This is a genomic window from Acinetobacter sp. NIPH 2100 (genome assembly GCF_000369805.1).
In the GTDB taxonomy this organism is placed as follows: domain Bacteria; phylum Pseudomonadota; class Gammaproteobacteria; order Pseudomonadales; family Moraxellaceae; genus Acinetobacter.
Genome location: NZ_KB850224.1, coordinates 1668262 through 1783604, shown reverse-complemented (window position 1 = coordinate 1783604; position 115343 = coordinate 1668262). Strand labels below are relative to the sequence as shown.

The 115343-nt window shown below is 39.5% G+C and carries 114 protein-coding genes, 1 pseudogene and 1 riboswitch (1 of these 116 running past the window's edge); of the genes and pseudogenes, 45 read left to right on the top strand and 70 right to left on the bottom strand.

Annotated elements, in window-relative coordinates:
- From F887_RS09735 to F887_RS09750, 5 genes and pseudogenes are all read left to right on the top strand, one after another.
- A protein-coding gene (locus tag F887_RS09735; protein WP_005293782.1) for a DUF1330 domain-containing protein crosses the window boundary here: on the top strand, positions 1 to 23 show its end. 268 nt of this gene lie to the left of the window's left edge; the window shows 23 of its 291 coding nt (coding positions 269-291); its start codon lies beyond the left edge, outside the window; its stop codon occupies positions 21 to 23.
- A 477-nt stretch (positions 24 to 500) separates the two neighbouring features.
- Positions 501 to 1847, top strand: a complete 1347-nt coding sequence (locus F887_RS09740; protein WP_228129838.1) for a spinster family MFS transporter — start codon at positions 501 to 503, stop codon at positions 1845 to 1847.
- Between the two features lie 106 nt (positions 1848 to 1953).
- Positions 1954 to 2105 (top strand): annotated as a pseudogene (locus tag F887_RS18790) (outer membrane porin, OprD family); the annotation flags it as partial.
- Positions 2106 to 2381: 276 nt separating this feature from the next.
- Positions 2382 to 3668 (top strand): acyl-CoA dehydrogenase family protein, encoded by a 1287-nt coding sequence (locus F887_RS09745; protein ID WP_171067462.1) that lies wholly within the window; start codon positions 2382 to 2384, stop codon positions 3666 to 3668.
- A gap of 28 nt (positions 3669 to 3696) precedes the next feature.
- Positions 3697 to 4896 carry an acyl-CoA dehydrogenase family protein gene (locus F887_RS09750; RefSeq protein WP_005293778.1) on the top strand — a complete coding sequence of 400 codons (1200 nt, stop codon included), beginning with the start codon at positions 3697 to 3699 and terminating at the stop codon, positions 4894 to 4896.
- A gap of 81 nt (positions 4897 to 4977) precedes the next feature.
- On the opposite strand, the gene dsbG is transcribed toward F887_RS09750, so the two are convergent.
- Genes dsbG through dsbD form a run of 3 tightly spaced genes read right to left on the bottom strand, consistent with a single transcriptional unit; the run spans position 4978 to position 8515 of the window.
- Positions 4978 to 5724, bottom strand: coding sequence for a thiol:disulfide interchange protein DsbG (dsbG, locus tag F887_RS09755; protein WP_005293775.1), 747 nt, complete (start codon positions 5722 to 5724; stop codon positions 4978 to 4980).
- Positions 5721 to 6569: a TlpA disulfide reductase family protein gene (locus F887_RS09760; RefSeq protein ID WP_005293773.1), complete on the bottom strand. Its 849-nt coding sequence runs from the start codon at positions 6567 to 6569 to the stop codon at positions 5721 to 5723. The genes dsbG and F887_RS09760 overlap by 4 nt, the downstream gene beginning before the upstream one ends.
- Positions 6566 to 8515, bottom strand: a complete 1950-nt coding sequence (gene dsbD / locus F887_RS09765; protein WP_005293771.1) for a protein-disulfide reductase DsbD — start codon at positions 8513 to 8515, stop codon at positions 6566 to 6568. Before dsbD ends, F887_RS09760 begins: the two co-directional genes overlap by 4 nt.
- Positions 8516 to 8624: 109 nt before the next feature.
- On the opposite strand from dsbD, the gene F887_RS09770 reads away from it, so the two are divergent.
- A complete protein-coding gene (locus tag F887_RS09770; RefSeq protein WP_005293769.1) occupies positions 8625 to 9296 on the top strand; it encodes a response regulator in 672 nt (223 codons plus the stop codon).
- Positions 9293 to 10639 (top strand): ATP-binding protein, encoded by a 1347-nt coding sequence (locus F887_RS09775; RefSeq protein ID WP_005293766.1) that lies wholly within the window; start codon positions 9293 to 9295, stop codon positions 10637 to 10639. Before F887_RS09770 ends, F887_RS09775 begins: the two co-directional genes overlap by 4 nt.
- Positions 10640 to 10679: 40 nt before the next feature.
- On the opposite strand, the gene gorA is transcribed toward F887_RS09775, so the two are convergent.
- Both gorA and F887_RS09785 read right to left on the bottom strand, forming a co-directional pair.
- Complete coding sequence (gorA, locus tag F887_RS09780; RefSeq protein WP_005293764.1) at positions 10680 to 12032, bottom strand: glutathione-disulfide reductase; 1353 nt, start codon at positions 12030 to 12032, stop codon at positions 10680 to 10682.
- A gap of 158 nt (positions 12033 to 12190) precedes the next feature.
- On the bottom strand, positions 12191 to 13435 hold the full coding sequence (locus F887_RS09785) for an alkane 1-monooxygenase (RefSeq protein WP_005293762.1): 1245 nt from the start codon (positions 13433 to 13435) through the stop codon (positions 12191 to 12193).
- 189 nt (positions 13436 to 13624) lie between these two features.
- On the opposite strand from F887_RS09785, the gene F887_RS09790 reads away from it, so the two are divergent.
- Positions 13625 to 14557 (top strand): AraC family transcriptional regulator, encoded by a 933-nt coding sequence (locus F887_RS09790; protein ID WP_005293760.1) that lies wholly within the window; start codon positions 13625 to 13627, stop codon positions 14555 to 14557.
- A 45-nt stretch (positions 14558 to 14602) separates the two neighbouring features.
- On the opposite strand, the gene lpxA is transcribed toward F887_RS09790, so the two are convergent.
- The 12 genes from lpxA to rimO all read right to left on the bottom strand — a co-directional run bounded on the left by lpxA (position 14603) and on the right by rimO (position 27199).
- On the bottom strand, positions 14603 to 15391 hold the full coding sequence (gene lpxA, locus F887_RS09795) for an acyl-ACP--UDP-N-acetylglucosamine O-acyltransferase (RefSeq protein ID WP_005188920.1): 789 nt from the start codon (positions 15389 to 15391) through the stop codon (positions 14603 to 14605).
- Positions 15388 to 15873: a 3-hydroxyacyl-ACP dehydratase FabZ gene (fabZ, locus tag F887_RS09800; RefSeq protein WP_005152665.1), complete on the bottom strand. Its 486-nt coding sequence runs from the start codon at positions 15871 to 15873 to the stop codon at positions 15388 to 15390. The genes lpxA and fabZ overlap by 4 nt, the downstream gene beginning before the upstream one ends.
- Positions 15874 to 15879: 6 nt before the next feature.
- A complete protein-coding gene (gene lpxD, locus F887_RS09805; RefSeq protein ID WP_005293755.1) occupies positions 15880 to 16950 on the bottom strand; it encodes a UDP-3-O-(3-hydroxymyristoyl)glucosamine N-acyltransferase in 1071 nt (356 codons plus the stop codon).
- Positions 16951 to 16953: 3 nt separating this feature from the next.
- Positions 16954 to 17454: an OmpH/Skp family outer membrane protein gene (locus F887_RS09810; protein WP_005152661.1), complete on the bottom strand. Its 501-nt coding sequence runs from the start codon at positions 17452 to 17454 to the stop codon at positions 16954 to 16956.
- Between the two features lie 44 nt (positions 17455 to 17498).
- The gene (gene bamA / locus F887_RS09815) at positions 17499 to 20003 is read right to left on the bottom strand and encodes an outer membrane protein assembly factor BamA (protein ID WP_005293751.1); all 2505 of its coding nucleotides are present in this window, start codon (positions 20001 to 20003) and stop codon (positions 17499 to 17501) included.
- A gap of 34 nt (positions 20004 to 20037) precedes the next feature.
- A complete protein-coding gene (rseP, locus tag F887_RS09820) occupies positions 20038 to 21393 on the bottom strand; it encodes an RIP metalloprotease RseP (RefSeq protein WP_005293747.1) in 1356 nt (451 codons plus the stop codon).
- Between the two features lie 5 nt (positions 21394 to 21398).
- Positions 21399 to 22595, bottom strand: coding sequence for a 1-deoxy-D-xylulose-5-phosphate reductoisomerase (ispC, locus tag F887_RS09825; RefSeq protein WP_005293745.1), 1197 nt, complete (start codon positions 22593 to 22595; stop codon positions 21399 to 21401).
- Positions 22596 to 23420, bottom strand: coding sequence for a phosphatidate cytidylyltransferase (locus F887_RS09830; RefSeq protein ID WP_005293743.1), 825 nt, complete (start codon positions 23418 to 23420; stop codon positions 22596 to 22598).
- Between the two features lie 2 nt (positions 23421 to 23422).
- On the bottom strand, positions 23423 to 24172 hold the full coding sequence (gene uppS, locus F887_RS09835; RefSeq protein WP_005293740.1) for a polyprenyl diphosphate synthase: 750 nt from the start codon (positions 24170 to 24172) through the stop codon (positions 23423 to 23425).
- Positions 24173 to 24178: 6 nt separating this feature from the next.
- Positions 24179 to 24733 carry a ribosome recycling factor gene (gene frr / locus F887_RS09840; protein ID WP_004653307.1) on the bottom strand — a complete coding sequence of 185 codons (555 nt, stop codon included), beginning with the start codon at positions 24731 to 24733 and terminating at the stop codon, positions 24179 to 24181.
- Positions 24734 to 25075: 342 nt separating this feature from the next.
- A complete protein-coding gene (gene pyrH, locus F887_RS09845) occupies positions 25076 to 25804 on the bottom strand; it encodes a UMP kinase (protein WP_005152641.1) in 729 nt (242 codons plus the stop codon).
- A gap of 51 nt (positions 25805 to 25855) precedes the next feature.
- Positions 25856 to 27199: a 30S ribosomal protein S12 methylthiotransferase RimO gene (gene rimO / locus F887_RS09850; RefSeq protein WP_005293736.1), complete on the bottom strand. Its 1344-nt coding sequence runs from the start codon at positions 27197 to 27199 to the stop codon at positions 25856 to 25858.
- A gap of 328 nt (positions 27200 to 27527) precedes the next feature.
- Between rimO and glnL the strand changes: the two genes are divergently transcribed.
- From glnL to F887_RS09875, 5 genes are all read left to right on the top strand, one after another.
- Complete coding sequence (gene glnL, locus F887_RS09855) at positions 27528 to 28637, top strand: nitrogen regulation protein NR(II) (protein ID WP_005293732.1); 1110 nt, start codon at positions 27528 to 27530, stop codon at positions 28635 to 28637.
- Positions 28624 to 30117: a nitrogen regulation protein NR(I) gene (gene glnG / locus F887_RS09860; RefSeq protein WP_005293729.1), complete on the top strand. Its 1494-nt coding sequence runs from the start codon at positions 28624 to 28626 to the stop codon at positions 30115 to 30117. Before glnL ends, glnG begins: the two co-directional genes overlap by 14 nt.
- Before the next feature lie 142 nt (positions 30118 to 30259).
- Complete coding sequence (locus tag F887_RS09865) at positions 30260 to 30901, top strand: TetR/AcrR family transcriptional regulator (RefSeq protein WP_005293726.1); 642 nt, start codon at positions 30260 to 30262, stop codon at positions 30899 to 30901.
- Between the two features lie 111 nt (positions 30902 to 31012).
- Positions 31013 to 31933 (top strand): ornithine carbamoyltransferase, encoded by a 921-nt coding sequence (argF, locus tag F887_RS09870; RefSeq protein WP_005293724.1) that lies wholly within the window; start codon positions 31013 to 31015, stop codon positions 31931 to 31933.
- 145 nt (positions 31934 to 32078) lie between these two features.
- Entirely contained in the window at positions 32079 to 32603 is a 525-nt protein-coding gene (locus F887_RS09875) for a protein tyrosine phosphatase family protein (RefSeq protein ID WP_005293719.1), read from the top strand.
- Here the strand turns inward: F887_RS09875 and ispF are convergent.
- Complete coding sequence (gene ispF, locus F887_RS09880) at positions 32591 to 33082, bottom strand: 2-C-methyl-D-erythritol 2,4-cyclodiphosphate synthase (RefSeq protein WP_005293716.1); 492 nt, start codon at positions 33080 to 33082, stop codon at positions 32591 to 32593. The two genes, F887_RS09875 and ispF, sit on opposite strands and share 13 nt — an antisense overlap.
- Positions 33083 to 33180: 98 nt before the next feature.
- On the opposite strand from ispF, the gene F887_RS09885 reads away from it, so the two are divergent.
- A complete protein-coding gene (locus F887_RS09885; protein WP_005293713.1) occupies positions 33181 to 33828 on the top strand; it encodes an A1S_1983 family putative colistin resistance protein in 648 nt (215 codons plus the stop codon).
- Positions 33829 to 33875: 47 nt separating this feature from the next.
- On the opposite strand, the gene F887_RS09890 is transcribed toward F887_RS09885, so the two are convergent.
- From F887_RS09890 to F887_RS09905, 4 genes are all read right to left on the bottom strand, one after another.
- The gene (locus F887_RS09890) at positions 33876 to 35120 is read right to left on the bottom strand and encodes a D-amino acid dehydrogenase (RefSeq protein ID WP_005293711.1); all 1245 of its coding nucleotides are present in this window, start codon (positions 35118 to 35120) and stop codon (positions 33876 to 33878) included.
- A 180-nt stretch (positions 35121 to 35300) separates the two neighbouring features.
- Positions 35301 to 35390, bottom strand: a riboswitch (glycine riboswitch).
- Between the two features lie 136 nt (positions 35391 to 35526).
- Positions 35527 to 36018 carry a hypothetical protein gene (locus F887_RS09895; RefSeq protein WP_171067460.1) on the bottom strand — a complete coding sequence of 164 codons (492 nt, stop codon included), beginning with the start codon at positions 36016 to 36018 and terminating at the stop codon, positions 35527 to 35529.
- A 115-nt stretch (positions 36019 to 36133) separates the two neighbouring features.
- A complete protein-coding gene (fumC, locus tag F887_RS09900; RefSeq protein ID WP_005293705.1) occupies positions 36134 to 37528 on the bottom strand; it encodes a class II fumarate hydratase in 1395 nt (464 codons plus the stop codon).
- A 115-nt stretch (positions 37529 to 37643) separates the two neighbouring features.
- On the bottom strand, positions 37644 to 38651 hold the full coding sequence (locus F887_RS09905; protein ID WP_005293703.1) for an SDR family NAD(P)-dependent oxidoreductase: 1008 nt from the start codon (positions 38649 to 38651) through the stop codon (positions 37644 to 37646).
- Between the two features lie 69 nt (positions 38652 to 38720).
- Here F887_RS09905 and tusD point away from each other — a divergent pair, with 69 nt between their 5' ends.
- From tusD to F887_RS09925, 4 genes are read left to right on the top strand one after another with little or no spacing between them, the layout of a single operon-like run.
- Positions 38721 to 39089 (top strand): sulfurtransferase complex subunit TusD, encoded by a 369-nt coding sequence (gene tusD / locus F887_RS09910; RefSeq protein ID WP_005293700.1) that lies wholly within the window; start codon positions 38721 to 38723, stop codon positions 39087 to 39089.
- 43 nt (positions 39090 to 39132) lie between these two features.
- Positions 39133 to 39483: a hypothetical protein gene (locus F887_RS09915; RefSeq protein ID WP_005293697.1), complete on the top strand. Its 351-nt coding sequence runs from the start codon at positions 39133 to 39135 to the stop codon at positions 39481 to 39483.
- Between the two features lie 11 nt (positions 39484 to 39494).
- Complete coding sequence (locus F887_RS09920) at positions 39495 to 39770, top strand: hypothetical protein (RefSeq protein ID WP_005293694.1); 276 nt, start codon at positions 39495 to 39497, stop codon at positions 39768 to 39770.
- 38 nt (positions 39771 to 39808) lie between these two features.
- On the top strand, positions 39809 to 40120 hold the full coding sequence (locus F887_RS09925) for a TusE/DsrC/DsvC family sulfur relay protein (protein WP_005293692.1): 312 nt from the start codon (positions 39809 to 39811) through the stop codon (positions 40118 to 40120).
- An 8-nt stretch (positions 40121 to 40128) separates the two neighbouring features.
- Here F887_RS09925 and F887_RS09930 read toward each other — a convergent pair whose 3' ends face one another.
- A complete protein-coding gene (locus F887_RS09930; protein WP_005293689.1) occupies positions 40129 to 40992 on the bottom strand; it encodes a DMT family transporter in 864 nt (287 codons plus the stop codon).
- 124 nt (positions 40993 to 41116) lie between these two features.
- Between F887_RS09930 and F887_RS09935 the strand changes: the two genes are divergently transcribed.
- Entirely contained in the window at positions 41117 to 42514 is a 1398-nt protein-coding gene (locus F887_RS09935; protein ID WP_005293687.1) for an aminotransferase-like domain-containing protein, read from the top strand.
- Between the two features lies 1 nt (position 42515).
- On the opposite strand, the gene F887_RS09940 is transcribed toward F887_RS09935, so the two are convergent.
- The 8 genes from F887_RS09940 to F887_RS09975 all read right to left on the bottom strand — a co-directional run bounded on the left by F887_RS09940 (position 42516) and on the right by F887_RS09975 (position 50644).
- Positions 42516 to 42998 carry a winged helix-turn-helix transcriptional regulator gene (locus F887_RS09940; protein WP_005293683.1) on the bottom strand — a complete coding sequence of 161 codons (483 nt, stop codon included), beginning with the start codon at positions 42996 to 42998 and terminating at the stop codon, positions 42516 to 42518.
- 172 nt (positions 42999 to 43170) lie between these two features.
- On the bottom strand, positions 43171 to 44409 hold the full coding sequence (locus F887_RS09945) for a molybdopterin molybdotransferase MoeA (RefSeq protein ID WP_005293680.1): 1239 nt from the start codon (positions 44407 to 44409) through the stop codon (positions 43171 to 43173).
- Positions 44409 to 45332 (bottom strand): bifunctional molybdenum cofactor biosynthesis protein MoaC/MoaB, encoded by a 924-nt coding sequence (gene moaCB / locus F887_RS09950; protein WP_005152599.1) that lies wholly within the window; start codon positions 45330 to 45332, stop codon positions 44409 to 44411. The genes F887_RS09945 and moaCB overlap by 1 nt, the downstream gene beginning before the upstream one ends.
- 17 nt (positions 45333 to 45349) lie before the next feature.
- Positions 45350 to 45865 carry a molybdenum cofactor biosynthesis protein MoaE gene (locus F887_RS09955; protein WP_005293677.1) on the bottom strand — a complete coding sequence of 172 codons (516 nt, stop codon included), beginning with the start codon at positions 45863 to 45865 and terminating at the stop codon, positions 45350 to 45352.
- Between the two features lie 2 nt (positions 45866 to 45867).
- Positions 45868 to 46119, bottom strand: a complete 252-nt coding sequence (locus F887_RS09960) for a MoaD/ThiS family protein (RefSeq protein WP_005293674.1) — start codon at positions 46117 to 46119, stop codon at positions 45868 to 45870.
- Positions 46120 to 46143: 24 nt separating this feature from the next.
- A complete protein-coding gene (moaA, locus tag F887_RS09965) occupies positions 46144 to 47175 on the bottom strand; it encodes a GTP 3',8-cyclase MoaA (RefSeq protein WP_005293671.1) in 1032 nt (343 codons plus the stop codon).
- A gap of 292 nt (positions 47176 to 47467) precedes the next feature.
- On the bottom strand, positions 47468 to 49747 hold the full coding sequence (locus tag F887_RS09970; RefSeq protein ID WP_005293668.1) for a molybdopterin-dependent oxidoreductase: 2280 nt from the start codon (positions 49745 to 49747) through the stop codon (positions 47468 to 47470).
- Between the two features lie 18 nt (positions 49748 to 49765).
- On the bottom strand, positions 49766 to 50644 hold the full coding sequence (locus F887_RS09975; RefSeq protein ID WP_005293666.1) for a MaoC/PaaZ C-terminal domain-containing protein: 879 nt from the start codon (positions 50642 to 50644) through the stop codon (positions 49766 to 49768).
- Positions 50645 to 51017: 373 nt separating this feature from the next.
- Here F887_RS09975 and F887_RS09980 point away from each other — a divergent pair, with 373 nt between their 5' ends.
- Positions 51018 to 51896 carry an SDR family oxidoreductase gene (locus F887_RS09980; RefSeq protein ID WP_005293664.1) on the top strand — a complete coding sequence of 293 codons (879 nt, stop codon included), beginning with the start codon at positions 51018 to 51020 and terminating at the stop codon, positions 51894 to 51896.
- Between the two features lie 46 nt (positions 51897 to 51942).
- Here the strand turns inward: F887_RS09980 and F887_RS09985 are convergent, their stop codons facing one another.
- Positions 51943 to 53352 (bottom strand): iron-containing redox enzyme family protein, encoded by a 1410-nt coding sequence (locus F887_RS09985; RefSeq protein ID WP_005293661.1) that lies wholly within the window; start codon positions 53350 to 53352, stop codon positions 51943 to 51945.
- A gap of 441 nt (positions 53353 to 53793) precedes the next feature.
- Between F887_RS09985 and F887_RS18645 the strand changes: the two genes are divergently transcribed.
- From F887_RS18645 to F887_RS10000, 3 genes are all read left to right on the top strand, one after another.
- The gene (locus F887_RS18645; protein WP_005293659.1) at positions 53794 to 53970 is read left to right on the top strand and encodes a hypothetical protein; all 177 of its coding nucleotides are present in this window, start codon (positions 53794 to 53796) and stop codon (positions 53968 to 53970) included.
- A 95-nt stretch (positions 53971 to 54065) separates the two neighbouring features.
- Positions 54066 to 54386 carry a hypothetical protein gene (locus F887_RS09995; protein ID WP_005293655.1) on the top strand — a complete coding sequence of 107 codons (321 nt, stop codon included), beginning with the start codon at positions 54066 to 54068 and terminating at the stop codon, positions 54384 to 54386.
- A 101-nt stretch (positions 54387 to 54487) separates the two neighbouring features.
- The gene (locus tag F887_RS10000) at positions 54488 to 55165 is read left to right on the top strand and encodes a DUF421 domain-containing protein (protein WP_005293652.1); all 678 of its coding nucleotides are present in this window, start codon (positions 54488 to 54490) and stop codon (positions 55163 to 55165) included.
- A 32-nt stretch (positions 55166 to 55197) separates the two neighbouring features.
- Here the strand turns inward: F887_RS10000 and F887_RS10005 are convergent, their stop codons facing one another.
- The 7 genes from F887_RS10005 to F887_RS10030 form a co-directional block, all read right to left on the bottom strand.
- Positions 55198 to 55425 (bottom strand): hypothetical protein, encoded by a 228-nt coding sequence (locus tag F887_RS10005; RefSeq protein ID WP_005152576.1) that lies wholly within the window; start codon positions 55423 to 55425, stop codon positions 55198 to 55200.
- Positions 55426 to 55476: 51 nt separating this feature from the next.
- Positions 55477 to 55905 carry a hypothetical protein gene (locus F887_RS10010; RefSeq protein ID WP_005293649.1) on the bottom strand — a complete coding sequence of 143 codons (429 nt, stop codon included), beginning with the start codon at positions 55903 to 55905 and terminating at the stop codon, positions 55477 to 55479.
- A gap of 279 nt (positions 55906 to 56184) precedes the next feature.
- A complete protein-coding gene (locus F887_RS10015; RefSeq protein ID WP_005293647.1) occupies positions 56185 to 56439 on the bottom strand; it encodes a hypothetical protein in 255 nt (84 codons plus the stop codon).
- Between the two features lie 184 nt (positions 56440 to 56623).
- Entirely contained in the window at positions 56624 to 56785 is a 162-nt protein-coding gene (locus F887_RS18640; protein ID WP_005293645.1) for a hypothetical protein, read from the bottom strand.
- Between the two features lie 544 nt (positions 56786 to 57329).
- Complete coding sequence (locus F887_RS10020; RefSeq protein ID WP_005293641.1) at positions 57330 to 57872, bottom strand: glycine zipper domain-containing protein; 543 nt, start codon at positions 57870 to 57872, stop codon at positions 57330 to 57332.
- Between the two features lie 250 nt (positions 57873 to 58122).
- Entirely contained in the window at positions 58123 to 58602 is a 480-nt protein-coding gene (locus tag F887_RS10025; RefSeq protein ID WP_005293635.1) for a hemerythrin domain-containing protein, read from the bottom strand.
- 83 nt (positions 58603 to 58685) lie between these two features.
- Positions 58686 to 59138: a hypothetical protein gene (locus F887_RS10030; RefSeq protein ID WP_005293633.1), complete on the bottom strand. Its 453-nt coding sequence runs from the start codon at positions 59136 to 59138 to the stop codon at positions 58686 to 58688.
- A gap of 350 nt (positions 59139 to 59488) precedes the next feature.
- Here F887_RS10030 and F887_RS10035 point away from each other — a divergent pair, with 350 nt between their 5' ends.
- Together F887_RS10035 and F887_RS10040 are read left to right on the top strand one after the other, a co-directional pair.
- On the top strand, positions 59489 to 59941 hold the full coding sequence (locus F887_RS10035; RefSeq protein WP_005293630.1) for a hypothetical protein: 453 nt from the start codon (positions 59489 to 59491) through the stop codon (positions 59939 to 59941).
- 82 nt (positions 59942 to 60023) lie between these two features.
- Positions 60024 to 61349: a D-serine ammonia-lyase gene (locus F887_RS10040; RefSeq protein WP_005293628.1), complete on the top strand. Its 1326-nt coding sequence runs from the start codon at positions 60024 to 60026 to the stop codon at positions 61347 to 61349.
- A 59-nt stretch (positions 61350 to 61408) separates the two neighbouring features.
- Here the strand turns inward: F887_RS10040 and F887_RS10045 are convergent, their stop codons facing one another.
- Complete coding sequence (locus F887_RS10045; protein WP_005293626.1) at positions 61409 to 62308, bottom strand: LysR family transcriptional regulator; 900 nt, start codon at positions 62306 to 62308, stop codon at positions 61409 to 61411.
- A 249-nt stretch (positions 62309 to 62557) separates the two neighbouring features.
- Between F887_RS10045 and F887_RS10050 the strand changes: the two genes are divergently transcribed.
- Positions 62558 to 63706 carry a YbfB/YjiJ family MFS transporter gene (locus F887_RS10050; protein WP_005293623.1) on the top strand — a complete coding sequence of 383 codons (1149 nt, stop codon included), beginning with the start codon at positions 62558 to 62560 and terminating at the stop codon, positions 63704 to 63706.
- A gap of 5 nt (positions 63707 to 63711) precedes the next feature.
- On the opposite strand, the gene F887_RS10055 is transcribed toward F887_RS10050, so the two are convergent.
- From F887_RS10055 to F887_RS10075, 5 genes are all read right to left on the bottom strand, one after another.
- Positions 63712 to 64338 carry an NTP transferase domain-containing protein gene (locus tag F887_RS10055; protein WP_005293621.1) on the bottom strand — a complete coding sequence of 209 codons (627 nt, stop codon included), beginning with the start codon at positions 64336 to 64338 and terminating at the stop codon, positions 63712 to 63714.
- Positions 64335 to 67115: a nitrate reductase gene (locus F887_RS10060; RefSeq protein WP_005293617.1), complete on the bottom strand. Its 2781-nt coding sequence runs from the start codon at positions 67113 to 67115 to the stop codon at positions 64335 to 64337. The genes F887_RS10055 and F887_RS10060 overlap by 4 nt, the downstream gene beginning before the upstream one ends.
- Positions 67116 to 67429: 314 nt before the next feature.
- A complete protein-coding gene (gene nirD / locus F887_RS10065; RefSeq protein ID WP_005293614.1) occupies positions 67430 to 69049 on the bottom strand; it encodes a nitrite reductase small subunit NirD in 1620 nt (539 codons plus the stop codon).
- Between the two features lie 11 nt (positions 69050 to 69060).
- Positions 69061 to 71607 (bottom strand): nitrite reductase large subunit NirB, encoded by a 2547-nt coding sequence (nirB, locus tag F887_RS10070; protein ID WP_005293611.1) that lies wholly within the window; start codon positions 71605 to 71607, stop codon positions 69061 to 69063.
- Between the two features lie 28 nt (positions 71608 to 71635).
- On the bottom strand, positions 71636 to 72988 hold the full coding sequence (locus tag F887_RS10075; RefSeq protein ID WP_005293610.1) for an MFS transporter: 1353 nt from the start codon (positions 72986 to 72988) through the stop codon (positions 71636 to 71638).
- Positions 72989 to 73523: 535 nt separating this feature from the next.
- Here F887_RS10075 and F887_RS10080 point away from each other — a divergent pair.
- From F887_RS10080 to accC, 5 genes are all read left to right on the top strand, one after another.
- On the top strand, positions 73524 to 74114 hold the full coding sequence (locus F887_RS10080; RefSeq protein WP_004807526.1) for an ANTAR domain-containing response regulator: 591 nt from the start codon (positions 73524 to 73526) through the stop codon (positions 74112 to 74114).
- On the top strand, positions 74115 to 75149 hold the full coding sequence (locus F887_RS10085; protein WP_005293607.1) for an ABC transporter substrate-binding protein: 1035 nt from the start codon (positions 74115 to 74117) through the stop codon (positions 75147 to 75149).
- A gap of 727 nt (positions 75150 to 75876) precedes the next feature.
- Positions 75877 to 76326, top strand: a complete 450-nt coding sequence (gene aroQ, locus F887_RS10090) for a type II 3-dehydroquinate dehydratase (protein WP_005293604.1) — start codon at positions 75877 to 75879, stop codon at positions 76324 to 76326.
- A gap of 26 nt (positions 76327 to 76352) precedes the next feature.
- Complete coding sequence (gene accB / locus F887_RS10095) at positions 76353 to 76775, top strand: acetyl-CoA carboxylase biotin carboxyl carrier protein (protein WP_005293600.1); 423 nt, start codon at positions 76353 to 76355, stop codon at positions 76773 to 76775.
- 17 nt (positions 76776 to 76792) lie between these two features.
- Positions 76793 to 78157 (top strand): acetyl-CoA carboxylase biotin carboxylase subunit, encoded by a 1365-nt coding sequence (gene accC, locus F887_RS10100; protein WP_005293597.1) that lies wholly within the window; start codon positions 76793 to 76795, stop codon positions 78155 to 78157.
- Positions 78158 to 78207: 50 nt separating this feature from the next.
- On the opposite strand, the gene F887_RS10105 is transcribed toward accC, so the two are convergent.
- Positions 78208 to 78687, bottom strand: a complete 480-nt coding sequence (locus F887_RS10105; RefSeq protein ID WP_004807536.1) for a hypothetical protein — start codon at positions 78685 to 78687, stop codon at positions 78208 to 78210.
- 203 nt (positions 78688 to 78890) lie between these two features.
- Here F887_RS10105 and F887_RS10110 point away from each other — a divergent pair, with 203 nt between their 5' ends.
- A complete protein-coding gene (locus F887_RS10110) occupies positions 78891 to 80381 on the top strand; it encodes an amidase (protein ID WP_005293594.1) in 1491 nt (496 codons plus the stop codon).
- A gap of 1 nt (position 80382) precedes the next feature.
- Here F887_RS10110 and F887_RS10115 read toward each other — a convergent pair whose 3' ends face one another.
- The 3 genes from F887_RS10115 to F887_RS10125 all read right to left on the bottom strand — a co-directional run bounded on the left by F887_RS10115 (position 80383) and on the right by F887_RS10125 (position 83964).
- Positions 80383 to 81552: an MFS transporter gene (locus tag F887_RS10115; RefSeq protein WP_171067395.1), complete on the bottom strand. Its 1170-nt coding sequence runs from the start codon at positions 81550 to 81552 to the stop codon at positions 80383 to 80385.
- 328 nt (positions 81553 to 81880) lie between these two features.
- Positions 81881 to 82348, bottom strand: coding sequence for a nucleotide triphosphate diphosphatase NUDT15 (locus tag F887_RS10120; protein WP_005293588.1), 468 nt, complete (start codon positions 82346 to 82348; stop codon positions 81881 to 81883).
- Positions 82349 to 82575: 227 nt separating this feature from the next.
- Positions 82576 to 83964 (bottom strand): amino acid permease, encoded by a 1389-nt coding sequence (locus tag F887_RS10125; protein WP_005293585.1) that lies wholly within the window; start codon positions 83962 to 83964, stop codon positions 82576 to 82578.
- Positions 83965 to 84319: 355 nt separating this feature from the next.
- Here F887_RS10125 and fahA point away from each other — a divergent pair, with 355 nt between their 5' ends.
- The 4 genes from fahA to F887_RS10145 all read left to right on the top strand — a co-directional run bounded on the left by fahA (position 84320) and on the right by F887_RS10145 (position 87873).
- Complete coding sequence (gene fahA, locus F887_RS10130; protein WP_005293583.1) at positions 84320 to 85624, top strand: fumarylacetoacetase; 1305 nt, start codon at positions 84320 to 84322, stop codon at positions 85622 to 85624.
- Positions 85611 to 86243 (top strand): maleylacetoacetate isomerase, encoded by a 633-nt coding sequence (gene maiA, locus F887_RS10135; RefSeq protein WP_005293580.1) that lies wholly within the window; start codon positions 85611 to 85613, stop codon positions 86241 to 86243. Before fahA ends, maiA begins: the two co-directional genes overlap by 14 nt.
- Positions 86244 to 86261: 18 nt before the next feature.
- On the top strand, positions 86262 to 86810 hold the full coding sequence (locus tag F887_RS10140) for a VOC family protein (RefSeq protein WP_005293578.1): 549 nt from the start codon (positions 86262 to 86264) through the stop codon (positions 86808 to 86810).
- A gap of 283 nt (positions 86811 to 87093) precedes the next feature.
- Positions 87094 to 87873 carry an IclR family transcriptional regulator gene (locus tag F887_RS10145; RefSeq protein WP_005293575.1) on the top strand — a complete coding sequence of 260 codons (780 nt, stop codon included), beginning with the start codon at positions 87094 to 87096 and terminating at the stop codon, positions 87871 to 87873.
- A gap of 67 nt (positions 87874 to 87940) precedes the next feature.
- Here F887_RS10145 and hppD read toward each other — a convergent pair whose 3' ends face one another.
- Positions 87941 to 88996, bottom strand: a complete 1056-nt coding sequence (hppD, locus tag F887_RS10150; RefSeq protein ID WP_005293573.1) for a 4-hydroxyphenylpyruvate dioxygenase — start codon at positions 88994 to 88996, stop codon at positions 87941 to 87943.
- Between the two features lie 472 nt (positions 88997 to 89468).
- Here hppD and F887_RS10155 point away from each other — a divergent pair, with 472 nt between their 5' ends.
- From F887_RS10155 to F887_RS10170, 4 genes are all read left to right on the top strand, one after another.
- Positions 89469 to 89702, top strand: coding sequence for a hypothetical protein (locus F887_RS10155; RefSeq protein WP_005293569.1), 234 nt, complete (start codon positions 89469 to 89471; stop codon positions 89700 to 89702).
- A 426-nt stretch (positions 89703 to 90128) separates the two neighbouring features.
- Entirely contained in the window at positions 90129 to 91520 is a 1392-nt protein-coding gene (locus F887_RS10160; RefSeq protein ID WP_005293567.1) for a GntP family permease, read from the top strand.
- Positions 91521 to 91561: 41 nt separating this feature from the next.
- Positions 91562 to 92725 (top strand): iron-containing alcohol dehydrogenase, encoded by a 1164-nt coding sequence (locus F887_RS10165; RefSeq protein ID WP_005293564.1) that lies wholly within the window; start codon positions 91562 to 91564, stop codon positions 92723 to 92725.
- Positions 92726 to 92761: 36 nt separating this feature from the next.
- Positions 92762 to 94258, top strand: a complete 1497-nt coding sequence (locus F887_RS10170; RefSeq protein ID WP_005293562.1) for a CoA-acylating methylmalonate-semialdehyde dehydrogenase — start codon at positions 92762 to 92764, stop codon at positions 94256 to 94258.
- Between the two features lie 43 nt (positions 94259 to 94301).
- Here the strand turns inward: F887_RS10170 and F887_RS10175 are convergent, their stop codons facing one another.
- On the bottom strand, positions 94302 to 95051 hold the full coding sequence (locus F887_RS10175) for an IclR family transcriptional regulator (RefSeq protein WP_005293560.1): 750 nt from the start codon (positions 95049 to 95051) through the stop codon (positions 94302 to 94304).
- Between the two features lie 270 nt (positions 95052 to 95321).
- Between F887_RS10175 and F887_RS10180 the strand changes: the two genes are divergently transcribed.
- A complete protein-coding gene (locus F887_RS10180; RefSeq protein ID WP_005293556.1) occupies positions 95322 to 96992 on the top strand; it encodes an FMN-binding glutamate synthase family protein in 1671 nt (556 codons plus the stop codon).
- A 53-nt stretch (positions 96993 to 97045) separates the two neighbouring features.
- On the opposite strand, the gene F887_RS10185 is transcribed toward F887_RS10180, so the two are convergent.
- The 8 genes from F887_RS10185 to F887_RS10220 form a co-directional block, all read right to left on the bottom strand.
- Positions 97046 to 97660 carry a hypothetical protein gene (locus tag F887_RS10185; RefSeq protein WP_416201964.1) on the bottom strand — a complete coding sequence of 205 codons (615 nt, stop codon included), beginning with the start codon at positions 97658 to 97660 and terminating at the stop codon, positions 97046 to 97048.
- Positions 97661 to 97699: 39 nt separating this feature from the next.
- Entirely contained in the window at positions 97700 to 98428 is a 729-nt protein-coding gene (locus F887_RS10190) for a hypothetical protein (RefSeq protein ID WP_005293550.1), read from the bottom strand.
- A 51-nt stretch (positions 98429 to 98479) separates the two neighbouring features.
- Positions 98480 to 99007 (bottom strand): DUF4124 domain-containing protein, encoded by a 528-nt coding sequence (locus F887_RS18635; RefSeq protein WP_005293545.1) that lies wholly within the window; start codon positions 99005 to 99007, stop codon positions 98480 to 98482.
- A gap of 82 nt (positions 99008 to 99089) precedes the next feature.
- Positions 99090 to 100118 (bottom strand): alpha/beta hydrolase, encoded by a 1029-nt coding sequence (locus tag F887_RS10200; RefSeq protein WP_005293543.1) that lies wholly within the window; start codon positions 100116 to 100118, stop codon positions 99090 to 99092.
- A complete protein-coding gene (locus tag F887_RS10205; protein WP_005293541.1) occupies positions 100118 to 101254 on the bottom strand; it encodes a YdcF family protein in 1137 nt (378 codons plus the stop codon). The genes F887_RS10200 and F887_RS10205 overlap by 1 nt, the downstream gene beginning before the upstream one ends.
- Before the next feature lie 8 nt (positions 101255 to 101262).
- Positions 101263 to 102297 carry a UDP-N-acetylmuramate dehydrogenase gene (murB, locus tag F887_RS10210; protein ID WP_005293537.1) on the bottom strand — a complete coding sequence of 345 codons (1035 nt, stop codon included), beginning with the start codon at positions 102295 to 102297 and terminating at the stop codon, positions 101263 to 101265.
- 13 nt (positions 102298 to 102310) lie between these two features.
- Positions 102311 to 102820, bottom strand: a complete 510-nt coding sequence (locus F887_RS10215) for a low molecular weight protein-tyrosine-phosphatase (protein ID WP_005293534.1) — start codon at positions 102818 to 102820, stop codon at positions 102311 to 102313.
- 342 nt (positions 102821 to 103162) lie between these two features.
- Entirely contained in the window at positions 103163 to 104008 is an 846-nt protein-coding gene (locus tag F887_RS10220; RefSeq protein ID WP_005293531.1) for a DUF4344 domain-containing metallopeptidase, read from the bottom strand.
- Between the two features lie 211 nt (positions 104009 to 104219).
- On the opposite strand from F887_RS10220, the gene F887_RS10225 reads away from it, so the two are divergent.
- Positions 104220 to 105194, top strand: coding sequence for a helix-turn-helix transcriptional regulator (locus F887_RS10225; protein WP_005293527.1), 975 nt, complete (start codon positions 104220 to 104222; stop codon positions 105192 to 105194).
- Positions 105195 to 105463: 269 nt separating this feature from the next.
- On the top strand, positions 105464 to 106096 hold the full coding sequence (locus F887_RS10230) for a glutathione S-transferase family protein (protein ID WP_005293524.1): 633 nt from the start codon (positions 105464 to 105466) through the stop codon (positions 106094 to 106096).
- Positions 106097 to 106298: 202 nt separating this feature from the next.
- Here the strand turns inward: F887_RS10230 and F887_RS10235 are convergent, their stop codons facing one another.
- The 10 genes from F887_RS10235 to F887_RS10265 all read right to left on the bottom strand — a co-directional run bounded on the left by F887_RS10235 (position 106299) and on the right by F887_RS10265 (position 112225).
- A complete protein-coding gene (locus F887_RS10235) occupies positions 106299 to 108485 on the bottom strand; it encodes a TonB-dependent siderophore receptor (protein WP_005293520.1) in 2187 nt (728 codons plus the stop codon).
- A gap of 273 nt (positions 108486 to 108758) precedes the next feature.
- On the bottom strand, positions 108759 to 109616 hold the full coding sequence (gene bla, locus F887_RS10240) for a class A beta-lactamase (protein WP_005293516.1): 858 nt from the start codon (positions 109614 to 109616) through the stop codon (positions 108759 to 108761).
- Positions 109617 to 109704: 88 nt separating this feature from the next.
- Complete coding sequence (locus tag F887_RS18880) at positions 109705 to 109830, bottom strand: hypothetical protein (protein WP_005293514.1); 126 nt, start codon at positions 109828 to 109830, stop codon at positions 109705 to 109707.
- 64 nt (positions 109831 to 109894) lie between these two features.
- Positions 109895 to 110005: a hypothetical protein gene (locus tag F887_RS18935; protein WP_005293513.1), complete on the bottom strand. Its 111-nt coding sequence runs from the start codon at positions 110003 to 110005 to the stop codon at positions 109895 to 109897.
- A 235-nt stretch (positions 110006 to 110240) separates the two neighbouring features.
- A complete protein-coding gene (locus F887_RS10245; RefSeq protein ID WP_005293510.1) occupies positions 110241 to 110441 on the bottom strand; it encodes a hypothetical protein in 201 nt (66 codons plus the stop codon).
- A 19-nt stretch (positions 110442 to 110460) separates the two neighbouring features.
- Complete coding sequence (locus F887_RS10250) at positions 110461 to 110664, bottom strand: hypothetical protein (protein ID WP_005293506.1); 204 nt, start codon at positions 110662 to 110664, stop codon at positions 110461 to 110463.
- 103 nt (positions 110665 to 110767) lie between these two features.
- A complete protein-coding gene (locus tag F887_RS0117960; protein WP_005293504.1) occupies positions 110768 to 110923 on the bottom strand; it encodes a hypothetical protein in 156 nt (51 codons plus the stop codon).
- Between the two features lie 144 nt (positions 110924 to 111067).
- Positions 111068 to 111262, bottom strand: a complete 195-nt coding sequence (locus F887_RS10255) for a hypothetical protein (protein ID WP_005293501.1) — start codon at positions 111260 to 111262, stop codon at positions 111068 to 111070.
- A 69-nt stretch (positions 111263 to 111331) separates the two neighbouring features.
- The gene (locus F887_RS10260; protein WP_005293498.1) at positions 111332 to 111793 is read right to left on the bottom strand and encodes a hypothetical protein; all 462 of its coding nucleotides are present in this window, start codon (positions 111791 to 111793) and stop codon (positions 111332 to 111334) included.
- A gap of 231 nt (positions 111794 to 112024) precedes the next feature.
- Positions 112025 to 112225: a hypothetical protein gene (locus F887_RS10265; protein WP_005152464.1), complete on the bottom strand. Its 201-nt coding sequence runs from the start codon at positions 112223 to 112225 to the stop codon at positions 112025 to 112027.
- 655 nt (positions 112226 to 112880) lie between these two features.
- Between F887_RS10265 and F887_RS10270 the strand changes: the two genes are divergently transcribed.
- Together F887_RS10270 and F887_RS10275 are read left to right on the top strand one after the other, a co-directional pair.
- Positions 112881 to 114041: an iron-containing alcohol dehydrogenase gene (locus F887_RS10270; protein ID WP_005293495.1), complete on the top strand. Its 1161-nt coding sequence runs from the start codon at positions 112881 to 112883 to the stop codon at positions 114039 to 114041.
- The gene (locus F887_RS10275) at positions 114038 to 114478 is read left to right on the top strand and encodes an acyl-CoA thioesterase (protein WP_005293492.1); all 441 of its coding nucleotides are present in this window, start codon (positions 114038 to 114040) and stop codon (positions 114476 to 114478) included. The genes F887_RS10270 and F887_RS10275 overlap by 4 nt, the downstream gene beginning before the upstream one ends.
- A gap of 42 nt (positions 114479 to 114520) precedes the next feature.
- Here F887_RS10275 and F887_RS18785 read toward each other — a convergent pair.
- A partial coding sequence (locus F887_RS18785; protein ID WP_005293489.1) for a DNA polymerase III subunit gamma/tau C-terminal domain-containing protein occupies positions 114521 to 115343 on the bottom strand: 823 nt, incomplete at its 5' end.

The following is a 115343-nucleotide window of genomic DNA, read 5'->3' as shown; positions in this document are numbered from 1 at the left end:
TTCTAACGGAAGGATTAAGCTAACCCAAAAAATTAAACATATATTTATTTAATATAAAAATTACGAATCACTTAAATCCCTTATTAAAGCAATAAGCAGGATAGCGGATTACTGCTGCACATTTTCTAAACAAAGTACTCTCCCAACACAAAGTAATGTTTTTTTACATTTTATAAAAACATGATATTTCAATAAATTTATAAAAATAAAATCAAATAATAACAAAAACAAAGATCTAAATACCCAAATAAAATAAATAGCTATTTCAATAAATATCATTCTATTTGTCTATCCAATTTAAAAAATTAAGCTTTATTTAAGATTAATCGTTGTACAAAATTCAAAAAACAAAATAAACTTAAATTGATACTAAATTATAATAAATAAAATTTATTTAGTATCATTTAACCCTAGTCATCACAGGAAGATGCAGAATGAATGATAACCACCCAGAAAGTATGCTCAGGAATGAGCAGAAAACAGCGCTGTTGCCAGAGCAAATGATCCACACATCTCCAGAACCACATTTGACCGACGAAAATTATGGCTACCAATGGTATGTCGTGGTGATCTGCATGCTGGCCTATATTCTTTCGTTTGTAGATCGTCAAATTTTATCCTTAATGATAGAACCCATTAAACATGACCTGATGCTGACCGATACGCAATTTAGTTTATTGCAAGGATTAGCTTTTTCGTTGTTCTATGCATTTATGGGCATCCCCATTGCTGCCCTTGCTGATAAAAAATCACGAATTAAGATTATTTCCATCGGGATTGCATTTTGGAGTCTAGCGACAGCAGCATGTGGTTTAAGCAAAAACTTTGCTCAGATGTTTCTTGCTAGATTAGGTGTAGGTGCTGGTGAAGCTGCATTATCCCCCGCTTTTTACTCTATCGTGACCGATTTATTCCCCAAAGAGAAGTTAGGACGTGCATTAGGTCTATATGCCATTGGTGCTTTTATTGGCTCTGGTTTAGCTTTTTTAATTGGCGGTTATGTGATCAGTCTTTTAAAAAATATTGATTCAGTCATCCTACCCGTCATTGGTCAATTAAAAACCTGGCAACTCACCTTCTTTATCGTGGGGCTTCCAGGCGTTTTGCTCGCCTTAGTTATGATTTTGACGGTAAAGGAACCTATACGAAAAGGCTTAAAAGTCGATCAAAATGGTCAGGTGATCCAAGCATCATTTAAAAACTCTATTGCCTTTATCAAAACCCATAAAAAGACCTTCTTTTGTCACTTTATTGGTTTCTCATTCTATACCATGATGCTGTATTCGCTGCTTGGATGGGCACCTGCATTTTACATGCGACACTTTGGCCTAGATGCCAGTCAAACAGGCTATATTTTAGGTAGCATTATTTTGATTGCAAACACTGCTGGAGCACTATTTTGCGGATGGCTCATCGATCATTTCTCTAAAAAAGGCTATAGCGATGCTGCTATTCGAGCAGGAATGATCGGCTGCGCAGCGCTGATTATTCCTAGCGTACTATTTACCCAAGTCGATAACATGTATCTATCATTTGCCTTAATTTTTGTGGCCATGTTTTTTTCGACCTTTCCGATTCCTGCATCCGCTGCTGCTACTCAAATGCTCACCCCCAATCAACTACGTGCACAGGTCTCAGCAAAATTTCTACTTGTTTCAAATTTGATTGCTTTAGGTGTAGGTACCACTGCTGTTGCGCTATTAACAGATAAATATTTTCAAAACACATTGATGGTGGGTAACTCCATCTCGATTGTAAATGCAGTTGCAGGTGCAGTGGGTGTAGTTCTGCTCTACAAAGGCTGCAAATATTATCGTGAAAGCATCAAACACGAACAACTCAGCTAATTCTTACAATTTTCCTTCCTTCAAGCTGTATGAAGGAAGGTACTCAATCTAAGTTTTTAAAATGAAGATGCCAAGGGATGACTGTGATTTTAAGACAGTGTATCGTGAGACTGAATCCAATATCATTCTCAACCATGCATTCCAACAGCCATATTTAAAATTCTTTACTCTGCAATATATTCAGATCGCTTATGATGTGAAATCTAGAATGATTTGAGCGATGATCGTTTATTCATCAACTCTAGTAAACACATCTAATCTAAAACTATGATCACTGTGAGTGGATGCGATATGACCTAGTGATCATGCAACGATTCAATCACATCAACGCACTGTCATTTAGGTCAATTTTAAAAATAAATATTTTTCCAACATTTTTTTTAAGTTATAAAAAACAATTAAATACAAAACAAAAACCAACTCCTTTACCCTTTATCTTTCTCCAATCAGCACGTCAAAGAAGACATAGTTTTTTTATCAGGAGCATGTCAGCATAAATTTACAACCATCCTCTAGGATAAAATCATGTCGAATATGATGAATAAGGCTCAAGGTTTTGGGCTATCTTTGATCACAAAACTTGCAGGAAGCGAAGTGCTTGATCAACTCAAATTAAGAAAATTTGTAGAGAAATCATTATATCAAGGTTCAAAAACAGGCTTTAAAGTACTTACAAAAACACAGAAAGCGTTTAAGCCGCAACCGATCGATAAACAGCGTCTCCCAAATCAAGTTAACAAAAATTTATTTGATCTAAGTTTAACTGACGAGCAGAAAATGACAGCTGATGCCATGTCAAAATTTGCTGAAGAAGTTTTATATGCATTAGCACACAATGCAGATCACAATGCTGAATTTCCAGAAGAGCTTTGGCAACATTTGGTCGATCTCGGCTTAAATTATTATGCACTACCAGAAGCATTGGGTGGTGTAGCCGCAGAACAAAACATCGTCAGTAATATCTTGATTGCTGAAAGTTTAGCAAAAGGTGATTTTAGTTTAACCGCAGGTTTACTCAGCACTTTCAGCGTGATTAATGCAATTACACGCTGGGGTTCAACCCAAGTCCAATCTATGTATTTACCTGTGTTTGCAGAAGATACCGATGTAACAGCAAGTTTTGCTTTTCAAGAAGCAACACCTGCATTTAACCCGTTTCAATTAAAGACCAAAGCGACGGAAGCTAACGGGCAATTCTATGTCACTGGTGAAAAAACCTTAGTGATTTTAGGTGATACGGCGGATGTCTTTCTTGTCAGTGCAGAATTCAATGGTCAGCCTGATATTTTCGTAGTGCAATCCAATGAAAGTATTGCCATCAAAGCAAATCCAGCAATGGGTTTAAAAGCAGCGGAAACAGCAACATTACAATTCAACCAAACACCTGCATTACGTTTGGGTGATACCGATTTTGACTATAGTGCATTTGTCGATTTAGGCAATTTGATGTGGTGTGCAATGACAATAGGCACATGTGAGGCAGTGAAAGAATACTGTATTAAATATGCCAATGAGCGTACGGCTTTCGGTGAACCAATCTCACATCGTCAAAGCGTAGCATTCATGATTGCAGATATGGCCATTGAAATTGATGCAATGCGCATGCTGGTTTTAAATGCCGCAAGTTTGGCTGAAGCAGGTCAAAGTTTCCATCGTGAAGCTTATTTAGCTCGCCTACTCTGTGCCGAAAAATCAATGAAAATAGGTAACGATGGTGTGCAAATCCTCGGTGGTCATGGTTTTACCAAAGAGCACCCTGTTGAGCGTTGGTATCGCGACCTGCGTGCAACTGCGGTCATGCACTCTGGTTTACACGCTTAATCGTCCACAAATTAAAGGAATTATCAGCATGAATTTGCAAAACCCTAAAAAATTTAAATTGATGGTCGATCAGGCACATGAAGTCGCTTTAAATGTCTTCCGTCCAATTTCTCGTAAATACGACAAAGCTGAACACGCCTATCCAAAAGAACTGGATATGTTGGCTTCATTACTGGATGGCTTTAATGAAGGTTCGGATAATGCAACAAGTTCAACTGCTTTAGGTAAGCGTGGAGCTGATACGACAGGTATCCAAAATGGTGCCAATATGTCTGCAGCTTTAGGCGTATTTGAATTATGTTATGGTGATACTGCTTTTTTGCTTGCGATGCCACGTCAAGGCTTGGGTAACTCAGCAATCGGTGCTGTTGCAAATGACGAACAATTAGAACGCTTCAAAGGCAAATGGGCAGCCATGGCAATTACTGAACCTGGTTGTGGCTCAGACTCAGCAGCAATTCGTACAACAGCAACCAAAGATGGCGATGACTATATTATTAACGGAGAGAAAATCTTCGTAACCTGTGGTGAACGCGCTGACTGTGTTGTGGTATGGGCAACACTCGATAAAAGCTTAGGCCGTGCTGCTATTAAATCCTTTGTTGTGGAAAAAGGAACGCCTGGCATGAAAGTCGAGCGTCTAGAACACAAACTGGGCATTAAAGCCTCTGATACTGCGGTGATCAGCTTTATTGACTGTCGTGTTCCAGCAGCAAACTTACTCGGCAACCCTGAAATCGATGTAAAAAAAGGGTTCGCTGGCGTGATGGAGACCTTTGACAACACTCGTCCGCTGGTAGCCGCAATGGCTGTAGGTTGTGCCAAGGCATCATTGGAACGTATTAAAGAGATTTTTAAAGATCAACTTGATGCGGACTATAAAACGCCTTATCTACAAACTTCAAATTTGGCAGCACAAATTTACCGTCTGGAAGCTGAATGGGAAGCAGCACGCTTGCTCACTCTAAAAGCCTGTTGGATGGCAGATAATAAACAACCCAACTCTAAAGAAGCTTCAATCGCCAAAGCCAAAGCTGGTCGTATTGGTAGTGAGATTACCTTGAAATGTGTCGAACTAGCCGCGAGTGTTGGCTACAGTGAAGATGAGTTACTTGAAAAATGGGCACGAGATTCGAAAATCTTGGATATTTTTGAAGGGACACAGCAAATTCAGCAATTGATTATTGCGCGTCGTGAACTCGGTAAATCATCAAGCGAACTGAAGTAATTTTTTCTTACACCATAGAATGAATTATAAACAGGACGTTTTCGAACGTCCTGTTTATATCTATAACTTCATGGATTCGATCTATTCAAAAATACCTTTTAAGTCTTTAGGCAATCCTTGAGCTGTTTCCAGTTTACCTTGACTATTTTTCCAGATTAAAGCAGGTGTGGCATAAAACCCATATTTATTCATCATTTCTTCATTACGTTCTAATTTTTCAGCGAGATGAGCTGGAATGGGCTTTAATTCTTTTAGTTTTTGTTTACCTTTAGCTGCATTAAATGCTTCAAACACTTGTTGCGGATTAGAAGCAGCCAAAAGTGTTGCTGCCTGCCCTCGACTTTCAGGTCGAATCACCCCGACCTGAATATGGCGTAATTGCACCTTACCCGCTTTCACATACGGACGTGCTTTTTCCCAAAAAGCGTGACAATAAGGACAATTGGGATCTGAGAACACATAAATAATCCGTGGTGCTTTGACACTTCCATCTTGGATCCACGCAGATTGCGCTAGACTTTTCCATACATCATCCAAAACAGATTGCTTTACATGTTTATTCAGCGCATCGACCGTTAAATTATCGCCTTTGGCATTATGTAAATCGCCAATAATATAATATTTGTTATCATTCGAAATAAACACCGTTGCTGGATTCTGTTGCATATGTCCTGCCCAACCTGTCATTTGAGCAGGCGCTTCAATTTGCTTAACAAAGGTGAATCCTTCTTTTTCCAGTTTTTGCTTAATTGTCGGAACTGCGGCAAATACCTGAGCAGTAGATAAGCTCAGTGCTAAACCTGCTAAAAATTTAAAATTTCGGTTCATTGAGATGACACCTTCTGATGCTGATTAATCTTTTGCAAATACTGCTTAAGCATTGCAGGACTGAGTTCACCCATATGCCTTTCTACAAGTTGACCTTTAGCATTGAAGAATAAGGTACTTGGCATCCCGTACATATTCATCTGTTGCGCCATGTCCCCATTGGGGTCTGTTAGTACATGTTTAAAATTAAATTCATGCCGGCTTAAATAATCTTGAATGGCATCAGCTGATTCGCCCTGATTGAGCATGACAAAATGTATATTCGGATAATCTTGTTGCGCTTGATACAGTACAGGCATTTCACGATGGCAAGGTGGGCACCAACTCGCCCATAAATTAACCACTGTAGGTTGTCCAATAAACTGGGTTAAAGCTTGCGGCTGTTGTCGTAAATCATTAAAACTGAGTACCGGATACTGTGATTGGACTTGAAAGGATTTAATAACACCCACACCAACGAATTGTATCGCCAAAAAGACCACTAGGCTGATGCTCAGCAGTGTGCGTTTTAAGTCTCTATTTTTCCAAATAAACCATAGACAGGCCGCAATAATACCGGCATAAAGATGAAAACCTTTATCTTGAATCTTAATCATATCAATTGGATGTACGAAATAGACATCGGCATGGATCATGACAAAAACCATTCGCGCCGCGAAGAATCCCACCAAAATCGCTGACCAGAGCGAATCTTTATAACGCTGCCAAACATTTTCTGACCATGCATATTGACGACTAAAATAAAGCCCAGATAGAAAAACAGCGAGCCATCCAATCAAAATGATTAACAATGTCCATGGCAAAATAAACCCACCCAAATGCAAGGCTTCTGAGGACATCATCATGATTCTTGCTCAACTAACTGTTTTATATTTTGAACCAGTTGATTTGCAGTAAATGTTCCTGTTAAACGTAAATCCCGCTGTTCCTCATGCGCTTTATTCAAAAATAAAACGGTTGGAGGACCTAAAATTTGACGCTCTTTTAAGATAGTGTCTTGCGATGCTTCATAATGAGTTAAATCCAGTTTGATCCTCACAATATTTGCAATCGCGAGCTGTACTTGTTGTGAAGGAATCACATCCCGTTTAATGGGCTGGCACGCTGCACACCAATCTGCATAGACATCGATCAATACCAGTTGATCAGCATGATCAGCTAAAGCCTGTTGCAGCTCTTGTTTATTTTTGACTACGATCCATGCATGCAAAACCTGCGCTTGTTGCTGATTAAAAGTCGATATTGCGAAATGTGCTTGCCAAATACCACTGGCTGCTACAGCACCAATTAAAATGAACATCAAAATTCGAACAGACAACTTTGCGATATGACACGAAATATTAATTAAATAACCCGCCGCTGCGATTAAAATAATCGCAAAAACAGAATAATAGATCACATTGGGCAATAATGGCCGTGCAAAATAAACTGCCATGGCCAACATGACAAAACCGAAGCTGAATTTCAGTCGTTCCATCCATAACCCAGGCTTAGGGAGATACTTCGCCCCAAAAACACTGGCAATAAAGAGCGGGATTCCGATCCCCAAACCCATAATAAATAAATAAAATCCACCTAATAAGCCCTGTTCCAGTTGTGAAACATACAGTAAAGCACCAGCAAGTGGAGCACTCATACATGGACCTACAATTAAAGCAGATACGGCGCCCATCACCCCAGCCCCAACCAAAGTCCCACCTTTTTGAGCTTGTTGAATCCGATCCAAACGCTGTAATAAAGCTTGAGGTAAAGACAATTGATAGAGACCAAATAGATTCAATGCAAAAACAATGAACATCAAAACAAACAGGCCAATAAAAATAGGATTTTGGAACCAGCGTTGAATATTAAAACCAAGCTGTGATACCACGACACCCATCATGGCATAGACCAATGCCATACTCAGCACAAAGGTCATGGCGATCAGTGCCGCCCGATGCCCTTTATTTTGCTGTACTAAAATACCGGAAAGAATCGGAATTAAAGGCAATGAACAGGGTAAAAATGCCAATAATATGCCAAAACCTAAGAAAACAATAAGATTGAGCCAAACCGTTTGACTGGATAATAAATGAAGGAAAAATTGGTCGTTATTCCAGTCTTTTTTTAGTGATTGTCCTGAAATCGATTGCGACTCAGAGGAAGAATCTGATTTAGACGCTGGATTAATCGTTTCTGCCTCTGATACGGGCTTCAATTCTTCTGAACTTGATACCGTCTCAATTTGCTGATCTTCTTCAGTTCGGTCAGCAGTTAAAGAGGTTACAGAAGCTTTACCCATTTGAGTATCAACTGCATCAATTGACCGATCTAAAGACTGATTCGATTTTGTCGGTGCTTGTGCTAAAAGTGTCAAATTCGCTTGAGGTTCTTTATGCTTTAGCTGTGGTAATAAGCCCGCATCGTCAGTCTGAATGGTTGTCCGTTGTACGGGATAACATAATCCATCTTCAGCACAGCCTTGCCATTGAACCTTATATTGCTGATTTGGCTGCACCTCAAATTGTGCGGTTACGTTGTTATAATGAACATCCGTGATACCAAAAGTTGGATCATCTTTTTCTGTTCCCTTTGGTAAATTTAGATCAATATTTTTACCATTTACACTTACTTTGAATTGATCATGATAAAGGTAATAATGAGGCACAATATCCCATTTTAACTCTGCTTTGTCTTTAGAAATGGAACTTGCTTGAAACTTAAAAGCTTGATCAGGCGGCAGAAACTCTCCAGCAGCCCATGCGGTACTACTTAACCCAAGTAACATACCCGCAAGAAATTGAAATCGCATATCAATGTGTCTAAAACTCAACTTGAAAGTATTATCAAACGGATAAAATTAAGAGAACATTAAGAGCTGTATTTGTTTGTAAAATGAGTGCAGTTATTGAGGGAAAGCCATGTTTGTTGTACTTGTTGAAGATGATCCATATATCGCCCAAAGTATTATCGCGACATTGGATTATTTAAATATCTCGGTAGAACACGTAAATACGGCAAAAGCTGCTGATTATTTTATCCGTAACAGTGCCGTTGACTTATGCTTGCTGGATCTTGGCTTACCAGATCAAGATGGGTTAGAGCTATTACAGACTTGGCGCAAAGCAGGTTTACATGTTCCTGTCCTGGTTCTTACAGCGCGTAATCAAACTCAACAATGTGTGGAAGCCCTGAATAGTGGAGCTGATGATTATCTCACTAAACCATTTGATCTAAGTATCTTGGTTGCTCGAGTTCATGCATTGGCGCGGAGAAATCGAGGCTATTCTTCCAATATTTTACAGCTCGGTGATCTAAAAATTCATCAAGACACTCAACAAGCCTACTACCAAGAACAGCTTTTAGATCTCTCTCGACGCGAATACAGCCTGCTCGAAACTTTTATGATGTACCCCAACCAAATCCTTAAAAATGAACATTTAATTGATAAGGTTTACGGTTTTCAGGACAGTATCGAAAGTAACGCTATTAATGTGCATATTTATCATTTAAGGCAAAAGATTCAGCCAGACATTATCCAAACTATTCGAGGTGTGGGTTATATGTTTAAAGCGCCTGAGTCTAGCCTATGAAAAGCTATAGTTTAAAATGGCGGTTGGTAACCACTATCTCCTTTGTGTTTATCCTGTTGTGGTCACTGGTATTTTATTGGCTCTATGTCGATCTAGAAAAACGTTTACAAAATACACTGGATGAACGTCTCTCAGCTTCAGCCCAGATGGTTGCCCATCTGATTCAGCAGCTCCCTGTTGATCAGATTATGAATAGCTTGGATTCTGTACAGCAAAAGCATAATCCGCAGAATTTAATTGTCTGTGAAGTTTCATTTTTTAGCTACAATCCTGCCGAAGATCATCAGGTACTGGTAAGGACTCAAGGTTCGCCAAGTTTAACCTCCAGAACAGTTGGTTTTAGCACATGGCAAGAAAATGGTATTGATTGGCGTAGTTATGTCCTACAAAAAGGACAAATAAGAGTGGTCACTGCTGAGAAATTACAGCTCCGTTATTCTCTGCTCACCCAAATTTTGCAATCTGTTTTAATTCCTTTAACGCTTACGCTTATTTTATGTATTCTTTTGATTTTATGGATTATCCGAGCTGAATTTAAGCCGCTTGATCAAATGGCAGAACGACTCCGAAAAAAAGAACAATTTTCCATAGCGGCGACGCATCTATTAGATTTAAATACCCAAAATATTCCTAATGAAATTCAACCCTTTGTAGATAGCATCTTGGAATTAATACAGAACTTACAGCAAAGTTTGGAAAATGAAAAAAGTTTTAGTGCTTTTGCGGCACATGAGCTGCGCAGCCCACTCACAGCAATTAAAACACATGTACAACTCAGTAAACTTATATTGACACAGTCTGGCTCTGAGCAGCACAAACTGCTGGATAATTTAGAAAAAGCAGAAACAAGTATCCTGCGTTATGAACAATTACTGGAGCAATTATTATTACTGAGCAAAACTGAGAATCAAGCTCAATCATCCATCGGCATCGTTGATGTTACTGCATGTCTAACCCAAGTGCTGAATGAATTGGAAAAGAAATATCATCACTTATCACAACAATTATTGATTGATTGGGACAGTCTATCTCCTATTTCACTTCCATCTGAGACATTGAGTATTGTGCTGAAAAATTTAATTGAGAATGCCTATTTACATGCTCAAACTCCGATTCATATTTATATGCAAAACAATCAACTCATGATCACAGATACTGGCAATGGCTTAACTGATAATGAACTGGACCTGCTCACTCAACGTTTTTGGCGTAAATCATCACAGAATGATGGGCATGGACTAGGATTGTCGTTAGTGAAACTGCTACTGGATAAATATGGATTCAAAATTACATTCAGCCACAATTCCCCAAGTGGCCTCAAAGTGATCATTTCCTCGATTTAATTTGTGAAATGATCACCGACATTTATGGATGAAAGCACGATTAACGCATGGTCACAAACTCTTCCGCGGAGGTTGGATGGATAGCTACTGTATTATCAAAGTCTTTCTTGGTTGCTCCCATTTTCAAGGCAACAGCAAAACCTTGCAGAATCTCATCCATACCAAAGCCAATTCCATGAATGCCTACAATTTTCTCCTCCTCACCCACACACACCAGTTTCATTTTAGTTGGCTGACGGTGCTGCGTAATAGCACTGTACATCGCAGTAAAGGATGAGTTATAGGCTTTTACCGCTTGCTGACCATATTGCTCAATAGCTTCCTGCTCAGTCATCCCCACCGTTCCTATTGGAGGATGGCTAAATACCACAGTCGGAATATTTTCATAATCTAAATGTTCATCTGGTTTATTATTAAATAATCTTTCAGATAATCTTCGCCCAGCAGCAACAGCAACCGGTGTGAGTTCCATTTTGCCAGTAATATCGCCCACCGCATAAATACCCTGTTGTGAGGTATTCTGGAATTGGTCGACTTGAATATAGCTTCGCTCATCCAGTTGGACATTGGCTTTATCCAAATTCAAACTCGCGGTATTCGGTTCTCGGCCCGTTGCCCAAATCAGACAATCTACCGTATGCATTTCACCATTCTCTAAATGTAATACAACACGACCATCCACATTTTTGGTGACTTTTTTAGGAACAGCTTGTGTATGTACAGTAATGCCATCCGTTTGCATTACCTCAACCAAGGTTTCGCTTAAGAAAGAATCAAAGCGTCTTACAGGTAAATCCTTACGGATGAATAACCCAACCTGAGAACCCAAAGCATTCAGCACACCCGCCAATTCAACCGCTATATAACCCGATCCAATCACGGCAGTTGTTTTTGGTAAGGCACTTAATTCAAAAAAACCATTCGAATCTATACCATATTCCACTCCGTCAATCTTAGGCAGTGAGGGCTGTGTGCCTGTCGCAATGAGAATATGATCCGCTGTGAATCGTTCACCGTTGACTTCAATGGTATTTTTATCAATAAAATAAGCCGCACCTTGAATAAGATCAACTTGATTTTTGCTTAGACTATTTTGATAAGACTGATGAATTCTATCAATATAAGCCTGCCGATTCTTAATTAAAACCTGCCAGTCAAATGACTCGACTTTACTATTGAAACCATAATCAGGACCGTATTTTTGAATCGATTCAGCAACATGAGCGGCATACCACATCACTTTTTTAGGAACACAACCCACGTTGACGCAGGTTCCACCTATTTCCGATTTTTCAATTAAGGCACATTTTTTTCCATACATCGCAGCGCGATTCACAGAAGCAATTCCACCACTACCACCACCGATCGCAATATAATCATAATGTTTTGTCATCTTTGCCTCATAAAACAATTACAAGATTATTTTTAAGTTATACATAGATATACAGCAAGAATATTCAAAATCTGTACTTGGTTAAGCTTTTTATACAAGAAAATAAAAAGGCACTGACGATTACTCATCAGTGCCCTGCTTTGGGAAAGCTGTGCGGATTATGCTGTAGTTGCTGTCTCGGTAGAAACTTCAGTCAATGACTGATCCACCACACCAAACTTTTTAAAGATTTTAGCGCGACGTTTAGGGAAAATATTGGCTTTATTCAAATCACCTTTGTAATGATCAAATACGCGCTTATCCATCATTTTTGCCCATAGTGGTGGAATCAAAGCAGGCAATAACATACTTGCATAACCACTTGGCAATTCAGGTGCTTCATCAAAATGACGCAATGCTTGGAACGGACGTGTCGGATATGCATGATGATCCGAATGACGCTGTAATTGATACAAGAATAAGTTGGTCACAATATTATTATTGTTCCAGCTATGTTCTGGCATGGTACGTTCATATTTACCATTCTTGTCTTTTTGGCGTTTTAAACCATAGTGTTCGATATAGTTAATAATTTCAAACAAACTAATGCCATAGAAAGCCTGGGTTGCCAAATAAGGAATGACCCCTTTACCAAACAAGCCAACCATTGAACCATGAAAAGCAGCACTCATGCCCCAACCTTGCAGCAATTCATTATCCTTTGACCAGAATTCTTTGCCTTTACGTTTTAAACGAGTGGTTTCAATTTCAATTGCTGATTTGAAAGAGCCAATCACGGTACGTGGCCAAAACTCATAGAATGTTTCGCCCATTTGTGAAGATGCTGGATCTTCAGGTGTGGCAGCACGTTTATGGTGACCATAAGGATGCTCAATACGGAAATGATTATAACCCGTTGGTACCAACGCTAAATGTGAAAGGATATGATCAATACGATCAGATTTATGGCTCAGCTCATGTGCAGTATTAATGGCAATCCCATTAATTGCACCCATTGAAATACCTAAAAAGATTTTATCAATGAAAGAGGTTTCTTTGCGGCTGGTTAAATAACATGCATAGACATTGGCTGCATATTGCAAAGGAATAAAGCTTTTCACCAATCGAGAATAATATGGGTCTTTTTCAAGTAATCGAATATCTTCATCAGTAGGATTATTTGCATCTTTACCAATAATTGTATCAATCGTTGGAATCACAATATGCAAAACAATTGGGCCGCCTAAAGCGAAGATTTTCTTTAATGGACGTGGTGCAAATTGATAACCTGCTAAAATACCAATCCCGATTGCAGGCAAAGCTGGGCTAATGGCCCATAAATAACGTTTACGATCTAACTGAGTTTTTGACTTTGGAATGCTTACTGGCGTAAGTTCTTGCTCAACATTTACTGGCGCATTCATCATCGAATCCATGTCTTTGTATATATATGTATATTCTGAGGAATTATGAATTTCATGACAGTTGCAAGCGTCCAAAAAACCTATGTCAAAGTCTTTGGCATCATCCACCCTGTTTTTGTCCTATAAACACATATTGAGTTATTGGCGCAGCTCTCTATAATTTAAATGAATACATCGTTAAAAAATCATATGGATGCTTTAAGTAAAATATTTGCTGATATTCATTTAAATCACACTGAATATATCTACTTGAAAACTCAAGGAGAATGGAGTTTTATCTGCCAAGATCAAACGGCCTTAATTGTTCATATTGTTTTAGTTGGTTCTGTCTTTATTCAAATTGACGCGCACAATAGTTTAACTGCACATGCGGGTGAAATTGTGGTTATTCCGTCTGGGAAAGCACATACAGGTGCAGATAATGCAATTACCAAGCTGGTGGATGCCGTTGATATATCAAAACTATTTGATGGTCATAAAGAAGATGCCATCGAATTCGGTACTCATTCATCTGAGAAAAATCTCATTCTCACTGTACGTTGCCAGATTGATACCATTATGGCTCGTCCGTTTATTCAGGCATTACCTGCAATTATCCATCTGCAGCATGGAGATACCAATGCACCTGAATGGCTACAAATCGGCTTACATTTCCTCGCCTTAGAAACGCAGAATATTCAGGCAGGCCGCGATATCATCATCGATCATTTGGTGAATATCTTATTAATTAAATGTATTCGAGATCATATTCAACAAATTTCGAGCCAACATGGCTGGCTCAGTGCTTTAAACCATCCTGAACTGAGCAATAGCTTGGCAGCAATTCACAATCATCCTGAAGATGCTTGGACGGTTGAATCATTGGCAGAACAATGTTGTATGTCACGCTCAAAGTTTGCCAGTCTGTTCCATGAAGTAATTGGTGAATCACCACTCGCCTATTTACAGCAACATCGTATGCGCTTAGCCAGTCAATATTTGCGTAAAAGTAATTATTCAGTTCAACAAATTGCCAATAAAGTGGGTTATTCATCAGAAACTGCGTTCAGTCAGGCGTTTAAACGCACTTTTGAACATTCGCCTAAACAGTATCGACAACAATTTGTCGAAGAGGAAAATTAGGCATAAAAAAAGACACCTAAGTGTCTTTTTTTTTCAATCTCGTGATTAACGCACAATGCCACGCGTTGATTGCTCTAAAGAGTCAATAAACAATTGCGCTTCTGGTGTTTTCACTAGAATTTCATTGCGAATCTGTTCAATTGCCTGCTCAGCGGTAAGACCAGATTTATAGATCAGCTTATAAGCTTCTCTTAAACCCTGAATGGTATCTCTTGACCAACCTTTACGACGCATACCTTCGATATTCATGCCATAAGCACGTGCTGGGTTACCAGAAGCCATGATATAGGCTGGCACATCTTTAAGAATTAAGGCTGCACCACCAATCATACTGTAAGAATCAATACGACAGAATTGATGAATACCCGCATTGCCACCGACGATCACGTGATCACCAACATGGACATGCCCAGCAACACCAACATTATTGGCAAAAATATTATGATTTCCAATCACGCAGTCATGTGCAATATGCGTATTAACCATTAACAGGTTATGACTGCCAATTTTGGTCAAGCTATGATCCTGAACTGTACCTCTATGCAAAGTACAATGTTCACGAATCGAGTTATGATCGCCAATTTCTAACCAAGTTTCTTCGCCCTGATATTTTAAATCCTGACAAATTTCCCCAATACTCGAGAATTGAAAAATATCATTATTTTTTCCAATTCTTGTAAAACCACCAATAACAACATGTGAATGTAATTTTGTACCAGAGTCAATACTTACATTGGGACCCACAACACTATACGGACCAATTTGTACATCAGAAGCGATTTCTGCAGACGGGTCAATAATTGCTGTGGGATGTATTAAATTTTGACTACTCATGTCTGCTCAATTTTCTGGTGGGAAATAATAATCTCTGCCGTCGCAGCAACAATGCCATCGACGCTCGCAGTACAATTGTACTTGTAAATGCCACGTTTTTGCATCACAAGTTCAGATTTTAAGACAAGCTGGTCACCTGCAACAACTTGTTTTTTAAATCTGATTTTTTCTGCACCTGCAAATAAAAACAGCGAACCTGCTTTCGGCTTTTGATTAGTTAAGACAAAACCCAAGATTCCTGAAACCTGTGCTAATGCTTCAATCATCAGTACACCAGGCATAATTGGATAGGTCGGGAAATGCCCTTGGAAAAACTCTTCATTAATAGAAACGTTTTTATAACCGACAATACTATTCTCAGTAATTTCTGTAACGCGATCAACGAGTAAAAATGGATAACGATGAGGTAAATATTCACGAATCGTAAGAATATCCATGGGTAATTCAGGCATCGTGAATGCAGGTAATGTAGTCTCAGTCATAATAAATTATTTACGTAACTTAAAGGTTGATTCAAGGGACTCTAATTGAGCTTGCATATGATCAAGCCTTTTAGTGATTTGGGTCAATGGCACATCTGCTAATTGTCTCAAGCGTACAATTGTCTTTTTCCAATGACTATTTTCAAAAAGCCCCATCCCAGAAGAATACGTTCCAGCTTCAGAAATATTTTTTGTGACCATTGACATTGCTGTAAGTGTCACATTATCGGTGATTTCAAGATGTCCAACCACCCCTGAGGCGCCACCTATGATACAGTTTTTGCCAATTTTTGCACTTCCTGCAATTCCGCAATTTGCTGCTATCGCGGTATTCTCGCCAATCTGAACATTGTGAGCAATTTGCACAAGGTTATCAATAATGACACCATCAGCCAGAATTGTATCGTCCAATGCACCGCGATCAATACTACAATTTGAACCAATCCGGACATCATTTCCGATCCGAACCGAACCTAGTTGCGCAATGCGATGCCATTTCCCTTGATAAGGTGCGAAGCCAAAACCTTCAGAACCAATTACTGTATTCGCATGGATACGAACACGATCTTTTAATTTTGCAGCGCCCGTAATGGTAACGTGTGCATCAATAAAGCAGTCTTTTCCAATTTCGACATGATCATCAAGGAACGCATGCGCCTGAATAATTGTGTTGTTACCCACAACACAATTTTCACCAATCACAACGTAATGCCCAATATAAGCATCATCGGCAATAATGGCTGAAGGATGAATTTGAGCACTACGCTCGATGCCACGCTGAGTTATTTTGTTTTCAAATAGATGCGTCAAAGTAGCAAATGCCAAATAAGGATTATCTACAACAATAAAATTTTGTTTACTTGTTAATTGTTGTTTTAGTTCTGCTGTGACGATATACGCACCAGCATGGCTTGCTTCTGCTTGCGCTAAATATTTTTCACCATTTACAAAGCAAATATTCTGCTTTTGTGCATATTCCAAACTTCCCAAGTTGGAAACTTGAAAATCTTTTTCACCGAAATGCTCACCTTTGACAAGGTGAGCAATTTCTTCTAAACGATAAGTACGTCTATTCATTGATTATTTAATTGCGTTAACCTTTTGAATCATTTTATCAGTTAAATCATACTGAGCGTCAGAGGCAATCGTAGAATTTTTATTCAAAATGAAGTCTAAGTTGTTTTCTTTACGCAATTGTTCAGCAGCTTGCTTCACACGAGATTCAAAAGTTGTATTCATCGCCTGTAAGCTTGACTGAACTTTAGTCTGTAAACCTTGTTGAGTCGAGTTGAATTCACTTAACTTAGACTGATATTGAGCAGTCAATTTTTGAATATCAGCCTGATTCATTTTCTGGCCATCAGTCTGTGCTTTTTGTTGCAACGACTCTAATTCTTTACCCAATTGCTCAAGTCGAGTTGAAGTAGGTTTTACTGATTGAGTTAAACTTGCATTCTGTTGCTTGAGATACGTACTACTTTCAACAACTTTAGCTAAATCAACCACAGCAAGACCAGCAGCATTTACAGTTGCAGAAACCGTAAATCCTAAACCTAACATGAGCATTGTTAATTTTTTCATTATTACATCCTTTATATATTTTACATCGCTAAACGAGGTCGTCCTTAGAAGGTACGACCGATTTCGAATTGGATTGATTTGGTGTCATCGCCTTTTTTGTCATTCAATGGGAATGCATAACTGAGAGATAATGGACCAATCATGGTAATCCACGTGAAGCCAACACCAACGCTATAACGCATATTGTCTAGATCAAACTTGTAGTTATCATTGCAATATTGCTTCATATCAATACTTGTACCGTAGACTTTACCTTTTGGAATGTCACATTTCGTATCAAAGACTTGTGCACCTTCAGCAAACAAGACTGGACGAACTTGACGGGTCCAATCGCCTTTAAATGGTAAAGGAATAGCAAGCTCAGTACCAAACTGAACCAAAGCATTACCCCCAACTTCTTCCGGATCTGGGTCATTTTGCCCTTGCTCTTGGAAAATTACACTTGGGTATTTCGGCCCTAATGAGCTGTTATCATATCCACGTACCGAACCATAACCACCCGCATAGAAGTTTTTATAAAACGGTAAATCATTACCATAACCTAACTTACCGTAACCACGAAGAACAAATCCGCCCCAAAGTGATTTAAAGGCCTGCGCATCATAGGTCATTTTTTGATAATCAACATCACTACCAGGTAAACCAATTTCTAAACCAACTCGATGTGACATACCAGAAGTTGGGAAAATTGGTCTATTTAATGTGTTATAAGACCAACCTAAATTTAACATATAAGTTAAGAATGTACCTTCAAATGCATTCTCATAAATTGTTGGAGGCACCTTACACTCTAAAGTCTTCTCATCAATTTGCGACTTTCCATCCGCGTCTAGAGGGCAATAGCTTGAACTTCCTGTAGCCTTACCTCCATTCGCTAATAAATAATCACGAATATAAGTCGAAACACTTGGACCCGTTCTTACCTTAGTTTGGTCAATACCTAAAGACGCACTTAAACTCTGATTCTCATCAATAGGGTAACCAAAACTTAAACTACCACCAATACTGTCGGTGACATAGTTATTAACGTTATAGTCTTTATTTAATTTGGTTTTACGGTAATAAACGTTATAACCACGGCTTACACCATCAATGGTGAAGTATGGGTCAGTCACACTTAAGTTATAGTAATCTTGCGTTTCTGAACGAGATAAATCGATCGCAACACGATTACCAGTACCCATAAAGTTGGTTTGACTTAAACCTGCTTGGAAAGTTACACCACCATTTTGTGAGTAACCTACAGCTAGTGTCGTCGTACCAGAATGTTGTTCTTCAACATTCACGTTTAAATCAACTTCATCTGGTGAATTTGGTACGCGAACAGGTTTAACGTCTACGGTCTTAAAGAAACCTGTACGTTCTAAACGAACTTTAGATAAGTCAATTTTTTCATTACTTGCCAATGCACCTTCCATTTGGCGCATTTCACGACGTAATACTTCATCGGCAGTTTTACTGTTGCCCGTGAAGTTAATACGACGAACAGTCACTTGTTGACCTGGATTAATATAATAATTTAACCCAACAATACCCGTTTCGTTATTGATATCAGGTACAACATTCACTTCAGCATAGTAATAGCCTGCATTACCATACTTACGTAGTAACAATTGCTTAACAGCGTTCACTTTTTCTTGAGAATAAGTTTCACCATCTTTATATAATTTAAGCGCCTGTAACTCTTCTGGTTTATAGAGTGCATCACCTAAGAATTTAGTTTCGCCAAATTTAAACTGGCTACCCTCATCAACCGAAACTTCAATAAAGATATGTTTTTTATCTTCGCTAATATTCAACTGAGAGTTGATGATATTAAAGTTGATATAACCTTTGTTTAAATATAATGCACGTAAGGCTTCCAAACTTGCAGCCATTTTTTCTCGCGCATAACGGTCATTACGAGTAACAATAGATGCCCAACCACTTTCTTTAACAGCAAAAGCTTGCTTGATATCACTATCACTAAAGACAGTATTACCGATAATGTTGATATCAAATACTTTTGCAGCCGTACCTTCATTAAAGTTAAGCTTTAACTCAACACGGTTATTTGGACGAGCAACTGTTTCAACAGTCACATCTGCATCATAACGACCTTGCTGGGTATATTGTTGCTCAAGCTCAGTTTCAATCGTCTGCAATGCAGATTTTTTAAACACTTCACCTTCTGCAATACCCATTTTCTTTAAGCCTTGTTCTAAGGCTTCTTTTGGAATCAGTTTATTACCTTTGAATTCCAGCTTTGAAATGACTGGACGTTCAACAACTTTAAAGACCAAAACATTATTTTCTTTATATGTTTTGATGTCATCAAATAAACCAGAAGCATACAAAGTACGGATTGCCTCAGCAATCATAGGATCACTTACTCTATCGCCACTATTTATTGGTAACATAGAATAGATACTTGCAGGTGTTAAACGCACTAAGCCATCAATTCGTATATCTTGTGCAAGAAACTCATCTGCAGCGTATGCTTGTTGTACCACTGCCATCGCACTAACCAGTGCCAAAGGCATTAATAAATGTGTGTGACGCATGCCCATATATTTTCCAGTAAGTTAAATTCCATTTGCGTTGTTATAAACGCATGAAGTCGTTAAATAAAGCCAAAAGCATCATGCTACCGAGCAGTAACATACCAACTTTTAGACCAAACATCTGTATTTGTTCAGAAACAGGTTTACCACGAATTGCTTCGATGAAGTAATAAACTAAATGACCACCATCAAGCATCGGGATGGGTAATAAATTTAAAATCCCAAGACTTACACTCATCAAAGCCATGAAGGAAATGAACGTTTGCCATCCCATTTCAGCACTTTGGCCAGCAACTTTTGCAATGGTGATTGGACCAGATAAATTATCCAAGCCAATTAAACCGCGTACCATTTTGATAATCGAATTAAAAATCATGCCTGAAAGCTGGGTTGTCTTTTCAAAGGCAACACCCAAGGCTTCTACAGGTGAATATTGAATGGTTTGCTTGTAATCATTAGGAATCGTGATTTTGCCTGCATCACTTTTCACACCAAGCATTCCAGTAGTATTCCCCATATTATCGCGCTGCCCTTGAGGCATCACTTGCAAATGGACGAGTTGACCTTGACGCATCACATCAATATTTAAAAGTTTTTCTGGTGAGCTTTGAACAACAGCAACCACATCAAACCAATCTTTCATTGCAACATTATCAATTGCAACGATTTGGTCGCCGACTTTCATCCCTTGGCGTATTGCAGCACCATCTGGACTCAATTCTTTCACCATTGCAGGAATCTGAGGACGATACGGTAAAAAACCTAATACATCCAAAGGCGACTGACTTTGATCTTTTAAAAACTCTTTAATCGGTAAACTAAATTGTTTTTCAGTCCCCGCACGATCAACGATGATTGAAACCTGCCCAGTCTCACCGACACGGTTGACTAAAGCATAATTCAACTTTTCCCATGTTGGCGTGGTTTGCCCATCAACATATACAATCTTATCGCCGACTTTTAAATCGACTTGGGCTGCGGGTGTATTTGGCATGATTTTACCAATACGAGTATTTAACTGATCTTGTGCGGGTAAAAATAAAATCCAAAATAGAAATACGGCAAAAATCAGATTAATCAAAGGACCAGCGGCAACAATCGCAATCCGCTTCCACGGAGATTGACGGTTAAAGGCGTAAGGCAGATCTTGCTCAGCAACATTCCCCTCACGCTCATCCAACATTTTGACATAACCACCCAATGGTAATGCCGAAAGCTGATACTGGATTCCTGATTTTTTAGATTGCCATTTCAATAAAGTTGGACCAAAGCCAATGGAATAAACCAACACTTTGACGCCTAATCTACGCGCAACCCAATAATGACCAAATTCATGAATTGCAATTAGAGGACCAAGCAATAAAATCGCTGCAACAATCATAAATAGTGCATTCATACGATTTAGCCTCCTATATCCACAATATACTTTTCTGCAATTCGTCTTGCGATCATATCAGTCTGCAAGATGATGTCTATATTTTCTGCTTTAGCATTTTGTACAGTTTGCAAGGTATTTTCGACAACTTGAGCAATCTGAGTAAATCGAATTCTTTGCTGCAAAAATGCTGCAACTGCAATTTCATTTGCCGCGTTTAAAATCGTTGGTGCTAAACCACCTGCACGCATCGCCTGACGTGCTAAGTCCAATGCAGGAAACTTAACAAGATCAGGCGACTGAAAGTTCAGTTGAGCTGTCTCAAATAAATTTAAAGCAGGAACATTTGTCTCCAAACGTTTTGGCCAAGCCAATGCATGAGCAATTGGCGTACACATATCTGGATTACCCATTTGTGCCAAAGTTGATCCATCCACATATTGCACCATGGAATGAATAATACTTTGTGGGTGAACAACAACTGTAACAAAATGTTCTGATATTGAAAACAAATGACAAGCTTCGATTAATTCTAAGCCTTTATTCATCAAAGTCGCAGAATCAACAGAGATTTTTTGCCCCATTGACCAGTTTGGATGCTTACATGCTTGCTGCGGAGTGACATCTTGCAATTGATCTAGCGAGTGATTCAGAAAAGGCCCACCAGATGCAGTCAGCAAGATCTGAGATACACCTAATTGTGGTTGGCCCGTTCTTTCAGCATCTAAATAATTATGCGGTAAGGATTGAAAGATTGCATTATGCTCAGAATCGACTGGCAATAACAAAGCATTATGTTTGCGCGCGGCTTGCATCATGATATCACCAGACATCACGAGCGACTCTTTATTGGCAAGTAAAACACGCTTACCTGCTTTGACTGCTGCCAGCGTTGGTAGCAATCCAGCTGCACCCACAATAGCTGCCATGACGATATTAACATCAGCATGTTCAGCAATTTCAATTAAGCCAGCTTCATCTGTCAAAATTTCAATCTGTTTTAGATTTTCTTGATTGAAACGTTGTTGTAACTCAAATGCTTTCTCATTCGGCACAACAACAATCTTGGGATGATATTTTTTACAAATTTCTAAAAGTTCATCTAAACGACTATATGCAGAGACTGCAAATACAGTGTATTGGTCTGGGTGTTGTTCCAATACTTTTAAAGTACTTTGTCCAATTGAACCCGTAACACCCAATATACAAACAGCTTGAGTCATTTAAAGATCTACACCAATAAGTTTTAATATATACATGCCAGTTGCAAAAATCGGTGCAGCAGCAAGCAAAGAATCAATACGGTCTAACACACCACCATGCCCTGGAAGAACACGACCAGAATCTTTAATTCCTGCACGGCGTTTAATCATTGATTCAAATAAATCACCTAGCACCGATGCAAATACGGTAATAATCGAAAGGATCAAGAATAAAATAAGCTGTATAACGCTTAAATTTAAATAGAAATATTGTACAACCATCATAATGATAATCGTGGTTGCAATGCCGCCATATAAGCCTTCAACAGATTTATTTGGGCTTACAAATGGTGCAAGTTTTTTCTTCCCAAATTTACGGCCAACGAAATAAGCACCACTGTCTGCTCCCCATACCAACAGGAACAAATACATCAACCACCATGGCGAACTATGCCAAACTGCATAAAGTGCAGTAACCGCAGCAGATATCAGAATAAAGCCAACGATATATAAAGAAACGTTGTACCAACTATCTGATTCAGGAAAATTTTTAACCCAATAAATACTGCCTAACCACGTGAGAATTGATGCAGCCCAAAGTAAAAGTGCAACATCATCAAAAAATAATGCGAGTGTTGATACTGCCGCAACACATCCACCATATAACCAAGCTTTAGGTTTTGACACAGCTGTAACTGCTCGCGGCATAAGCTTAAACCACTCATAACCTGCGACCCCTGCGGCTAAAATCATAAGCATAAACATTGGATAATGTGATTGCGTTGCAAACATGCAACTTAAAACAACAGCAACTAACACCAATGCGGTAATAATCCGCTCTAACATTATTAATTCTCTATTTTCGCTTGTTGAATTTGTTCTGAGGTTTTGCCAAAGCGTCTTTCACGTCCTGAAAAAACACGAAATGCGTGATCTAACTCTTTCACTGTAAACTCGGGCCATAAGGTCTCGGTAAAATACAACTCCGCATACGCAGCTTGCCACAGTAAGAAGTTAGACAAACGATAGTCACCGCCTGTACGGATTAACAAATCGACAGCAGGGAGATCATTTAGACTGACATATTTATCGAATAAATCAACATTTATCTGATCTGCTTGAAGTTTTCCAGCAAGTACATCTTGAGCAATCACTTTTGCAGCCTGTGCCATGTCCCACATACCGCCATAACTAATCGCGATAGTCAAAGTCATAGAGTCAAAAGCTGCAGTTTTTTGCTCGGCGTATTGCATTAAATCACGTAACTTATTTGACAACCGAGAACGATCACCAATAAAGCGCAACGCGATATTAAATTGCTCCATACGAGGCAATTGCTCATGAATTGTTTCTTCTAACAACTTCATTAACAAATCAACTTCGTATTGTGGGCGATTCCAATTTTCACTTGAAAATGCGAAAACGGTTAAAGCTCGCACACCGACTGCTTTACAATGTTCAACGACAGGATCCAAGACATTCTTGCCTTCACGATGCCCATCGCCAGTTTGCATTTGCTTTTTTTTGGCAAAACGATTGTTGCCATCCATAATGATGGCAACATGTTGAGGAAGAAGCTGTTCTTCTTGCAAGGTCATATGAAATCAGACCTTCATCAATTCTGCTTCTTTCGCTGCAAGACGCTTATCCACTTCTGCAACATATTTATCAGTAATTTTCTGAATATCATCTGATGCACGGCGGTCATCATCTTCAGAAATTTCTTTTTCTTTCAATAATGCTTTGAGATCACCTAATACATCGCGACGAATATTACGAATCGCAACTTTGGCATTTTCAGCTTCAGCACGCGCAACTTTTTGCATATCACGACGAGTTTCTTCTGTTAACGCAGCCATTGGTACGCGGATTGCGTCAGCAGTAATAGGATTCAAGCCCAAACCTGCTTCACGAATCGCTTTATCAATCGCAGCAACCATTGAACGTTCAAATGGTTGAACCAAAAGCGTACGCGAATCTTCAAGCCCGATATTTGCCACTTGATTCAATGGAACATCAGAGCCGTAGTAAGAAACCATCACACCATTTAAAATAGATGGGTGCGCACGACCTGTACGAACTTTGGCAAAGCCTAACTCTAAAGAGTCAAGCGATTTCTGCATACGCTGTTCGCTATCTTGTTTGAGATCGTTAATCATATGATCTTCCTTACTTATTCATTAGGTATTACAAAATATTTAGACATTAGTATAAAGAGCTTTATGGCTCACGTACATGAGGGTTTATTAACATTTCACAGATGATTGCGACAGAGAATATTTTTTAGGCGATGCAAGGCATGTTTTATGAAATTTAGCCACTCTAAATAAATTAAACATAACGCAGTAACGCCAAAAAAATTCCTGCCCGCAGGGTTATGACTAAAACTTCCTCAAACGTCGTTATGAAACTCAATAAGGGTATCGCCATTATTTTCGCTTCATGCCTAGTTTGTGTTGTTTTAGTCTATAACGCAATGCATGGTGAAATATTAACAAACCCTAGTTCGTAACGTGAGTACCCTCTTTTTCGCCCATCACGACAGAAAGCAATGCACCAGATTTGTTCATATCAAAAACTTGCAATGGAACATTGTGATCACGGCATAAACAAATTGCCGTAAGATCCATCACACCAAGCTTCTCATCTAAAACCTGATCAAAAGTTAAATGGTCATATTTAACAGCATCATCATATTTACTTGGATCTTTATTATAAACGCCATCAACTTTAGTCGCTTTCAAGATTAAGTTCGATTCGATCTCAATCCCACGCAAGCAAGCTGCTGTATCAGTTGTAAAGAATGGGTTTCCTGTACCAGCAACAAACACACAAACTTCGCCTTGGCTTAAATGACGAATTGCATCACGGCTTGAATATGGCTCTACGACAGTACCAATTGACAATGCTGACATAAGACGTGTTTTGATATTACGGCGTACCAATGCATCACGCAGTGCCAAACCATTCATTACCGTTGCCAACATGCCCATTTGGTCACCCGTAACACGACCAACCAAACCATCTTTTTGCAATTGGCTACCGCGATACAAGTTCCCGCCACCAACCACAATACCCACCTGAACGCCTAGACCAACCAAGTGAGCAATTGAAAGTGACATTTGATCTAATACTTGGGCATCAATACCCATATCTTTATTGCCTGCTAAAGCTTCACCTGAAAGCTTTAGCAAAATACGTGCATAACGTGGATTCTTAGAAGCTGACATACTTTTCTCCAAACCGACCAATCTCAAAACTTTCTTAAATTTAATTCAACATCAAGCAGATTTAATCTGAATTAACTTTGCAAACAAGTCATACTCATCAGCATCCGTAATTTCAACTTCAAGCAAGTTACCTGCTTTAATCAGACTCTTATCAATATCTTCAACAAAAACGTTGCCATCAATTTCTGGTGCATCTGCATATGAACGTGCAACCGCCACTGGAAACTCTTCTTCCAAGCTATCAACCAGTACAGTCATTTTCTGACCAATACGTTTTTGCAATTTAGCTGCTGAAATAGCTTGCTGCACTTCCATGAAGCGTTCATAACGATCTTGCTTGATTTCTTCTGGCACATGATCTGGAAGATCATTTGCTGTTGCACCCTCAACAGGTGAATAGGTAAAACAGCCCACGCGATCGAGCTGAGCTTCTTTCAACCATTCCAACAACATTTGGAAATCTTCTTCAGTTTCACCAGGGAAACCCACAACAAAAGTTGAGCGAATCACCAATTCAGGGCATTTTTCACGCCACAATTTAAGGCGCTCTAAAGTATTTTCACTATGGGCTGGTCGCTTCATCAATTTTAAGATGCGCGGACTGGCGTGCTGAAAAGGGATATCTAAATAAGGGAGGATTTTGCCTTGCGCCATCAAATCAATGGCAGCATCCACATGTGGATATGGATAGACGTAATGTAAACGCACCCAGATGCCTAACTGACCGAGTGCTTCACACATGTCATAGAATTTGGTCTTAACTGGCTGACCGTTCCAGAAATCCAACTTGTATTTGGTGTCTACACCATAAGCCGAGGTATCTTGAGAAATCACCAAGATTTCTTTCACACCTGCACGCTTCAATGCTGCTGCTTCATCCAATACCTTACCCACTGGGCGAGACACGAGGTCACCACGCATACTTGGGATAATGCAGAATGTACAACGGTGATTACAGCCTTCTGAAATTTTCAAATAAGCATAATGCTTCGGTGTTAAACGAACACCTTGCTCAGGAACCAAATCAATAAATGGGTTGTGCTTTGGCGGTGCTGGTACATATTCATGTACTGCTTCCATTACATCTTGATAGGCTGCTGCACCTGTTACTTTAAGAACATTTGGGTGCATTTGGCGAATTTTGTCTTCGTCTTTACCTAAACAGCCTGTAACGATAACTCGACCATTTTCGCTCATGGCTTCGCCAATCGCGTCTAAAGACTCTTGTACTGCAGATTCAATAAAACCACAGGTATTAACAACAACCAAATCTGCACCGTCATAATCTGATGCAACTTGATAACCTTCAGTCTTTAACTGAGTTAAAATTCGTTCAGAATCTACCAATGCCTTAGGACAACCTAAAGATACAAAACCGACTTTGGGGGTCTTCATGAATCTGCGCTCCACTAGAATCGGCGTATTGTATGACTTTTCTTTGCTTACGCATAGCAGCAAAGCCATCTCTTTGTGTAATGCACCAAAATACAACCAAAATTTTAAACAAAATCCTACAACGCACCAATTTGGAACATAATAAAATATTGAAATAAGCAGATGTATGTGAAAAATACCGTATAAATCGATTCTTTCAGAATTAAGTGATTGAAATTTAGTTAATACAAAGTTGGCTTGTATTTTGCATAAAGTACATTTTAGAAGTTAATGGCTATTCATTAAAATTTATATTTATTGCGCCATTTTAAAACAGGATGATTCACAAATGGATCAACAGAACACTATCGACTATCGACTCTTAGTAGATAATCTGAGCACCGCCATTTTATTGGTCGATAGTAAGCTTAATATTTTTTATTTAAATTCTGCTTGTGAAGCATTATTTGATATCAGCTTGCTCCGCGCTTCGGGTCAACCTGTATTAAATTTGCTACATGCACATGATGATTCATTTAACACGCATGAAGCTTTATTAAACACATTAGAAAGTGGGCAACACTATACTCGTCGTGAAGCGGTCATCAATGTAAATTTCAAACCGATTCATGTCGATTACACTGCGTCACAACTCAATGCAGGCAAAAGTTATCACCCACTGCTGTTAATTGAACTCAATCCAATTGATCGCATGTTGAAAATTTCGAAAGAAGAAAACTTAGTTCAACAGCATCAAGTGGCTCGACAGCTAGTTCGAGGTGTGGCACATGAAATTAAAAACCCGCTCGCAGGTATCCGTGGAGCAACCCAGCTCCTTGCCCGTAGTCTAGCTGATGATAACTATCGTGAATTTACTGACATTATTATTAGTGAAGTCGATCGACTCACCAACTTGGCGGACACCATGCTTGGCTCACGTCAGCTACCAAGCTATGAACATGTGAATGTACATGAACCCTTAGAACGTGTTCGTTCCCTGATTGCAAATCAAACCAAGAAGAAAATTAAGATCACACGCGACTACGACCTTTCCTTACCCGATGTGATGGCAGATCGTGATCAATTGATTCAAGTCATGCTCAACATCAGTGTCAATGCTGTACAAGCCATGACCGAAAATAAAGACTTTTTTACCGATTCGGAACCTGAATTGGTTTTAAGAACCCGAATCCAACGCCTCGTCACGATTAATGGTGTGCTAAATCGCTCAACAGTACGCATTGACATTGAAGACAATGGTCCTGGCGTTCCTGAAAGTATCTTGGAATCCGTTTTCTACCCACTGGTGACTGGCCGCGCCAAAGGCACAGGACTCGGTCTCAGTATTGCTCAAAATATTATGCATCAACATAACGGAATGATTGAGTGTCAATCAATTCCGGGAAAAACCGTATTTAGCCTATATCTACCTTGGGAGTTAAACCATGTCACGAAATAAAATTTGGGTAATTGATGACGATCGTGCCATGCGCTGGGTACTGGAAAAAACCTTTAAAGAAGAGGGTTTTGATGTCACCAATTTTGAAGAGGCACAAACTGCGCTTGAACGTCTACATGATGATGCGCCCGATGTGATTTTAACGGATATCCGCATGCCGGGGATTGATGGTTTAACTTTCTTATCCAAAATGAAGAATACGCATCCTGATTTACCTGTAATCATTATGACAGCGCACTCTGATTTAGAGTCAGCGGTATCAAGTTATCAAACAGGTGCATTTGAGTATTTACCAAAACCATTCGATATCGATGAAGCTTTGGCTTTGGTTAATCGTGCGATTTTGCACATTAATAAGTTGCAGCAACAAGAAGCAACTAAAGCAGCATCACCATTGCAATCGACCGAAATTATTGGTGAATCACCTGCGATGCAGGAAGTCTTCCGTGCCATCGGCCGTTTGTCTCAATCACATATTACCGTATTGATTAATGGTGAATCAGGCACAGGTAAAGAGTTGGTTGCACATGCACTACATAAACACTCACCTCGTCGTGCCAAACCTTTTATTGCCTTAAATATGGCAGCCATTCCAAAAGACTTGATTGAAACAGAGTTATTTGGACATGAAAAAGGCGCCTTCACAGGTGCAAATACCCAACATCAAGGCCGTTTTGAACAAGCCAATGGCGGTACTTTATTCCTCGACGAAATTGGTGATATGCCATTTGAAACTCAAACACGTTTACTTCGTGTTTTGGCAGATGGCGAATTCTACCGTGTCGGTGGACATATCCCAGTTAAGGTCGATGTACGTATCGTTGCAGCAACCCATCAAGACTTGGAAAAATTAGTCAATGAAGGTCGCTTCCGTGAAGACTTATATCACCGTCTAAACGTAATCCGTATTCATATTCCAAAGCTCGCACATCGTAGTGAAGACATTCCGATGCTGGCTCAGCACTTCTTGGCACGCGCTGGCAAAGAACTGGGTGTAAGTCCTAAAATCTTACGCACAGAAACCACAGACTATATGCAACAACTGCCTTGGCCAGGTAATGTGCGTCAGTTGGAAAATACTTGTCGCTGGTTAACAGTCATGATTACCGGTCGTGAAGTTTATCCAGAAGATCTACCCGCGGAGCTTAAACAAGCTTCTGTGCATAAAAACAATGAAGCCCAAGCTGCATCAAATACCAGTCCTGCTTTGGTTGAACGTATTGCAGTGCATCATTGGGATGAGTTATTGGCACAATGGGCGATCCAAAAGCTTAAAAATGGTGAAATGAAACTTCTGGACATCGCGACACCAATGTTTGAGCGCACACTGATTAATGCCGCACTCCAACAAACACGTGGACGTAAACGTCATGCTGCTGAGCTTCTAGGTTGGGGACGCAATACTCTGACCCGTAAACTCAAAGAGTTAGGCATGGATTCTACTGATGACGATGACGACGAAGAAATCCGCTCAGCTTAATGAATAGCCATACAAAGCGAGTACCAGTTACTCGCTTTTTCATTTGAATTGAGAAATTTTGACACACTCGTAAATTTCATAGCCATACAACAGATATGGTTTTTGCTATACTAGAGTCAACCCAACCACCCCAAAGTAGATAATGACTGATATTTGCTATCCAAGCTGTGCCAAACCTCAAACTCGTCGCGGAGAAGAACGTCGTCTTGCCCTATTATTGTGCGCAACCGATTTATTTCTCGAGAATGGTTATGAGGCAGTGTCTTTGGATGATATCGTTAATCATGCAGGTGGTTCAAAAACCTCTATTTATAAATACTTTGGCAATAAAGAAGGTCTATTTACAGCCATTTGCGATTATCGCAGGGAAGTATTTTTTAAGGGTGTCTGTTTTCCATATGTGCCAGAATCAACAGATTTAAGAAATTACTTGACCCAAACCCTACAGCGGTTTTATCAACACATCATTCAGCCTGAAAATATCGCCTTTATGCGCATGTTCACCGAACAAACGCAAAAAGACATACAGTTGGCGCATTACTTCTATGATCAATGTGCTTTAAATATTCAAAATACGATTGCCTTTGCGCTTGAGCAAGCCAGCAAGAATAATGAAATCTTTTGTGCTCAACCCAAATTTTCTGCAATGATGTATTTTGGAACCTTACGTGATGTTGAATGGCGTAATTTAATGGGTCTAGATGTCACTGAAAACGATGCAGAAATTATTGATTATATTAATTATTCAGTAGATTTATTTTTAAAGGCTCATCAAAAGGTCTAATTCTTTTGCATTTTTTTGAACCTATAGTATAGTATTCAATTCCTTTTTACCCACACCCATTAATCATCACTTAATTATTGTTTTTATTCAATAATTACTGGGGGAGCAAATATGGCGCTTCGGCATTTTCTTACTTTACGAGACCTATCCTCTTTAGAATTGCAACGCATTTTGGATCGTGCACAAGAACTTAAACGCATGCAACATAGCATTACGGTATATCAACCTTTTGCTGGTAAAGTTTTGGGAATGATTTTCGAGAAATCGAGTACACGCACACGTATTTCTTTTGAAGCAGGTATTTGCCAATTTGGTGGTAATGCAATTTTTCTTTCACCACGTGATACACAATTAGGACGTGGTGAGCCGATTGAAGATTCTGCACGTGTCATTTCAAGCATGCTGGATATCGTCATGATCCGTACTTTTGGTCACGATATTGTAGAACGTTTTGCCTCTTACTCGACTGTGCCAGTCATCAACGGTCTTACGGATGACCACCACCCTTGCCAGTTACTTGCTGATTTGCAAACCTTTCAAGAGCACCGTGGTAGCATCGAAGGTAAAACAGTTGCATGGATTGGTGATGGCAACAATATGTGTAACTCATATATTGAAGCAGCACATATGATGGGCTTTAAACTTAAAATTGCATCACCTGAAGGTTATGAGCCGAAGCCAGAATTTTTAGCTGAATTTGCGGACTGTGCAGAAGTGTTCAATAAAGCGGAAGACGCTGCTGTCAATGCGGACCTGATCGTGACTGATGTATGGGCAAGCATGGGGCAGGAAGAAGAACAGAAATTACGTGAAAAAGCGTTTTCAGATTTCCAAGTCAATGAAAAACTCATGGATTTGGCTCATCCTGACTGTCTATTCATGCACTGCTTGCCAGCACACCGTGGTGAGGAAATTTCAGAAAATATGCTGGACCACAAAAATGCAGTGGTGTGGGATGAAGCAGAAAACCGCTTACATGCTCAAAAGGCCTTGATGGAATTCTTACTCAACGAAAATCTTAAAAAAGATTAAGTTAAAAAAACAGCATCTCAGGATGCTGTTTTTATTTGTATGCATTCTAAATTGAACAGTGAAATAAAAACACTTATAGTAAGCTAAGCCCTTTAGAATAAGTTTCTCACGATATGAGAAACTCACTCAACATACAGCGGACGTTATGACTTCACTTGAACAAGCCTTATCTCAAATACCAAGCTTTTCTTTGGTGCATGAGCATCTGTTTAGCTCTGCACAACCAACGGCTGAGCAACTTCAACAGATCAAAGAATATGGTTGCAGTACTGTCATTAATCTTGCGACCAGCAAATCAGAAACGCATCTACCGAATCAAGACCAGACCTGCTTAGATTTGGGACTAAATTATATTCATATTCCAATTGACTGGGATGTGCCTTGTTCTGAGCAATGCTTGTTGGTCTTAGATCTTATTGATCATCTAGTACAGAACGAAATGGTTTGGCTGCACTGCGCTCAAAATATGCGTGTCAGTTGTCTGATGTATCTTTATCGTCAATTCTATATGAATATTGAGATGCCAGCGGCTCAGGAGCTGTTGCATCAAATTTGGGAACCCAATGAGACTTGGACAGGCTTAATTCATAGCATTACCTTACAACTACAAGGTCGTAAAGCAACGCAAGAACTTGAGCAATCATTAATGAATAGCAATCATTTTGCTTGATGTGAAATCAATACTGTTGCCGTTGCCAGGATACCTTCTTGGCGGCCAGTAAATCCTAATTTTTCAGTCGTTGTGGCTTTAATACTGATTTGAGTCACATCAACATCTAAAACATCTGCAATGCTTTGGCGCATCTCTAAGTTATGCTTTGCCAATTTAGGACGCTCACAAGCCACTGTAATATCTGCATTATTGAGTTGATAACCACGATCTAAAATCAACTGATAGACATGTTTAAGTAACAAGCGACTATCTGCACCTTTGTACTCTGGATCTGTATCTGGAAAATGCTGTCCAATATCACCCAGTGCCAACGCTCCTAATAAAGCATCACTCAGCGCATGTAAAACCACATCACCATCTGAATGTGCCTTTAAACCATGCGTATGTGGAATTTGAATACCTGCCAAAGTAACAAAATCACCTTCTTCGAAGGCATGTACATCCATCCCTTGTCCAATCCGAATTTGAGCAACCATATGATTTTCCTTTTACAATATACCGAACAAATCTTGTATTCAGGCTTTCTATTTCGCTATAGTACGTTGAGCAAATTAGACTGAAAGTATAAGTGATTATGCTGTTTAACACTGTAAGAAATCAATTAAAGAAATCTGGCTATATCATCACATTGAGTTGTTTTTGCTCAACATTTGCCTATGCGGAATCAATTGACTGCACCAGCAAGAATTTAAACACTCAAAAAATCTGCTCCAAGTCATATAAAGAGCAACGCCAGAAACTTAATGCCAAGTTTTTAACGGCCTATTTAGTAACCGATGCTCCGTTACAGTTATTGCACGACACCCAAACACTCTGGCTGAATCAAGTACAGCAATGCAAAACCAAAAGCTGTTATCAACAGCAATTTGATGCACGTTTGGACGATCTGAATTTTTATACCTCGATGAATCAAACTTTGACACAGCATTATCTAAAATATGAACAGGGCAAACTCGCAGCTCAACCTGTACATTTACAGATCCATCAACTGGATAAAGATAAACTCAAAATCGAAGGCACAGCATATCGCAACCCCAATAATCGTGTAGAAACGCAGACCTTGTCCTTACTGGCCTATAGCACGCCCGAACAAAAGGGCCAAATCATTGATAATGAAAAAAAATGCCAATATCAATTTGATTTTCAAAAAGCCTTATTGATCATTAAATCTGAGCAAAAAGATTGTGGAAGATTTACAGGCATCTATCGTTTGTACGATTAATGGTTTTAAGATTTAAAAGCCGATGTTCTCACATCGGCTTTTTTGATTCAGTTAGGGAATTTTTCTGCAATTTCTTGACTAATCAATACCGCAGTTGCGGCAGATAAAGTCCACCCCAAGTGTCCATGCCCAGTATTATAGAACACTCGAGCCTGTTTACCTTGTTTAACTACAGGCAACATATTCGGCATCATTGGACGTAAACCTGCCCACGGAACCACATGTTCAGTCGAAATATCAAAGTTTTGATTGACCCAGTTAATCAAAGGCTGAATCCGGTCAGCGCGAATATCCCGATTATAGCCATTAAATTCAGCTGTCCCAGCAATACGTAAGCGGTCTGCACCTAAACGCGAGGTCACAATCTTGGCACTTTCATCCAGTAAACTCACCCACGGCGCATTTTTCACACTACGTTCATCTTTCAGTTGCACCGTAATGGAATAGCCTTTGACTGGATAAACATTGACACTATCACCTAACATGTCGGCCAATTGGTAACTGCCCACCCCACCACATACCAAAATCAAATCTGCAACAATTTCAGTAATACCATCAGAGCTTGGATTGACATTTTCCGAGCTGTTTTTGCAATGAACAACCACTTTGTCTTGATTGAATTTGACATCAACAACATCTAAGCCAAAACGATATTTCACACCATATTGCTGAGTTGTTTCAGCTAAGCCAACTGAGAATTTATGAATATCTCCTGTTGCATCTCCCGCTGTGTAATACCCGCCAAAATAGTCGCCTGTTAAAGTAGGCTCAATAGCTCTCATTTCTTCTGGTGTAATCGCGTTCCGCTCCAGCTTACCTTCGACCAGCACATCATTGACCTTCTTAGCAATATCATAGTCTTCTTTGGTATGATACATATGTAAAATGCCGCGTTTTTCCAAGTCAAACGAGATATTTTCCTTTTCTGCAATCTCAAACAAACGTTGTCTTGCCAGAAGTGCTAAACGCACTGTCTCTATGGTATTGGCTTTATAATTTTTAATATGCGTTAAAAACTCAATCAACCAGCGATATTTATGTGCGCTAAAGGATGGATTGAGCAATAAAGGGGCATCCTTTTTACTCATCCACTTAATGCCTTTAAGCACCGTTGCCTTTTGATTCCAAACTTCGGCATTACAGGCAGACAGTTGCCCGCCGTTGGCAAATGAAGTTTCCATGGCTGGAAACAGATGACGATCTATCACCGTCACTTCATAGCCAAATTTATTTAATTCATAAGCAGACGTTACACCCGTAATCCCCGCACCAATGACAACAACATGTGGCATAGCAAACTCCTAGAAATGCATAACATTTCTTAATGCATAGCCCCATCTGTCATGGTACCTGAGAGTTTTGGCAGATGATTACCAATTAATCATTTAGCCTTCCCCTTCGGTGAGTGTTTATCATAGAAGAAAAATGGTTGTTAATTTCTATAAGTTGAGCACTGCTCTCCAGATTGTATTTCTATTATTACAGTCCTTCTGCCTGAGAGTTTCCGGGGTCGTTGCTCCTTCGGCGAGTTCATTGAAGAACTTCTCTCCCGCAATAATATTTATATCCTTATAAGCAATATATATGCCGCATAAAAATACAGACACTAAATTCTTGTAATTGTTTGTAGATTAAGATTTATGCGGTTTAAAATCAGCTGAAGCATAAAAAAGCAGACCTAAAGTCTGCTTTTCAACATTAAAATTTGCATTGCAAAATTTGTTCTGGAAACTGTCCTTTCCACAGTTCACGTAACGTTGGTAAATAGAATTTTTCACCAATCATCACCAATTCAGCATCGATCAGCGCATGAATCTCATGCATTAATACATAATCCAAGGCAATCAAAGATAATTGGGATTGTTTCTGTGCAATTTGCTTACGATTGCTTTGTGCTTTTTTCACCAATTCATTGGCAAAGTTTTTATCTTTATAAGTGGTAATCGCACTTAATCGCAATTCGATAATGCCCCAACCTTCTAATAATTTTTTAAAAATTTCAAAATCTTTAGAAGTCGCTTCCCAAGTTACATTTTCCAGATCATTGTCCTCTGGCAATACAGGTAACAATAAATCAGCGGTGCTCGGAAAAATTTTCTTTAAATTCAACAGAAACTTAACAGGATTTTCATTTGGAAGATCAGAAAACTGGATGTTGGTTTTTGTATCCGTTAAATAAATATTCAGCATAAGGAAGCAACAGTCTGGTAAATCAAACGAGTATTGTACGCAGTTCACTTTATAAAAACTACTCATAAAAAAATCCCTCTAACAAAAGAGGGATTTTGTATTACAAATAAAGAACTTACTTACTATTTGGAGAAACCATATTTTCAGGTTTAACCACTTCATCAAATTGCTCAGCAGTGACTAAACCAAGTTCAACAGCAACTTGCTTCAAGGTTTTATTTTCCTTATAAGCAGTTTTTGCGACTTTAGCAGAGTTTTCATAACCAATCACAGGATTCAACGCAGTGACCAACATCAATGAGTTATGTAAGAAGTGATCAATCTTGTCACGATTTGGTTCAATACCCACCGCACAGTGATCATTAAAACTATTACATGCATCGCCCAACAACTGAATTGATTGCAGCAAGTTATAAGCAATCACAGGCATAAATACATTCAGCTCAAAGTTACCAGAAGCACCTGCCACATTAATCGTAGTGTCATTACCTAAAACCTGAGCAACAACCATAGTCATTGCTTCACTTTGGGTCGGATTGACTTTACCTGGCATGATACTTGAACCAGGCTCATTCTCTGGAATACGAATTTCACCGAATCCACAGCGTGGACCACTCGCTAACCAGCGAATATCATTGGCAATTTTATTCAGACTAGCAGCAAGTGTTTTTAATGCACCAGAAGCAAATACTGCAGCATCACGGCCTGCCAATGCTTCGAACTTATTCGGTGCAGTCACAAAAGGCAGACCTGTTAATTCTGCTAATTGCTCAGCTGCTTTAACCGCATAATCTGGATGTGCATTTAATCCAGTACCTACTGCTGTGCCGCCCAAAGGCAATTCATATAGACCTGAGAGAGCTTGCTGCAAGCGCTTCAAACCATGCTCTAATTGTGAAACATAACCACTAAACTCTTGTCCTAAAGTCAAAGGAGTCGCATCTTGCAAATGGGTACGACCAATTTTAACAATATCATCAAACTCTTCTGACTTACGCTGTAAAGTCTCTTTCAACTTCTCAACAGCCGGGATGAGTAATTCATTGATTTGAATACTTGCAGCCACATGGATTGTGGTTGGGAACGAGTCATTGGTTGATTGTGCACGATTGACATGATCATTTGGATGTACTGGTTTTTGTGCACCCAATACTTGTCCTAATTTCTGATTGGCAATGTTTGCAATGACTTCATTACAGTTCATATTACTTTGCGTACCTGAACCTGTTTGCCAAACCACCAATGGAAATTGTGAATCCCATTGTCCAGCAATCACTTCTTCAGCAGCACCAACAATATATTGGCTTAAATCTTCAGGGAGTTGTTTTAGTTCAGCATTGGTAATCGCAGCTGCTTTTTTCACCAGACCCATCGCACGAATCATGGCACGTGGCAGGCGCTCTTGACCAATCTTAAAGTTCTGTAAACTTCGTTGCGTTTGCGCACCCCATAAGGCTTCATTCGGAACTTCAATGTCACCCATTGTGTCGTGTTCAATTCGCATTTGCATAAACAACCTCTGCTCTATTTGGTTAAAGTACTTACGGGCTGAAGCAAAGTGATGCTTTGGCTAGTTGCCGTTATCCTAATCAAAGCAGGCACAATTGTAAATAAGAATCATTATCTCAATTACCTTTTAAGGTATTCAAATAAAAGCGCCATTCATCTTCAATCATTTGTGTTAAAGACCGTTTTGGTGACCAGTTAAGAACTGTCTCTGCCTTCTCAATTGTTGCACCTAATTGTGCAATCTCATCATGCTGAAATACTGCGGGTTGAACATTGACCTTGGCCTGAGTGACCTTCTCAATTTCATTAAGTAAATTTTGAATAGAGGTCACTTGTGAATGCGCGATATTGAATGATTCCAAGCAATTATTCTGTGAACTTAGCCAATTTAAGGTCATTAAAATAGCATCACATGCATCTAGTACATGTAGGAAACTTCGCTCTACAGTACCATCGGCAGTCGGTGCTTGGTTCTGTAATTCAATACATTCACGCTGCATTGCAGCAACTTGTAAAGCCAAGGGTACGATATTCTTCGGAAGTTGAGTAACAAATTCACCTAATACACCATGCTCAAATGCACCCACAATATTGGACAAACGCAGATTTACGATCCGCCATTCAGGGTCTGCACGATAGGTATCAGCAATGATATCTTCAACAATTTGCTGGGATCGAACATAAGGATTTGAATATTTATAATTGAACTCAGTATTTTCCTTGAGTTCAGCACTCGATTGACCATAAACGGCCAGACTGGACAAATTGATTAACTGCCTTACACCCATCCGCTGCATTGCTCTGAGCAAGCTCATAATGCTGCTAACATTATCATTATAATATTCAAGCGGTTTTAGCGCAGATTCTTCTAGTGATTTAAAACTGGCGGTATGAATAACCGTATCGATTGAATACTGTTCAAACACTTTGTTCAAGGCTGGGGTATTACGAACATCAAGCTTCGCGAATGGGATATACATTCCCGAAATATATTCCAGTCGCTCCAATGTCTGCAGGGTCGAATTGGCTAAGTTATCTACAATGACTATCTCTTGCCCATGAGCCAACAAACTCAAAGCAATGTGTGAACCGATAAAGCCTAAACCACCTGTCACCAAAATCATTGTATACTTACCTTCCCTTAAATCTGTCCATCATCAGTTTTGCCAACTTCAACCCATAGTGAATATTCAATGAGTACACTACTGCTAATTACTTCTGCGCCTACATCAATTATGGCTTGGCATGCGTTTGGTTTAGCTCAAGCTTTACAAAGTAAGCATGAAGAATTTCGTGTCTTCTTTTACCAAGATGGTGTTCAGGTTGCGAATGATTTACAGTGGTTTCCTGATGATCAACGCAACCTAAAACAAGAATGGCAAAAGCTTGGCATTCGACTCCCTGTCTGTGTCAGTGCTGCCCTTGCTCGGGGAATCACTGATGCGGACAATGCAAAACGTCATTCACTTCAGCACCACAACTTAGCCAATGGCTTTGAACTTGTGGGCCTCGGAGAGCTTGCTGACGCAGTGCAAAGCTGTTCTCGATTAATTCAATTTTAATTAAAGTTCTTTACTACAGTGTTGCTTTGAAAAGGTAAATTGTGTGAAATCTGTACTCGTCATCCTAACGCAACCTAACTTAACAAGTTTGCAAGTCAATGAAAGCTTGTCCGCAACTATGGTTTTAGCAACCTTTGGTATTTCTGTCAAAGTATTATTAAAATGTGCGGCTCTTAGCTTATTAAACAATAATTTAGAATTTGATCAACTTAAACACGAGTTCAAAATCGCAGCCAACATGGTCGAAAGTTTCGAATTCTACGATTTAACACCAATTCTAATTGAATCTAAAAATCAAGAGCTTAGCATAGTCAAAAATACCGATCAGGACATTGAATTTATTGATCTGAATCCTGAGTTTATTCAATCATTTGATCATATTCTGTATTGGTAAGGTGCCTTGCTATGGAAAATACAACACTCATTTTAGTTCAATCTACAGCTGATCTGATTTGGTCTGATCTAGTAAAAATGGCACAATCTGATGACTGTATCGTACTTATGGGTGATGCTGCTGCTCAAGTGCCTTCATCCATTACAACGATTTATCACAACATTTATTGTTTAACCAATGAATGCAGCCTTCTTTCTGATGACGTGAAAGACCAAATTCAGGAAATTAACTATGCACAATTTGCAGATTTGGTCTTAAAGTTTAAGCGCTGTATTTCATTGAAATAATATGTATTCGATTCATTCAAAATTTTGTTAGGCTTTTTATGCAGTTAGAGTTAGATCAAGACGGTCATTTGGTTGATTACACTATTTGGAATCAAGACGTTGCTCAAGAGTTAGCAAGGTCTCTGGATTTACAGTTAACAGACTGGCATTTTGAAATTCTGCATGCAGTACGCCAATTTTACCAACAGTTTGGACACTCACCAGCCACACGTCCGCTCATTAAGTTTTTAATCAAAACTGTTAGTCCCGAGATTAACAATGCGGAATTACAGCAAAAATTTAATACAGGTTTAGTTGCTCGCCATTTGAGTCGTTTAGCTGGCGTGCCTAAACCTGCAAATTGCTTATAATTTTTGAGTTACGCAAATTTCTTGGCACAAGCAACACAGGCAATTACGGCAACTGTGACACCAAACATAGCTGGGCTTACTTGTTCATGTAATAAGGCTGCTGCTATGACCAAACCAAAGATTGGTTGCAATAGTTGAAGTTGCCCAACTGTAGCAATCCCTCCTTGTGCCAAGCCCTTGTACCAAAAGAAAAACCCAATCAACATACTAAATAAAGACACGTAGGCCAGACCAAGTTTTGCCGATGTTGAAATTTGTGCAAAGCTCACAGGCATATACAGATATGAAATGAGCAGCATGATCGGCAACGTGATGATCAGTGCCCAGCAAATCACTTGCCAGCCACCGAGATGCTTGGATAACTTGCCACCCTCAGCATAGCCAAAACCACACAGCAAGATTGCGGCTAACATAAAAATATCACCGTAATTGAATGCCCAACTTCCAGTTTGAATCAGCATATATCCAAAAACCAGTGATGCACCCAAAATTGCAAATAGCCAAAATACGAAATTCGGTCTTTCTCCGCCGCGTAACACACCAAAAATAGCCGTTGCCAAGGGTAATAATCCAACAAAAACGATGGTATGTGCAGCACTTACATACTGTAATGCCAAGGCTGTGAACAGAGGAAATCCAACCACGACACCAATAGAGACGTAAAGCAAAGGAAGCCAGTCCTTTCGCTCTGGCAATTGCTGCCGTGATAATAAAATGAGTACGAGCCCCAAAATACCTGCAATTGCCGCACGTGCAGCGGTTAAAAAGGTAGGGCTGAAATCCATAACTGCAACGCGTGTTGCAGGCAATGAGCCTGCAAAAATAATCACGCCAATCAGCCCATTCATCCAACCACTACTTAAAGTTTTCATTTAAATTCTCCAGATCTATGTCAAGAATTTAAACTGTGTTATGGTTTATGCACCATACACACTACAGTACAATTTTAAATAACTGTACTGTATTAACAACCAATACAGTCAATAATCAAATGCAATGAAAAGTACAAAGATTGATTTCGTGATACAACACATCCATGAGCAGATTAAAACCCGCTCATTACTTCCGGGCTATCGTTTGCCTTCGGTACGCGCTTTGGCGGGGTCATTGCATTTATCTATTTCGACCATTGTTGAAGCTTATGAACGTCTTGCTTCGCAAGGAATTATCGAAGCAAAAACAGGTTCAGGCTTTTTTGTTTCAGGGCCACTTGCCCCATTATCGATTTCTGAAATACATCCTCAAATTGATCGAAGCATCGATCCTTTATGGATTTCAAGGCAAGCTTTAGAAGCAAAACAAGGCGTTTTAAAACCCGGCTGTGGCTGGCTGCCTGATGACTGGATGCCACATGAAAATATCCGTAAAGCCATCCGTAAAGTCGCTAAAGCCAATCCACATATTTTAACCGACTACTCAACCCCACTCGGTCTTGCTCCATTACGGGAATTGCTCTCAAGAAAGATATTAAGCAAAGGTATTGAAGCAGGACCCAATCAAATCTTATTAACCGATTCTGGCACACAGGCGATCGATTTGATTTGTCGTTATTTCTTAAAACCCAATGATGTGGTTTTAGTGGATGATCCTTGTTATTTTAACTTTCATGCCTTACTCAAAGTCCATCAGATTCAAATCATTGCTGTCCCTTATACGCCTACGGGTCCTGATCTTGAGGCCTTTTCTCACGCGATTCAAAACCACAATCCTCGTTTATATATCACCAATTCAGGCATTCATAACCCAACAGGTGCCGTATTGACAGCAGCAACTGCATATCAGGTTCTAAAACTGGTTGAGCAATCCAATCTGATCGTGATTGAAGATGATATTTTTGCAGATCTAGAGCGACACAGTGCTCCTCGTCTTGCTGCATTGGATGGTTTATCGCGCGTTATTCACATCGGCAGTTTTTCTAAAACTTTATCTGGCTCAGTTCGTACTGGGTATATTGCAACCAAGCCAGAATGGATCGAAGACTTAACTGATATCAAAATCGCGACTTGCTTTGGTGGAAGCAACTTATCCTCTGAAATTTTATTCGCGGCTTTAACTGATGGGAACTATCGAAAATACCTAGACGAGTTGAAAGTCCGTTTGGCAAAAGCAATGGATGCAACCATCAAGCAGCTAGAAAAATTGGGAATCACAGCTTGGACTCATCCCTCAGCAGGAATATTTGTCTGGTGTGAATTACCAGAACATTTTGATACAGCACGCATTGCACAGCGCTGCCTAGAAAATGGCGTGATTTTGGCTCCAGGAAATGCATTCAGCCAGAGTCAAAATTTTAAAAACTTTATTCGTTTTAATGTCGCTCAATCATTGCAACCCAAGGTTTTTGAAGTTCTATCTCAAGCGATTCAACAAGAGACAGAACGACAAAATTTATAAATCAGGCGCTTTGCTTCTTCTGCTCTATAAAAGCAAAATAACCAGGTCCAGCCGCGACCCGAACATCTTTGGCTTGAATTGGTTGATCACACTCAGAACACACAACTTTCGGGTTGATTTTTCGACCGCAGTTTTTATGGGTAAATTCAACAGGTTTACCAAGTCCCATATCCATCCATTTATCCGCCCATTGCACCATTGAGAGAATGATTGGATAAAGGTCTAAGCCTTTGTCTGTCAGTTGATATTCAAAGCGCTCTTGACGATCAACATAAGGAACTTTGGTTAAAATCCCATGTTCGACCAAACGCTTTAAGCGCTCAGAAAGTACATGGCGTGTGAGCCCCAAACTCCGCTGAAAATCATCAAAACGGCGTATACCCATAAATGAGTTACGTAAGATGAGCATTGTCCAACGATCACCCAATACTGAAAGCGTCCTCGCCACTGAACATGGCTGGTCGCCAATTTCGTCCCATTTCATTGTTATCACCTTATCATTTTTTAGAGTTTTTAAAAGACATGGAATCTATGTCTTGAACCGTAATGCTTAGAAACTAAACAATATAAAATATACACTAAACCACCTTATCCATCAGATGCAATATTGGCACTTGGCTAAAAGTGACAAAAACATTGAATGTTACATAAATTCATCAATACGATGAATGATGAATGAATAAGCCGCTAAGCACTTGCCCTGCTTCTAGCTGAATATTGGCAGGAATACGCACCAGACTATTTGCTTGCATTAAATTACTTAACATATGTGATTGCTGTTTTGACAAACTCTGTAGCTTCAATTGCCCCTGTTCAAAATAAGCATTCATCCTCAAAAACCGTTCACGTGCATCTGACTTCAAATCATGTGTCAATACACCACTAAACCATTGCAAGGGCTGACGTTGATTCTGTAAAGCATCTAATAGCGCTTTGCCATAGACTTGCATACACACATAAACTGCGGCAGGATTTCCGGGTAAACCCAATATATAACATGCGTGATCTTGTTGTATAAACTCAGCAAAGAAAAGTGGTTTTCCTGGTTTTTGTTTTACTTTCCAAAAAACTTGTTCAAAACCTGTTGCAAATGTGCACGGCCGAACAAAATCATAATCCCCAACCGAAACACCACCGGTGGTGATAATGAGGTCATATTGATGTTTTAACTGTTCAAAACACTGACTTACATGTCCAGCTTCATCTGCAATATGCAAGATATCCACCTCTAAACCGTAGTCTTTCAACCAAGCTTTAAGCAACGGACCATTGGCATCAAAAACTTTAGCTGCCTGTAGGTCTTCTGGTGTTTCAGCAACTTCATCACCCGTAATCACCACCACAACTTTAGGCGCCCGAAATACATCAATGTGTTGTATACCAGCCATACTGAGTGCTGCGAGTGCACCAATATTGATTCGTTGCCCGACATCCGCCAATTGCTGGCCAGATTGCACTTCTTCACCGACAAAGCGAATATCGGCTTGAGGTTTGATATGTTCAATCAAGCGAATGGTGGAATCGCTTTCAACTTTAACAATTTCCTGTCGCGCGACATGGGTGGTACCATCAGGCGTCTTTCCGCCTGTAAATATCCGAATCGCTTGGCCATCAATAAGTTGATGCTGAGTTTCACTACCCGCTTTAATCTCGCCAATCACCTCGAAAGTACAATTTTGAAGATTCTCAAGCGTGCTGCTCAATGCATAACCATCCACAGCACTTTGTGAAAAACTAGGTAAATTCACCTTCGAACAGACCGCTTTGGCTAAATAGCGATTGAGACAATCCCCCAATGGCAGAGTCTCAACAGTTAAAGCTTTAGGTCGTGTCTGAACCAATGCTAAAGCATCATCGATACTGATCAAACCTTTTTCAGCGCCACATCCAGACATTATTCATATCCTCCCGGATGTGGTAAGTCTCGACATACATCAAAAATATGGACCAATGCAGGTAAGATTGCAGCCATTGATTCGCTTGCCCCACCACGACTTCCTGGTAAAGTCACCAGCAATGAGCGATCAATAAAACCAGCAACACCACGTGACATCGCCGCATATGGGGTTCGTTTTTGCCCAAATGAACGCGCGGCTTCCATTAAGCCATCTAATTTTCGTTCCAGTAATGGTTCTAGTGTATCCACGGTAATATCGCGCTTACCGATTCCTGTACCACCAACCGTCATAATACAGGCATAAGATTTGGTCAGCTCTAAGACCAAGTCTTTTAACTGATCAGCTTCATCGGGCAAAATTTGATAATGAATCGGATCAAAGCCTGCTTCCGTCAAGGTATCCACCACCGACTTACCTGCAGTATCTGGTTTACGACCCGCAGCAACCGTATCTGACAGTACAATCACTGCCGCAGAAACAGGTTGACGTAAAGTACGTTTAAAGTGTGATTTCCCACCTTTTTTCTTCAGCAACTTGCATTGATCCAAACACAGCTCTTCAGGTTCACAATGCGGCTTGAGCATATCATACAGGGTTAAACCTGCCAGACTCGCAGCGGTTAATGCCTCCATTTCAACACCAGTTGGACCAATGGTTTCAACCGTCGTCAGAATCACGACATAATCATCATGCAGATCATATTCAACATCCGCACGGTAAATTGGCAAAGGGTGGCAAAGCGGAATCAGCTCATCTGTTCGTTTGGCCGCCAAAATACCTGCAATACGTGCTGTTTTTAAAGCATCCCCTTTTTCTGTATTACCGTCACGCAATAGTTGGATGCAATGTGCTGGCGCATGTAAAACGGCTTGTGCTTCTGCAACACGATAACTTTCGGGTTTCATCCCAACATTTTTCATTTTAACTTCCTGACGCTTTATTCGTGTGTATGCTCATGTGCACAGTGTTGATGATGGTGGTCATGTTTATGAGAGTGGGAATGAACAACTTGCTCAGTCTGATCTTTACGAATACAGCAGCCCTCGACATATTGACTGGTTCCATCCATAAAAAACTCTTCTTTCCAGATCGGTACCTCATGCTTAACGCGCTCGACTGCCTCTTCACACGCTTGAAATGCTTCACGGCGATGGGCTGCATAAGCAATGGCAATAATCGCAGTTTCACTGACATCCAAATAGCCAATCCGATGCATCACCCGAACATAAGAGACTTGATATTTATCTTTAATTTCCTGTTCGATTGCACGAATCATTTTTTCCGCCACAGGCGTATAAGAAGTATATTTCAGTGCCTTAACTGCTTTGCCTTCATGATGGTTACGTACCGTGCCAATAAATATGTCAATGCCACCACATTCAGGAAATGACTGAATTGGATCAAAGCTGTCTAGGCTCAAAGCCTGATCTTGGACGCGGGCAAATTCACGCATATTTAACCTCCTGCTACTGGCGACAACAAGACTAAGGTACAGGACCTATCTAGTGCCGTTTGACGGGTCACAATATCTTCACCAATCGCACAGGCACATTTCTCCATGGCTGTGCTGGCATCTGGATACAAGCTTGTAATGTGTGACAATACATCTTTAACCATTTGATCTTCTGCAAACTCAAATGCCAGCGCTTTGGGTAATAACCGTTCAATTGCACCAAAGGCTTCTATTTTTATCTCAATCGTTTGCATATCTTCTCCAGACCACTTTCCTTCCTAACCACCCAGCATGTGCATGCTAATTTTACGTACCTGCTGATGTTGTATGGCATGATAACCCTGCGCTTTATTCCAAATATAAGGCTTAATTTTTTGCTCAAGATGATGAAATTCAACCTGTTTGAATTCAGATTTTTGTTTGATTGCTTGTAATAGATCGGGTTTTATATTTAAGCCCTGTCTAGCAAACAAACAATTATATAATTCGCCTTGGGCCGTCAATCGAATTCGGTCACAGTCACCACAAAATGAATGGGTAATTGTTGAAATAATACCGAGCTGATATTGATCATCCAGCTGATATAAGCGCGCGGGTTCATGCTGCTGTGCTAAGACCTGAATATCATAATGCGGCGCGAGTTGCTTTAAAATTTCCGCTTCACTCACCACGGCTTGATCAGTCCAATGCTGATCACCATCAAGCGGCATGAACTCGATAAACCGCAATGGGATCTGCTGTTGTTTGGCCCATTTCACCATAGGAACAATTTGGTCATCATTCTGACCTTGCATCAGTACACAATTAATTTTAAATGGCAGGCCAACTTTTGTTGCGGCTTCAATACCGGCCAATACTGGTGCAAGCTCTTTTTTGGTGAGTTGTTTAAATTGATGTGCATCCAAACTATCAAGGCTAATATTTAGATCGTCCAGACCCGCTTGCTTTAATTGCTCTGCATACTTCGCCAAATAGTGACCATTGGTTGTGATTGAAATACGCTTCAACCCTAAAGCTCTTAAATCTTGCAAATCACGAATAAAATGCACAACACCTTGACGCATCAAAGGTTCACCACCCGTGATACGGATGTTTTCAATACCTTGTCTAACCATGTACTGGCAGAAAATAAATAGTGCTTCGAAACTGAGTAGATCTTGTTTTTTCATCCATTCAGGATGTTCAGGCATACAGTAAATGCATTTGAAATTGCAACGATCCGTCACGGAAATCCGCAACTTGCGTTTAATACGACCATACTGATCTTGTAAGATCGGTATGCTCGCGTTATCTATTTCATGCTTCATCATATGCACTCATATTGTGAATCTTTTGACTGGGTTTAGCACAAGTTCTGTGCGTCCTTGTTTGACTCATCACAGTGAATTGTTTTTATTACAGCAATAATTATTCCAGTTTTAAGCCTTCAGTGTTGCCTCTGCTGCTTATTCACTCAAACCAGCAACTCTTTCAATCTATAAACAAAAATAGGCTTTGTCCTGAGTATTTTTGTTCAAATTGTTTTGCACCATTCCACAGCATGTTTTATTGCCTATGCAAGAAGATGGTGCAAATACATCATAAAATCAACTCTTCTATCGTCTAAGTATTTAAACGCTCTAAACGAACGGGTACATATTTATGATATGGCGTCTTAGACAATGGATCACAATGCTGAGCAGAAGTTAAACGATTCAGCTGAGGCCCTATTGGCTCACCACCACGGTAACGTAAGCCATAACCATGGGGTAATGACACTACACCCTTGCGCATTCCTTCATCAAGTTCAACCATGACCTGAATTTCCCCATGTTCAGAAATACACTGCAGCAGATGACCAGTTTCAACGCCAAAACTCAACGCATCATCGGGATTCATCCTCAAGCGGCCTTCAGCATCGACTTTACGCCATGCAGGGTCACGATAAATTTGGTTGGCGTTATAACTTCGGCGTTCACCTGCAAGTAAAATAAAGGGATATGCATCGGTCAAGCTCAGGGGCTGTTGTCTTAACTGTGCCAATTCGATAAACATCTCTGGAATCGCTAAACGAATTTTTTTGTCTTTATAAGCCAGCAAATCCCATACATCTGCATAGTCATGTTGAGACAGTACAACTCCAGAACGTTGCTGCAAAATGGTTTGGAATAATTTCACCCCCAGATTGAAGCGATTGCCTTCATAACCTGCTTGCTTCACAGCCTTATAATACCGAGCCGCATATTGCATACACAATGGAAGTAACAAGGCTGTAGAAGCAGCTTCATTGGGTAAGGTCTTGCCTAAAGTGCGATACACAATCGAGGCCGCAAATGGGGTCAACTTTTTGTTTCTCGCAAAATTCGCAGCAAGCGCACCAAAGTAAGCAAGATATGAGGTATTAGCCGAATCTTTTTCCGCGATTTTACTCAGGATAGGAAATTTTTTCGGTATCATTTGCATAGCTTCAAGCAAGCGTGTGTAGATCTCAGCCTCAGGCAAACTATTCCCTTGAGCTTTAAATAATGGATGACGTAAATGGAAACCATTTTTAGGAAATTCCAGATTAAACCCTGTGAATTCCCACTTTTCAAATTGACTATGTGCGGGTAAAACATAATGCGCTAAACGTGCTGTTTCAGTCATTGCTACATCCACAACCACCAATAACTCAAGCGACAGAAATGCTTGCTCGTATGCGGCTGTATCTGGATAAGTCAGTAAAGGATTACAGCTATCAACAAATACCGCACGAACACGCTTTTCTCCTGCCTGTAAGATTTCATCAGGCAAAATATTGGGTGGGAAAAAGCCAGAAATCGGGAACATTTTATGGTAAACCGTACGGCGATATTTTGGATTACGCTCATCGGTATTGGTCAAAATCGGGATAAACATAGTATGCAGGTTATTGCTACCTTGTTTGCCAAAATGACCTGCCAATAAATACAAAAGCTTTTCAAGATAACCGTTCAAGGTGGTGTTCAAGGTATGTTGAATGCCTAAGTCGATCCGTACACATCCCCGCTTTGCACGAGAAAAATCACGTACCACCTGATAAATCAATTCCACCGGAACATCTGCTTTCTGAATGTATTCTTCAATCGGAATCGCAAGAAATGCCTGTTTGACCTGATCAAAACCATGCGTGTGTTGCTGGATGAATTGATGATCATACAACTCTTCTCGCAACATAATCGCGATCATTGCTGACATCAGATAAGCATCGGTTCCAGGTTTTAATTGCACATGAATATCAGCTTGTTTCGCGGTTTCCGTCACCCGTGGATCAAAAACCACCATCATTCGATTTGGATCTTTTTTGATATGTTTTAAGGTATCTCTTGCATTTGGAATACCATGTGCCTGAAAGGGATTGGTTCCGATAAACAGTACATAATCTGCATGCTCAACGTCTTCGGTGGTATGACAAGCCTGACTGCCGAACAAACGTCCATTAACCCAGAAATCACCCGTTTTTTCTTGAGCCAATGAATTGTAGGAATAGAAACTTTTCATCGCATAGAGCAATTGACGGCCATACGCTGCACCTAAATGATTACCCTGCCCAGCGCCGCCTACTGATGCAAATGCAGTTCCACCATGCGTATCACGAATTTGTATCAACTGTTGAGCAATTTCCTGAATTGCTTGATCCCAACTGATCTCTTGATATGAACCATCCGCCTGACGTTTTAACGGTGAAGTTAAACGGTCAGCATGTTGTTGATAATGCTGTAAACGTGCGGCTTTTTGGCAAATATAACCTTGTGAAAAAGGATTCTGATCATCACCTTTAATTTTCTTGAATTGGTTATCTTCAATTTCTACACTGAGTCCACAATTACGTGAACATAAAATGCAAGCGGTTACATCCTGTTTTGTTGCCGTAGCAGTCGTCATTTTTATCACCTTATTATGTTATGAATATTGACCCATTAAACAGATTTGTCCTGCCGAGCCCACAACCCGAACATAGTTTTGTGTTGGTTCGGTACTGATCTCAACTTGATTATGTTGTGACGGTAATTTCACTGGCTTTAAAAAGCGAACATCAATTTGCTGTATTGTCTCAGGCAATAATTCAAAACTACGCGCAAACATGCCAAATCCATGCAAGACCTTTTGACCAAAGCTTGAAAGTTTTGCCAAAGGACCGACCCAATGGATTGGATTAAAATCACCTGTCAATAATGCGAATTTAAAGCCATCATCTGCTGTCGCAGACCATTCACCCAAACTTTGCCAAGTTTTATGTTCTATTGTTTCTGTACGTTTGGTTTTCTCAAAATGAGGCAGAATAAATGCCATGTGCAGCACGGTTTCAACTAACTCAGGTTGGGCAATCGTACCCGTGGTGATTTGCACAGAAACACGTGCTAGACCATTTCGTTCATCTACATTTGCAATTTTAGCTTGGATGAGCAGTTCCTGATCTCGTGGAATCTTGCCATGCACCTTGATGCTGACCCCTTGATTAATGACTTGGCTCAATGGATAGTGGGTTTGTAAAAGCAAACGCGTTGCAAAGGAAAGTCCCCATTGCGACACCATATGCGGCGGAATAGAAGTTTGATATTTACTGGCTTCGGCACCACTCCATCGCACATATTGATCTATCAATTCAAGGCTTGGAGGATTGATCACTTCATTAATTGGTGCTAACGACTGCCAATCGGTCTGCTGCGTTTGCTGCTGCTTTTTGAGACTACGCAAACCTATTTTTCCAAGCCCTGCCAAAGTTGCCTGATGTTCAAATAAAACGTGCAAGGGTATTTGCTGGTAACGAATGCCAAACATATGAAACTCCTGTTCCTTTATTTTTCTCACTTCCCAAGCCATAGTGGGGTAAATTTCAGTCCTGATCGGACACGCCTGATATGCTGAAAGCTTAATTAAGTTCCAAAATAGAACTCATTTACCTAAAGGTCAAGTGCACTCATCATAAATTTAAAAATGAAATGTTAAGATTGAATAAGGCTGGTAGGCTTTGATAAAACAACTAACATCAAATATATCAACTCATTTTTATAAAACAGTACAAAGAGATTTTCTTGAATTCCTCTACCTAAAAAATACAATTAAAACCAATCAAAACATAGTCCTTACTAAAATTAACAAGCTTTTAAAAGATCATTGAACTTATGGTTTATACGTTTAAAGGATACTCACAATGAATAATCAATCGAACCATTATCCTGCTTCTGCGCCAGCGCAACATCAGCAGCATCAACCTGGTCATCAGGAAGCCATGCACCCAGAACCGGAAATCATTAAGAGTACGCATCAAGGAAGCAACAAGCTCAAAGCTAAAGTTGCCCTGATTAGTGGTGGCGATAGCGGTATAGGACGCTCTATAGCTGTCCTCTTTGCTCGAGAAGGTGCTGATATTGCTATTATTTACTTAGAAGAAGATCAAGATGCTGAAAAAACCAAACAGCTTGTAGAACAAGAAGGCCAACAATGTTTACTATTAAAATATGATCTGAGCGATCCCCAAGTCTCACAAAAATGTGCTGAAGAAACCATAAAAGTTTTTGGAAAGATCAATATTTTGATCAATAATGCTGGTGTACAGTTTCAGCAAAAAGAAATTGTGAATATCAGTACCGAGCAACTGGAAAAAACCTTTCAAACAAATATTTTCTCCATTTTCTATCTCACCAAAGCTGTGCTCCCCCATTTAAATGAAGGAGACAGTATTATTAATACCACTAGTATTACCAGTTATCATGGCCATGATGAGTTAATCGATTACGCAAGCACAAAAGGTGCAATCACGACATTTACCCGTAGCTTATCCAACAATCTCATGAAGCAGAAAAAAGGAATACGTGTTAATGGCGTCGCTCCCGGTCCAATTTGGACACCTTTGATTCCCAGTAGTTTTGATGCTGAAACTGTAGCAAAATTTGGTCAAGACACGCCAATGGGACGGATGGGACAGCCCAGCGAAGTTGCACCTGCATATTTATTTTTAGCTTCTGATGATGCCAGTTACATCACAGGGCAAGTAATTCATGTCAATGGCGGTGAAATCGTCAATGGATAAGTGAAAAAGCCTCCAAAAGGAGGTTTTTTATCTTGATTAGAACTGACTAAGATGATGAATTTTTTAAATAAGGAAATAGTAATTCAACGTATTTCTGGGTACTCCACAACCCTATGCTTTTATGATGAGATTCGGGCGCCAAGAACGGAATTAACTGACATAACTTCAATGCGAAATTATCGGTTTGATTCATCTTTCTCTGTAAATTTTCCAGTTCACCGTCTGAAATATAGCTAAAGAGAAAGTCATGTAAAGGTTGATCTTTATTTTTATTATGATGATAAGGAGCAACGGTTGCCGAGTACTGGCCGCCAGCAATCCAATCATAAATAATCTGTCTTTCTGCGGTAGTAAACACACCGTACATCTTCCCATCTTCATGACTGATCATTCGCCAGAACATACTTTGTTCAGGATCAAGATTAAATTTAATCCATTTTTTCTCAACCAGTTGCTGAATAAAATTACTCATTTCCTGCGGATTTGCTAACCACTGATTAATAGACTTACATCCGATCAATTGCTTCTGGTTATGCACTGATTGGCCGATCATCGCCTTGCGCTTTAAAATTTTATGAACGAAACTTTCCAGATCAAGATTTTGAATAACCTGTGAGGATAAAATTCCATGCTGATTTAAGGCATAGCCACGTTTCACTTTATCCATAAAAATTGTTTTATCTTTATATTTTTTATATACATTTTCCAATACCTTCAAAGACTTATGTGCATGACCATTGGCTAGATTATCAATCGTAATATGTAAGTTAAAATATTTGGCATCAATACCTAACTCTTTAAGTTCATAATTGGTAATTAAAAGATGTAAAGGGAGTTGTTCGTATCCTAGATTGAAGCCAATAATCTCTGGAATAAATTCAGGGGGCGCATATCCGAAAGCCAATTGAATAGCGGCGTGATGGTAATATTCATCATCAAGAAAAAATTCAAAATCATCTAAACCCAGATTGCGAAGCAAATCATCATATATACATACATGATTGGATTTTGCCTGCCCTAGCCCTAGTTCTTCCAAATAAATCACAATCAGGTCATGAAAAGTCGGATCATTCCAATAATTGACGATGCTGTATAGCCAAGCACCGTCTACCTTTTTGGTCGGTGCGACTTTCACTAAAAACTCAAAAGCCTGTCCTATATTTTTAAAGTATTGACGTTCTTCTCCAGACTTCCGATGAGATAAATATTCTTGGTAGCTTTGACATACTTTTCTATTTTCAGATTGATACCAATCTTTTATTTCCTCAGCATTATTGGGTATATATGATTTTTTTACGTTTACAATTTCTAATTCATGAATTAATAAATTAACGGCTTGCTTTTCTTTTTCAAAATTAGATATATCTCCATCTAGAAAAAAACTAACTAACTCGTAATATTTTTTATGATCATCCTGTAATAAATCAAGCAATCTTTTTTTTACAACGACTGGCATTTTCATTCTCCGAATCGAAAATATAAGATCACATTACGTTGTTCATCCCTGACTCCTGCTTTAATTTTGTTAATTCTGGTTAATATTGCAACAACACTATTTAAAATACGATCTATATCAAAACCCTATGATTAAAGGCTTGTTACATTCTAATGTTTTGAATTATTTATTTAAAAATACATCATAAAAACATATAAAACCAAACTAAATCAAAGTTAAATGTTGCAACATGTAATCCACATATAAAGTTATATTAATACTGTTCTAAATTTAAAAAACAAAAAAAGATAAGTCATTAAAATAATAAAACTTATTGAAAATAATCGAATTACATTTAAATATAATGAAACAGGCTGGTACTATTTTAAAATTAAAAACATGTTTTAATTAAATCATCTGATTTACTCAGATAAAATCTAAAACCAAATGAGGTGTACGATCATGAGTAATACAAATAATCAACGCAATGAAGAGCGTAATAATCCACAGCAGCAAAACCAAAACAATGACAACCGTCAACAGCAGCAACAACAGCAAAATGACAATCGTCAACAACATGGATCTCATCAAAAAGATGAAAACCGCCAAGGATCAAACCAAAATAATCAACAGAAATAACTTCTGATTATTTTTTGATCCATAGATATTTAGGAGAATAATAAAAATATTCTCCTAAATTTTATCTAATCTGCAAAGTTAGCTGGAGAATTATCATGACAAATCCGAATTTAACCAATACCAATAATCAAACTTCACGCGTAAATATCGACCCCAATGATCATTGGCGTTCAAGTTATGCGACGCGCCCTTATTATCAAGAAGCTTCACTCGATACACCAGATCTTGATTATGACCGAGATTTTTCCAAAGCTTATGAGCTTGGTAGTCGCGCACGTGCTGAGCATGACCGCAATACCCAGTTTGAGGATGTTGAAGGAAACCTCAAAGAATCATGGGAAGAACTAAAAGCTGAATCAAGACTGAAATGGGAACAAGCCAAGCAAGCCATCAAAGATGCTTGGGATCGAATATAGAATCACTTACGCTACAAAAAATGAGCTTATTGGAAACATAAGCTCATTTTTATTGGGTAAAATATATACACTTACTAATGATAAGAAAGAGTATCTAATTAATGGATTTAATGGGTGTTTTCCTCCACGACACAACTTGGACTCTTGTTCTGGAAATTATCATTCGTTGTTGTGTGATGTTCCTTCTTATCCTAGTTTTTCTCAAACTTTCAGGTAAGCGTGGAATTAGACAATTATCTATCTTTGAAGTTGCCATCATCCTTAGTCTAGGTAGTGCAGCTGGTGATCCAATGTTTATTGACGATGCACCAATTGTTCAAGCATTCGTAGTTATGTGCACGATCATTATTCTCTATCGCTTTGTCACCTGGACGATGATGAAGAGTAAAAAAGTGGAAATTCTTTTGGAAGGAAAACCTCTGTGCATCGTGGAGGATGGGTTATTAGTGATACAAGACATGCAAAAGGAAAAATACTCACATGATGAGTTCTTTGCTGAAATGCGTCAGAAAAGTGTAGAACACTTGGGACAAGTCAAAGTTGCTTTACTGGAAACAGATGGCTGCCTAAGTATTCTTTTTTATGCCAAGGAAGATACCAAATGGGGATTACCCTTATTCCCTCAACATTATAAAAAGGCAGATAATATAAATACTCAACGCTATTATTCTTGCATGTATTGTGGCTTGACCCAGCATTTGCTTCACTTAGAGCAAGAATGTACACGTTGCAACAGCAAGGATTGGGCTGAGTCGTTGCTAACACCACATATCAGCTAAATCTCACTTGATGTACTCAATCCTTCTCAATGTTAAGTGCCGATTCTAAAAGTTTTTCCAGTTCGTGGATGAGTAAATGTTAAGTCCTCATTGAGTTGAATCACCGTATCTCTAATGACTACTTTAGACAATGGTGACCATGCTAAGTTACCGACCACTAAATCTGTAGCAGGTTCCATTTCATAAATTTGCTCGACAATAATTTTATCGCCTGTCTCACTGCTGGCATCAACTTCTTTTAGCATATATTGCTTTACCATTTACAAACCCCTTCGATATAACTTAGTCAAGTTTGAGTAAAATTTAATATATTAAACGGACTGCTTATCCTTGAAATATGAAACAATTGCATCACCGTTATTTTTTGATCTATTCACAATGTTTCCAACATCATCATAATGATAGTCAGGCACAATCACCTTACTGTTTAAGTTAGATATTTTTTTACTCTTGGATATTGTGACTTTCTCAATAAAACTGGCAAGCCATAGAATATATTCGGTTCTATTTTTACTTTTAGGTAAAATACTAATATCCAAACTTAATGGTAAATCTTTTGAATTCATGAGTAGATCTTCAAAATTTATATAGTTATAAAGTATCTTAAAATCTGTTTCTTTTATTTCAATCCGCAGCTCAATCATTAAATTATTTAGATCTTCTAAAGGTTCATCTACAAAGCCTTTTGAATCTTTAACATTCAAATATATTTTTTCCGCTAATTTTAAATATTGAGGCATGAGATTATTCCTTTATTTTTTCTATTATGCGATTTTGCTCTATTTAAAGTAATCGATTGTTATTATTGTTTTGACTTATGCTACTAAAATAAAAATTCGTATACATAAAAATTACACGATAAGTGCCAAACCTATCACTATAGATAAAAAATGCATACTGCATCACATAAAAGTAAAATCTAGCCTTACATTTATTTTTCCCAAAACGCCTGAAAAAGTTGAAGTTATTGCTCAAGCTTCAACTTTTTCCTATAGATTTATTATATTGAGTATGAACAGCTAAGGGGTTTGCTGCGAGGTGGCGCTGCCCGTATGAGCATCTGATGTGCCATCTTGATTTGTTACAGGTGCTGAAGCATCATGCTGCATATCATCGTGTAGCTGATTACTATTTGGCACAGGTTCAGTTTCCATCGAATGCGGTGTGGTTGTTTCCTGTCGAAGTGCTGAATTATCTGCTGTTTTGTTCTTTTCACATGCTGCAAGTGTGAAAACAAAACTTAATGCGATACTTTTCACAAGTAAATTCTTCATTTTCATTACCTCTCGCTTGTTTAAGATTTCACTAAAATAGATAGAAAATTATTAGCCATCAAAATGATGATTTGATGCGATTTCATCACTATTTTTTCGATTATCTCTAAATATTCCTTTAGTTATACTGTATGACTACGGGGTGATATAAAAGAAGCTTGTAACCAAGCTTCTTTTCTCAAGTCTATTTCAGGTACTTACTCAGCACCTTTTTCCCCTTAACTTCATCACTCAGGTTAATATCCTCATCTCTTTTCTCACCCGATAATTTGGTCTTATCTTTATGAGACTTATAATAGCAGCCTAAAGCAACACCTGTTCCTAAAGTAATGATTGTCTTCAACATGTCACACCTCATTAATATATTTCAAAAACCTTATACTGACTTTTTTTCATGTAACTTTCCCTCCTATTTATTTTAACTTTCTTAAAGAATGAAATTTTATGTAATTAAATTAAAAACTCAAATACAACAAAAATAATGTAACAGCCTTAAAAACAAGGATTTATATTTTTAAATAAAATATTAACCAAACATCCAGAAACAAGTTTAATTTATAAAAGATCGTGCATTAATTATAACATTGAGACTAAAATTTAAATTGAAACGAAATCTAGAATCACAGGTTTTGTTAGATGTTTCAAATATCACTCTGCACAGCTAAATATCAATTTAAAAAATTGAGGTGAATCCCCCCCTCAGTTTATTTTCTTTCACCCCAAAACCCCTTATAGAAAAATAAATATTTCATCTATTATTTACTGATGAATCCCGAAAAATCATACAGACCATTTTCATTTATAGACATATAAAATAACAGCAAATATTCCTTGTATAAAAAACCCTATTCTTTTAAGAATAGGGTTCTAAGCCCGACCAATGCCGATCTCTATTTGCTATGCTTACTATTTCTATTCCAAGCATCACGTGAAGCATGTTTTGCTTCTTCCCAAGATAGGCGTGATTCAGCTTTGGCCTGTTCCCAGTTAGTTCTTAACTCGGGTTCAACCTCTTCAAACGCCACATCTGGATCATAACCATAACGTTTTTCGTAACCCACTCGATAGGCATCTCGATAATCTCGATCATAATCTAGATTCGGATATTTGGCGTTTGCATCATTATAATAAGGCTGATTCAGATAGTTTTCACGCCAGTAGGCATCTTCGATCGTAGGGTCTATGGCTTCTCCTACAGCTTTTCCAGCCAAACCTCCTACAACTGCGCCTACAGCACCACCCACTAAAGTCCCTACTGGACCGCCAACACTCCCTACGACAGCACCTGTTGCTGCACCACCTGCAGCTCCAATCCCAGTCCCAACTGGATGTGAACCAGGCTCACCTGTAATCGGATCGGCATTTAGGTCTTCTTTTACTTCATCTGGTGCATTTCTAATACGTTCACGATCATAATCATCTTGGTTTATCATCTTTATTCTCCTTTAAGAAAATAATTCACTCAAAACAAAACTCTCAACTGGAATTTGAATAAATGAATTGTTTGTACTTTCACCATAAGCGAGTTATTTGTTAAAAACAGTGATAAGAATTTTCTTTAAGTTAATGTTTATCACTTATGGTAAATAGAGAAACATCTTGAAATAGGATGAGATTGTTAAATGATTAAACTCAAAAAACCCTCATATTGAGGGTTTAAGGATTCCATACACTTCTATTATTTTAAGTCAGACTATCTTTGTCTTTATTTAAATATTTTATATATTCTGCGTGGTATTTCTGAGCTAACTCTTTTTTCTGCTGCTCAGGCAAAATTTTCCCTGCTTGTTGAAAAAAGCGATGCTCTTCTTCCTCTAAATGATGATGAACGACATGGGATAATTTTTTAGCAATCGCAAGCCATCCAGTATGACTAAATTCAGTTTCTGTCAGCTTTTCCAGCAGTTCATCCATTTCATGATGCTCTGATAAGGCATGACGGGTAATATTCAATCCTGCATCTGACATCATTAGTGGAATGTATAAATATCGATCTTCTGCCACAGCATGTGCAAAAAGTTCATTTTTCAGAAGCTCAAAAAGTTCTCTTCTTTCTTCACTATCACCCGATGTTCTAACTAACTTTTCAGAAAAATTTCTTTGTTTTTCATGACTTTCACGTAAAACTTCAAATATTGTCAATGCATTCTCGCTTGTTGGCATATCCTACACCTTAATTTGAAAGACGTTTTGTTGTTCTAATTCATACGAATTTAAATCAGTCATATTGAAATTCTTTATAAATTTCAAATGCCTTTAATTTCGTCAGCGAAATCATCACTTCTAAAGTAAGAAATAATTCTTTCCCCGCTATGCTCATTTCTTATGTCCAAAATAACATTTGGATCACTTTGAAAAGTAAATTCTGGTGGGATATCCTTATGTATCGGTGGTAGACGTTTCACACCGCCTTCTGTAATTTTTTCAATAAACCCCGCAAGCCATAGAACAAACTCATCCTTGTGCTTATAGCTTGGAATAAGACTAATATCCAGACTGATACGACCATCTTTTGCGGGTTCTTTAAAGCCATCAACAAAATCGATATAGTTGTAAACTAGCTTTAAATCCGTATCGATTAACTCTTTACGAATCTGCTTGATGATAAGATTTAAACAGTCTTGTTTATCAATCATAAACTTATCATTTTGCTGAAATTTTCTATAAATATTCTCAGCAATTTTCAGATATTGAGGCATTTTTTTCGATCCTCTCAAGTGATGTACTTAGTTTTATTATGAAATGGAAATTATTCTTATTTGTAATGATTCACTTTAAACTTGTAAATAGTATGATCATTATGCAACTTTTTAACATTTCGTAATAATAGCCTCTACCTCTTTGGCTTATAAATTTCAGATTCCGTGCGCGAAAGGCAACAGAAAGTACACCTAAGATTTCACGTATAAAACAATCATTTAATCAAGATCAATTTAAATTACATCAGCTCATAGTTTTAACAATTCAACAAATAAATTTAGTTAAATCTTACATTTAAAGCGCTTAACTTAAAAGAATACGTATTACTTCAAGAATGAGAAGGAGAGAAATGGCTTATCAAAATGATATTCAAACCCTCACAGCGATTGCTGAGGCTTTTCGCGAAGCATTGGATCATGTCACACATGGCTTTATTACAGGTGTATTCAGCAAGTTCCCAAAAGAATGCGGTGCTGATGCCTGTGATCTATTGCAGTATTACTTGCTGAATGTTCATGCGATTAAATCAGACTATCGAGTCGGAAAGGTTCAAATTTCACCTCAAGCACCCGAAATTGCGCACTGCTATCTGCTCGTGAATGGCATCATTATTGATATTACTGCTGATCAATTTCATCAAGAGTGGTTTCCCAAAGTAATTGTATGTGAAAGTAGTGAATATCCACTGATTCCTTATTTTAAATATGTTCGCAGCAAGTCTGGTCAAACCCTGCTTCCATTAAATGATTATTTGCAATCTATCTATGGGCAAGTGATAAAAATTTTACAGGCTAAAGTGTGAGAAACAGTACATCCAAGTGCCAAATTGCTTTAGGCTGTACCTCGTTCAGTATTCACTTTCTTTAAATTTTTTGAGTACGCTTATGCAGTCAGAACAGATCCAACAACTTGTAGCAGAATATCCAATTGTTAAAGACCTGATTGAGCTCAAAGAGACAGTTTGGTTTAACCCTGATTTCACCACGCTAGATGAAGGTTTACCTTATGTTGGGCTTAATCAATCTGATATTGATGATGCCCGTGACCGTTTAGCACGTTTTGCACCTTACTTGATGGCTGTCTTTCCAGAAACATTTGCAACAAAAGGTATGATTGAATCTGAGCTGATCGATATCCCGAATATGCAACAGCATCTGGAGGCTCACTTTAATCAAAAAATAGCTGGAAAGTTATGGCTTAAAAAAGACAGTCATCTCCCCATCTCTGGATCAATTAAAGCACGTGGTGGTATCTATGAAGTGCTTTATCGAGCGGAGCAACTTGCCATACAAGCTGAACTACTCAGCGTTCAAGATGATTACACCAAGCTAAACAGCCCTGAATTTAGAGATTTTTTTGGTCAATATAGTATTGCCGTCGGTTCAACAGGCAATCTCGGATTATCAATTGGCATTATGAGCGCAAAATTAGGCTTTGATGTGACGGTACATATGTCAGCAGATGCCCGCCAATGGAAAAAGGACAAATTACGTTCACATGGCGTAAATGTCATCGAATATGACCAAGATTATGGCGTAGCTGTAGAACAAGGCCGAAAAGCAGCATCAGAAAATCCAAATTGTTTTTTCATTGATGATGAAAACTCTCACACTCTATTTTTAGGGTATTCAGTCGCGGGCGAACGCATAAAACAACAATTAAGACAAAAACAGATTGTTGTTGATCAAGATCATCCTCTATTTGTTTACTTGCCTTGTGGTGTTGGTGGCGGCCCAGGTGGTGTTGCCTTTGGTTTAAAAATGGCATTGGGCGATCATGTGCATTGTATATTTGCAGAACCTACTCATTCCCCATGTATGTTACTCGGCGTATCCACTGGTTTACACGATGAGATTTCGGTTCAGGATATCGGCATTGACAATATCACTGCTGCTGATGATTTAGCCGTGGGTCGTGCCTCTGGTTTTGTTGGTCGCGCCATGCATCGGCTGTTAGATGGTTTTTATACGCTTGATGATCAGAGCATGTATAGCTTACTCGGAATGTTAAATCAGTCTGAGCAAATCAAACTCGAACCTTCTGCATTGGCAGGTATGTTGGGTCCGATTTTAGTCAACAGACATCAAAGCTATGCGGCTTTACATCAATTTACTGAGCAGCAGTTACACAATGCCAATCACATCGTTTGGGCAACAGGCGGTGGCATGGTTCCTACACAGGAAATGGAAAATTATCTGGCAAAAACCTAAAGATGCTTTAGTACATTGTAGAGAAATAGAGAGTTCCCACCTCTCTATTTTTCTTTGTGCTAAACCAGTATTTCTTCTGTTTTCTCAACAGGTATTGTGCGTTGTAAATGATCAAAAAAATGATGCATGTTGGTTACCCATTTGCTCATCGCAGCATCGGCAATTAAATAGGTATTGATTTCAGAAAAATCTGCGTCGATTTCATGAATCATCACACTCTGCGCATAATGCGATTGCTGGATATAGCTGATAGGTAAAATTGCCACACCAACATCAAGACTGACACAACTGACAATACCATCCAGACTTCCCATTTCAATCACATTGGCCGCAGGTAAATGATGTGTTGATAGGAATAAATCAATTGCTTTTCGATAACTACAGCCCTGTTTAAACGCAATAAATTTTTTCCGCGCTAAATATTCATTTGAGAGCTGTTGTGGCGAATTTTTCGAAGTGATAAACACTAATTTTTCCGTCCAAACATGAAAATTAAACACACCTTCTATTGGTGCATGATTGGCTACAAATGCGCAATCCAACTTAGATGCTTTAACTAAATCAATGAGCTCTCGGCTTGGCGCAGTGGACAAAGCAAAAGGAAAATCTGGAATATACTGCTGTAAATCACGAAATAAAGACGGAAGACGGACTGCCGCTGTGGTTTCCATACTCCCTATTTCTAAAGGAAAATTGGCAGCAAGCTGAGTGTTGCTAAAGGTGTCTAGCAGCTCTTTTTGTATCCGAAGCATTTTCTCTGCATAACCATGTAATTGCACGCCTGCTCTTGTTGGTTGTATTGGATTCTGACGGTGTAGTAATTCTACATTCAGTTCTGTTTCTAGTTTTTTGATATGGCTGGTGACATTGGACTGCACCGTGTGCAACACCTTTGCCGCGTCAGAGAAGCTTCCCAACTTCACTACCATTGCAAAAATTTCTAAAGATTTAATTTGCATCGCTATCACTATTAAAGATAGTTGGTATCAATTCAAATCATTTTACATGATTATCAACTCTTGTTTAAATTTTATTGAATTTCTCATGATGCAAAGATGATTCAAAATGAACACCTCTAAACTTATACTTTTAATCTGTATCTTAAGTTGTTTCAGCTATGGGCTTTATTTGTTTGATTACAAATTTCTTGCCAAAGCAAAATCTCTAGAGCACATGAGTCATAGCGACTAACTGTAGGGACAAGCCTCATGACCAAGCTTGAGAAACACAGCAACAGCTCACTACAATCAGCAATCTGTGCAGCGCTGATTATGGCAATTGGGATGGGATTTGGCCGCTTTGCATTCACAGCGGTCTATCCACATATGATTGAGGAAGGCATTCTAAGCTTGCATAGTGCCAGTGTCGCTGCATCAGCTAACTATGCTGGCTATTTGTTTGGGGCTTTATTCGCAATCAAAATTCAGTCACAACATAGTTATTTCAGCTGTGTACTCGCAACTGTTGGCACCGCATTTTGTCTAATCCTTCTTGCCTATGTAGATGTAAATTCGATCATTATTTTTATTCGTGCTTTGGCAGGTGTATTCAGTGCCTTAGCGATGATTTCAGCCTCTTTATGGCTGTTGGAACAACAGAAACAAGCGCATCAAGCCCCTATTTTATATGCCGGGGTTGGTCTTGGCATCGCCTTATCAGCTGAACTTTTGACTTTCGGCTCACAACTTGGGTGGCAGAGTAAAAGCTTATGGTTATTGCTTGGGCTGTCCAGTTTTGTCCTTGGCTTCGCTGCTCTTGTTGGTTTATCTCGAGCTCAGCCCAGACAGGTTGTAGAGTTGCATCTATCTCATACCAATACTAAATTGCCCAAAGCCGTCGCACTTATTCTGATTTATGCCTTGGCAGGCTTTGGCTATATTATCACGGCAACTTATTTACCCTTGCTGGTCAAACAGGCCTTACCGAATATTGATGCAGCACACATCTGGGCGATCTTTGGTTTAGGGGCGATTCCTTCCTGTTTTTTTTGGCATTACCTACATCACAGACTTGGGACTCGAGTCGCTTTATCTTCTAATCTGGGATTACAGGCTGTTGGTGTTGTATTACCCATCATGCTGCCAACCGCTTTAGGCTATCTGTTGAGCGCATTACTGGTGGGTGGTACCTTTATGGGAACTGTGACCATTGCTATGCCCGTGGCGCAGCGAATCGCACGTCAAAGCAAAAATAATTTAATTGCTATCATGACCGTCGTCTATGGCCTCGGTCAAATCATCGGGCCAATCACAGCAAATGCCCTATTTACAATCTATCATACGCTCAACAGTTCACTGATAACCGCAGCGACTGCATTATTGATTGCAACACTGATTAGCCTTAAATCAGTTAAATAGATCTATTAACCTGAAATAGATTGCTTAAAAACCTTCATCTGCTTGTATTGTTGCAACTCATCTAAGGAGTTAATGCTATGACAAAACAGGCTTTGTTTTTGAAATGTGACCGTCTGTGCATTCAATTGTTTAAAACAATCTCGCAAGCTGAGTTTTTTCTCAGCGATTGCTTGTTCCAGCACCGACAAACTTTCTCGCTTTAGCAAACAAAATGGATATAAAGCATCTCCATTCATTGTGACGTACGCCACCTGTGCTTGAGGAGTCTTGTGTAAAGCTCGATGAAGTTTGACTAAAACCTGATTTGGTATATAGGTGACGTCGCATGGAATAAATAAAACATAGTCAGATTCTACATGTGACCATGCGCTTTTCATGCCCATTAATGGGCCTAAAAAACCATGCTGATCATCGGCATAGCATTGAATATCTGGTTCAATCTGTTGGTAAATCGAACGATCACGATGGCTATTCACCCAGATATGTTGTACTTGGGTCTTAAAATGTTCAGAAATTTTTAACAGTTGAATCTGATCATCAAACTGTTGCAGTAGCTTGTTCACGCCATTCATGCGGCGCGCTTGCCCTCCCGCCAAGATCACCAGATCTGTAGCGGGATATTCTGTATTCATGCTTCTGCCTCCAGTTGACAGGTTTTGATCAAGCCACGAATTTCAGGTAAGCAGGAACCACAATTTCCGCCTGCTTTTAAACATGCAGTGACTTGTTTTTCATGCGTGATATTTTGCGTTTTAATGGCTTCAATAATCTTATTTTTACCCACTTTAAAGCAACTACAGACCAAGGGTCCATCATTATTTGCAGCGGACATTGGCATTCCAGCCAGCAGTGCTTTACGATGCAGGGCACTTAATCGTTCACGTTTAAATAGGCTAGCCACCCAATCCCGATCAGGCAATAGATCGGCAGGTGCGATATATAAACTGGCAACCAGAATACCTTCTTTTAAAATCACACTATGACTGAGTTGCGATGAAATATCTTCAAGGCTTAACCATTCATAAGTTTCATCGACAAAAGGTAGGAAGCTTTTTAAATTCTTTTGGGTTTGATCAATACTCTGACGATCAGCAATTTCATAACGAATCGCTTTTGCAGTTTTGATCTTGGTCCACCATGCACAATTTTGCAATGAAGCTTTGATATGATGTTCAAAACCTTCACGTACATAGAGCACGCCTTGCCAAGTGGTATGAAACGGCTGAATTGCAACAGGGGTATGTTTAAATTCAGGTTCACCTGAAATAGCATCCACCACAGGATTGACCACTTTACCAATCCGCGCATCAGAAGCGACTTGCTCAGTCCAGTGAATCGGTGCAAAGATTTGGCCACGGCGCACCCCTTGTGCCAAGGTCACACGCAGCACACAACGCCCCCATTCCGAGCGAACTTCGACCAAAGCTTTATCACGAATACCAAATTTTAACGCATCATTCGGGTGAATCTCACAAAATGGTTCAGCGCGGTGTGTGGTGAGGTTTGCCGATAAACCCGTGCGAGTCATGGTATGCCACTGATCACGGATACGCCCCGTATTCAACACCAAAGGATAATCTTCAGAGACCGCATGCACTGGATCTATGGCAACGGTTGGAATCAATTTGGCTTTTTGGTTTTTATGGCTAAAACGACCTCGATCAAATAACTGCTCCACCGCAACACTTTGACCTTTCTCCCATACAGGCCATTGGATTGGGCGTAGATGATCATATTCATCCAGACTTAAATTCATGAGACCTTTTAAATTGAAATAACGGAAATTTTCAACTTGCTCACGTTGATCAACACTGGCATTTTGATAAGCCGATAAAGCAGCATGTTCATTAAAAATGTCACAGGAATGATTAAAATCAAAACCATTAAATCCTAGTTTTTTCGCAACCTGTGCAACTGCCCACCAATCGGCTTTGGCTTGTTTTGGCGGAGTTAAAAATGCACGTTGACGTGAGATACGGCGTTCAGAATTGGTGACTGTGCCATCTTTTTCACCCCAACCCAGCGCGGGTAACAATACATCTGCATAAGCCGTGGTATCGGTATCTACACAAATATCAGAGACCACGACAAACTCACATTTTTCCAATGCACGTTTGACTTGATCTGCATCGGGTAAGCTCACCACAGGATTGGTTGCCATAATCCAAATCGCTTTGATTTTGCCACTTTCCACTGCTTGGAATAAATCAACTGCTTTTAAGCCTGCTTGCTTGGCAATCACAGGACTGTTCCAGAAATCTTGTACCAGTTTTTGATGTGAGGGATTGTCCAAATCCAGATGCGCAGCCAACATATTAGCGAGTCCACCCACTTCACGACCGCCCATGGCATTGGGTTGACCGGTCATAGAAAATGGCGCTGCACCTAATTTGCCAATTTTCCCAGTCAGTAAATGACAATTGATAATACTATTGGCTTTGTTCACCCCTTGAGAGGACTGATTAACGCCCATTGAAAATAGCGTAATCACTTTCTCCGTCTTGGCAAATTTATCAAAAAACAGTTGTAATTTTTCTGCGGAAATTCCTGTCCGTTTCACTAGTCCATCAAAATCTTGTTCGCTGGTACTCGCAGCTAAAAGTGCCGCTAAACCTTCGGTATAGGTCTCAACAAAATGCTGGTCTATACAATCATTGCGATATAAATACTGAAACAAGCCATTAAATAAAGCCACATCTTGACCAGGTAAGATTGGCAAATGTAAATCCGATTGCTCGCAGGTACTGGTAAAACGAGGGTCAACCACCACCACAAATAAATCTGGATTCTTACTTTTGGCCTGCATGATGCGTTGATACAAAACAGGATGACACCATGCAGTATTGGAGCCGACTAAAACTACCATGTCAGTATGTTCAAAATCTTCATAACTGGCTGGAACAATATCTTCACCAAAAGCACGTTTATGCGCTGCAACCGCAGATGACATACATAAGCGTGAATTGGTATCAATATTGGCAGTGCCCAAATAGCCTTTTACAAACTTATTCACCACATAATAATCTTCTGTCAGCAACTGACCTGAGACATAAAATGCAACACTGTCTGCGCCATATTGATCAATACAGGCTTGAAATTGATCTGCAATTTTCTCGATGGCTTGATCCCATGTAGTGACTGTGCGATGGTTTTTACGGCCAAACATCGGATGCAAGACACGAGTTTCCAAGCCCAACGTATCTGCAAGATTACTGCCCTTGATACACAACCGTCCAAAGTTTGAAGGATGATTCATATCACCGGCGACTTGTACCATCGTGCCATGCGTTTTATGTTGAACACTGACATCCACACCACAGCCCACGCCACAATAGGGGCATGTTGTTTTTGTTATGATTGTTTCTGCTTGATCGGAGCGACTGTGTTCTAAATTTTGAATACTGTTCATGACTGCCCCTTTTACCTCATTAATCCACTGAACTCTACGCCCAACAAAAGTCTTTCTGAGTTCTTCTCCAGTTTCAGCTTAAACAATCTTTCTAAAACTAGATTTTTCTCATCACACACTACCGTGACAGGCGGCATGGATGCCGCCTTGTTGAACTGCGGTAGCAAGGACGTACCGTCAGTTCAACAAAGGATTTTTGTTACTTTTCATCCTTGAAAAGTAAGGCAATGCCTTTACAAAAAACATCTGCTCATACATGCAATATGCGGCAATACCATTAACAATTAATCTATTCTTCACAAAAGAATTAGCTTTTACCCTGCCTTTTTCATTGCAAAATCCTTACCAAATAACAGCTTGTTTCTAAATGTAGAAACGGGTGTTTGATCTGCAATCAACTCGGCATACCACATGCCATCTTCCGTATCACCAAACAGAACCGCACCAATCACTTTGTCTTTTTGGATAATGATACGTTTATAAATTTGACGTTTATCATCATTAAGGATGATGTCTTCATAATCCTCTTTCGGTTCAAAATTCCCAGCAGAGAATACGTCGACACCACTCACCTTTAACTGTGTTGGTACGGTTGGTGATTTAAAGGTTAAGCTGCCATGTTCAGCCAAATGCGTTGCACAAATAAAGGCTTGTCCCCACAGTGGTTCAACCAAACCAAAAGTTTGATTACGATGCTCGATGCATTCGCCCACAGCATAGATACTTGGATCAAAGGTTTGCATGGTATCATTCACCAAGATGCCACGATTACAACGTAGTCCTGCACTTTGAGCCAAAGCAATATTCGGACGAATCCCAACAGCAAAAATGACTAAATCTGCATCTAACACAGTTCCATCTTTAAGGCGGACTTGACTGACATGCCCCTCTTCACCAATCAATGCTTCGGTATTGGCTTCGGTAATGATATTGATACCCTTTTGCTCAATACTATGGCGCAACATGCGGCTGGCACGACCATCCAATTGACGTTCCATAATTCGATCCATCAGGTGTAGAACCGTCACATTCATGCCACGTTGTTTCAATCCATACGCCGCTTCCAGACCCAGCAAACCACCACCAATCACCACGGCATTCTTCTTGGTTTCGCAATATTTGATCATGGTGTTTACATCATAAATATCACGGAAGCTGATCACGCCTTTTAAATCCACACCTTGCACAGGTGGAACAAACGGTGATGAACCTGTTGCAATGATCAAACGATCATAATCAACGCTTTCGCCTTTCTCGGTATGTACCACTTTGCGAGTACGATCAATTTTTACCGCAGGATCATCCGCGATAAATTTAATCCCTTTATCGCGATACCATGCATGTGGATGCAGCATGATGTCATCAATGGTTTTTTCACCTGAAAGCACTGGTGACAGCATAATACGGTTGTAATTGCCCCAAGGTTCTTCACCAATCACCGTCACCTCATAGCGATCTGGTGCCATGTCCAGTAAATCCTCTAAGCAACGCATACCCGCCAGACCATTGCCAATCAGCACCAGTTTCAGCTTTTCTTGCGCAGCGCCATTGTTGGTAATATAGGTTTTTTGCGGAACAGAACCGACCCAAACACGACCATTTTCAATTTTGGTTGGAAAAACCAATAACTTTTGGTCTTTATCTTCCAGACAACGACCCGTCGCTAAGCTGAAATGTTGCTTATAAATTGGCGATGCAATCACACGTTCACCTTGTAAATCGCCAATAATGCCACGGCACATTACGTTGGCTTGGCTGAACGGATCCTTATTGCTTAAAGCATAAATACGTTTTTCATGCCCAACACGGAACAGTGCAACCGATTGACCTTCAATCAATGCGCCTACGCCTGTATTCGGTGTGATGTCATCCAGAGCACACACCTCAACCCATTGATTTTCTGGCAGCATATCGATGTTCTTTAAACTGGTCATTTGAGTTCTCCTTATGCTTCAACCATTGGGATACGATCTTCTGAGCGCTCGGCATCATTTAAAGGGCGAATCTGATCACGCACTTGAGTAAATTGAATATGTGGATCGGCTTGCTCTTCTGCACTGGCGTTGATATAGGTTTGGAAACGTTTACGAATCTCAGGGTCTTCAACCGCAGTACGCCATTCATCTTGATAAGTACCAATCACATGGCTCATACGAAGTTCTAACTCGTCAGCAAGCCCTAGCGAATCATCGACAATCACCGATTTAAGATAATCCAAACCACCTTCCATATTGTCACGCCATACACTTGTGCGTTGTAAACGATCGGCGGTTTGGATATAGAACATAAAGAAACGGTCGATATAACGAATCAAGGTTTGGGTATCAAGATCAGATGCCAATAGCTCTGCATGACGTGGTTTCATGCCGCCATTCCCACAGACATATAGGTTCCAGCCTTTCTCAGTTGCAATCACCCCGACATCTTTACCTTGTGCTTCGGCACATTCACGGGTACAACCTGACACGGCCATTTTCAGTTTATGTGGTGAACGTAAGCCTTTATAACGATTCTCAAGTTCAATCGCCAAGCCAACAGAATCATCGACGCCATAACGACACCATGTACTACCGACACATGATTTCACGGTACGTAATGATTTACCGTAAGCATGACCTGATTCAAAACCTGCTGCATTGAGCTCTTCCCAAATAAACGGGAGTTGATGGATTTGCGCACCAAATAAGTCGACCCGTTGTCCACCTGTGATTTTGGTATACAGGTTATATTTCTTGGCAATTTGACCGACAGCGATTAAACCATCTGGTGTGACTTCACCACCTGCCATACGTGGCACAACCGAATAAGAACCATCTTTTTGAATATTGCCCAAATAGTAATCGTTACTATCTTGTAGACCCGCATGGCTTGGCTCAAGTACGAAATCATTCCAGCACGATGCCAAAATATTGGCCGCCATCGGCTTACAAATATCACAGCCTAGACCATGACCATGTTGATGAATCAAATCATCAAAAGTCTTGATTTCATTGACACGGACCAAATGATAGATTTCTTGACGTGAGTATGGGAAGTGCTCACAAACATGGTTATTCACCGTTACACCTTGGCGTTGCAGTTCAGACTTCAACACTTGCGTGACTAAAGGTGCACAACCACCACAAGCGGTCGCCGCTTTGGTACATTTCTTCAATGCACCCAAAGAGGTTGAGCCATCACAAATCGCTTGGCAAATATCAGCTTTAGAGACGTTATTACATGAACAAATGGTTGCACTATCTGGCAGTAAATCGACACCACTGCCACCTGCTTTCGCACCTGAATCCGCAAAGCCAGGCATGATCAAACTTTCAGGCGTTTCTGGAAGCGTCAAACCATTCAACATCATTTGCAGAAGATCATTGTATTCTTTGGCATCACCGACCAATACAGCACCAAGCAATTTGGTTTTGTCTGCGTCCACTACGATCTTTTTATACACCAAGCTATCTTCATCAGCATAGAAATAGCTGAGTGAGTTTGGCGTCATCCCATGCGCATCACCAACGGATGCCACATCAACACCCATCAATTTCAATTTGGTGCTCATATCTGCACCTGCGAAACAATGCGTATCTTCAGCAAGGATATGTTTTGCAGCGATTCGTGCCATGTCATAGCCAGGTGCAACTAAGCCATAGATTTTGTTATCCCACAATGCACATTCACCAATCGCATAAATATTGTCATCTGAGGTTTGGCAATAATCATTGATTTTAATCCCGCCACGCTCACCCAATGCTAAGCCACTGACACGCGCTAATTCATCACGCGGGCGAATCCCTGCCGAGAATAAAATGATATCGGTTTCAAGCACGCTGCCATCTGCAAACTTCATGGCATGTGTGGCACTTTCACCCGCTTCAATACATTGCGTGGCTTTTTGGGTATGAACTTTAACCCCAAGATTTTCGATTTTACGGCGCAATACTTTACCGCCAAGATCATCAATCTGCACTGCCATCAAACGCGGCGCAAATTCCACCACATGCGTTTCCAGATTTAAATCACGTAGTGCTTTGGCTGCTTCCAACCCCAATAAGCCGCCACCAATCACCACACCTGTCTTTGCATTTAAACTTGCTGCACGAATCGCATCCAAGTCCTCAATAGTACGATACACAAAGCAGTTTTCACGATCATTCCCTGAAATTGGGGGAACAAAGGCATATGAACCTGTTGCTAATACCAATTTGTCATAATGAATCACATCACCGAAATTGGTGGTCACTGTTTGCTCTTTACTATCAATTGCAGTTGCTTTGGTATTCAGTCTTAAATCAATACCATGTGCGTCTGCAAAATCAAAACGAGCCAGTGATAAGTCTTTTGCTGTTTTACCAGAGAAGTATTCAGTCAAATGTACGCGGTCATAGGCAATGCGTGGTTCTTCAGCAAGAATTGTTATTTCTAATTCATCATCAGCTTTCTCTAAGATGGCTTCGATGAATTTATGACCCACCATACCGTGACCAATCATCACTAATTTCATTGTGTTTCTCCTAAAATCTGATCTTTGATTAAGCTGCGCTGCTTTGTTCTGAACGACGTTCCAACATGGCTTGCTCAAACAGCTGTTGTTCTTTTTCTTTGTGCTCTACTGAAAACCGAATGAGCATTACTGAGCTTGCAGCAATGACCACCAAGCCACCTAAAACCATTAAACAGGTTTGAATATCGACCATACCTTTCAACAAGAAGCCTGCTGCAACTGCACCCACATTGCCGCCTGCACCAATGATGCCTGCGACACCACCCAAGGCTTCACGATCAATAAATGGAACCAAGGCATACGTTGCACCACATGCCATATGGGTAAACAAAGCAAAGATGGTCATACTCAGAATTGCAAGTGCTGCGCTATTCATATGAGCAAATAGCATCAGGAATAACCCCTCACCCAAGATCAGGATAAATAAGATTTTAGTGCGACCATCCAAACCTTTTTTCAGTGCAACTCGATCCGAGACAATACCGCCAAGCGCACGGGCAAACAGGGCCAACAAACCAAAGATTCCTGCCGCTAAACCTGCCTCTTTTAATCCATAATTAAAATTCTCGACGTAGTACATCGCGATGATGTTGTGCATAAAGATTTCAATGCCAAAGCAGGCTGCATAAGAACAGAACAGGATCCAAACGCGATAGTTACGAGCTGCATGCATCAAGATTGCCATACCACCTTTCTTGTCGCTGCCAACCACAGCACCTTGTGCACGTAATTCTTTAAAGTTACCTTGTGGGCTGTCTTGAGTCAGTTTCCAGTAAAGAATGCCGACAATGACCATCATCACACCTGGCACAATCAACGCAATTCTCCAGCCCATGGTTTGTTCAACACCGAACATCACCAAGGCGGCAAGAAGTAATGGCATTAGTGCTTGGGTTGCTCCACCACCTGCATTGCCCCAACCTGCGGAAGTTGCGTTGGCAGTACCCACTACATTTGGTGCAAACATAATGCTGGTATGATATTGAGTGATCACAAAGCTTGCGCCAATCGCACCAATCAATAAGCGGAAAAACAGGAAGGATTCATAACTATTCGCTGCCGCAACACCAAACACGGGAATGCTGCCCAACAATAACAATGCTGTGTAAGTTTTACGTGGCCCGTACTTATCACACAGCGGACCGACGATGAGACGAACCACAATCGTGATTGCAACGGCTGCGATATTGATATTGGCGATCTGATCTTTGGTGAGATGAAACTCACCAGCAATGACTGGCATTAACGGTGCGCAGGCGAACCACGCAAAGAAGCAAACGAAGAAAGCAAGCCAACTCATGTGGAAGGCCCGCATTGCTGGTGCTGAAAAGTTAAATAACTTGATTGATGTGGCTTTTTTCGCCGATAAATCTAAAGACATTGCCATCTCCCATACTGAACGTATCTTGTGTTGTTGATACATCACGCTGTATCAACAAACCGATCAGATCGGACATCGTTGGCCGTCTTACAATTTTTAGAAGTCATCTTTGACTCAAGGAATAGTTAGCAAATGCTGTGCCAAGTGTTCATCAATATCTTCAAAATACAAAATAGCCATTGTTTTATATAAACTTTATTCATTTATTCTTTATTTTTAATAGATATCAATTCAGTTGAAGATACTACATTCGATACAACGACCTGTTTTAAAGCATAATTCGCACTGCTTCAAAACAAGTCTTTTTACGCACCAAAAAAGTACATCTTTATTTTTTTAGTTGGCAAATCTAACTTTTCATTTTCAGTCATCAGCAGCAGCGATACAATAAAGCGCATAAACAATACGCTTACGGAGCGATTGCACCGAATAAGAAATGCAAATACATTCACTGGCACTAATTTTGCTTGAAAAACAATACGTACAGTACTTGATACCACCTGTGCATCACCCCCACCGTTTGACCTATATACTTATGCCGAAACTCAAGATCGCACTTATTGATGACGACCAGGCTCGGGCTGAATACATAAAAACCTGTTTAATTGAACATGACTTTGATGTAGTGGCTTGCTTTACCCTCGATCATCTCAATATTTTTAAACTCGAACACCTTCAAGCAGATGTGATTCTGCTTGATATGGATCACCCACATCGCGATGTGATCGAAAGTTGTGTCAGTAACTTTGATCTACCCACGGTTCTATTTACCAAGAACACTGACAAAGACATGATTAAACAAGCCATCGATGCAGGGATTACCGCCTATATTGTCGATGGCATTGATCCAAGCCGTCTGCACACGATTTTAGATATTTCGATTGAACAGTATAAAAAGCATAAAAAACTAGAATGTGACCTCAAAGATGCCAAAACCAAACTGGCAGACCGCAAAGATGTGGAAAAAGCCAAAGTATTGCTGATGCAATTGCATGGCTTAACTGAAGATACCGCCTTTCAATTACTCCGAAAGAATGCGATGAGTCATCGTATGACCATTGGAGAAATGGCACGGCGTTTACTCGATGCACAACAACTTTTAAATAATCAGCTAAAGGATGAATAGATGAGCCATTTAGTCGAATTAGAGAAAGTAGAAAAAACTGAATTACAACTTGGCTATATTCCCTTACTTGATTGTGTCGCATTACTTTGGGCAAAACAGCGCGGTTTTTTTGAAGATGTTGGTTTAAAGGTCGATTTAGTCAAGGAAGCATCATGGGCCAGTTTACGAGATCGCCTCGCTTTTGGCTTACTCGATGCTGCTCATTGCTTGTCTGCGATGTTACCTGCTGCAGCTGTGGGTAGTGATCAAATTGGCATTGCCTTACAGACGCCATTGGTACTCAGTGAAAACCGCGCCTTTATTAGTTTGAGCCAGAAGCTCTGCTATGCACTCGATATTCGGAAGCACGATTCTGCTGAAAGTTCAGCCAAAAAACTGACAGATTACATCCACCAGCATCAAAATGTCTCTTTGGCACATGTGTTTCAACACTCAATTCATCACTATTGTTTAAGAGAATGGCTGGCATTGGCTGATCCGAAGCTCGCACAATCAATTCAGGTGAAAACATTGCCACCACCCTATATGGTCGAGGCCTTGAGTAATCATCTGGTGGATGGCTTTTGTGTGGGTGAACCCTGGAATACGCAAGCTGAGTTACAGGGTTTAAGTCAAATCGTCTGCACGAGTCAACACATCATTCCTAATGTTGCTGATAAAGTTTTGGCAGTCACTCAAGAATGGGCGCAGCAACACCCTCATACTTTGATTGCATTGACCAGTGCCATTATTCAAGCACAACAAGAACTACGACAACTCGAAGATTTTGCACCCGTCTGGCAGCTTCTCATTGAATTTGATGTCATTCAATTCCATTGTTCGCCAGACGTTCATGTTGAAAAGTATTTTACCATCCAAAATATTATTCGGAATTTTGTACTCAACAGTGCTGAACCCAAAGCCCAAGACTTTGAATGGTTATTTCAACAAATGCATAAATGGAATGCTTTGCAGCTAGAACAAGACACTTATCTGACGCAAGCACAGAATTGTCTGTTGCTCGAAACCTATCAAGCTGCTGCAAACAGCCCATAAAACTGAGGACAAAAAAAAGCTGTCTTTAACGATCAAGACAGCTTTTGAAAGACCCAAAAGGAATTACGCCAATCAAAAGTAATCCCTTAAGTACTCACTATCATATTGAAAGCAGAGATATCTTTTTCGGACATTTTTATGTCATTAACTGCCATACAGAATGCGAAATTTTATCATTTCTGCCAACTGTGCAAGCGATCGCAATGTTCAATCTCTAATCATCTTACATCACAGTAAGTATCAGCTTCGCAATAGCACTCAATGACTCAGCAGCATCACAAAATGTTTAATATTCATCATTTAGCTCAGTCGACTTCAATATCTTCAAAAATATTTATTTAAACACTGAAAAACAATATGTTAGTATAAAATTTCCGTCCTACCCGATCTCTTACAAACACCTTTTATCCTATTCTTTTTTAGGGATTTAAATCGATCTAAAATACGAAAATCTAAGCAGTTTGACTGCTGAGTTACACAAATCCCATGAACGAAATGGGGTAATTCAGTTTAGAATGTTTAAAAATAAAATTACACTAAATTTTGTCATATTTTAACATTGCCAATTCCTTGCAAAGTTTTCATTATATGCACCATGCTTGGTATGCAAATTTCTTCATTGATTAAAACAAATTATAAAAAAATTGCAGAATTTTGTGCCATAATAAGCAAACTTTGCAGACATCTTGCAAAAAACTTTTGCAGATTTAGAATTGGAGCAGGCTGAATGAGCTCAACCATTTTGGTAATTCATGGACCGAATTTGAACTTGCTAGGAAAACGCGAACCAGAGGTATATGGTTATCTGACGTTAGATGATGTTAACCAGCAACTCACCGCTCAAGCCCAACATGCATCACTCACACTAGATACTTTTCAGAGCAATTGGGAAGGAGCGATTGTTGATCGTATCCATCAAGCACAAAATGAGGGTGTGAAATTTATCATTATCAACCCTGCTGCCTTGACCCATACCTCTGTTGCTTTACGCGATGCCCTGCTCGGTGTTGCTATTCCATTTATTGAGGTTCATTTGTCAAATGTTCACGCTCGTGAAGCATTTCGTCATCACTCATATTTATCAGATAAAGCCATTGGCGTAATTTGTGGCTTAGGTGCAAAGGGTTACTCCTTTGCTCTCGATTACGCTATCGAAAAAATTCAATCTTCTAACTAATTTAAACTTTTTAGGAATGCTCACTCATGGATATCCGTAAAATCAAGAAGCTCATCGACTTGATGATTGAATCTGACTTACAAGCGATTGAAGTTAAGGAAGGTGATCAATCCATCTCACTGACTCGTCCAACTCCTGTTTACGCAACGGCTCCAATTGCAGCAGCTTCTGCTGCTTCGGCACCTGCTGCTCCAGCAGCAAAAACACCACGTGGTGCTGTTGAAACTTCACCAATGGTTGGTGTGTTCTATGCAGCACCAAGTCCTGGTGAAGCACCATTTGTCAAAGTCGGTCAAACGGTATCTGCGGGTGAAACGCTGGGTATTATTGAAGCAATGAAAATCATGAACCCGATTGAAGCAACAAAAAGCGGCGTAATTGAAGAAATTCTCGTGAAAAATGGTGAAGTGATCCAATTCGGTCAACCACTTTTCCGCTACCGTGCTTAATCAGTTTGGGGATTCCTATGTTGCAAAAAGTATTAATTGCAAACCGTGGCGAAATCGCTTTACGAATTACTCGGGCTTGTAAAACTCTTGGCATTAAAACTGTTGGTATCTACTCAGATGCTGATAAAGACTTAATGCACTTACGCTTCGTTGATGAAGCAGTGTGTATCGGACCGGGTGCGAGTAGCGAAAGCTATTTAAATATTCCTGCAATTATTACGGCTGCAGAAATTACAGGTGCAGATGCAATCCACCCTGGTTATGGCTTCTTATCCGAGAATGCAGAATTTGCTGAAATTGTAGAAAGTTCTGGTTTTATTTTCATCGGCCCTCGCCCTGAACATATTCGCCTCATGGGGAATAAAGTATCAGCGATTATTGCCATGAAAAAGTCTGGCGTACCAACCGTACCGGGTTGTGACCATGCAGTAACGATTAACAATGCCCTTGCTGAAGCAAAAGAAATCGGCTTTCCATTGATTGTAAAAGCTGCTTCTGGTGGCGGCGGTCGTGGTATGCGTATCGTAGAGCGTGTCGATACACTGCTTGAATCTGTTCAGGCTGCACAACGTGATGCTGAAATGTGGTTCGGCGATGATACGGTCTATATGGAACGTTTCTTACAAAAACCACGCCATGTAGAAGTACAGGTTCTCGGTGATGGTAATGGCCATGCAATTCACCTGTATGATCGTGACTGTTCTTTACAACGTCGCCATCAAAAAGTTCTCGAAGAAGCACCTGCGCCAAACCTACCAGAACAAGCACGTGCCGACATTTTAGAAGCATGTGTGAATGCATGTAAGTTAATGCAGTATCGTGGTGCAGGTACATTTGAATTTTTATTTGAAGACGGCGAATTCTTCTTCATTGAAATGAATACGCGTGTACAAGTTGAACATCCTGTCACTGAAATGGTGACTGGGGTTGATATCATTGAGCAACAGCTTCGCATTGCGGCTGGTCTAGGTCTAGAACTTGAGCAGGAGCAAATCGAAGTCAAAGGCCATGCCATTGAATGCCGTATCAATGCTGAAGATCCTACGACGTTCTTACCTTCTCCAGGTAAAATTGAAAATTTCTATGCCCCAGGTGGCGCAGGGATTCGTTTAGACTCGCATATTTATCAAGGCTACAACATTCCGCCTTACTATGACTCAATGATTGCAAAATTGATTTCTCATGGTAAAGACCGTGAAACATCTTTGGCTCGTATGCGCCAAGCATTAGATGAAATGATTTTGACGGGAATTAAAACCAATATTCCTTTGCATAAAGATTTGATCTTGCAAGACAAAAATTTCTGCGAACAGGCAATGGATATTCATTACCTTGAAAAACATTTGCTAAAGCAGCTTGAACCACAAGCTGAAAAAGCCTAAATAAAAAAGCCTCTTAAATTATAAGAGGCTTTTTTTATAATAATCTTCAATCAAGGTAAAACTCGACGCAAGGTCGCGAAACACTTATCACCTTTCTCGCTGGCACAAAAATCGATCGTTGAATCATTAGCCCATTTTACAAAATATTGGGAAACCTCACCCGTTTGATCTTGCTTTTGACCTGAACAATCCATTTCATTATTGTCATATTTAATTTGCAAAACCAGTGCTGGCAAGCGTTCTTTATGATCTTCTGATGGCTGATAATCATATAACCCATACGACCATTCTTGACCACTCTTAATCACAACATCACTTGCGCCACGGAAGTTATAGTATTCGACACACTTCTTATTGTTGGGAATTTCCATTCCCCACAGCCCCATGATTTCAGGGCGAGTTGTGACCCGAATCGCATTTGCTTTGGCTATTTGTTGTGGTGTTACTGTTGCTTTGTCATTTACGACCGTCTCTGCCATAGTCCATGTTGAGCAAGCCCATAATAATCCAATAATATAAATATTTTTCATAGATTTAATTAAGTCGTCATCTTAACGGTGCATAGGCTTAAATTAGCATATTTTTTGATAAAAGCATGCATTCATAACCATATAAACACAATATTTTTACCATGTAATTTAATTGCTTGTTTTGATAATTTTTCAGGTATTCTATTTTTCAAATTGTATTTAACTTTTTACTTTATAAAGATTTAGCTTTAGGGATAAAAGCCATGAAATTTTCAGAATACGTACAGTACGATGGTTTAGGGTTAGCTGAGTTAGTCAGAAACAAAGAGGTACAGCCTTCGGAGCTGCTCGAAATCGCATTAGAACGAACTGATAAAGTTAATTCAAAGCTAAATGCCATCATTATCCCGATGTACGAACAAGCGAAACAACGTGCCCAACAGGCTATATCTGGTCCATTTGCGGGTGTTCCATTTTTAGTTAAAGATCTATTTCAGGAATATCAGGGTATCCCCACTTCCTACGGCAGCCATGCACTCAAACGGATCAATTACACGCCTGACTTTAATGCAGAAATTGTCAATCGTTGGGAACAAACCGGTATTGTCACTTTCGGACGAACCAACACGCCAGAATTCGGAATTAAAGGGATTACTGAGCCTGACGCTTGGGGGACATGCCATAATCCGTGGAATTTAAAACATAACAGCGGTGGCTCTTCAGGTGGCGCTGCTTCGGCAGTTGCAGGTGGACTTGTTCCTATTGCAGGTGCTGGAGATGGTGGTGGATCAATTCGTATCCCCGCTTCCTATTGCGGTTTATTTGGGCTTAAACCCAGTCGCGGACGCACGCCATGGGGACCACAATTTAGTGAAGCCATGCACGGTGCAGCCATGCAACATGTACTTAGCAAAACTGTTCGAGATAGCGCAGCCATGCTCGATGCAGTGCAAGGCCCAGAACAAACCTCTTTATTTAGAATCGAAGCACCGAAACAAAACTATCTAGAAGTCATCCAACAACCGCCGAAAAAACTCAGAATCGCCTTCAGTACTCAATCACCGATCGGGACCAAAATATCTAAAGATGCAATTCTAGCGGTGCAACAAACAGCTCAGCTGTTGGCGTCATTAGGTCATATCGTGGTTGAAGACCGTCCGAAAATTGATGGGCTGGAACTTGCAAAAGATTTTGTCACCACATGGTTCAGTCAATTCTCCTATATGCAGGCACAAATCAAGCAAATGGCAGCTGCGACTGATCGAGATTTCGAACTCGATTCAATTGCATTAGCTGCCTTTGGCGCTAAAACCACGGCGACAGAATATATTCATACCCTGAATAATTGGGGGCTGTATAGCACACAGATGAATATTTTCTTTAACACATATGACCTGTACTTAACACCGACCACTGCCTCTGTCGCACCTAAAAATGGTGAAGTTGCGACACCGGCTTGGCAGAAACCGATCTTAAAAGGTTTGTTAAAACTAGGAAAAGCACATTATTTAGCGCAAGGTAAATTAGTTGAAAAAATGGTACAGGACAATTTAAGTTGGGTGCCATTTACCCAATTGGCAAATGTCACAGGTTTACCGGCTATGTCTGTACCACTTTATTGGAACAAACATGGCATGCCACTCGGTAGTCAGTTTATTGCGCCTTTTGGTCGTGAGGATCGCTTGCTGCAACTTGCAGCCCAACTGGAACAAGCACAACCTTGGATGCCCCAGTATAAAAATATTCAACTCTAGTCTAGCGATTGGCTGCTGTTTCCACTTGATTCGGCAGCCATACTACAAGCAATAAACCCAATAGCACGGCAATACTGGCGCAGAAGAAAATCGTCGCACCTGAAAATATTTGCCAATAATGTCCTGCCAATAAACTTCCTGAAGCCACACCCAGTCCCCACATGGTACTGTATAGTGCTTGTCCCCGACCTTGCTGTTCTGCCGAAAAATTCTGAAAAATGACTTTCATCGCAATCAGATGAAATAGTCCAAAACTAAAAGCATGTAAACATTGCGTCAACAGTTGTCCAATATAGTTTGTCTCTAACACACCCACCAACAACCAACGCAAGCTGGTTAAAAGCAGACAAATAACAACCAATGTCCGCCATGAAAAGCGTGTAAAAAACAGCTTTTGTGCAACAGCAAACATCACAATTTCAGCAATGACGCCCATTGCCCACAAGCTACCGATTTGAGTGGTGCTAAATCCAATTTCTTTCAGGAAGTTGCTATAGAAACTGTAAAAGGGTGCCAACGAAAACAATAAAATAAATTCAATGCTAAAGAATGCCGCTACAGTTGGCTTCTTTAGAACTGGCCATAAAGGTTCTAATTTTTTCTGCGAACTCGGTGCATGCTCAGGTTCTTTAATACTAAATGACCAAAGAAATGCAAGGAATGAAATCGCCAAAAGTAAAATGGGCAACATTGAAATTGGAATAACTTCCAATAATGCCCCAATCACAAATACACCTACGATAAAACCAACGGATCCCCACTTACGCACTTTGCCATAGAGTTCTGCACGTTTTTCGCCAAGCCAAAATAAAGTTACCCCTTCAAATTGCGCCAGAATTGCATTTTGGAAGAAGCTAAAAATCAGCATCAGCAAGGCCACGGATTGAAAGCTATTTGGAATCACAAAAATGGCAAACCAAATACAGGCTTCCATCCACGTGGCAATGCGAACCAAAAGCATTCGTTTACCAGACTTATCGGCAATCCAGCCCCAAATCAATGGGGCAAAAAAACGGGTGATAATCGCAATTGAGGAAAGAATGCCGATTTCTTGGTAATTAAAACCTTGATCTTGCAGATACAGGTTCCAATACGGCATGAATGTCCCGACTATGGAATAGTAGAAAAAGTAGAAACCTGCGAGTCTGGTATTAATGGTCAGTGATTGCATTGATTCATTTTCAGTTGGCAAAACTCAAAATAATGGCTGGGATATTTGCACTGGAACTTTCACCAATGAGCAAACATACACGCGCTTATTCTTTATGTGGACTTAGATCAAGAGCATCATACATTCAAACCATTCTAAATAATGTATTCAATGAGCGTTCAACCAGATATAGCATACATAATTCTTTCTAAATGAAGCAAAATCATTCATGCCACTTCTCATCATCAATAAAAAAACACCCTCTTCTGGGTGTTTAATATTCCGAAAAATGATCAGAGAACTTCGAAATAACTCATTCATGCAGGCGATGTTAAATTAACTTTTATTCTCACAAAGTTATCGGATATGCCGCCCATGACTCATGAAGTTGCTCTTGTTTCCAAACCCTCAACATCGCTTCAGATGCCGGAAATAAATGCGTAGGTAAATCGGATAAACTAAACCAATCCCATCGTTCAAAAATGTCTGGCTCCGTTACAACGATTTGTTGTTTCAGATTATTATTCTGCAATTTAAATGACAGTCCTATTGTTGTATTTACGATCCTTGAAGATTGGTCAATCAGGACGGTAAATGGCTTCATATTTTGTATTTCTAATTTTAACCCTGTTTCTTCGAATGCCTCTCTAGCGGCTGTCTGCTCAAAAGTTTCCCCTGCTTCAATTTTGCCTCCGGGAAAGCACCATGAAGCTTCTTCACCCGCTTTAATACGTAAACCTAACAAGACATGTTCTGATTGGTCTAATACCATCACGCCAACCCCAACGATCGGTGATAAATTTAAAGTCTTAGTCATAATCTACTGCCTCTAAAATATTTTTATCAGAAAATAAGCGAATTAGATGCTTATTAAATAGAAGACTATTCACATAATGATGACTTATTATTGCAGCAACAATACAGTCTGAATAAAACACATCAAATAAATTTCTCATCCCAAATCAGCAGTCGAATCATAAAAACAAAAAAGCTGGAAACGATTCCAGCCTTTTCGGAAATAGATTTGAGAATACTTATTCGAGCTTAAGCATCCGTATTCAACGCTATACTGGGTTGAGCATTTCTTAATTTACGCTGCTTCAAATAATAGGCCAGCATCAAACAGAGAATCCACGCTGGAATCATCATCACGGCGATACGCATATCCGCAGTCAGTGACATCACCACCAGAATACTCAGCATAAAAATAATGCATAGATAATTACTAAATGGATAAGCAATACTTGGGAACTTGGTTGTTTGCCCTTGTGCTTGCATGGCTTTACGGAACTTTAAATGGGTCCATGAAATGACCACCCAGTTAATCACGATCGCTGCAACCACTAACATCATCAACAAACCAAATGCTTTCTCTGGGAATGCATAGTTCAATAATACGCACAGTACCGTCACAAATGCAGAGACATAGACTGCATTGGTTGGAATACCGCGCTTGTTGATTTTCTTAAGGAACTTGGGTGCATTACCTTGTTGAGCCAAGCCCAACAGCATACGGCTGCTGCAATAGCTAGTTCCGTTATACACAGACACTGCTGCGGTCAAGATCACAAAGTTCAACATGGTCGCAACGCCTTGGCTATCCAGTGAAGCAAAGACCATTACGAATGGGCTACCACCTTGTGCCATTTGGTTCCAAGGAAACAAAGCGAATAAGATAAAAAGCGTTGCGATATAGAAAATCAAAATACGATAGATAATTTGATTCACTGCTTTTGGCAAGGTTTTATCTGGATCGCGTGCTTCAGCTGCAGTGATACCAAATAACTCAATGCCACCAAAGGCAAAAATGATCACTGCCATTGCCATCACCAGACCTTCTACACCAAACGGAAAGAATCCACCTAATGCCCAAAGGTTACTGATACCCGCCTGTGGTCCTGCTGTCCCCGTTGCGAGTAAATAGGAACCGAAGCCGATCATGGCCAAGATCGCTAAAATTTTGATGATCGAGAACCAAAACTCCATCTCACCAAAAAACTTTACATGCAAAAGGTTGATACCGTTAATTAAGATAAAAAAGGCCAATGCCGAAACCCATGTCGGGATTTCAGGCCACCAGTATTGAATATATAACCCAATCGCTGTGAGCTCGGCCATACAGACCAGAACATTGAGTACCCAATAGTTCCAACCTGACATGAAACCTGCAAATGAGCCCCAGTATTTATAAGCAAAATGGCTAAATGAACCACTGACTGGCTCTTGTACCACCATCTCACCTAACTGTCGCATCATTAAAAATGCAATAAGCCCTGCAATCGCATAACCCAAGATGACCGAAGGGCCAGCCAGCTTAATCGATTGTGAAATACCTAGAAACAAACCTGTGCCAATCGCACCACCTAGCGCAATAAGCTGGATGTGCCGATTGCTTAAACCGGGGTTCAGGTTTCCTTGCTCCTGTTTTGACATATGATTATTCTCATCCTTGTCGCGTAATTTTTATGTACGAAATTACGTATATCATAAGTTAATCACAAATGCCTATATCTAATTCGAAAAATAATCAGTTCACTTTTCGAATAACCGCGCATATAAACAGAAAAATCAACAAATAACAAATATTATGAATAATGTAATTAAATTATGTATTGCGTAATTAATTATTTTCAGTATGATAGAAATTAAGACGTAGGAAATTTTGACTTAAGCAAAGCACAATTGGCAGATAAAAAATTAAAGATCATTTTATCTATCAATTACTTAATCAAGATCCCCCTCACTAATTAGATTAGACCAACAGAATTAAAGACAAGGAAAGCGAATCATGGCACATCACTTAACTTCTTTTCTTGAGATTGATGCACAATCAGATTTCACAATACATAATTTGCCATACGGTATTTTCAGTGAAACCACACAAGGTGACAAACGTGTTGGTGTTGCCATTGGTGATTGGGTGCTTGACCTTGCAGCATTAGAGCAAAAAGGTTTATTACAGCTCACGACATCAAACTGTTTTAATCAGCCAACACTGAATAAATTCATCGAAACAGGTAAACAAAATTGGCATACAGTTCGCAACACCTTACAAAGCTTACTGTCTACAGAAAATCCCACCTTACGTGATCATGCCGATTTACGTCAGCAAGTCTTATTCAAACAACAAGACGTGGTTTTACATTTACCGATTCAAGTCCCTGGCTATACCGATTTCTATTCATCTAAAGAACATGCCACCAATGTAGGTACCATGTTTAGAGATCCGAAGAATGCTCTCCTGCCAAACTGGAGCGAACTTCCTGTTGGCTATAACGGTCGTGCCAGTTCTGTGATTGTCAGTGGCAAAGATATTGTCCGTCCTTCTGGGCAAATCAAATTGCCGAATGAAGAACGTCCTGTTTTTTCAGCTACACGTAAACTAGATTTCGAATTAGAGACTGCTTTTGTGGTGGGCAAAGCAACTGAATTGGGTGAGCCTATTGCGATTGAAAATGCATGGAATCACATCTTTGGTATGGTGTTATTGAACGACTGGTCAGCACGTGACATTCAACAATGGGAATATGTACCATTGGGTCCTTTCAATGCCAAAACCTTTGCCAGTGCGATTTCACCGTGGGTGGTCACCATGGAAGCACTGGAACCCTTCAGAGTTACAGGCCCAGAACAACAACCTCAACCACTTGGTTATTTGCAAGAAAACACTGCAAATAGCTATGACATTCATCTGAGTGTTGAAGTTCAAACCCCTCAATCACCTCAAGCAGATGTGATTTGCCAAACCAACTTTAAATATATGTATTGGTCAATGGCACAACAACTGACTCACCACACCATCGCGGGTTGTAATGTTCAAGTCGGTGATTTAATGGGTTCAGGTACTATTTCAGGTTCTACCGAAGACTCTTATGGCAGTTTGCTTGAACTCACTTGGAATACCACCAAACCACTTCATCTTTCAAATGGTGAAACACGTGGCTTCTTGGAAGATGGCGATCGTGTGGTCATGAAAGGCTACTGTGAAAAAGATGGTATTCGCGTGGGCTTTGGTGAGGTTGCCAATACCATTTTACCCGCGCGTCACTTTAGTTTTAATGAACAAAAGGACGAGCGCTATGAAACTGTATAGTTACTTTCGTAGCTCTGCGGCTTATCGCGTGCGAATCGCTCTCAATCTGAAAGAACTGGCCTATGAAACAGAAGCGGTGCATTTAGTCAAAAACGAGCAGCAACAAGCCAGCTATCGTGCGCTTAATCCGAGTCAGTTTGTTCCAACCTTGATAGACCAAGATCAGCCCTTGCTGCAATCGCTCAGTATTTTGGAATATCTGGAAGAACGCTATCCCACAAAACCATTGTTGCCAAAAGACCTGATTGAACGTGCCAAAGTCCGTGCTTTTGCCCAGAGCATTGCCTGCGACATACACCCGCTCAACAACTTGAGAGTGTTGAAGTATCTGCAAAGAGATCTCGCCGTCAGCGATGAGCAAAAAAATACTTGGTATCAGCACTGGATTTTAGAAGGCTTTCACAGCTTAGAAATGCAATTGCAACATTCCAATGGACAATTCTGTTTTGGTACACAAGCGACTTTTGCGGATTGCTGTTTGATTCCTCAAGTCTATAACGCCAAGCGATTCAAAATTGATCTAAGTGCTTTTCCAAAAATTGAATCGATTTACCAATATTGCTTAACCCTCCCAGCATTTTTGAATGCAACACCAGAACAACAACCAGATTGGGAATAAAGGAAAAGGAGTTTTACGATGAGCTTTGCAATTAAAAAAATTCACCACGTGGCCTATCGCTGTAAAGATGCCAAAGAAACCGTTCAATGGTATAAGCAAATGCTGCACATGGACTTTATCTTGGCCTTTGCAGAAGATCATGTGCCATCAACCAAAGCCTTTGATCCTTATATGCACTTGTTTTTAGATGCAGGTCAAGGCAATGTCCTGGCTTTCTTTGAGTTACCCACCCAGCCAGATATGGGCCGTGATGAAAATACCCCGCAATGGGTACAACACATTGCCTTTGAAGTTGAAGATTTAGATGCCCTATTGGCAGCAAAAGCTCATCTTGAAGCAAATGAAGTTAAGGTATTAGGGGTGACCAATCATGGCATCTTCCATTCGATTTACTTCTTCGATCCAAATGGCCATCGTCTTGAACTGACCTATAACGATGTTCATGCTGAGGCAAAAATTGCACGGATTACCGAAGAAATGAAACTGGAAATGTTGGATGAATGGAGCCGAACCAAACGTGCTCCACATCATACGCACTTCTTGCATGAAGACGAACTCGGCGCATAAACCGAATTCAATCCACATGGCATTAGACTTGTAAAATTCTAATGCCTTTTTTATTGGCTAAAATACAAAGCATTTTGTATATTTTTAAAGCATGGTACGCTCAGCAAAATAAAATGCAATCACTCTAAAAACAATTGTATGCTTATACAATTCTCCGATTTGATTCATTTAAAAAGATGATTTCTATTTTGTTGAATGCTCAGGCATTATGTGCTGAATATAAATTGTCCATAATTGACAGCAACAAACAATGTGTGAAAAAAGGCAGCTTAAGGGTTATTGAATGATTGAAGAAAAGTTATCTGGTGGGGTTCAATCACTTGAGGTCGGTTTAGCCGTACTCAATGCCCTTTTAGAGCATAACAAGCCGATTATACTAAAAGATTTATCTAGCAAACTCGATATGCATCCGGCCAAAGTACATCGCTATCTGGTCAGCCTGATTCGCATGAACTACGCCAAGCAACTGACTGATGGACAATATGCCTTGGGTGATCAAGCATGGCGCCTAGGATTAAACTGCATTCAACATACCGACGTATTACAGCTGGTTCAACATCTGATTTACGAACTACAGAATAAAATTGGCTGTGGGATTCAGATCAGCAAATGGTCGCCTAAAGGACCGTTAGTGGTTCAATCAATCGAATCCAACCATCCGATTTCGATCGTTACCAAAGTTGGTTCGATCATGCCCTTGGTCAATTCGGCCGCAGGTCGTGTGTTTGCGTCTTATATGCCTGAAGCCATGATAAAGCCACTGATGCTGGCTGAATGGGAAAAAGCAACCCAAAACCATTATCCGATTAAGCCTACAGACTGGAATGAGTTTTTAACACTGAAAGAGAAAATCCTGCAACAAGGCATGTCCGTTGCACAAGGTGATTTATTGGTGGGGATCAATGCGGTAGGTTTACCGATTTTTAATGCACATCACTCAATGGAGTTTTGTATTGTAGCTTTGGACAGTGAAATGTTTTTCTCTGTCCATGAAGGCAGCGAAAAACTTGAGTTATTTAAACGCGAAGTTGCTGCAATCAATCAATATATTCAAACGCGTTAAAATGTATAGATGCAATAAAAAGCCAAGAATCGAAATTCTTGGCTTTTTTGTTGTAGATACCACTGAGTTATTTTGCTTCTAACACACCACGGCGGATTTGGTCACGTTCGATGGATTCAAACAACGCCTTGAAATTACCTTCTCCAAAGCCGTCATCATCTTTACGTTGGATAAATTCGAAAAATACTGGACCCAGCATGTTTTCAGAGAAAATCTGTAATAACAGTTTTTTAGGACCTTGCTTGGTATTACCATCCAGCAAAATACCACGCTTTTGCAACTCATCCGTTGGTTCACCATGATCAGGTAAACGTTCTTTCAACATTTCATAATAAGTTTCTGGTGGTGGGGTCATAAACTTAAGCCCTAAACCTTTTAACTTATCCCAAGTTGAAATCAGATCATCAGTGATAAAGGCAATATGTTGAATCCCTTCACCATTAAAGTCTGACAAAAACTCAGCAATTTGACCATTACCCTTGTCTGAATCTTCATTCAATGGAATACGAATCATGCCATCTGGCGCAGTCAATGCCTTAGAGGTTAAACCGGTATATTCGCCTTTAATATCAAAGTAACGAATTTCCTGGAAATTAAAGATTTTTTCGTAGAAGTTCGCCCAATACTCCATACGTCCTTTATAAACGTTATGGGTCAAGTGATCGATTTCGTTTAGACCGGTACCTTTTGGATTTCGATCGACATCATCAAAGAAGACAAAATCATTTTCATAAATATCACGATCGACAAGGAAAATTGGCATACCACCAATGCCTTTAATCGCAGGGATATTTAATTCCATCGGTCCAGCTTGTGAATACATTGGCTCTGCGCCAAGCTCAATGGCTTTGGTAAACGCTTTGGCTGCATCACGTGTTCTAAAGCCCATCGCACATGCTGAAGGACCATGCTCTTTAAAGAAGAATGAAGCATAAGATTCAGGCTGATAGTTCAAGATAATATTGATATTACCCTGACGCCATAAATAAACTTTTTTAGATTTATGCTTTGCGACTTTGGTAAAACCGATGGTCTCAAAGATCTGATCTAATCCATTTTCCGTCGAAACAAACTCAATAAAAGCAAAACCACATAGTTCTAATGGGTTATCTAAAATGTCCATCTAGTTTCCCTTATTTAGATAAATTCATCCGTTTTAATGCGATACACAATGTTTATTCTTCAATTGCTTAGCAAGCTGTCATAAGAATTCACATTTGCATGCTTGATCAGAAAAGGCGACAGGTGTTTTTATAAGTATGTAAAAGCATCCATGTTAAAGCCCTTTCCATCCATGAGGCGCCAGATGAAGAAATCTTGGTTCTTGATCATTGGCTCTCAGCTATAGATCCATGCTACAAGAAAGCTTAAATTTATGCAATACATAATTAAATTATGTTATGTGTAATTTTATTGCTTATTTGGTCCTGTAATGGTCGTTATTAAAAAATAAATGGATGCATTGCTAAATCAGACCATGGTCTCAGCGTCATCGAAAATAAGTATTATCAGATCTTAGCGATTGTCTTAAATTCTTAACAAAGTTCGACTAGCTTAAGCAAATGATCTGCAAAGACTTATGAGACAATTTAGAGATGACGCATACTCCGATTTTCGAACAATTAACTCAACTGATTGAAGGTTATCGCCATGAACATGGTGCCAGACCACAGAAAATTTTAATTGGTTATAAAGCCTATTATGACTTGATGGGAAATCCAGATTTTGCAATTGAAGTTACTGACTCTGCTTTAAACCCCAATAAAAGAAAGTATAAGAAGATTAAGATTAAAGTCACCAAAGATGACTATCAGCTTGAACTAGAATAATGTGCTCACTACAGAAACGTTTTGCCCTATATTCTTTCATAAAGCATAAAAGCAACAATTAAAGGTTGTGGAATGAACCATAAATCCTGAATTAGGCCACTTCAACATGAACGAGTTGATCACTCGCTTTTCTTAGTTTTAAAGCTTGCTTCCTCAAAATTTGCTTATAAAAACTTGGTTTTCAATCTCCTTCGCTTCACTAATGCCCTATGTAATCTAGAACTTTCATAATAAAATTATTATTTGATTTTAATATTTTTTTAATTTATCTGCTTCTCATCTCACAAAAATCCTCCAATACAATCGACTAACCTCCCGATTACTTCACTTTAATTATCTCTCTTGACTTCACTTAGATTAAATTATATACATTAATAATGATACGTTTCGTATCATTATACAAAACTACAAAAACAGGTGTATAAAATGGTCGGACTAATTGGAATAGTCTTGTCCTTAATACTGCTGATGTATTTAGCATATAAAGGATTTAGCGTAATCATACTTGCGCCCCTACTGGCACTATTTGCAGTGGTATGGAGCGGTTTAAGCAATGAACTACTTGGGTTCTATTCACAAGTGTTTATGACAGGTTTAGGCGGTTATATCATCAAATACTTCCCGCTTTTTTTATTAGGCGCAGTATTTGGAAAATTAATGGATGACTCTGGTTCTGCACAAACCATTGCCAATTTTTTTGTTGAAAAACTTGGTCATCACCGAGCTATGCTTTCCATTGTGTTGTCTTGTGCAATTTTAACTTACGGAGGCGTTTCACTTTTTGTTGTAGGTTTTGCAGTTTTTCCGATTGCTTCTGCATTATTTAAAGAGCTTGGGATTCCCAAGCGTTTAATTCCCGCGGCAATTATGTTAGGTGCACTCACCTTTACCATGACAGCCTTACCAGGCACACCTGCAATTCAAAATGCAATCCCGATGCCTTTTTTTGATACTGATCTCTATGCTGCACCAGGACTCGGTGTTTTGGCATCGATCTTTATCTTGATAACTGGTATGTGGTGGCTCAATAGACGTGTCAAAAAAGCGGATCTTAAGAGCGAAGGTTATGGACATCATAACGAGGCTCACCTTGAGCAGAATTCAATACGTGCCAAGCCAAGTCTTGTGGTTGCGTTTATTCCAATTTTCATTGTGATTGTGAGCAACTTAGTCCTCACTAAACTCATCTTACCTTCGCTGGATACTGCATATTTGGCAACGGATCAGTTTGGGAATACCTCACTCAATTCAGTGATTGGATTATGGGCAATCATATGTGCTTTAGTCTTAGCGTGTTTAAGCATTATTCTGCTGAACTGGAAAACTATCATCGATATCAAAGACTCAATTCAGCAAGGTGTTTCCTCGTCATTTTTACCCATTTTTAATACGGCATCAGAAGTTGGTTATGGTTCAGTTATTGCGTCATTGGCTGGTTTTATTATTTTACGAGACTTTCTGGTTGGCATTGCACCGAATAACCCGCTTATTTCAGAAGCAATCGTCATCAATGTCTTGGCAGGGATCACAGGTTCTGCGTCAGGTGGCCTGAGTATCGCGTTAAATACCATGGGAGAAACTTATAAAGAATTAGCCATCCAATATGGCATTTCACTTGAACTCATGCATCGTGTCGCCTCTATGGCTTCTGGTGCACTCGACTCACTTCCCCACAATGGTGCTGTAATTACCATTATTACGCTGTGTGGTTTGACCCATAAACAATCTTATTATGACATGTTCATTGTTGCTGTAATCATTCCCCTGATTGCACTGAGTGGTGTGATTACACTTGGAACAATATTCGGCTCTTTTTAAAAACGATCTATTTGGATTCTAATAAATACGGAGAATTAAAAATGTCTTTTTCAACGCACCTTCCAAGGATTATGGAAATTGGAAAAAATGCACGAGCGAAGCTTCCCATGATTTTAGAAAGCTTAGGTGCAAAAAAACCACTCATTATTACCGATAAAATGATGGTTTCACTTGGGTATATCACGCAAATTCAAGATCTGCTCAAAGCTGAAAATATAGAAAGTGACTATTTTGATGGAACTATACCTGAGCCGACTTCTAGTTCCATTGAGGCTGGTGTAAATCATATTAAAGCAAAGCACTATGATGCCATTATTGCGGTTGGTGGAGGTAGCCCGATTGATAGTGCTAAAGCAATCAGTATCTTGAGTAAGCATGGCGGGGACATATCAGACTATAAGTTCCCTAGACAAGTCAATGAGCTGGGCCTTCCGATCATCGCCATTCCAACAACTGCTGGAACAGGCTCTGAATGTACCCGTTTTACCATCATTACCAATGACAAAACCAATGAGAAGATGCTGTGTGCTGGACTAGGGTTTCTGCCTATCGCCGCAATTATCGACTACGAACTCACAATGTCACTTCCACCTCGCACAACCGCAGATACAGGCATTGATGCGCTTACGCATGCAATTGAAGCTTATGTCAGTAAAAAAGCCAGTCCATATAGTGATGCGCAAGCACTTGCTGCCATGAAACTTATGGGTCCAAATTTACAGATCGTTTATCACCAGCCCAACAATGAGCTCGCACGTGAAAAAATGATGCTTGGTTCTACCTTGGCGGGTATTGCATTTTCCAATGCCTCAGTTGCATTGGTACATGGTATGAGCCGTCCTATCGGTGCTTTTTTTCATGTTCCGCATGGATTATCCAATGCCATGCTGCTTCCTTTAATCACTGAGTTTTCAATCCAAGCAGCGCCAGAGCGCTATGCAGACTGTGCCAAAGCAATTGGTTGTGCGCATCCTGATGACAATATTGAAATTGCCAATCAAAAGCTCATCAAAACCTTAATTGCCATTAATCAAGATTTGAAAGTTCCCACATTGGCTGAGTTTGGTGTCGACAAACAGTATTTTGACGATGTCGTTCGGACCATGGCCGAGCAAGCACTTGCCTCCGGCTCACCATCAAACAATCCCATCGTACCCACGATTCAGCAAATGATCAGCCTTTATCAGCAACTTTGGTCAGCATAGAAACTTTAACTTTATATAACGAGAGGATAAATCCACATGGAACTCATTGGACATTTTATTAATGGTGCAGTCAATACAACGCATGCACGTACGCAAGCCGTTTACAACCCATCATTAGGCATACAAGCGAAAGAAGTTGCACTCGCCTCTAAAGCAACCGTTGAGGAAGCGATTTCAGCAGCTGAAGCCGCTTTCCCTGAATGGCGGAACACCCCTGTGATTAAACGTGCAAGAGTTATGTTCAAGTTTAAAGAATTACTGGAACAAAATGCCGAAAGGATCTGTCAGCTCATCGGTGAAGAGCATGGCAAAATCGTACACGATGCCGCAGGAGAATTACAACGTGGCATTGAAAATGTTGAGTATGCTTGTAGTGCGCCTGAGTTTCTAAAAGGTGAATTTAGTAAAAATGTCGGACCCGCAATCGATTCATGGAGTGAGTTTCAACCTTTAGGTGTTGTTGCAGGGATTACCCCGTTTAATTTTCCTGTTATGGTTCCACTTTGGATGTTCCCAATGGCAATCGTATGCGGTAATACTTTTGTACTTAAACCATCTGAGCGCGATCCATCTTCCACCTTATTTATTGCGCAACTTCTCAAAGAAGCTGGACTTCCTGATGGCGTACTGAATGTCGTGAATGGCGATAAAGAAGCAGTTGATACCCTACTTCTCGATTCACGAGTTCAAGCCGTCAGTTTTGTCGGTTCAACGCCTATCGCAGAATATATCTATAAAACTGCCACGGCTGCTGGTAAACGTTGTCAGGCGCTTGGTGGTGCAAAAAACCACGCAATCGTCATGCCTGACGCAGATTTAGACAATGTAGTTAGTTCTTTATTAGGTGCTGCATTTGGTTCATCAGGTGAACGCTGTATGGCACTTTCCGTCGCAGTCGCAGTAGGTGATGAAATTGCTGATCAAATGATCGCGAAATTATCGAAAGAAATCGATCTACTCAAATATGGCCCATACTCAAATAAAGACAATGATTTTGGTCCAGTGATTACAGCACAGCATAAAGCAAAAGTGATCAATTATATTGACAGTGCTGAACAACAAGGCGCGAGCGTAATTGTCGATGGTCGAAATGCTGCTCCTGAAGGCTTCGAAAATGGTTTTTATGTCGGTGCAACACTACTTGATCAAGTTACCTCCAATATGACCAGTTATAAAGAAGAAATCTTCGGTCCTGTACTTCAAGTTATCCGCGTTAAAACCATGCAAGAAGCAATGGACCTGATCGACAGTCACGAATATGGAAACGGAACCTGTATCTATACGCGAGATGGAGAAGCTGCACGCTATTTTAGCGATAACATTAAAGTGGGTATGGTAGGAATCAATATCCCGCTTCCAGTCCCTGTGGCCTATCATAGTTTTGGTGGCTGGAAGCGCTCATTATTTGGTGATTTGCATGCCTATGGACCAGATGGTGCCCGCTTCTATACGCGTCGTAAAACCATTACTCAACGCTGGCCGAGTACCAATGTTCGTGAAGGTGCTGAGTTTTCTATGCCTACACTCAACTAGTTCAATAAAGAGAAAACAGAGTAAGCAATTTGCTTGCTCTGATTTAGACATCGATCAGTTTATTTAAATCACTCGCCGCCTGACGTAGAAGTGGTTCAAAGGCAACTAGATCTTCAAGCGATTTGCGTATTGTAGGTGCATGCACATATAAACAGGCCACGATTGTATCTCCTCTTTGAATAGGCACTGAACAGGCGACCATACCGGAGATAAACTCCTCATTATCAGTTCCAAGTTTATCTAAGAAGATTTGATTCAAATTTTCTTCAAGCAAGGCTGGATCGGTAATGGTATTTTTGGTGAGTTGCGTAATGGGTAAATGCTCTAATATATTTTTCCTGCGATTCAACGGCTGAAAACTTAAAAACAGCTTTCCGCTTGAAGTACACCACAGTGGCACTGTCGCACCAACAGGCAAATACACCTGTAAAGGCCAATTCGCTTGGACACGATCGGTATACAACATTTGGTTCTCACTCAGAATCGCAATCCCACAAGTCTCATTAATCTGATCTGATAGTTTTTGTAGGATAGCCAATCGTTCCATCTTTCGAGGTTCCTGCTCCCATGAACTCATCAAGAGCTTATAGGTTCGATCACCAAGAATATAACCACCATACATATCTGTTTTAACAAATTTTTCTTGCTCTAAGGTTTGTAGTAAACGATGGATACTTGGTTTTGGAATGTCTAACGCTACAGAAAGATCTAAGGGAGATGGTGGATGCTTTGCAGTCGAAATAGCTTCGATAATATCTAAAACTCGAGTAATGGATGAACCTTTTTTATTCATTTTTAAGTCCCAATAAATGCATCTAGCCAATCTCTTTGCGAATACAAAAATCTATATTTATGAAAGTTACCAATAGCCACGATAGTAATCGTGTTAGGAACATTGATTCAAGTAAATATTCAACTGTAGGCGCCCAAGCTCATTCTGCAACAAAATCAAATAATGAAGCGTATAAGAGAATAATTCTCAAGTCTAACAATTCGTTACTTGTGGTTCGGGCAGCTTCTTGGCATCGTTTGACCATTGCTTCATGATAGGAATCTCCTGGCTATGGCTAGTCCAGCACAAGCTATCCGACATAAATTACTTAACACTTTCTTTTCAAGACATTCTGTTTGGTTTCTTTGTATTTTTACGGCTTTGACCATTACGTGGTTTAAAATTAGCTATACCCCCCATAGCATTTATTATTTTATTTCCGATACGCTTTTAAACAGCCTCTGGCTCGTCACCAGTTTATTGAGTGTGGTCGGCTTACGCGATTTACTGCAAAAGAAACATGCCATATTAAGAAACTATCCAATTATTGGACATTTCCGCTTTCTGTTTGAAGATGTCCGTCCTGAAATTCGCCAATATTTCATTGAATCAGATCAAGATGCTCTGCCTTTTTCACGTATGCAGCGCAGTTTGGTTTATCAACGTGCAAAAAATGAAAATGCAGATAAACCTTTTGGTTCAATCATTGATGTATATGATCCAAACTATCGTTTCATTGTGCATTCAATTGCACCGTGCCCGCCTGCAAATCCAGAATCGTTTCGCGTCTTGATTGGAAATAGCCAATGTAGCCAGCCTTATAGTGCTTCGATCATGAATATTTCAGCGATGAGCTTTGGTAGTCTGAGTGCAAATGCGATTCGTGCACTGAATAAAGGCGCACATTTGGGAAATTTTTATCATGATACGGGTGAAGGAAGTTTAAGCCCCTACCACTTAGAACATGGCGGAGATATTGTTTGGCAAATTGCCAGTGGCTATTTTGGTTGCCGTACAGCTGAAGGATTATTTGATCCTGAAAAGTTTGCACAGCAAGCAAAAAATCCAAAGATTAAAATGATTGAAGTGAAACTCTCACAAGGTGCCAAACCAGGTCACGGCGGAATTTTACCTAAACATAAGATTACGGAAGAAATTGCAAATATCCGTGGTATCTCACGAGATCATGACTGCGTTTCTCCATCCAAGCATCCAAGTTTTAACACCCCGATTGAAATGATGCATTTCATTCAAAAACTGAGAGAACTTTCTGGCGGTAAACCTGTTGGTTTTAAACTCTGTATTGGTCAACCATGGCAATTCATGGGCATCGTCAAAGCTATGTTAGAAACCAAAATTGTACCTGACTTCGTAGTGGTAGATGGTTCTGAAGGTGGAACAGGCGCAGCACCCATCGAGTTTAGTGACTATATTGGGACACCGTTAAGAGAAGGTTTACGTTTTGTTCACAATACCCTTGTCGGTGCAGGACTGCGTAATCAGGTTAAAATTGGTGCCAGCGGTAAAATGATCAGTGCCTTTGATATTGCCAGCACTTTTGCTTTGGGCGCAGATTGGGTTAATTCTGCACGTGGCTTTATGTTTGCAGTAGGTTGTATCCAAGCGCAAAGCTGCCATACCAACCAATGTCCTGTTGGCGTTGCGACACAAGACAAAGACCGCCAAAAAGCCATTGATGTTCCAAGTAAGGCTGAGCGTGTCTTTAACTTTCATAAAAACACCCTGCACGCCTTATCTGAAATGATTGCAGCTGCGGGTTTAAACCATCCATCTGACATCAAAGCGCACCATTTGGCGCAGCGTATGAATGACCGTGAAATCAAAAACTATGCACAAATTCACTTCTTCTTGAAAGAAAATGAATTACTGCTTGGTGATTTAAAAGATGAGGATAATTTCTATTATCGTATGTGGAAAATGGCGGATGCCACTCGATTCTAATCAAATAAAAAGCCACCCTGAGGTGGCTTTTTATTTGATCCCAAAGTTATAAATTATCGACTGATAAATCGATAAATACCAAAAATAGCAACCATTAAAATTACGAGAAATTTGAGATAAGAAGTCCAATTATATTGCGAACCTTTACCTTGCCAAACCTGCACTTCTACAGACTGCAATTGAATATTTGATGCTTCCATTAATTCCGCATGAATACTGTAATTCATACCATTATTTTGTTCGCTCACTGAAAACGGATCTGAACTAATTATCAATATTACAGGTTCATTTAACTCATAACTGTGTTGATCATTGGTTTGGAAAACCTCAGGGTGGTAACCATTGGAAGATTCACTCTGAACACCACCAATCCACTTTAGCTCTACTTTTCCTGCTTGTATTGCCGCCCCTTTCGCAACAATAACAAAGCGATATGGATTTTGCTTATGATCAGCTTGAAAACTAATACCCACGTTGGGTCTTTGAAAGGTATCTTTAGGCTTCTCAATAACAGCCTTATTCAATTCTTGCAGTTCACTTTGTGTTAAAAGAACAGAATTAACCAAGTTTTGACCATATTCACCTGCTTTAGGTTCATGGATTGTTTTTCCACAGGCACATAGGCTTAAGGTTAAACCTAGCATTAAAATGATTCTGATCCACTGCATTTTTAAATTTGAATAGAACTCCATCATCAGCTTATTCATCTAAAAGATACTCACTGAAATATGTCGGTTTAACATCCAGCGAATAACTGGACCTTGTTCTTCTAGAGGCAAGGATAAAATATATTCGAAAGTTCTTATTACAACTTCACACTGCTTGTTTTTATCTTGAGCTGTTTCTCCAGCATTGAGTAAGTCTGCATCTTGCCCATAATCTTGTCGCAATTTATCTGCAATTTGCATCCATGCTGATGGGGCTTGCATACGATCAACAGCTGAATGTGTTCCTTGATGCGTTAGAATATAATCCAATGCGGCTGCTGTTTGTTGTTGTGTGCTTTGACTAAGTAAGCCTCTTCGCTCATCTATGCTGGTTTTTCCATAAAGAGGGAATGCTATAGGAAAGCAATTACCTTTGCGTTTGGCATCATAAAGTTGTTGCAAATATGCCTTGATCCACAACCTTTGTCCTTCATCATCCGCTTGCTTTTCGACAATATCACGTAACTTCCACCATAACGTACTACTGACAAAGGCAAGCATCTCTTCAGGTTGAACAGATGCATTAGCGGTTTGCTGAATACTTTCATAATCTTTGAAAGCGTGTTGCTTAAGGGGTTGTAATAAAACAATTTGATCTAAAGCTTGTTGACGTTGTTGAACTGGATTGCTCTGCACAGCCTGATCTGATATTACATCGCGGTGCGAACAGCGATTTAATAAGAAGAACGTTGCAAAAATAACCCCAATTACAATAAATGCTGCTTTCATTGAAAATTACCACTTTATTTTAATACTTAAAAATTAATGCGTTCTAAAAGCTTAGCGTCTAACATTTTTGAATGGGCAAGTTGGGCTGGTCTGCGTCAATAATGTATTTGTTGTAGCATTACAGCTCAAATAAACACTACCGTCCTCGGTACAGACTCTCGCAGCATAAAATTGGCTGTTATTTTCAACTAACTGAGCTCGGTGATCAGCATAACGGGCTAATCTCTGCAAAGTCATAATCCTTTGTTTACATTCAGAAAATTCAACCGTAACTCTTTGGAATTCTGAATGCCGAGATTCTGCCTTTGTTTTATTCGTAGCTAAATCCTGCGTATATGCATTTTTTTCATAGTTCATCGCCTGCTGACGTTGTTGTTCTATAGAACGGCAATCACTATTAAAACCGTCCATGGCAGAGCCCGTACAGGTTGTTCTCTGAATAGCTTTGCTTGAACATGGTCGACTTTGATATGCTGTCCCCTGATTCGTCACACATTTATATAACTCTTGTGCCGAAACAGGAAAAGTAAAACATAGCAAGATAAAGACACAAAAACCCCTTAATGTACCTTTTGTCATTGTTTCCCCGAATATCTAATTTATTGATATTTTTTATAATATTAGAAATTCTATCACTTAAATAATAACTAAAAAAGTAAAATCAATAATAATGGTGATTTGGTTTTGCATGTAAGAAAGCAGGAATTAAACCCGTCAGCGCAGCACGAATATCCGCCCGCTCATTAATCAATTGATGTGAACCTTCTTCTAACATCAACAAAGTCTGCAATCTAAACTTACGACGGATATATTCAATGTTATAACGCCAGTCAACGGTTTGATCCAAAGCCCCTTGTGCCAACCATACTGGAATACGACACGCAGGACGCTGTTCCATTTCCAGCATCCATTTAGACATTGCCAGAATCCAGTCCATGCCCATCATCCGCGGCTGCAATGGGTCTTTTAAGCGAACAAAACGTAAAAACTCAGGATTGTGATTATTACGACGGAAATGTCGTGGCACTTGGCTTTTAATCCGACGGATAATGCCGAGTCCAACTGAATTATGCCACCATGCCGTCTTTGCAGGTCGGATCAATGGCGATAATAACAAGACTCGATCTACAATCGGATCTTCTCGACGCTCAGCATATTCAAGTAAATGGTGCATCCAAATCGCACCACCTGTACTTTGCCCAATACCTAACCATGGCTTGGGTAATTGTTTCGCTCCACGAACTGCATCGTAGACGGCATGTAAAACATGCTGATAATGATCAAAATTCTGAATACTGGCTGGTGAACCATTGCTCAAGCCATGCCCTGGCAAATCATAAGTGACGATACTGAAACCTTGATCTAGGATCTCTTTAATAATCGGCTGATAAATTCCACTATGTTCCAAATAGCCATGTAGCAGACAAACCGTGCCTTGTAATTTTTGTTGTTTCGGCTGAAAAACCTGCACATGCAAACGAAACAAAGGCATTTCCACATAGCCTTGCCAATGCTCACAGTCCAGTAAATGTAAGCCATATAGCTTACGGTAGGCTTGCAAAGGTTTGGATAGTTCAGTTGCAGTGGATAAATCCAATGGCTCAAGAACTTGAGGCGTCGTCTCTCGATTGGGTATAGGTAAATCTAGTTGTTTTAAAATTGTCGGATTTAAAAATGGAATATCAGACATTATGGTATCTCTCGACAATCACTTGAGCCAAATAACATATCACGGATCGTTGCCAGCATCTCATAGTTCGCACGACGACTATGATCATAGTTTTGTTCACTTGGGCGCCATTGCGTCAACGTCGTTGGCATCGGTGCAACTACTGGAATCGTTTCAATTCCATTTAAGGCAAACAAACGTCGAGTACGTGGCATATGATACGCATCCGTAATTAAAATCACTGTTGGCGCGCCACCTTTCTTTTGCAGCAATAAAGAACTGAACCGAGAGTTTTCACAGGTGTTCATGCTGCGATTTTCAAGCAATTTGGCATCTACCCCACGCTCTTTCAACCACGCTTGCATGTATGGCGCTTCAACACCACTCAGTACAATCGGTAAAGCATACTTCTGCTCGACTTGTAAGGTTTTTTCCAAGCGCAAACGAGTGTAATTGTTCACAACAATATCTTTACCATTAGCACCTAGAGTCAGGCCACCACCCAACACCACAATTGCATTCGGTTGTGAAATACTTTGTGGTTCTACGACATTATCTTTGTTCTTTTTTAGCTCGATCAAATCTTTATTGGTTTGATCTTTGTCATCTTCACTCACAGGTAAGGCAATCGGATAAGTTTCTAAAAAGGCAATATATTTGCCCATGAGAGCCTGATTACTTGGTGTATTCCATTGTAGGAAATCCAAAGGTGTATTAATCACCACAGCAGAACTCGCCTGATCCTGATCACTTTGCTGTTCACTCAATAAAGGAATATTCGGTTGCTTTTTCTCGTCTTGGTTTTCATTTTCTTGCTCTTCAACAATCAACTGTTGCAGTAATTTATAGCGCGCTTGAATTAACCTTAAATCCTCTGATTTTTCAGATTGAAAGGTTTTTTCCATGAGTTTTAAATAAGCTTGACGAGCAATCCATAAATTAGAACCTGGCTCAAGTGTTTCATGTTCACTCAAGGCCGCTGGTCGCTGGCTTTGCGCAGCCACTTCATTGACGTCTACAGGAACAAAACGATTCAAGCCTTTCACGACAAACTGTGAATAAAAAGGTGAATATAAAAAAAGCACAAAACAGCCCAATAGCACGAATAATATGGTAATTACTCGTACTAAACTGACCATCCAATGTACTTTCGCCATAGATTTCTTCACCCACGATGCGCTTGAATTAAACCTTGTTCACTGTATAACACAGGTTCAGGCTCCAACTGAATACTAAACTTTTGTTTTACATCACTTTGTACAGCCTGATAGGTATTTTGTACATCCGCTAGCGTCGCCTCGGCATAATTTACCAACACCAAAGCCTGTTTTTGAAACATCCCAACCGAGCCAAGCTGCTTACCCTTCCAACCTGCTTGATCAATTAACCAGCCTGCTGCCACTTTAACACTGCTACTTGCCTGCGGATAATTCGGTATGTTTGGAAATTGTTGAGTAATTTTGTCAAATTCAACTTGTGTCAAAATTGGATTCTTAAAAAAGCTTCCGACATTTGGAAATTCTTTAGGGTCAGGCAATTTACTTTGGCGAATCTGTATCACCTGATTTTGTAAATTTTCTGCAGTGAGTTCATCACCTACCGCTTGCTTAAGATCACCATAATTTAATTTAAGCTCAGCTTGTTTCAATAGTTTAAAGGTCACACTCACAATGATGTAACGATTGGGCTGATCTTTGAAAATACTATGCCGATAAGCAAAATGGCAATTTTGGGCAGAGATTGAGTCAAACTGTTTCAGTTCACGATCATAAACTTGTACCGATTCAATAAACTCACCAGCTTCAACGCCATAAGCACCGATATTCTGTACAGGAGAAGCACCGACTAAACCTGGAATCAAAGCAAGATTTTGTAATCCAAACCAATGCTGTTGCGTACTATATAAAACAAAGTCATGCCACACTTGCCCAGCACCCACTTTGACGGTAATGGTATTTTCATCTTCAGAAAGCACTTCAATGCCCTGAATATTTAAATGCATCACCAAGGCGTGTATTTGCTGCGGCAATAAAACATTACTGCCACCCGAAAGAATCAAAACGTTTAAATGTTGTTGTTCGGCAAATGCCAATGCCGCAATGACATCATCTGCATGATTGATCTGCACATAATGTGAAGCAATCGCATTCAAATTTAATGTATTTAAGTTTTTAAGCTGAACCTGCGCTTGTAGCTGCATATTAAATTAAATCCTATTGCCCTGCTTTCATTTGCTTTTTAAAAATTTCGACCCATGCTTGGCTGCTGGATTCACACTGATCGAGTACCCGATCAAATCCATCTGCACCACCATAATAAGGGTCTGGTACAGCTTGTTGACTAAACTGTGGATCATGCTCACTCATCAATGCCAACTTGGCACGAATTTGATGTGTACCAAACTGCTGTACTGCCTGTGACATGAGCGTTTGAATATCATCGAAATTTTCATGATCCATCGCTAAGATCAAATCAAACTCCACAAAGTCTGCTAAAACAATCTGTCTGGCACGTAACGCGGATAAATCATAACCACGCTTTCGCGCATGGGTTTGACTGCGTGTATCTGGTGCTTTGTTGGGATGGTAATTGCTTGTTCCTGCAGAGTCGACCACGACATTTAAGCCATGTGCATCACAATAATGTCTGAGAATTGCCTCAGCAGTTGGAGAGCGGCAAATATTTCCTAAGCAGACACATAACACCTTATATTCTGTTGCCATCAGGAATAAGACTCAACATTTTGTTTTATAAGGAGATTGAAGTATTGCATGCAAAATTCCTGCAAAATAAAGGCCATACTATTAAATGTCATTATGCATGAATTGACCATTCTGACATCAGCTATTTTGTCAAAAAATGCTTTGATTTGAAAGGAAATAGTGTTTATCTCTTTTGAATATTCTGTATGAATATGTACTTTTTTGGAATTAACAATGTGAACAACCGATCAACCCGTCGAGATAAGCCGTACTTAGCGACGAAGCTAATAAAAACTAAATTAAAGTAAAAGTGGAATAGCCCAAAAGCCATTCCACCAGAGACATTCATTTTTATCTATTTAATTATTTTTTAAAATAAGGTGCAAGTAAGAAATCCCAAGCCTCAACGATTTGATTGTACTCATGCTCACATTCTTCTGAACGTTCTTTATTGAGTAAGTCATCACTTATCAGGTACTGAAAGTTCTTCGTATCAGATCCATATACATAGCATAGGAAATTTACTGCGCGCTGAGCATCTAATGAATGAGAATCATAAAAAGGCAAATCATCTAAAGTTTTTGCTCGCTTAGCAGCAAGACTATAGGTGTCAGAAACAGTAAGAAGATAATCTTTATCTTCATCATTGTAAGTTAAAATATAAGCCGCTAATTGGTCAGCGACATCTTCTTCTCTACCTGTGATTTTTAAATCAAGTACATCGATCAATGCATGTCCAGCTTCATGGAATAAAGTCCCGACAGCACTTTGATAGAGTTCAGTATCTAATATATCCCCAGAATCTCCTGCTTCTGTAAACATTTTTCTTTCTTCTGCACCTAATTCATAACACAATTCAATGGTTTGTGTTTCACTATCATAAAATGCATTTGCTTCCTTACATTCTTTTGCGACAACTTTAATATCTACAGGAATATTCACAAAACTATTCATCTCTGCAGTGTAGTCTTCCAATAGCTTTCTACTTCGCCAAAGATTTTCTTCGACTCGATTTTCATTCGTTCGAGCGACTTCATAAATAGGTATAAATTTACCATTCAAAGGTGCAGTTTCGACTTTCTGCTCTGATTTAACATTTTTAGATTTGGAATCTGAGCTGTCATTACACCCAGCCAAACCCAGTATGGCAAACATTGAAAGAGAAAGAATCGTTATTTTCTTAAGATCGTTACGATGCATAATGTTCATTAAAAATGTAACCTTTACATGGAATATTTAATATTCATAAGATGGTGTGAATGGATACATTTTTAATGTTTCCACAATCTCTTAGGTCAAATTATTTATTGATTCATCGAGTGAAACAATCTGCAAATGCAGACGCTCTTGCAGACTTTCTCTTAATTCAAGTATGCTCTTACCCAACAAATAAGTAGAGGCTGGAAAGCACTTGGAAGAAATGCAAAGTACTACTTCGATTGCAATCTTGGGCCATTACTTATTGAAATTAGGCAAGATTTCTAAAGATCAGCTTGCCTCTGAATTTATTCGAGAAGCATTAGAAGAATTAAAAAATGTCATATCGTTTGATGCTGCCTGGTGGGGTCTAATCACTCATAATAAAGATCAGAAAATGGTGGGTATTCATCACGTCGAGACGATCAATCTTCCAACGTGTTTCCCAACTGAGTGGAAATCTTTGGCTATTGATGACGAATTCGCTCAAGAAGTAGATAACCTATCCGATACCGCACACCATTTTAGCTACCCAACCAATTTTGAATATGAGTTTGAAACAAAGGAGCTCAATCAATTCAGCCGAAAGTATCAACTGCTCCATGGAATGTCCATGTGTATCAAAGACACCTTTACTGGGCACATTTTTTTTATAACGTTATATCGCCATAGTGGAAGTTCATTTACAGACTTGAATATGGCTTTTTTCGAGCAAATAGTTCGTCATATCAATCAAGCTTGGCGTTATAACTTACAAGAGGCTTTAGAGCTTTCGCCCAATCACAATATGTCCCATGCAGGTCTTGTAAGAGAGGATGGTTATATATTGAGTATTGGTGCAAGTCTCTGTGAGATCATTTATGCTAAATGGCCAAAATGGGAAGGTGTTTATATCCCGAATGAGCTATTGTTTCACTTTGATAAAACACCTACGACTATTCGGCTAGGCAAACTCAACGTCAATGTCTTAAAAAAAGCAGGCAATATATGTATTGAGATCATCAATAAGAAAAAAAATTTAACCTTATCTCCACGTGAATATCGCGTTGCGTATCTATTTTCACAAGGCCATTCATATAAAAAAGTTGCTGAGCAACTCGGGTTAAGCCCTTCTACTGTTCGAACCTACCTGCAAAGAGCATACTTGCAATTAGATGTTAGTAATAAAGTAGAATTGAGCAAAGTGCTTAATACTTAAATATAAAAAAACCGCTTAAAGAAGTGATTTGACAAACACGGGCTCAGCTATCTCTATCGATGAGCGAAAAATTGATTTTTATTTGAACTATAGGATGTTCTGTATTTGAGTTCTAATTTTGCTGCAAAGCCTGAGTAACATCTTCATTACTTTTCTTAACCAACTTTGTTCCGTATAGCAAATTGATCAGTAGCTGCTATAAATTTAAATGTATATTGAGTTGTAGAACATGGGGAAATTCCCCATAAAATTTTTAAACAGGAATTATCATGATTACATTGCATCACTTAGACCAGTCACGTTCTTTCCGAATTTTGTGGTTACTCGAAGAAATCAAACAACCGTACCAATTACAACGCTATTACCGTGACTTAACTACCCATTTAGCACCAGCGTCACTAAAAAACATTCATCCTTTAGGAAAGTCTCCTGTGATTGAATGGCAAGGTAAAGTCCTTGCGGAATCAGGTGCTATAGTAGAATTATTAATTCAAAGATTTGCACCACATCTAGCACCAGACATCAACGATGCAACTTATGCAGATTACTTACAATGGATTCACTTCGCTGAAAGCTCTGCGATGGTGCCATTTTTATTGAAAACTTTTAATCAGATAGAAACTAAGTATGGTACGAAATTAGTATTTCTAGAAAACTATACTCAAGTTGAGTTTGATAAAGTTTTTGGTTTTTTAAATGATTATTTAAAAAATAAAAAATTTTTGGTGGCCGATCGTTTAACTGGGGCAGACTTTATGATGGGATTTGGACTTCACGGTTTAATTCATCATATGAAACAAGGTGAAAATTATCCACATATTAAAAGCTATGTAGAACGTTTGAGCTTACTACCAAGTTGGAAAGCAGCAGTAAAAATTGAACAAGATGGAGTGCTGGTCTAAAAAACGTCTCATAGTGTTTTCACACAAATTCTGGTGAAACCACGGAGAAGAATGATTCGTTCAGGGTATGAGAAAGCCGAAGGATGCTGAAATTCCTAAGATCTAAAAAGTACCTATCCGAAATTTAGGATTGTCTCTAACCATACTCATCAAAAAATAAAGCCCTCATCAGAGGGCTTTAAAAGTTCAATCACAATAGTGTTTAGAAGTTATAACGTACACTCACGGTTGCATTACGAGGTGCAGCCCAGTTCATTGAGTTTGCACCGATACCGTCATAGTACTTCTCATCAAATATATTATCGACGTTCAATTGAAGTTTAATATTCTTATCGACCTGATAGCCCAACATTGCACTCGCGAGCACATAAGCGTCCTGATCAATACGAGTACTACCAGTGCCAGTATAGTATTTACTCTTATAGTTTAAACCTACGCCTGCACTCCATTGATCTAACTTATATTTCACAAATAAGTTAGAAGTCGTTCTAGAGTTTGTCGTATTAACTTTTACCCCTTTCGCATCTTTTGCTTCAAAGTTAGCAATTCCGAAATTGATCCCCCAGTTTTCGTTGATTTCACCATCAGCTTCAAACTCAAAGCCCTTACTTTCAACACCATCTACACCACGATAAGCTTGCTCGGTTGTACGTACGCCATTACGAGTAACATATTCACCTGGTATTGCTTCTGCGAAGTTAGTTTGCTCAATTTGGAATATTGATAATGCCGTATTTAAGCGTCCACCAAACCATTCACTTTTAATCCCCGTTTCGTAGTTCTTCCCATAGCTTGGATCTAAATACTGATCATTTACATCTTTACGACTTTGAGGTTTAAAAATTTCTGTATAACTCACGTATACAGAGTGATCACGTGCAAAATCGTAGATTGCGCCAATATACGGCGTAAATTCATTATTAAACTCGCGATCCCCGACACCATTCTCTGATTTATATTCCCAGTTGGATAAACGAGCGCCAGCAATGATTTTTAATGGATCTAGTATTTGAAATTTACCTGCTACATAAGCCGCTGTTTGCGTCGTTTCATTCAATGCATTTTTGCCATCTAAGACAACAGGTCGAAGAAGTTCCTGTGCCATATCGTTGTAATTCAGCGGCCCGCCTAAATATTTTTCAACTTCACTTTTCGCATTCGATCCGCCAAAAATGTCCTTAGTCTTTTCATTTTTGTTCCAAGAACCACCAATGATGATCTCTTGTGGACGATTAAAGACTTTGAATGGTGCATTGATGAAAACATCAATATTATTCTCTTCATTGGTCGCTTCTGCACCATACACTGAGACGTTATCTTTACCATCGCCATTTGCATTTTTTAATGGGCTGGTATTGGTCGCTTTATCTACTCGCCCACCCGTATATAGCAACAAATTATCGGTATCTTCTTTGCGGAAGGTATAGGCGATATTGAAATTAACGTCATTGAATAAATTTTGCTTTAAATTAGCAAATACAGCCGATGTATTAACATTCCAATAAGTCCAAGGTGCCGTTACAGTAAGACTTCTGGAAAAATTGGTACGTGTTCCATCGGTATAAAATGCTGGTGTTCCACCCCAACGGATACCATCACGATTTAACTCTTGATAGGTTGCGCCCAATGACATGCTTGTTTTGTCACTGAGATCATAATCAACAGCTCCGTAAAATACATTTCGTTCTTTCTCATAAAAATCCATAAAAGATTTTTCATCAGAATGTTTTACAAATACACGTCCACGTAATGAACCATCTGCGTTAAGCGGAGCAGAAACATCAGCGGAGCTACTCCATTCATTCCAAGAACCCAAAGACGTACTGAGGTTACCCGTAAGTTCTTTGGCATTTGCATGCTTGCGGACCATGTTTAATGCCATTGCAGGATTACCAGCTCCTGTCATTAAGCCACTAGATCCTTTAACGACTTCAACACGGTCGTAAATATCTAAATCAAGATCTCCCGTTCCCAGATTCGTCGTACTAGGCATACCGTCTATTAAGTAATAGTCGACCTGAAAACCACGTGCGAATACAGATTGGCGTTCATCAGTACGTGATGTTGAAACCCCTGTAATGTTATTTGTTAAATCTTGAAAAGAATCAATATTGCGATCATCCAGATATTCTCGGGTAAAAACCTTGACCGATTGTGGAGTATCACGCAGCGATAAATTTAATTTTGTTGATGTACTTGTACTTTTTGCCGTATAGCTTTCTGAACCCTCTGTTACAGCTGGATTTTTCTGTTCTGCTTGTACTTTTATCGTCGCTAATGTTGCTGTTTCAGTTGCCTGTTCTGCATGAACAATAGCAGGAACTGCTAAAGCGATAGAAAGGGCTAAAGGATGAACTTTGAAGGCTTTTCTAGAGGGAGAGTTGTACATAAGAAAATTCCATAATAACCAATGTGCTGTAGGAGATTGTTCTGCTGCTTTAATTCCTTGTTACACGGCAGCAAAATTTCGGAACAAAAGTTAACATGAATGATAAGCGTTATCAATCAGCAATTAAGAATGATTATTATTTATTTAGATTAGATAATGAATAAGAAAACTGGAATCGGAAGATTCAAAGCACTTACGTCCTTTATGTTTGGATGCTTGAAATAAATAGCCCTCTCATGAGGGCTATCTCACTGATCGAATCAACATTCTTGTTTATTTAATCAAATGCTCTTTTACAATATGATCACTTAAAAGTTTAATCACTTCTGAGCGCTCATCTAAAGAAGTCTCACTCTTTCTCACATAAATGCTGATAAATACAGGTGCATGAGTTTCCGACCATACCATTGAGGTTAAACCTCTAATGCCATAATCACTGGCACCAGTACGATCTGCGATTTTCCATCCTTGAGGTAAAGCGGCTCTTAACATATTGTCTGCAACTTTATTTCCTATCATCCATTCTTTTAATTGCTCTTTTGAGCTTTTAGATAGCACATTACCCGCCAATAACTTTTTCATACTGGCGTTCATCGCATTAGGAGTGGTTGTATCTCGGATATCATCTTCGGGATTAATGACCAAATCTGGTTCATATCTATCTGATCTTGTTACTTTATCACCAATTGAACGCATGAATGAGGTAAGACCTGCTGGGCCTCCTCCCGCCTCTATAGCAAAGTTTGCTGCCGTATTATCACTATATGCCGTAGTAATTTCACAAGCTTGTTTGATCGTCAGTTTTTTATTGACATAATCTTTGACCACTGGTGAATAAGTAACGAGGTCTTTTTGTTGAATCGTTTTTGCATGATCTAAACTCAGTTTTTTAGCATCAACCTTCGCCAATACATTCGCACAAGCAAGCGCTTTTACAGTGCTGTCTAGTGGAAAACGTTTATCTCCATTGAAAGAAATCAACTTATCATTCATATCCAAGATAGATACACCAATCTGCCATCCCTTTTCGGATAGTGTTTTGATCTGCTCTTCAAGGGTCGCAGCCATAGTTGCTGACACTGAAGAACCAAACAAAACAACTGTCATGGCAGATTTCAATAACGATTTCATATTGCATCCATATATTAAAAATTTAAAAAACAATTATGTGCGGGCAAGTATACCTCTAGAAATTAAATTATTAAGTAAATCAAATGTTTTAATCATTATCCAATGCGTTAAATGCATTTAAGAATAGAGCTTGTTTATTTAAGTCATCAACTTGGACCTGCATAAGTTTACCACTCGCGAGAACACACAACATCAAAACAGGTTTTCTATCCATTTTTCATTGCTCTAAACGTAAAAAAACCACCCATAGGTGGTAATCAACGAACTGAGAATAAGGCTTATGGATTGATAAAGTAAAAATACAAAATAAGCGTGGCTAGCAGAATGCTGGCTGCAGTTAAATAAGATCCGACTGTATTAAAACTTTTAATAAATTTAACAACTTCCATATTTTCAACCTCTTGGAATTTATATGAATTGTCATTTACTTTTCAAAATATGTGAAACAATTCACGATAAAAGCATTATTTTGCCCGATAAATACCAATTTTAGCCTTTTTGTGAATCTATTCGAGGAGTAAGTCACTCAATAAGAAAACACAATCATTAAAATATATGGACCAATTGGTAAATTATAGTGCTTGGCAGAAAAGACGGCGCTGCAAATAAGTTGTGAAATCATTTTTACTCATCTAGTTCAATAGGATCACCGTCTTCAGGACGAATATGTTTTGTTCCATCCTCTGCTGGATCAACACTAGATCCATCTTTAGTGATGCTGTTATATAGCTCGTCCTCTTTCTTACTATCAATGAATTCTTCATCATCTAAGTCTAGAGGTTCGTTATCGTCATCAAAATTTAAAGGTTTATTTTCATCAATCATGATCTATGTCCTATCTTTATTATTGAAGTGAAGCTATGAGCGCATTAATGAGTTTAACGGCTTCTTCTTCACCACTTATATTCACCACATATGGGCCATGCCCACTAGCAGCTGTCACTGTATCAATGGTTATTTTGACTTTGCCATCTACTGTTGTAAAAGTTGAAAGAGCCACTATATGATCGGTATTTATATAATTTTCAGCATCAATCTTAATGAGCATAAAAATCTCCCTAAAGTGTTTTGAAGGAGGTGGAAGCTATTCAATATTATCGATGATATGTTCCCTTCCCACGAAGCGCTTAAGTTGTAGAAGATATAAGACGTCATGAAATATCTTCACCTGTTTCTTCATAAAGCCATTTTATTCTTTGTAAAATTTCTGCATGTCCATTTTCTAGTACATTAACTACTGGATCTATAATTGATTTAACACGAATTTTTTCGCCCGTATGTATGTCTTTTAAAGTAATGGTTCTCATTATTATCTCCTATCCTGGAGACTATCTTTTTAACATCTGCATATGTAACTTTGAGTAATCTGAATAAGACTTAATGTTTTTAACTGCACAGTTCTGTAATTTCTATTTCGAGAAGTAACAAGCTTCATCAATAAAAGCTTAAATTTATATTCTATTCATCTGTCTTTGTCGACGTACTAATCCAAGGATTGCTTTACGTACTTGTATCTCTTCTTCAGAAAAAGGCAGAAGCTGTGTCAGTTCTTCAATTGATAAAAGGCTATTCTCAATCAAGAGACAGTCTTGTTCAGTTGTCCAGATTGAGGCGATAAATTCAGGTTTGAGTTGGGTTCTTTTCATTGACCTATTCTAATCTATTTTGACCAATTAAAAAGCCCATCTTTCGATGAGCTTTGGCCGTCAGCTTTCTTATTCTCCAATAGGGATTGAAAATCTAAGTTGATTACTTCTCTGCCCTGATGGCATCGGGCTTTGCTTCACAATTTTTTGCTGGTAGTCCTTTTCTGAAATTAAGCCTCTATTTTTCGCCTTCAGCATTGAGTTGAACTGTTGCTCATGACCTTGAGCATTCAAAGCGTCAAAATGCCGATGCTCTAGAAAATATTGAGACTTATCATGTGGACTCATATTGGAGGTATTCGATTGAATTTGCTGTTGTTGCTCTAAATCATAATTGCGTTGATTTATGCGATCTTGCTCTTGTTGTTTTAATGATTCAAAAAAATCAACCTGTTCACTACTTTCAATCTCGTAGTGCGGCGCATCATTATCTAGAATTAAAAGTGATTTATCTTTTTTGAAGATATCATCTGCGCTATACACCGAACCAGAAACCACCGCACTTATAAGAAGAATTAATATTTTTTTCACCAAAAATACTCAACACAAAATAAATAAAGACAAGTGTATATTTTAATATTTTCACACAAATATTTCAAATTAAATATTAAAAACAAAAACTTATAATTACACCACTGAATCATAACTCCTACTTGTGACGCTTAATGATGTACCTAGCCCTAGGTTTATTTACTTCACAAGTAAAGTAAATAAACATTCAAAAGAAAACCTCCCGAAGGAGGTCATCAATTCTTCACCTTGTTACAGGTCAGTTCCTATAAACACGCTCGAAATAAAGAATTCTGCGTCTTCATCATCAGTTGAATCAAACTCTACCTCAAGGTGAATGACTTCTGCACCCGTCTTTTCTTTGAACTCTGCAAATTTCTTCTCAAGGAAATCTGAAATCTCATTTTCTAATGTTGCTCGTTCTTGGCGATATTGTTCTATTGCTTCTTTCATGATGAGTTCCTATTAAATTGAATAACCATCAAAGCAAACTATTATGAAAATAACAAGACAACACAAACAAGCCTACCTTTCGATGAGCTTTGAATCCTCTTCTTTGTTCTTGATTTCAACTCTATAAATGCCTGGTTTAACCCTATAACAGCATCATAAACTGCATCGATGAATTGATTGACTTAGCCCCTATTTAAAGGATGATCCTGATAAACAACTCTTCAATGATCGATCATCTTATGAGCCACTTTTTTTTATCTATAAAAGATTAAGGCTTCTGCAAATATTGTGACCTTCAGGAAGCGCATAAATCTAGGATAAAATCATCTGCAACGATACAGATGTTGGTATTACACTCGCATTTGCAGAAGTGACGTAAAAAGTGGTGATAAAACTACAGCTTAGGTTATTGTTTTCGTTGAGTTCTAAACCTGCTGTTTGTGCAATAAATTCCGTTAATGACACTATAAGATTTAATAATTTCAAAAAAATAAATAGGTGGAAAAACTGAACAACTTATAGGATGCTTTGAATAGCTTAATCACCTTAAAGTTACACGTTTAAGAGCGTCTTATGTTAATTTATTGAAGCAGTGATACCTACAGTCACTTGATATAAAAATGTTGTATTTATTATGAAAAATAAGGATGTATGTATGAACCCGTTTCAATTTCAAACTGTTCCAAACATCATTTCGGGACTAGGTTCGATACAAGAACTTAAAAGTGTTTTAACACAACAAAATTATCATAAGGCACTGATCGTAACAGATGCAGGCATGATCCAGCATCAACTACACCAGCCAATCTTAAAGATTTTAGAGCAGATCAATCTCAATAGTATTATTTACTCGGATATTCAAGTCGATCCTCCTGAACACATTGTGCTGGAAGCAGTTGATTTTGCGAAGCAAGAAAATATCGATGTGATTATTGGTTTTGGTGGTGGCAGTTCCATGGATGTTGCCAAGATCATCGCGCTGCTTGCTCACCCTAAACAACAGCAAAGCCTGAGTGAAATCTACGGCGTGAATCAAGCTCAAGCACCACGCTTACCGTTGATTCTCATCCCAACAACCGCTGGAACGGGTTCAGAAGTTACCCCAATTTCGATTGTAACCACAGGTGCAACCACTAAAATGGGTGTAGTTTCTCCTTTTTTATATGCGGATGTGGCAATTTTAGATGCAACTTTTACCCAAGGCTTGCCTGCACATATCACGGCAGCAACAGGCATTGATGCGATGGTTCATGCAATTGAAGCTTATACCTCAAATATCAAAAAGAACTTTTATGCGGATATGCTGGCTAAAAATGCCTTGATCCTACTCAATCATAATCTGGCTAAAGTACTCAAAAACGGTGCTGATTTAGAAGCACGTCAAAATATGTTGGTTGGGTCGATGCTTGCAGGTCAAGCTTTTGCCAATGCACCAGTTGGCGCAGTACATGCCCTCGCTTATCCGCTAGGTGGACATTTTCATCTTTCACACGGACATACCAACGCTTTGGTGTTGGTTGAAGTGTTAAAGTTTAATGCGCCCAAAGCCAAGCAACATTATGCTGAGTTAATGCAACTGTTGGATCCACGTAGCACAGGTTGTACCGATGGTTTATGTGACCTATTTATTGACCATATGCAAAACCATTTGGATCAAAGTGGTTTAACCTTAAAATTAAAGGATTTGGATATTCCAGAAGCAAAACTTCCACAACTGGCAAAGGATGCCATGCTGCAAACCCGACTGTTGCAAAACAACCCAAGAGAAATGACTGAGCAAGATGCTTTACAGATTTATCAGGCGATTTATGCATGACCAAACCAACCTTAAAAAGACGTGAACAATTCAAGTTCCTTTTTCCCATCCAAACACGTTGGGCAGACAATGATATCTATGGCCATGTCAACAACGTGACCTACTATAGCTATTTTGATACTGCTGCCAATTCCTTACTGATTCAGAAAACAGGATTTGATATTCACAACAGTGAAATTATTGGTTTAGTGGTGGATTCAGCTTGTAGTTTCTTACAGGAATTGTCCTTTCCAGAAGTGGTCGAGGTGGGTGTTGCTATTGGTAAAATTGGCAATTCATCACTCAGGTACGAGTTGGCTATTTTTAAACAAGATCAGCACGAAGCAGCCGCTCAAGGACATTTCGTGCATGTATTTGTTGATCGAAAAAATCGAAAAAGTACCGTCATCCCACCAGCAATGCGGGATGTATTGAGTCAGTATTTACTGATCAGTTAAAAAAGAAAGGCAAAGATAAAAACTTTGCCTTTCTTTTACCAATCAAGGTTTTAATTGAACCTGATGGAGTTCCGCATCAAAGGTTTCAACCAGACTCTTGATCGTCGGTTCCTGATGTAGCAATTCGACTGCACGATTAAAGGCTTTTTGCTTACGTGCATTTTGCATGATCAATGGTGTACTTGAACTTACTTCACCATATTGCACATCAAATTGCGTATTCGACCATTGTGATTTTAAGGCCTCTTCTAAGCCATGCTGTAATTGTGACAGCATGCCTTCATATTCTTGTGGAATATGGAATACAGAAGCACCATTAATTTGCCCTTGCATAATACCGTGCTGTGCTAACTCTTGCACAGCTGGCGAAAGCTGACTGGTTCTAAACCAGTATTCCCATTTTTCTAGATTCCACTCACCTTCTAATGTCTGCTCAGGCAACTTTAGAATGTCTTGAGGCATCAAGCTGCTTGACTCTTCTTGAGTAGAAGAAACCGTAATAGCTGGTGATTCGACAGCTGTTTCTACAAGCTGCCCATCAAGGACTGGAACAAGTTGTTCAGGTGTCGCTGCTGGTTGAAGTGCAGGATGCAGATCATCTACTTGGACTAGTGTTTCAAGATTCTGTTCAACAGGGAAAATTAAAACCTCATCCGAATCTGTAATGCTCGATTGAACTGTTTCGGCTGATGCTGACACGTCAAATCCAATCAACTGCCCATCTTCTGCATCGAACACCATCAAGCAGCTATCTGGATTTTGCGCAACAGGTTCAGGTTCAGGTTCAGGTTCAGGTTCAGGTTCAGGTTCAGGTTCAGGTTCAGGTTCAGGTTCAGGTTCAGGTTCAGGTTCAGGTTCAGGTTCA

Coding starts and splice junctions, on each gene's coding strand:
- F887_RS09740 (WP_228129838.1), top strand. CDS start 501: ATGATCCACACATCTCCAGAACCACATTTGACCGACGAAAATTATGGC.
- F887_RS09745 (WP_171067462.1), top strand. CDS start 2,382: ATGATGAATAAGGCTCAAGGTTTTGGGCTATCTTTGATCACAAAACTT.
- F887_RS09750 (WP_005293778.1), top strand. CDS start 3,697: ATGAATTTGCAAAACCCTAAAAAATTTAAATTGATGGTCGATCAGGCA.
- dsbG (WP_005293775.1), bottom strand. CDS start 5,724: ATGAACCGAAATTTTAAATTTTTAGCAGGTTTAGCACTGAGCTTATCT.
- F887_RS09760 (WP_005293773.1), bottom strand. CDS start 6,569: ATGATGATGTCCTCAGAAGCCTTGCATTTGGGTGGGTTTATTTTGCCA.
- dsbD (WP_005293771.1), bottom strand. CDS start 8,515: ATGCGATTTCAATTTCTTGCGGGTATGTTACTTGGGTTAAGTAGTACC.
- F887_RS09770 (WP_005293769.1), top strand. CDS start 8,625: ATGTTTGTTGTACTTGTTGAAGATGATCCATATATCGCCCAAAGTATT.
- F887_RS09775 (WP_005293766.1), top strand. CDS start 9,293: ATGAAAAGCTATAGTTTAAAATGGCGGTTGGTAACCACTATCTCCTTT.
- gorA (WP_005293764.1), bottom strand. CDS start 12,032: ATGACAAAACATTATGATTATATTGCGATCGGTGGTGGTAGTGGTGGA.
- F887_RS09785 (WP_005293762.1), bottom strand. CDS start 13,435: ATGAATGCGCCAGTAAATGTTGAGCAAGAACTTACGCCAGTAAGCATT.
- F887_RS09790 (WP_005293760.1), top strand. CDS start 13,625: ATGGATGCTTTAAGTAAAATATTTGCTGATATTCATTTAAATCACACT.
- lpxA (WP_005188920.1), bottom strand. CDS start 15,391: ATGAGTAGTCAAAATTTAATACATCCCACAGCAATTATTGACCCGTCT.
- fabZ (WP_005152665.1), bottom strand. CDS start 15,873: ATGACTGAGACTACATTACCTGCATTCACGATGCCTGAATTACCCATG.
- lpxD (WP_005293755.1), bottom strand. CDS start 16,950: ATGAATAGACGTACTTATCGTTTAGAAGAAATTGCTCACCTTGTCAAA.
- F887_RS09810 (WP_005152661.1), bottom strand. CDS start 17,454: ATGAAAAAATTAACAATGCTCATGTTAGGTTTAGGATTTACGGTTTCT.
- bamA (WP_005293751.1), bottom strand. CDS start 20,003: ATGGGCATGCGTCACACACATTTATTAATGCCTTTGGCACTGGTTAGT.
- rseP (WP_005293747.1), bottom strand. CDS start 21,393: ATGAATGCACTATTTATGATTGTTGCAGCGATTTTATTGCTTGGTCCT.
- ispC (WP_005293745.1), bottom strand. CDS start 22,595: ATGACTCAAGCTGTTTGTATATTGGGTGTTACGGGTTCAATTGGACAA.
- F887_RS09830 (WP_005293743.1), bottom strand. CDS start 23,420: ATGTTAGAGCGGATTATTACCGCATTGGTGTTAGTTGCTGTTGTTTTA.
- uppS (WP_005293740.1), bottom strand. CDS start 24,172: ATGACCTTGCAAGAAGAACAGCTTCTTCCTCAACATGTTGCCATCATT.
- frr (WP_004653307.1), bottom strand. CDS start 24,733: ATGATTAACGATCTCAAACAAGATAGCGAACAGCGTATGCAGAAATCG.
- pyrH (WP_005152641.1), bottom strand. CDS start 25,804: ATGTCAGCTTCTAAGAATCCACGTTATGCACGTATTTTGCTAAAGCTT.
- rimO (WP_005293736.1), bottom strand. CDS start 27,199: ATGAAGACCCCCAAAGTCGGTTTTGTATCTTTAGGTTGTCCTAAGGCA.
- glnL (WP_005293732.1), top strand. CDS start 27,528: ATGGATCAACAGAACACTATCGACTATCGACTCTTAGTAGATAATCTG.
- glnG (WP_005293729.1), top strand. CDS start 28,624: ATGTCACGAAATAAAATTTGGGTAATTGATGACGATCGTGCCATGCGC.
- F887_RS09865 (WP_005293726.1), top strand. CDS start 30,260: ATGACTGATATTTGCTATCCAAGCTGTGCCAAACCTCAAACTCGTCGC.
- argF (WP_005293724.1), top strand. CDS start 31,013: ATGGCGCTTCGGCATTTTCTTACTTTACGAGACCTATCCTCTTTAGAA.
- F887_RS09875 (WP_005293719.1), top strand. CDS start 32,079: ATGACTTCACTTGAACAAGCCTTATCTCAAATACCAAGCTTTTCTTTG.
- ispF (WP_005293716.1), bottom strand. CDS start 33,082: ATGGTTGCTCAAATTCGGATTGGACAAGGGATGGATGTACATGCCTTC.
- F887_RS09885 (WP_005293713.1), top strand. CDS start 33,181: ATGCTGTTTAACACTGTAAGAAATCAATTAAAGAAATCTGGCTATATC.
- F887_RS09890 (WP_005293711.1), bottom strand. CDS start 35,120: ATGCCACATGTTGTTGTCATTGGTGCGGGGATTACGGGTGTAACGTCT.
- F887_RS09895 (WP_171067460.1), bottom strand. CDS start 36,018: ATGCTGAATATTTATTTAACGGATACAAAAACCAACATCCAGTTTTCT.
- fumC (WP_005293705.1), bottom strand. CDS start 37,528: ATGCAAATGCGAATTGAACACGACACAATGGGTGACATTGAAGTTCCG.
- F887_RS09905 (WP_005293703.1), bottom strand. CDS start 38,651: ATGATTTTGGTGACAGGTGGTTTAGGCTTTATCGGTTCACACATTGCT.
- tusD (WP_005293700.1), top strand. CDS start 38,721: ATGAGTACACTACTGCTAATTACTTCTGCGCCTACATCAATTATGGCT.
- F887_RS09920 (WP_005293694.1), top strand. CDS start 39,495: ATGGAAAATACAACACTCATTTTAGTTCAATCTACAGCTGATCTGATT.
- F887_RS09925 (WP_005293692.1), top strand. CDS start 39,809: ATGCAGTTAGAGTTAGATCAAGACGGTCATTTGGTTGATTACACTATT.
- F887_RS09930 (WP_005293689.1), bottom strand. CDS start 40,992: ATGAAAACTTTAAGTAGTGGTTGGATGAATGGGCTGATTGGCGTGATT.
- F887_RS09935 (WP_005293687.1), top strand. CDS start 41,117: ATGAAAAGTACAAAGATTGATTTCGTGATACAACACATCCATGAGCAG.
- F887_RS09940 (WP_005293683.1), bottom strand. CDS start 42,998: ATGAAATGGGACGAAATTGGCGACCAGCCATGTTCAGTGGCGAGGACG.
- F887_RS09945 (WP_005293680.1), bottom strand. CDS start 44,409: ATGTCTGGATGTGGCGCTGAAAAAGGTTTGATCAGTATCGATGATGCT.
- moaCB (WP_005152599.1), bottom strand. CDS start 45,332: ATGAAAAATGTTGGGATGAAACCCGAAAGTTATCGTGTTGCAGAAGCA.
- F887_RS09955 (WP_005293677.1), bottom strand. CDS start 45,865: ATGCGTGAATTTGCCCGCGTCCAAGATCAGGCTTTGAGCCTAGACAGC.
- F887_RS09960 (WP_005293674.1), bottom strand. CDS start 46,119: ATGCAAACGATTGAGATAAAAATAGAAGCCTTTGGTGCAATTGAACGG.
- moaA (WP_005293671.1), bottom strand. CDS start 47,175: ATGATGAAGCATGAAATAGATAACGCGAGCATACCGATCTTACAAGAT.
- F887_RS09970 (WP_005293668.1), bottom strand. CDS start 49,747: ATGACGACTGCTACGGCAACAAAACAGGATGTAACCGCTTGCATTTTA.
- F887_RS09975 (WP_005293666.1), bottom strand. CDS start 50,644: ATGTTTGGCATTCGTTACCAGCAAATACCCTTGCACGTTTTATTTGAA.
- F887_RS09980 (WP_005293664.1), top strand. CDS start 51,018: ATGAATAATCAATCGAACCATTATCCTGCTTCTGCGCCAGCGCAACAT.
- F887_RS09985 (WP_005293661.1), bottom strand. CDS start 53,352: ATGCCAGTCGTTGTAAAAAAAAGATTGCTTGATTTATTACAGGATGAT.
- F887_RS18645 (WP_005293659.1), top strand. CDS start 53,794: ATGAGTAATACAAATAATCAACGCAATGAAGAGCGTAATAATCCACAG.
- F887_RS09995 (WP_005293655.1), top strand. CDS start 54,066: ATGACAAATCCGAATTTAACCAATACCAATAATCAAACTTCACGCGTA.
- F887_RS10000 (WP_005293652.1), top strand. CDS start 54,488: ATGGATTTAATGGGTGTTTTCCTCCACGACACAACTTGGACTCTTGTT.
- F887_RS10005 (WP_005152576.1), bottom strand. CDS start 55,425: ATGGTAAAGCAATATATGCTAAAAGAAGTTGATGCCAGCAGTGAGACA.
- F887_RS10010 (WP_005293649.1), bottom strand. CDS start 55,905: ATGCCTCAATATTTAAAATTAGCGGAAAAAATATATTTGAATGTTAAA.
- F887_RS10015 (WP_005293647.1), bottom strand. CDS start 56,439: ATGAAGAATTTACTTGTGAAAAGTATCGCATTAAGTTTTGTTTTCACA.
- F887_RS18640 (WP_005293645.1), bottom strand. CDS start 56,785: ATGTTGAAGACAATCATTACTTTAGGAACAGGTGTTGCTTTAGGCTGC.
- F887_RS10020 (WP_005293641.1), bottom strand. CDS start 57,872: ATGATAAACCAAGATGATTATGATCGTGAACGTATTAGAAATGCACCA.
- F887_RS10025 (WP_005293635.1), bottom strand. CDS start 58,602: ATGCCAACAAGCGAGAATGCATTGACAATATTTGAAGTTTTACGTGAA.
- F887_RS10030 (WP_005293633.1), bottom strand. CDS start 59,138: ATGCCTCAATATCTGAAAATTGCTGAGAATATTTATAGAAAATTTCAG.
- F887_RS10035 (WP_005293630.1), top strand. CDS start 59,489: ATGGCTTATCAAAATGATATTCAAACCCTCACAGCGATTGCTGAGGCT.
- F887_RS10040 (WP_005293628.1), top strand. CDS start 60,024: ATGCAGTCAGAACAGATCCAACAACTTGTAGCAGAATATCCAATTGTT.
- F887_RS10045 (WP_005293626.1), bottom strand. CDS start 62,308: ATGCAAATTAAATCTTTAGAAATTTTTGCAATGGTAGTGAAGTTGGGA.
- F887_RS10050 (WP_005293623.1), top strand. CDS start 62,558: ATGACCAAGCTTGAGAAACACAGCAACAGCTCACTACAATCAGCAATC.
- F887_RS10055 (WP_005293621.1), bottom strand. CDS start 64,338: ATGAATACAGAATATCCCGCTACAGATCTGGTGATCTTGGCGGGAGGG.
- F887_RS10060 (WP_005293617.1), bottom strand. CDS start 67,115: ATGAACAGTATTCAAAATTTAGAACACAGTCGCTCCGATCAAGCAGAA.
- nirD (WP_005293614.1), bottom strand. CDS start 69,049: ATGACCAGTTTAAAGAACATCGATATGCTGCCAGAAAATCAATGGGTT.
- nirB (WP_005293611.1), bottom strand. CDS start 71,607: ATGAAATTAGTGATGATTGGTCACGGTATGGTGGGTCATAAATTCATC.
- F887_RS10075 (WP_005293610.1), bottom strand. CDS start 72,988: ATGTCTTTAGATTTATCGGCGAAAAAAGCCACATCAATCAAGTTATTT.
- F887_RS10080 (WP_004807526.1), top strand. CDS start 73,524: ATGCCGAAACTCAAGATCGCACTTATTGATGACGACCAGGCTCGGGCT.
- F887_RS10085 (WP_005293607.1), top strand. CDS start 74,115: ATGAGCCATTTAGTCGAATTAGAGAAAGTAGAAAAAACTGAATTACAA.
- aroQ (WP_005293604.1), top strand. CDS start 75,877: ATGAGCTCAACCATTTTGGTAATTCATGGACCGAATTTGAACTTGCTA.
- accB (WP_005293600.1), top strand. CDS start 76,353: ATGGATATCCGTAAAATCAAGAAGCTCATCGACTTGATGATTGAATCT.
- accC (WP_005293597.1), top strand. CDS start 76,793: ATGTTGCAAAAAGTATTAATTGCAAACCGTGGCGAAATCGCTTTACGA.
- F887_RS10105 (WP_004807536.1), bottom strand. CDS start 78,687: ATGAAAAATATTTATATTATTGGATTATTATGGGCTTGCTCAACATGG.
- F887_RS10110 (WP_005293594.1), top strand. CDS start 78,891: ATGAAATTTTCAGAATACGTACAGTACGATGGTTTAGGGTTAGCTGAG.
- F887_RS10115 (WP_171067395.1), bottom strand. CDS start 81,552: ATGCAATCACTGACCATTAATACCAGACTCGCAGGTTTCTACTTTTTC.
- F887_RS10120 (WP_005293588.1), bottom strand. CDS start 82,348: ATGACTAAGACTTTAAATTTATCACCGATCGTTGGGGTTGGCGTGATG.
- F887_RS10125 (WP_005293585.1), bottom strand. CDS start 83,964: ATGTCAAAACAGGAGCAAGGAAACCTGAACCCCGGTTTAAGCAATCGG.
- fahA (WP_005293583.1), top strand. CDS start 84,320: ATGGCACATCACTTAACTTCTTTTCTTGAGATTGATGCACAATCAGAT.
- maiA (WP_005293580.1), top strand. CDS start 85,611: ATGAAACTGTATAGTTACTTTCGTAGCTCTGCGGCTTATCGCGTGCGA.
- F887_RS10140 (WP_005293578.1), top strand. CDS start 86,262: ATGAGCTTTGCAATTAAAAAAATTCACCACGTGGCCTATCGCTGTAAA.
- F887_RS10145 (WP_005293575.1), top strand. CDS start 87,094: ATGATTGAAGAAAAGTTATCTGGTGGGGTTCAATCACTTGAGGTCGGT.
- hppD (WP_005293573.1), bottom strand. CDS start 88,996: ATGGACATTTTAGATAACCCATTAGAACTATGTGGTTTTGCTTTTATT.
- F887_RS10155 (WP_005293569.1), top strand. CDS start 89,469: ATGACGCATACTCCGATTTTCGAACAATTAACTCAACTGATTGAAGGT.
- F887_RS10160 (WP_005293567.1), top strand. CDS start 90,129: ATGGTCGGACTAATTGGAATAGTCTTGTCCTTAATACTGCTGATGTAT.
- F887_RS10165 (WP_005293564.1), top strand. CDS start 91,562: ATGTCTTTTTCAACGCACCTTCCAAGGATTATGGAAATTGGAAAAAAT.
- F887_RS10170 (WP_005293562.1), top strand. CDS start 92,762: ATGGAACTCATTGGACATTTTATTAATGGTGCAGTCAATACAACGCAT.
- F887_RS10175 (WP_005293560.1), bottom strand. CDS start 95,051: ATGAATAAAAAAGGTTCATCCATTACTCGAGTTTTAGATATTATCGAA.
- F887_RS10180 (WP_005293556.1), top strand. CDS start 95,322: ATGGCTAGTCCAGCACAAGCTATCCGACATAAATTACTTAACACTTTC.
- F887_RS10185 (WP_416201964.1), bottom strand. CDS start 97,660: ATGCAGTGGATCAGAATCATTTTAATGCTAGGTTTAACCTTAAGCCTA.
- F887_RS10190 (WP_005293550.1), bottom strand. CDS start 98,428: ATGAAAGCAGCATTTATTGTAATTGGGGTTATTTTTGCAACGTTCTTC.
- F887_RS18635 (WP_005293545.1), bottom strand. CDS start 99,007: ATGACAAAAGGTACATTAAGGGGTTTTTGTGTCTTTATCTTGCTATGT.
- F887_RS10200 (WP_005293543.1), bottom strand. CDS start 100,118: ATGTCTGATATTCCATTTTTAAATCCGACAATTTTAAAACAACTAGAT.
- F887_RS10205 (WP_005293541.1), bottom strand. CDS start 101,254: ATGGCGAAAGTACATTGGATGGTCAGTTTAGTACGAGTAATTACCATA.
- murB (WP_005293537.1), bottom strand. CDS start 102,297: ATGCAGCTACAAGCGCAGGTTCAGCTTAAAAACTTAAATACATTAAAT.
- F887_RS10215 (WP_005293534.1), bottom strand. CDS start 102,820: ATGGCAACAGAATATAAGGTGTTATGTGTCTGCTTAGGAAATATTTGC.
- F887_RS10220 (WP_005293531.1), bottom strand. CDS start 104,008: ATGAACATTATGCATCGTAACGATCTTAAGAAAATAACGATTCTTTCT.
- F887_RS10225 (WP_005293527.1), top strand. CDS start 104,220: ATGCAAAGTACTACTTCGATTGCAATCTTGGGCCATTACTTATTGAAA.
- F887_RS10230 (WP_005293524.1), top strand. CDS start 105,464: ATGATTACATTGCATCACTTAGACCAGTCACGTTCTTTCCGAATTTTG.
- F887_RS10235 (WP_005293520.1), bottom strand. CDS start 108,485: ATGTACAACTCTCCCTCTAGAAAAGCCTTCAAAGTTCATCCTTTAGCC.
- bla (WP_005293516.1), bottom strand. CDS start 109,616: ATGAAATCGTTATTGAAATCTGCCATGACAGTTGTTTTGTTTGGTTCT.
- F887_RS18880 (WP_005293514.1), bottom strand. CDS start 109,830: ATGGATAGAAAACCTGTTTTGATGTTGTGTGTTCTCGCGAGTGGTAAA.
- F887_RS18935 (WP_005293513.1), bottom strand. CDS start 110,005: ATGGAAGTTGTTAAATTTATTAAAAGTTTTAATACAGTCGGATCTTAT.
- F887_RS10245 (WP_005293510.1), bottom strand. CDS start 110,441: ATGATTGATGAAAATAAACCTTTAAATTTTGATGACGATAACGAACCT.
- F887_RS10250 (WP_005293506.1), bottom strand. CDS start 110,664: ATGCTCATTAAGATTGATGCTGAAAATTATATAAATACCGATCATATA.
- F887_RS0117960 (WP_005293504.1), bottom strand. CDS start 110,923: ATGAGAACCATTACTTTAAAAGACATACATACGGGCGAAAAAATTCGT.
- F887_RS10255 (WP_005293501.1), bottom strand. CDS start 111,262: ATGAAAAGAACCCAACTCAAACCTGAATTTATCGCCTCAATCTGGACA.
- F887_RS10265 (WP_005152464.1), bottom strand. CDS start 112,225: ATGAAAGAAGCAATAGAACAATATCGCCAAGAACGAGCAACATTAGAA.
- F887_RS10270 (WP_005293495.1), top strand. CDS start 112,881: ATGAACCCGTTTCAATTTCAAACTGTTCCAAACATCATTTCGGGACTA.
- F887_RS10275 (WP_005293492.1), top strand. CDS start 114,038: ATGACCAAACCAACCTTAAAAAGACGTGAACAATTCAAGTTCCTTTTT.